The organism is Nitratireductor basaltis, assembly GCF_000733725.1.
Lineage (GTDB): Bacteria > Pseudomonadota > Alphaproteobacteria > Rhizobiales > Rhizobiaceae > Chelativorans > Chelativorans basaltis.
In genome coordinates, this window is record NZ_JMQM01000001.1 from 1,307,291 (window position 1) to 1,417,623 (window position 110,333).

The following is a 110,333-nucleotide window of genomic DNA, read 5'->3' on the forward strand; positions in this document are numbered from 1 at the left end:
CCACGACCATTCCGCGGCAATCGCCAAGGCACGCGAGGCCGGAGCAATCGTCATCTTCGTGGCCGATCCTCTGGGCCTTCTTTTGTCGAAGACACCGGCTGAACTGGGGGCCGATATTGCTGTCGGTTCCATGCAGCGCTTCGGCGTGCCGATGGGCTTCGGCGGGCCCCATGCCGCCTATTGCGCGGTTGCCGACAAGCTCACGCGCCTGATGCCTGGCCGCCTCGTCGGCCAGTCGAAGGATGCGCATGGCCGCCCGGGCTATCGCCTCGCCTTGCAAACACGCGAGCAGCATATCCGCCGCGACAAGGCCACCTCCAATATCTGCACCGCGCAGGCGCTGCTGGCAAACATGGCAGCCGCCTATGCTATCTGGCATGGCCCTGAAGGCCTTAAGTCCATCGCTGCGCGCGTCAACGCCTTCGCCTCGCGTCTTCTTGAAGGTGCGAAGCAGGCGGGCATCGAGATTGCCGGTGACGTGGTTTTCGACACGGTCACGCTGACCATCAAGGGCAAGGCGAAGGAGCTGGCGGAAAAGGCAGAGGCCGATGGCCGTCTCATCCGTGTGATCGACGCCGACCGCGTTGCGATCTGCTTCGACGAGGCTTCCACGGAAGAAGACCTCACCGCCCTCGCCTCGCTTCTTGGCGTCAAGGCACCTGCCGAGGCAAAAGCTGCAGCACCCGCCGCGCCGCGTGGCGACAGCTTCCTCACACAGCCAGACTTCCACGCGCACCGCTCCGAGACGGAGATGATGCGCTATCTGCGCAAGCTGGCGGACAAGGATCTGGCTCTCGACCGAGCCATGATCCCGCTCGGCTCCTGCACCATGAAGTTGAATGCTGCTGCCGAAATGGCGCCGGTGAGCTGGAACGAGGTGGCCAATCTCCACCCATTCGCGCCGGAGGCGCATACGCCGGGCTATCGTCGCATGATCGATGACCTCGACAAGTGGCTGTCGGAGATCACCGGATTCGACGCCTGCTCGCTCCAGCCCAATGCGGGCAGCCAGGGTGAATATGCCGGCCTTCTCGCAATCCGCCACTATCATCAGGCGCTGGGTCAGGGCGAGCGCGATGTCTGCCTGATCCCGACCTCCGCCCACGGCACCAATCCGGCTTCGGCCTCCATGGTTGGCATGCGGGTCGTTGCGGTGCGCTGCGACGATGACGGCAATATCGATTTCGACGACCTGAAGGCGAAGGCAGAGCAGCATGCCGAGCGTCTGGCAGCACTCATGATCACCTATCCTTCCACGCATGGCGTGTTCGAGGAAGGTGTCCGCGACATGTGCGCCGTGGTTCACGAGAATGGTGGCCAGGTCTATCTCGACGGCGCCAATCTCAATGCCATGGTTGGCCTCTCGCGCCCGGGCGATCTGGGTGCGGATGTCTGCCACATGAACCTGCACAAGACCTTCTGCATCCCACATGGCGGCGGTGGTCCGGGTGTGGGTCCGATCGGCGTGAAGGCGCATCTGAAGCCTTATGTGCCGGGTCATGTTGCGCTCGGCACGAGTGACGCGGTTTCGGCAGCGCCCTTCGGCAGCGCCTCGATCCTGCCCATCACCTGGATGTATATCCGCATGATGGGCGGCGACGGCCTGAAGCTTGCCACGGAGATGGCGATCCTCAACGCCAACTATATCGCACACCGCCTCAAGGAGCATTATCCGGTGCTCTACAAGGGCCGCAACGACCGCGTGGCGCATGAATGCATTCTCGACACGCGTGTCTGGAAGGATCGTGCAGGCGTGAGCGTGGAAGACATTGCCAAGCGTCTGATCGACTACGGTTTCCACGCGCCAACAATGTCCTGGCCCGTTGCCGGAACGCTGATGGTGGAGCCGACGGAGTCCGAGCCGAAGGCCGAGCTTGACCGCTTCTGTGACGCAATGATCTCCATCGCGAAAGAAGCCGCACGCATCGAAAGCGGTGACCTGCCGAAGGATGACAACCCGCTGGTCAATGCCCCACACTCTGCCGACATTCTGGTTGCCGACGAGTGGACGCATCCCTACAGCCGCAAGGAAGCCGCGTTCCCCAGCGGCTCCATGGAGGCTGCGTCCAAATATTGGCCGCCCGTCTCGCGCGTCGACAATGTCGCGGGCGACCGCAATCTCGTCTGCGCCTGCCCGCCCGTAGAGGCAATGGCCAGCTGACGCCACGTTTATCGGTGCCGCAGAACCACACTGCGGCACCGAAAGCCCTGTTTTCCACGGCTGCAGCAGCGCGCCGCATTGAATGGCGGGCTCTTATTCCCTATTCATCCGGGTCATGCTGCATAAGACGTTGTCTTGAAGAACCGCGCAAAAGCGGCTTGACGCCACTTATGCACAAGCACTGAACACAACCGGAACAGACTTCGCCTTGCCTTGGAAACCATGGCAAAGTGGGGAAGTGATTCGCGGGGATGAGAGCAGAATTAGCGCCATGGATGACAATAACGACCTGTTTGCCGGACTGAGCCAGACGACGCCCGAGCGCGTGCGCCAGCCCGAGCCTGCGCCTGCTTCCTCCGCTCCGGCACCAGCCGCGCCTTCGTCGCCAGCAAAAGCGAAGCCTGCACCGGCACAGCCGCGTGACGGTGGAGACTACAGCGCGGCCGATATCGAGGTTCTGGAAGGTCTCGAACCGGTTCGCCGCCGCCCGGGCATGTATATCGGCGGTACCGACGACAAGGCGCTGCACCACCTCTTTGCCGAAGTCATCGACAACTCGATGGACGAGGCCGTTGCCGGACATGCCACATTCATCGAGGTGGAACTGGGCGCTGACGGCTATCTCTCCGTCACCGATAATGGCCGCGGCATTCCCGTTGATCCGCATCCCAAATTCAAGGACAAGTCCGCGCTGGAAGTCATCATGACCACGCTGCATGCGGGCGGCAAGTTCGACTCCAAGGTCTATGAGACCTCCGGCGGCCTGCATGGTGTGGGTGTCTCCGTAGTCAACGCGCTGTCGGAACTTCTGGAAGTCGAGGTCGCGCGCAACCGCCAGCTTTTCCGCCAGACCTTCTCGCGGGGTCTGCCGCAGGGTGGGCTGGAGAAGCTTGGCGACGTTCACAACCGTCGCGGCACCAAAGTGCGCTTCAAGCCGGATGAGCAGATCTTCGGCAAGGGAGCGAAATTCGAACCTGCACGCCTCTACAAGATGGCGCGTTCGAAGGCCTATCTCTTCGGCGGTGTTGAAATTCGCTGGGTCTGCGATCCCGCACTTATCGGCGAGAAGGACGAGACGCCGGAAAAAGCCGTCTTCCACTTCCCCGGCGGGTTGAAGGACTTTCTGGAAGCTTCGGTGAAGGGCGAATATCAGGTCACCAAGGAGATCTTCGCCGGACGCAGCGAGAAGCGCGGCGGCCATGGTGCGGTTGAATGGGCCATCACCTGGTATGGCGGCGACGCCGCGCTCAATTCCTACTGTAACACCGTGCCGACACCGGAAGGCGGAACGCATGAAAGCGGCTTCCGCAACGCGCTTTTGCGCGGACTTCGTCAATATGCGGAACTGACCGGCAACAAGCGCGCCTCCATCATCACCTCAGACGACGTGATGATCTCGGCGGCCGGCATGCTTTCCGTTTTCGTGCGCGAGCCGGAATTTGTCGGCCAGACGAAGGACAAGCTCGCAACTGCGGCTGCCACGCGCATCGTCGAAAACGCGATCCGCGATCCTTTTGACCATTGGCTGGCAGAGAACCCGCAGGAAGCTTCAAAGCTTCTGGACTGGGTCATGGCCCGTGCCGACGAGCGTCTGAAGCGCCGTCAGGAGCGTGAGGTCAACCGCAAGACCGCCGTGCGCAAATTGCGCCTTCCCGGCAAACTTGCCGATTGTTCCTCCAACCAGGCGGCAGGCGCGGAGCTTTTCATCGTCGAGGGTGACTCGGCTGGCGGTTCTGCAAAACAGGCGCGCAACCGAAAAAATCAGGCCGTTCTGCCACTACGCGGCAAGATCCTCAATGTGGCAAGTGCCGCATCAGGCAAGCTTGCCGCCAACCAGCTGATCTCCGATCTCATCCAGGCGCTGGGCTGTGGTACGCGCAACAAGTATCGCGAAGACGACCTGCGCTACGAGCGCATCATCATCATGACCGATGCCGATGTCGACGGCGCTCACATTGCTTCACTGCTCATCACCTTCTTCTATCAGGAGATGCCGCAGCTCATAGAAGGCGGCCATCTCTATCTGGCCGTGCCTCCGCTCTATCGTATCAGCCAGGGCGGCAAGACCATGTATGCGCGCGACGACGCGCACAAGGAGGAGCTGCTGCGCACCGAATTCACCGGACGCGGCAAGATCGATATCGGCCGCTTCAAGGGTCTGGGTGAGATGCTGCCCAAGCAGCTGAAGGAAACCACCATGGACCCCGGGCTGCGCAATCTTCTGAAGGTTGAAGTTTCCGAGGGCCACGAAGCCACGCGCGAGGCGGTGGATTCACTCATGGGCACCAAGCCGGAAGCCCGTTTCCGCTTCATTCAGGAACGCGCGGAATTCGTTGAAGAGCTTGATATCTGAGGCTCAGTCAAATCGAGGGCGGCATTCCGCCCTCTCCTTCGATACTGCATCAAGCAGCGGCAAGTTCCAGCGCCTGCTGGCGTGCATTGCGGCGAAGCTGTTCCAGGTGGATCTGTCGCAAGAGGCGCGTCAGTTGCTCTGCTTCATCTGCCCCATGAGCGGCATCAACAGCCTGAAGCATTGACCACGATACTTCCTGCGGACCGGACATTCGGTTGCCACGCGCGACTTCTCGCCAGATATCCAATGCGGTGAGGATCGGCGCATGGGTGATCGTGCTGAGGCCGGCACGTTTAAATAGTGCGGCGAGTGCCGAGTGGCGACCACGCGCCAGCAGTGCTGTCACGCGTTCGATGTCCTGGCCTGTGATGGCCGCCAATGCGACGCGGAAGAAATCGATCTTTCCATGCGCCACGATGCGGACAAGGAAACCGCTTGTCACCTCGCCACGCAGCCGCAGATGTTCGACGAGAGCTTCATGTTCCTCGTCGGCAACGCTTTCGATCAGTGTCACCGAAGCGCGAGCACAGGCATCCTTGGCGATCAGTCCCGCACGCTCTTCTCCCATCAGGGCCTTTACAAGCGGCAGGGCGGATAGCGCCGTTCCGGTGGCCTGGACCAGAAGATGGCGGCAATCTGCAGGTAGATGAGCGTTGTGGGTAAGAGCCTCGCGCAGCGGCCCATTTGCGCCAAAGCGCTCTATCATTCGACGGAAGCTGAAAGGCGCGATTTCCGCACCTTCGTTGCGCGCCAGCACGGTACAGGCTTCAACCGACCCCACTTCCGCTATGGATGCGCTCAGCGAGCGGGAGACCCGGGGACGAGAGGCAATGAGCATCTGAACCTTGATGCAGCCCAGCGCCACGCGATCGATAAGTTCTGCATCGGACAGAAGAGGTGAACGCGCCAGCACGGGTGCTGCGACCTCAGCCTGATCGGCTGCGAGTGCCGCTATGATATGTGCAGGCGCACGTGCGCTCAGAGATAGCGTTTCCGACAGTGCAAGGCGCACTTTGGCGGAGCGGTCATCAAGCAGAAGTGTCAGCGCTGCTTCGGCAGCAAGACGGTCGTCGAAGCTCAGCTCACGCTGCACGAAGGCACGTGCGAGAGCTGCAGCGGCGTCTGCACGCTCCTGCATCTTCGCCGTATCGAGCCATTTAAGAAAGTGCTGGATAACTACCACGCGACATCAACTCCCGCCCATTGATATGCACGCTACCAGCCATTTCTATACGAATGGTTTACCATAAGAGCGTTGTTGCGCAGCAATCGGCAGATGCTTATCAATTGCCCATCTTGCGACTGGGAGGAGCGCGCAATGGCAGGTCTTTATCTCGACGAATTCAAACCGGGCATGGTGATCCGTCACACACTGCGCAAAAGCGTGACTGAGAGTGACAACATGTTGTTCTCAACCATGACGCTGAACCCGCAGCCGCTGCATATCGATTTCGATTTCGCCGAGAAGTCCGAGTGGGGAAAGCCGTTGGTCAACTCGCTTTTCACGCTCGGCCTCATGATCGGTATCTCCGTCCATGACACGACGCTTGGCACCACGATCGGCAATCTGGGCATGACCGAAACCGTTTTCCCGCACCCGGTCTTCCATGGCGATACGCTCCGGGTCGAGACCGAGATCAGAAGCGTGCGTGAATCGAAATCCAAACCGGACCGTGGCATCGTGGAGTTCGAGCATCGCGCCTATAATCAGGACAATGTCCTGGTTGCACGCTGTATACGACAGGCCATGATGCTGAAGAAGCCGGCCTGAACGGGAAAAAGACCATGCGTTCAATGCTCTTCGTTCCAGGTGATTCTGAGCGCAAGATGGAAAAGGCGCTCACCAGCGGGGCCGATGTTCTGATTCTGGACCTTGAGGATTCGGTTTCAGCGGCGAACAAGGAGCTTGCGCGCAAGATTACGAGCGGATTCCTGAGCGCCCATGAAGGGGGCGGAACCCCTGCCCTTCATGTTCGCGTCAATGCGCTCGATACAGGGCTCACACAAGGCGATCTCGATGCGGTGATGGGCGCGAAACCTGCGTGCATCATGCTTCCCAAGGCCGAAAGCGGTGAAGACGTCGCGCGGCTGGCCGCGATGTTGCGGGTGAGCGAGGCGAAAGCCGGCATCGAGGATGGCACCACGGCGATCCTGCCGATCATCACCGAGACGCCGCAGGCAGTTCTCAACGCCGCCACCTACCGCCATGCAAGCGACAGGCTCACCGGCCTCACCTGGGGCGCGGAGGACCTTTCAGCCGCCATTGGCGCGCGCGCGACACGTGACGCGCAAGGTCGATACACGCCGGTCTTCCAGCATGCCCGTACAGTGACGATTCTTGCCGCCAGCGCCGTAGGCGTGGCCGCAGTTGACACCGTCTATCCGAATTTCCGCGATGAAGAGGGTTTCCGCCGCGACTGTATCGAAAGCGAGCGGGACGGATTTACCGCGCGCATGGCGATCCATCCCGCACAGGTGCCTGTCATCAACGAGGTCTTCACCCCATCGGCAGATGCCATCGAAAAAGCGCAGCGCCTTCTCGATGCCGTGTCGCAACAGGGCGATGCGGGCGTCATAGCGCTTGATGGCGAGATGGTGGACCGGCCGCATATCCTGAGAGCCGAACGGGTTCTGGATCGCGCCAGGGCGGCTGGCGCGCTCTAGCTGCCTTCAGTCCTCCCTGCGCTCGCTCCAACGCGGACGCCGCATGGAGAAGGTTTCGGTCACGGCCGTGTAGTCCATATAGCCAAGGCGTGCGAGCGTCTGTGCCTTTGTGATGTCGAACAAGCCATCGACGATCATCACGTCGTCCATGTGAATGCCGACCACCTCGCCCATGACAACACTCACGCCGGCAGGTGCGCCATCCAGCCCTTTGGGCTGCAGCACATCCACCACCTTGCACTCCAGCGCGGCTGGAGCCTCGGCAACGCGCGGAGCAGAGATGTGACGGCATACGGCCTCTGTGAGCCCGGCCACCTCGAACTCGTTCACACCTTCGGGCGCATCTATGGCCGAGAGGTTCATCTGTTCGGCGAGCTTCCGGCTGACGATATTGACAACGAACTCCCCGGTTTCAGCAGCAATCGAACAGCTGTCTTTCACCCCTTCGGACGAGAAGAGAACCAGATGCGGGTTTGTCGAGATGGCATTGAAGAAGGAATAAGGCGCGAGATTGGCCGTACCATCCTTTCGCCGCGAGGAAATCCAGCCGATGGGCCGCGGCGCGACCAGCGCCTTGAAAGGGTCATGCGGCAGGCCATGGCCTACGTTTGGTTCGTAAAACATCAGGCTTCCACCCAGGGGCCGGAATATTCGCGCACCAGTTCATTGTGATCGGGACGCACACGGTCGGGCACATCGCCGTGGTGACGGCCAAGATGAATGAAGCCCACGACCTTTTCATGTGGCGCCACGCCCAGCAGTTCCTTGCCCTCTGGGATATCGGAGTACCAGTTGGTGATCATGTTGGTGCCGAAGCCAAGCGCATTGGCAGCAAGCATCAGATTGTAGGCAGCCATGCCCGCTGCAAGAAACTGCTCCCATTCGGGGATCTTCACGTGATCCTCGACGGCGCAAACAACACCGATGACGAGTGGTGCGCGCGAGAAGCGCGTCAGCTCCTGCTCGCGCCTTGCGGGCGACATTTCCCCTTCCCGCTCCTCGGCCAGGACCGCGAGCATTTCGCCCACCTTGTGGCGCATGTCGCTGCGGTAAAGGATGAAGCGCCACGGGTTGAGCTTGCCATGATCGGGCACACGGCTTGCAGCCTTCAACATGATGTCGAGTTCTTCCGGCGTCGGTTCAGGCCCGGTCAGCTCCGGAATGGGTGCAGAGCGACGGCTCATGAGAAAATCGAGAACAGCCTTGTTCAACGCTTGTACTCCAGTCATGTGATCAGTGGGAACGCCGTGGTTTAGCGGCAAAGAGAAGCCTTGAAAATGCCACCTGTTTACGCTTCAACGCAAGGCATGAGCTTCTTCCGCACTTGCCTACGCTTCATTTGCCTGATTGCTGCCCTTTCAGCAGGGATCGCTTCATCGAACGCTCAGGAATCGGAAACGCCAGAGCTTGATCTGGAAGTACCCGGCATCACCGAATTTGCAGCACCCGAGAATCCGGCCTCGCTCGCAATTGGTGCCAGCGGCTCGGTCATGCTCTCCGCACAACTTACAGAAGATGGCGAAGAAATTCCCAAAGGTCTTGTCTGGCGCGTCTTTTCACCCGTTCCCGGTCCGGATGGCACCCTGCCTCTGGTCGCGACGGCGGAAGGCGGCACGGAGATATTCGATCTGCCGCCTGGAAGCTATCTCGTGCACGCCGCCTATGGGCGGGCGGGCGCGACCAAGCGCATCACGGTTGGCTCCGAAGACAAGCGCGAGGTTTTCGTTCTGGATGCGGGCGGCTTGAAGCTTGATGCAATGCTGGCTGATGGCGGGCGAATTCCGGCCAATCGACTGCGTTTCTCGATCTATGAGAAGGATCCCGACGCCACCGGCGAACGCGCCCTGATTGTTCCCGACATCAAACCAGGCTCCGTTGTGCGCCTCAATGCCGGCACCTATCACGTCGAATCGACCTATGGTTCGGTCAATGCTGTGATCCGGTCGGATATCAGGGTTGGCGCGGGCGAATTGACGGAGGCGACGGTCGAACACCGTGCGGCTCAGCTCACGATGAAGCTCGTGCGTGAATCCGGTGGTGAGGCCATTGCCGACACGGCCTGGTCGATCCTTACCGAGTCTGGCGAGATTGTCCGGGAGATGGTCGGCGCCTATGCCAGCATGGTGCTTGCGGAAGGCGAATACACGGTCGTCGCCAAGAATCGTGATCGCATATACCAGAAGGACTTCACCGTCGTGCCGGGCCGCAACCGTGATGTGGAGCTTCTGCCTGAAAACCTGGCCGAGACGCCAGACGGCTTCATCGACTAGGTTCGCCACCCATCAAGAAAAAGGCCGGGGCGAGATGCACCGGCCTTCTTTCATTCAGGATGCCTTGCGACGAATGAGGTCGGGAGGCGTTGCCTCATCGCTCAGTTTCGCCAGTGCCTCATCCAGCGTCATCGAAGCCTGGTCACGTGAGCCAAGGCGGCGGATATTGACCGTGCCTTCCTCAGCCTCACGCTTGCCGCAGACCAGGATCACGGGGACCTTGGCCATGCTGTGCTCGCGGACCTTGTAATTGATCTTCTCGTTTCGAAGATCGGTCTCGGCCAGCAAACCTGCGCGCCTCAGCTTGTCGGCCACTTCAATGGCATAGTCGTCAGCCTCGGAGGTGATCGTCGCGACCACCACCTGCAATGGTGCAAACCAGAGCGGGAAATGGCCGGCATAATTCTCGATCAGAATACCGAGGAAGCGTTCCATGGATCCGCAGATGGCGCGGTGGACCATGACGGGCTGTTTCTTCTCCGAATCCCTGTCGATATAGAAGGCACCGAAGCGTTCGGGCAGATTGAAGTCGATCTGCGTCGTGCCGCACTGCCACTGGCGACCGATGGCATCTTTCAGCACGTAGTCGAACTTCGGACCGTAGAACGCGCCGTCGCCGGGATTGATCGCCGTCTTGATGCGACCGCCCGAACGTTCGGCAATCTGCTCCAGAACGCCTGCCATGATCTCTTCGGCATGATCCCACAGCGCATCATCGCCAACGCGCTTTTCGGGCCGCGTGGAGAAATAGACCGTGATCTCCTCGAAGCCGAAATCGGCATAGGTGGACAGGATCAGATCGTTGATCTTCAGGCATTCCTCGGCCAGCTGATCCTCGGTGCAGAAGATATGCGCGTCGTCCTGGGTGAAGCCGCGAACGCGCATCAGACCATGCAAAGCGCCGGAAGGCTCGTAGCGATGGACGGCACCAAATTCTGCAAAGCGGATAGGCAGATCGCGGTAGGACTTCAAGCCATGCTTGAAGATCTGCACGTGACCCGGGCAGTTCATCGGCTTCAGCGCGAAAGTACGCTTGTCCTCCGCCTCTTCATCGGCACAGGTGACCGCGAACATGTTCTCCTTGTACCAGCCCCAGTGACCGGAGGTCTGCCAGAGCGAGTTGTCGAGAACCTGCGGAGCGTTGACCTCCTCATACTCGCCTTCCAGCCTGCGGCGCATATAGCCGACAAGGTTCTGGAACATGCGCCAGCCCTTGGAGTGCCAGAAGACGACGCCGGGGCCTTCTTCCTGAAAATGGAACAGGTCCATTTCTCGGCCAAGGCGACGGTGATCGCGCTTCTCGGCCTCTTCCAGCATGTGCATATACTGGTCAAGCTGCTCCTGCGTCTGCCAGGCGGTGCCGTAGATGCGGGTCAGCATCGGATTGTTGGAATCACCGCGCCAATAGGCACCGGCGACCTTCATCAGCTTGAAAGCCTTGCCGATCTGCCCGGTGGAGACCATGTGCGGGCCGCGGCAGAGATCGAACCAATCGCCCTGCGCATAGATTTTCACATCCTGATCTTCGGGAATGGCATCGATGAGCTCGACCTTGTAGGCCTCGCCCTTCTCCTCAAAAACCTTCTTCGCCTTGTCGCGTGCCCAGACTTCCTTGGTGAAAGGCTTGTTGCGCGCGATGATCTCCGCCATCTTCTTTTCGATCTTCGGGAAATCGTCGGGCGTGAAGGGCTCTTCGCGGGCGAAATCGTAGTAGAAGCCGTTCTCTATGACGGGTCCAATGGTCACCTGCGTATCCGGCCAAAGTTCCTGTACGGCTTCGGCCAGCACATGCGCACAGTCATGGCGGATCAGTTCGAGCGCACGCGGATCTTCGCGGGTGATGATCTCGACAGCGCCAGCCCGACCGATCGGGTCCGCAAGGTCGCGCACATCCCCATCGAGCGCATAGGCAACAGCTTTCTTGGAGAGCGATTTCGAGATGGAAGCGGCAAGCTCGCCACCGGACATTCCCGCATCGACTTCGCGGCTCGAACCATCGGGGAAGGTAATGGAAATGGCATCAGCCATGGGGTTTCTCCTATCCAGTCCCGCCAACGAGCGCGGGTGGTGATGAAGTGTATGGTGCGGGAGGCGGTTTAGCGGGTGTGGTGCGAGGGGTAAAGGGGGGATGAAGTGGGTAGTAGTTAGTGGGTAGTGGGTGGATCCGAAAGGTGACGCCAAGGATTCACTACCTACTACCTACTACGCACCCTTCACTCCGGCACCCGATCTATTCCGCTCGTGCCACCCGGACCGCATCGCGCGACGCGGCGGAGCGAGAGCCAACCTCCCCGCAGCAGTCCGTGGCGGGCGATGGCCTCATAGGCGTATTCGGAACATGTCGGCAGATGGCGGCAGGTGTTTCCGATGAAGCCTGAAAGGGTCAACTGGTAAAGGCGCACGAAGCTGACGCCGAGTACCCGCCCCGGCGTCTTGCGCCAAGGCCTCTGCCAATTGCGGGAATAGCGTCTTGTCATGACAGTCAGGCCGCCTGCCCGGCCCTCGCCTTCTCGATCTGCTCGATGCAGTCCACAACCGCGTCGAAGGTCAGAAGCGTGGAGGCATGGCGCGCCTTGTAGGCACGCACCGGCTCCAGATATTTCAGATCCGCAAAACGCCCGTCAGGCGGCGGGCCATTTTCCTTCAGCATGCGCTCCATGGTCTGGCGGAGTTCTTTCAACTCAGCGGTTGATGCGCCCACCACATTTTCGGCCATGATGGACGAGGAAGCCTGTCCAAGAGCACAGGCCCGGACTTCATGGGCAAAATCCGTCACCACACCGTCCTCCATCGTCAGATCGACGAGCACCGTCGAGCCGCAGAGCTTGGAATGCGCTTTCGCAGTGGCATCGGGGTTTTCCAGACGCCCGATACGCCCGATATTGCCAGCAAAGGCCAGAATTTTCGCGTTGTAGACGTCGTCGATCATTATTTTCCGGTCCCGGGCCCTGCTGGGGCAAGACGCATCCGCCCCTGCACCTTTAACAAAAGCGCCTGAGCCGTTATATAAGTACGGCTACCGGTTGAGGGCAAGGAGGCGAAGGCCATGCTCCACCGGGCCGCATGCCGCTTTCGGGACTGACGTTAAAGAGTTCGTCCGCGCCCGTGAAAGGATGTGACCGTTCAACTCGTTCCGGCTCCGATCGGGACTACGGGAGACGCCTTTATGGACGCAATTCTCAAGAACCAGAAGCACGCCGACACTTCAGCCAAGGCCGCAGCGGATTCCGCTTCCACCTCTCATGCAGCACGTCCGGATCGTGCGGAAGTTGAAGAGGCCGTTTTGACCCTGTTGCGCTGGGTCGGCGAGGATCCGAAGCGTGAAGGTCTCATCGAGACCCCCGCGCGCGTGGCGAAAGCCTATGCGGAAATGTTCTCCGGTTACGAGCAGGACGCCGCGGAGGAGCTTGGCCGCACCTTCGAGGAAGTCGCAGGCTATGATGACATCGTTCTCATGCGCGACCTCTCGTTCCATTCCCATTGCGAGCACCACATGGTGCCAATTATCGGCAAGGCCCATGTCGCCTATCTGCCCGACGGCAAGGTGGTCGGTCTTTCTAAGATCGCCCGCGTGGTCGACATCTATGCACGCCGCCTGCAGACGCAGGAGGCCATGACGGCGCAGATCGCCGGCGTCATCCAGGATGTGCTGCAGCCACGCGGCGTGGCCGTGATGGTTGAGGCAGAGCATATGTGCATGGCAATGCGCGGCATCCGAAAGCAGGGATCGACGACGATCACGACGCGCTTTACCGGCGAGTTCAGAAACAACAACGAGGAACAGCAGCGTTTCCTCTCGCTCATCCGGGGCTGATTTCCCACATGAATGCCATGTCCTTCACGCCGCCCCCTGCGGACAAGAAACGTCTTGAGCAGGGTGCGGAGTTCACGCCGCGCTTTGACGAAAAAGGTCTCGTGACCACCGTTGTCACGGAAAGCGAAACGGGCCGCCTGCTGATGGTTGCCCACATGAATGCAGAAGCGCTCGCACTCACGCTTCAGACCGGCATTGCCCATTACTGGTCGCGTTCGCGCAAGAGCCTTTGGAAGAAGGGCGAGACCTCGGGCAACATGCAGCGGGTGCATGCCATTGAAACCGATTGCGACCAGGACGTGCTTCACCTGAAGGTTCATGTTGAAGGCGATGGCGTCTCCTGCCACACGGGCGCGCATTCGTGCTTCTACCGCCAGGTCGAGCTGGTGGACGGACAACCACGGCTCGTTGCGCATGAGCATCTGTCACAAAAGTGATATCGAATTGGGCGCAACCGCCGCAGCTTCATCGCGTTTATCCCTCATTCACCACCTTGCGCTATAATGCGCGAGGATGAGGAGTTTCCGATGCTCGACTGGGCCTCCATACGCACAAGACCGGTGGAACGTGAACCGGTTTCACCACCGCCGGATCTGGTAGAACCGGAGAAGCCTCCGCGTCATGGCATCGCGCTTGCGCTTGGCGGTGGCGCTGCTCGTGGCTGGGCCCATATCGGTGTCCTGCGTGCCCTAGATGAAGCGGGTGTGCGCATTGACATGATTGCCGGCACCTCCATCGGCGCTCTGGTTGGTGGCTGCTATCTGGCGGGCAAGCTGGACGAGCTGGAAGAATTCGCCCGCTCGCTCACCAAACGGCGGATCCTCGGTCTCCTGGACCTCAATTTCGGCGGCAGCGGTCTGTTTGGCGGGATGAAGCTGACCACCCGGATGCAGGAGCATCTGGAAGGCATCACATTCGACGATCTCTCCAAGCCATTTGTGTGCGTAGCCGCGGAGATCCGTACAGGACATGAAATCTGGCTTTCCTCCGGCTCGTTGATCACGGCCATGCGCGCCTCCTATGCGCTGCCTGGTGTGTTCGAACCGGTCGTCTGCAACAAGCGCGTGCTGATCGACGGCGCCCTGGTCAATCCGGTTCCGGTATCGGTTTGTCGCGCGCATGAGCAGCCGCTCGTGGTCGCAGTCAATCTGCATTATGATCTTTTCGGACGGGCTGCCGTCATCAAGCACTCTGCCGATCTGCCCGAGAAGGAAGGCAAGCCTGCCGATGGCACCAAGACGCCATTGGTCGTCGACCGCGGTCCGAGCCAACGCGATGCGCGGCTCGGTATCACCGGCGTGATGGTCGAGGCTTTCAACATCATCCAGGACCGCATTTCGCGTGCCCGCATGGCAGGTGACCCGCCTGACCTGTCGTTGCAGCCGAAGCTCGGGCATATCGGCCTGACCGAATTCTACCGCGCGGATGAGGCGATCCGCCTTGGATACCAGGCGACCAAGGCACAGCTTGAAGAGATGGATCGCCTTCTGACCGTTCTGGGCTAGCGCCCGTCCGCTTCCGCCGCATCCAACAAGCGAAGCTGAACGGAACGTGTGCAGTTCCAATGATTGAGCGAAAGCGTGCCTGCCGCGTGAATTGTCGCGCCCCTGCGCGGTAGCAGGAACTGGCCGAGATCGCTTTCGGCGGCACGGAAGGCGATGGCCGGAAGCCTCGCGCCTGATTGCGATTGAAGTTCCACCTTCACATGCCCGTTGCCGACAACGCGAACATCCGAAATCCGGTGGCGAGGCACCGCAATGATGGGCGCTGCGTGACCTGCACCGAATGGGCCGGCCGCTTCCAGCCGCTCATAGAGCTCGACCGTCGCGCCATTGGCGGCAAGCGCTGCATCGATCTTGAGGCATTCCGCGTCGCGCAGCTTCGAGACGGAGCCTTCAGCCTTCTCATGGAAGAAGGCACGCAGATCTCCCAGCTTATCCTTCTGGACGGTGATGCCTGCCGCCATGGCATGCCCCCCGCCCTTGACCAGAAGGCCCTCGTCAACTGCTTCGCGCACCAGCTTGCCCAGATCGAAACCGGAAATGGAGCGACCCGAACCGGTGCCCTTGCCGTTAACGTCGAAATGGATCGCGAATGACGGACGGCGGGCATGGTCCTTCAGCCGTGAGGCGATCAGGCCGACAATGCCGGGATGCCACTGGTCGCTGGCGGTAACCAGCACCGCCGGTCCATCACCATGAGCGAGTTCGGCATCGGCTTCTTCCTTCGCCTGCGCAAGCATCTGGGTTTCCATCGCCTGACGCTCCTGATTCAGCCGGTCGAGCGTCTGGGCAATCTCGCCGGCCTCACCTGCCTCGTCGCAGCAAAGCAGCGTGGAGCCAAGTGCAGCATTGCCGATGCGCCCGCCGGCATTGATGCGCGGACCCAGAAGGAAACCGAAGTGATAGGGGTTGAGTGGTTCACCGATGCGCGAGACCCGCGCGAGTGCGGCCATGCCGGGAGACTTCATCTGGCGGGCGGCCAGAAGTCCCTTCACCACGAAGGCCCGGTTTACGCCAATCAGCGGTACCACGTCACAGACCGTCGCCATCGCCACAAGGTCGAGCATGGACAGCATGTCATAGGGCGGTGCAGCACTTTGCCGCTCGCGCAGGACGCGCGTCGTGCGCACCAGTGTCAGGAAAACCACACCAGCCGCGCAGAGATGGCCCTGCCCCGAAAGATCGTCCTCACGGTTTGGATTAACCACCGGTACGCCATGGGGCAGTGCGCCGCCAACCTGGTGGTGGTCGAGCACGACCACATCCGCGCCCGCCTCACGTGCCGCCGCGATGGCTTCCGCGCTGTTTGTTCCGCAATCGACGGTCACGATCAGCGAAGCGCGGGAGGCAAGGTCGCGCATGGCATCCGGATTGGGTCCATAGCCCTCGAAGATGCGATCGGGGATATAGATTTCGCCGGACACGCCGTGATGCTTCAGAAACAGCTTCATCATTGCCGACGAAACCGCGCCATCCACGTCATAGTCCCCGAAAATAGCCACCTTCTCGCGTCGCAGGACGGCATCAGCGATCCGCGAAGCTGCCGCATCCATGTCGGTCAGTGAAGACGGGTCTGGCAGAAGATCACGGATGGAAGGCGCAAGAAAGGCTTGAGCATCATCCACACCGACACCGCGTCCGGCCAAGACACGCGCCACGATATCCGGCAGCCCGTGGCTCTGCGCCATGGCGAGTGCGGCATTTTCCGCCCGCGGGTCGAGCCGGTGAACCCAGCCCATGCCGCGCGCGGATTTTTTCACGTCGAGAAAGAAGCGCTTTTCGCCCGTCACTTCACCACCACCTTTTCCAGATGGTCATGTGAAAGCTGACGGGCGCAATTGCAAGTGCGGTTCTTGATCAGAACTTGTCGAGATCCTGGTGGCGCGCCTTGATCTCACGCACCGTGCCCGAAGACGAGCGCATCACGATCGTATGCGTCTGGATGGAATCGCGGCCAAATTTCACGCCAGCCAGCAAATTGCCGTCCGTCACGCCGGTCGCTGCGAAGAGCACGTCGCCAGAGGCCATTTCTTCCATGCGGTAGACCTTCGCCGGATCGGAAATGCCCATCTTGGCAGCGCGTGCCACCTTTTCCTCGGTGTTGAGTTGCAGGCGACCCTGCATCTGGCCGCCGATGCAGCGCAGGGCTGCTGCCGCGAGAACACCTTCCGGCGCGCCGCCGATGCCCATATAAATGTCGATGCCGGTCTCGTCCGGATCAGTGGTGTGGATCACACCCGCCACGTCACCATCGCCGATCAGGCGGATGGCAGCGCCGGTAGCGCGCACTTCCTCGATCAGTCTTGCATGACGTGGGCGGTCGAGAATGCAGGCGGTGATTTCGGACACCGGCACGCCCTTGGCCTTGGCCACTGACTCGATATTCTCTGCGGCAGGCGCGTCGAGATCAACGATGCCTTCGGGGTATCCCGGGCCGACCGCGATCTTTTCCATGTAGACATCCGGCGCGTAGAGCAGGCTTCCCCGCTCGGCAATCGCGATGACGGCCAGCGAGTTCGGCAGGTTCTTTGCGCAGATCGTGGTGCCCTCGAGCGGATCGAGCGCGATATCCACTTCCGGCCCTTCGCCCACGCCAACCTCTTCCCCGATATAAAGCATCGGCGCTTCGTCACGCTCGCCCTCACCGATCACGACCGTGCCCTGGATCGGCAGACGGTTCAGCTCCGAGCGCATGGCATCAACCGCCACCTGGTCGGCGGCCTTCTCATCCCCCCGTCCACGAAGCCGTGCAGCAGCAACAGCGGCACGCTCGGTCACGCGGACAAGCTCCAGGGTGAGAATCCGGTCAAGGCCGGCCTGAGGGGTCTTGGGCATATAGGTCATGTCCTTAATTCTCCAGATGGGCGTCCTGCTGTCCAAGCAGTTGCACGCATTCGGGCTTCCTTCTGACAAAGAGCAGGATGCACGGCAAGTGCCGGCGCCTGTTGGCAACAGTTATGAATCGATTAGATGCGGGTGGGAGGTGGGGAATGGTGAATGGTTGGTAGTTGGTAGTAAGTAGTGGGTAGTGGGCCGAGAGATATCCACTCTTCACGCTCCCCTCTGTCCTGCCGGACTGCGCTCCGCTTGCTCCGCGCGTTCGGGCGCTGACAAAGCCAAATCGTTGGCTTTGTCTTGACCTGCGGTCAACCGCTACTCACCCCCCACGGGTGGAGAGATTGGCTGGCATAGATGTCACGCTTATCCTTCCGGATGTGGCGCCGACATGGCCGCGAGAGATCTCCCCCCATGTGGGGGAGATGTCCGGCAGGACAGAGGGGGCGCGCAGGTGCGAGAACCTTCAATCCGATTGCCCACACCCCATCATGACCACGCCCGCGAAACCGCGTCTGGTTATTGTCAAAGAACCGGGAAGACGGGCGGCCACAGTGACGCCAGTCTGAGTATCGTAAATGCGACCCTGAGGCCGCCCGTCCGGCCGCTGTCCCACCGTCGGTCGGTCACTCCGGCACCGCCTGCTGATCCCGACTGCACCTTCTTCAGGTGGTCTTTGCCGGGCAGGCGTTGCCCTTGCGGGTTCTCCGCAGCTTTCGCATCGTCTGTCACCCGATGCTACCGGCCGCCGACCTGTCGCAGGCCCTCACATGCTTCGGGTACCGAACCCGAAGGGGAGGCTGCCGCCGCCCTCCCCGACAGCCCGGTGCGCATCCGGGTTCCCGTGAGGGCGATGGGAGGAAGTGTAGTGCGGGTTGGGATGGCGGGGATGAAGTGAGTGAATAGTGAGTAGTGAATAGCGAATAGGGAGGGCCTTCATCAGCGCCGTTATTTCATGGTTTGACCATGGGTTTCAGGGCTTTGCGGTGGATGGAGGGTGGTGGAGGCGGAGATGGAGTGCATGCTGAGGTGGTCGAGTTTTATCCTCGCCGTTCCGGCATGGGTCTATGGTTCGGGACCGAGGATGGCGAGGTGTGCGGTATGCGCGGGTGAGGATAGGTTTGCGCCCTTTCACGCCCCCCTCTGTCCTGCCGGACATCTCCCCCACGAGTGGGGAGATTGGCTGGCATAGATGTCTCGCTTATCCTTCCGGATGTGGCGCCGACATGGCCGCGAGTGATCTCCCCCCTTGTGGGGGAGATGCCTGGCAAGGCAGAGGGGGGTCTCTTGGGGTGGCCCCTCGAAGTTCGAGCCCTCCTCCGTCATTTTGGCCGAGTGGAGCGAAAACCGAGCCCTCGCTCCTCGTCGCTCTTCGAACATCCCGGATAGCCTTCGGCTTCCGGGATGTCCTGTTGGATCAGGCCGCGCGTTCGATGCGGATGACCTGGGCCTTGTCGACGAGGTGACCGTCCCTGGTGATGCCGTCGACGGCCTTGCGGACGGCGGCTTCCGTGGTTTCGTGCGTGACAAGGATGACGGTCTTGTGCTGGTCGGCGGTGGCATCACCGTGCTGGACGATGGATTCCAGCGAGATTTCGCTGTCGGCCATGCGCTTGGCGATTGCGGCGAAGACGCCGGTGCGGTCGTGGACCGTCAGGCGGATGAAATAGCCGCCGGCATGGGAGCGCATGCGGGCGCGTTTGTAAGGAGTGAGTTCCCTGGCGGGCCAGCCAAAGACGGGACCGTGCTGGAAACCCGGGCGGCTCTTGGCGATGTCGGCAATGTCGCCGGTAACCGCGGAGGCCGTGGCATCGCCACCCGCACCTGGGCCGGTCAGAAGGAGTTCGCCGAGATAATCGGTCTCGACCGCCACAGCATTTGTCACGCCGTGGACCTGCGCGATGACCGAGCTTGTGGGCACCATGGTCGGATGCACGCGCTGCTCGATGCCGCTGTCGGTCTTCACCGCAACGCCCAGAAGCTTGATGCGGAAACCGAGATCGGAAGCCGCGCGGATATCCGCCTGGGTGATGTTGGAAATGCCTTCCATATAGATGTCATCGGCGGAAATCCTGCAGCCGAAGGCAAGGCTGGTGAGGATCGACAGCTTGTGGGCCGTGTCGTGGCCTTCGATATCAAAGGTCGGATCGGCTTCGGCGTAACCGAGACGCTGCGCGTCCTTCAGGCAATCCTCGAAGGAAATACCCTCGGCTTCCATCCTCGTGAGGATGTAGTTGCAAGTGCCGTTCATGATGCCGAAGACGCGGCTGACCTGATTGCCGGCCAGCGCCTCGCGCATGGTCTTGATGATGGGAATGCCGCCAGCAACTGCGGCCTCGTAGTTCAGCAGAACGCCCTTCTTTTCCGCGGCTGCCGCCAGTGAGACGCCGTGGCGCGACAGAAGCGCCTTGTTGGCGGTGACGACATGCTTGCCCGCTTCGAGCGCGGCCTTGACCGACGCACGTGCCGGGCCATCCTCACCGCCGATCAGCTCGACAAAGACCTCTATGTCCTGTGAGCGCGCCAGCTCAACCGAATCATCGAACCAGCGGGCATTTGAAACATCCACGCCGCGGTCGCGATTGCGGTCGCGGGCGCTGACGCCGGTGACGACGATCTCGCGTCCACACTGGCGGGTCAGCTCCTGCGCCTTTGCGTCAAGCATTCGAATGACGCTGGCCCCTACGGTACCAAGGCCGGCGATTCCAATGCGCAAGGCGTCTGCCATGGGGGATGTCCCTCCGGTTCTTCAGTTCTATCGAATGATGGAGCTTGCCGGCGCCGCGTCTAGCGACGCGCGGCGAGCGAAACGACGTTGTCTGCGCTTTCGCCTGCGGATGCAAGGAAGCGCTTGATGGAGCGGGCTGCCTGGCGGATTCGATGCTCGTTTTCCACAAGGGCAATGCGCACATAGTCGTCGCCATGCTCGCCAAAGCCAACGCCCGGCGCGACCGCGACATCGGCCTTTTCAACGAGCAGCTTTGAAAACTCGAGCGAACCCATGGCGCGGAAGGGCTCGGGAATCGGTGCCCAGGCAAACATGGTGGCGGGCGGCGGCGGCACGTCCCAGCCGGCGCGCGCGAAGGAATCGACCAGCACATCGCGGCGGCGGTGATAGATCTGGCGAACCTCCTCGATCTCGGTGCCATCGGAGTTCAGCGCGGCGGCAGCGGCAACCTGGATGGGCGTGAAAGCACCGTAATCCAGATAGGATTTGACGCGCGACAATGCAGCGATCAGCCGCTCGTTGCCGACTGCAAAGCCCATGCGCCAACCGGGCATGGAGAAGGTCTTGGACATGGAGGTGAACTCCACCGCAACATCCATGGCGCCTGGCACCTGCAGCACCGAAGGCGGCGGGTTGCCGTCGAAATAGATCTCCGAATAGGCAAGGTCCGACAGGATGATGATGTCGTGCTTGCGCGCAAACGCCACCACGTCCTTGTAAAAGTCGAGATCGGCGGTGAAGGCCGTCGGATTGGCCGGATAGTTCAGGATCAGCGCGAGCGGCTTGGGGATCGAATGGCGCACGGCGCGCTCAAGCGCGGGAATGAAGCCGTCGTCGGGCTCGGCCTGCATGGAGCGGATGACACCGCCCGACATGATGAAGCCGAAAGCGTGGATCGGATATGTAGGGTTCGGACACAACACCACGTCGCCTGGCGCGGTGATGGCCTGCGCCATATTGGCGAAGCCTTCCTTGGAACCGAGAGTGGCGACAATCTGCGTTTCGGGATCAAGCTTCACGCCAAATCGACGCGCGTAATAGGCGGCCTGTGCTCGGCGCAGGCCCGGAATGCCCCGCGAGGAGGAATAGCGGTGGGTGCGCGGGTCCTTCACCACATCGCACAGCTTGTCCACGATGGACTGGGGCGTCGGCAGATCGGGATTGCCCATGCCAAGATCGATAATGTCTGCACCACGCGAACGCGCGCTCGCCTTCAGCCGGTTTACCTGCTCGAATACGTAAGGCGGGAGCCTGCGGACCTTGTGAAACTCTTCCATGATGGTCTTCCGTGGTGGTGTTGGCATGCTTCTTATACGCCTTCGGCGCGAAGCGAGATAGGGCGTTTGAAGGCGTGAGCGTTCGGCTGCAGGGTAAATTATTGCCCCTGGGTCGCCTCGATCTGGGTCAGCTTTGCGCCGGCATGGCTGCGCGCGAGGCGACGAAGGCGTGCCTGCTCCGCTCGGGCGGCTGCCGCCGACGGACCTTTCGCCTGCGCTCGTCGCGCCAGTTCGAGCTCTGCAGCCAATGCGGCCCGCTCGGCATCGTCGATCTGGCGTGTCGCGGCGACAGGTGCAACATTCAGATTGGGATAGCCGTCGGGCTGGGTTGCATAACCGGGCTGAAGGGCTGCTTCGGGCGCGGTATCAACCAGATTCGCGCCGCTGCATGCGCTGAGCGCCGGTAGCGCTGCCGCAATGGCGGCCAGAGCGGCAATTCGGTTTAAATTTGCGCGTCTTGCAGCGATTTTCATATTGTTTTCCCGATGCGCGCACTACTGTGCCTGACGAAGGAGAGACTCCTTTTGCTTCAATATGTCAACATGGCGACCGAACGAGGTCCAGCGCGAATATGAACGACGACAGCAGGAAAGCAGGTGGCGCGGACCAGGATCCGTTCTTCATGCGCGATCCCGAAAAGCTGGCCGCCAATCTCGCGCGTACCATCGAGGAAGCAGGCAAGGCTGCCGGTTTCTGGAGCCGCGCGCGTGAAAGCGGGATGGTCAGCGACTCCAGCTTCGATCCCTTCGCCGACATGCTCCGGGTCTTCAGCGCGCTTGGCCAATACTGGTTTTCCGAGCCATCGCGCAGCTTCGAGGCGCAGACGCGACTTTTCACAGCCTATATGGGCGTGTGGATGCGCTCCATGCAGGAGCTGACCGGCCAGGCCGAACCGGACAAGCCCGAGGCCAAACGACCCGACAAGCGCTTTCATGACCCCGAATGGGTGCAGAACCCCTTTTTCTCTTCCCTGCGCCAGATCTATGAGGTCACCGCACGATGGGCGGAGGAACTGGTCGAGCGGGCTGATACGCTTGACGATCTGACCCGGCTGAAGGCGCGCTTCTATGTGCGCCAGATCATTGATGCTATGGCCCCGACCAATTTCGTTGTCACCAATCCCGCCGTGCTGCGCGAAACACTCAAGAGCAATGGCGACAACCTTGTTCGCGGCATGCAGATGTTTGCCGAGGACTTGCGCGAAGGTGGCGGCATTCCCCGGCTGCGCCAGTCGGACCTGGGTGCGTTCGAGGTTGGAGAGAACCTGGCCACCACGCCCGGCAAGGTGGTTGCGCGCAACGATCTGGCGGAAATCATCCAATATGCGCCGTCGACCGGGAAGGTGTTGAAGCGCCCTCTCCTGATCGTGCCACCCTGGATCAACAAGTTCTACATTCTCGACCTCAACGAGAAGCGCTCCTTCATCCGCTGGGCTGTTTCACAGGGGCATACGGTCTTCGTGATCTCCTGGGCGAACCCGGATGAAAGGCACCGTGACAAGGATTGGGACGCCTATATCGGCGAAGGAATCGAGTTCGCGCTGGACACGATCAAGGCGCGCACCGGCGAAGACGAGGTCAATGCCATCGGCTATTGCGTGGGCGGCACCCTTCTTTCAGCGGCACTGGCGCTGATGGCCGAGACAGGCGACCAACGCATTGCGTCGGCCACGCTTCTCACCACGCAGGTCGATTTCGCCGATGCGGGCGACCTGAAGGTCTTCATCGACGAGGAGCAGCTTCAGGCGCTTGAAGAGGCGATGGAGCGCAAGGGTTATCTGGAGGGCGGGCGCATCGCCATGGCCTTCAACATGCTGCGCGCGCGCGATCTTATCTGGCCCTATGTGGTCAACAACTACATGCGGGGCGAGCCGCCGCTGCCCTTCGACATGCTTTACTGGAACTCCGATTCCACCAATCTGGCTGCGGCGAACCACTCCTATTATCTGCGCAACTGTTATCTGGAAAACAATCTGGCTCGCGGGCGGGCGGAGTTGCGGGGGCGGAAACTCAGGCTTTCCAGCGTGAAGATCCCGATCTTCAATCTGGCGACAGCCGATGACCACATCGCGCCGGCATTGTCCGTCTACAATGGCAGCCGGTTGTTCGGCGGGCCGGTGGAATTCGTGCTTTCCGGCTCCGGACACATCGCAGGCGTGGTCAATCCGCCGGCACAGCGCAAATATCGCTACTGGATTGGCGAGGTTCACGAAGAGGGGTTCGAGCGCTGGCTGGAAACGGCGGAAGAGACAGAAGGCTCGTGGTGGCCGCATTGGCAACAGTGGATCGAAGCCCAGGGCAACGAGACGGTGGCCGCACGGTCATTCGGACCGGACGAGGAAGCACTTGATGATGCGCCTGGAAAATATGTCCGCAAACGCGTCTGATTGCCACGAAGTCCAAGCTTGCGCGGGGCTTGCCTAAAACTTGCCGTTTTTTACCGGCGTGTTGCAGCAACCGGAGAGATTAGTTACCAGTTCGTAACCGTTCGGTGCGTAATGCACCGTCATGATGTCGCGGGGGGCAGATTTTCCCGCCAGATACACACTGAGAGGAGTGCCGTTTGGCTTTGCTGGATTCGCGTTTCAAAGCCGGAAAAGCGAATACGCGCCTGCTTGCAGGTGTGGCTCTGGCATCTGTCCTTCTCGCCTCCTGTTCTGCCGGAATCGATTCTCCCGCACAGCTTGGGCTTCTGCCCGAGAATGGTGGGATCAGCACATCGGGGGAGACGACATTGCTCTCCGGTGGTGCGGATCTGACGCCTACCGAAATGGTTGAGCAGGGTTTTGAAACCGCGGATGCGGTTCCATCCCCGCGCCCGCAGGAAGAGGTGGTGAGCGCTCCCACCGAAGAAGTCAGTGCGGAGACGGCCGAAGAGGCTGTGGCAACAGCTGCTGCGTCCTCCCAGCCGGAAGTCACGGAAGCTGCGGATAATGACCAGGCAGGCGAAAGTGATGCGGCGGCGGCGGTGGCAGAGCTTGCGGAAGGTAACAACGCTTCCGCAGATACATCGAATGCAACACTTGCAGCTGAAGTGAGCGAGCAAAAGAAGCGCGGTTTCCTTTCGTCGTTCTTTTCGTCCACGCCAGCCAATGCAAAAACAAATCCTGCACAGCCGCTTGTAGCGGCAGCCAAACCCGAAGCCGAGAAAGCGGAAGAACCCGCTAAGCCGCTGATATCGCTGTCTTATCAGAGCGGCGATGGCTCGGACGGAATCTTGCCGGGCGTACGTCAGGGCGGTCAGCTCTTCGAGATCAGCCGAAAGGCCAATGTCGATGATGACAGCGACCTTGATCTCTACGAATCGGAATCTCCGATACAGGTGGCATCGGCGGCCGGTCTTGCACGGCTTGCGCCCAACGGCCTTCTGAAGCAGCGCGAAAGCGTAGATGTATCCTGCCTGAAGCCGGCGCTTGTGAAGATGGTCCGCCAGATCGAGCGGCGCTTTGGCAACCGCGCCGTCGTCACGTCCGGTTATCGCAGCCCCAGCTACAACAAGCGAGTTCGCGGCGCGCGCAACTCGCTTCACATGTATTGCGCCGCCGTCGACATACAGATCGATGGCGTCAGCAAGTGGGATATTGCCAAATATGCCCGCTCCCTGCCCGGTCGCGGCGGTGTCGGCACCTATTGCCACACCAATTCGGTGCATGTGGATATCGGCCCCGAGCGCGACTGGAACTGGCGCTGCCGCCGCAAGCGCTGATTTTCGACATATGGCTGCAGTAATTGGCTGCGCAAACTGTGCGGCTAGTCCAACTCGTTCTTGCAGAGGATGTCATGCCAGCAGATTTCAGTGATCCTGATGTGGTCGAAAGCTATGCGAGTCGCGTGATGCGTCATGTTCCGGGGCTTAACGACCTGCATCGAATGGCTGGTATTCTGCTGGGAGAGAACCAGCGACACGATGCGGAAATCCTGGTGCTTGGTGCCGGTGGCGGGATGGAACTGAAGGCCTTCGCTGCGATGCATGGTGACTGGCGCTTTCACGGAGTCGACCCTTCGGCAGAGATGCTCGACCTTGCGCGTGCGACCATCGGACCGCGATACATGGAGCGCGTGGAACTGCTTGAGGGCTACATCGAAGATGCGCCGGATGGTCCTTTCGACGGTGCCGCCTGTCTGCTGACCCTGCATTTCCTCGAGCCCGCACTTCGTTTGGAAACGCTGAAGCGGATGCGCCAGCGCCTGAAGAATGGTGCCCCTATCGTTGTCGCCCATCACAGCTTTGAAAAGGAAGACGGCAAGCACGACCTATGGCTCAGGCGCAATGCGGATCTCCTGATCACCGGAGGACTCGACGCCGCAAAGGCAGGCCAGACCGTCGAGGCCATCAAGAATCAACTGCCTGCCCTTTCTCAGGGGGAGGATGAAGCGCTGCTCTCCGAAGCAGGATTCGCCGATATCGAGCTTTTCTATGCCGCTTTCACCTTCAAGGGCTGGGTCGCCAGGGCCGCATGAAGGGTGCAGACATCCCCGTCGTCCCCTTTCCACAGCCCACGCTCCCTCGGATTTCTCGGGCTTTCGGCATCAAATTCCGCCGACGCAAAAAAAATTTGTCACAGAGGCTTCAAACCGGGTTGCCCGTCAGAAAGAACCCAACTATAAGCCACCTCGTCTTGAGCGCGCCCATCGTCTAGCGGTCTAGGACGCCGCCCTTTCACGGCGGAAACACGGGTTCGAGTCCCGTTGGGCGTACCAAGATATCTTCCCAAGGTATTGTAAGAATGCGGTCAGGATGGCAGTTCGCTAGTTCCTGATTTTAGCGCGCCCCAAGCTGTTTCGCCTGATTTGCGTCAGCGTGCGTCTCACCGCTTCGGCGCGCTGCAAGGGAAGCCTGACCAGACGGTTGTTGTCGATCTGCGCGACCTCGCCCGTCCTGCTATCCACGACCGACCAGGAACCGCTTTCATCCTGCACGCAGACATATTCGCCTGCGGGATCATTCATGTCGTCAATGACCTGTCGTTGCAAAGCCATGAGCCACAACGCTAGGGAACCGCTTCCGGTTGCATTGCACCAGTATTGCGCCAGCCATGGTTAACGGGATCGGGCGTCTGCCGCGATCATTTCGGCGGCCTTTTCCGCTATCATCATGACGGGTGCGGCAGTGTTTCCAGACACGATCGTGGGCATTACGGAAGCATCCACCACACGCAGCCGCTCAAGCCCGTGGACACGAAGACGCTCATCGACAACAGCATCTTCACCCTGCCCCATCCGTGCGGTGCCCACCGGGTGGAAGATCGTCGTGGCAATATCTCCTATGCGCGCCAATAGCCTCTCATCGTCCTCGATTTCCGGACCAGGCAGAAGCTCCCGAGGCTCAAAGCGCTCAAGTGCTTTGGCCTTCATCAACCGCCGCGTCAGCCTGATGGCTTTCAACGCGGTATCGCGATCTGCGGGAGCGCTCAGGTAGTTCGGCCTGATTTCCGCGGGCGCTGCCGGATCCGATGAACGCGCATGCACGCTGCCGCGACTTTGCGGGCGCAGTTGGCATACGGAAGCCGTGACGGCGGGATACGGGTGCAATGGCTCGCCCAACCTGTCCGTGCTCAGCGGCTGGACGTGATACTCCAGATCAGGCGTCTCGATGCGCGGATCACTGCGGGTGAAGATGCCAAGCTGGCTGGGTGCCATGGAAAGAGGCCCCGAACGCTTCAACAGATATTCAAGCGCAAGACCGGCCTTGCCACGCAGGCTGCCTGCGCGCTGATTGAGGGTCAAGGCATTGGCGATACGGTAGACACTTCGGATCTGAAGGTGATCCTGCAGATTTTCGCCAACTCCGTGGAGGGCATGACGCAGACGAAGCCCGAGCCGCGCGAGGATGTCCGGTCGACCGATGCCGGAGAGTTCGAGAAGCTTCGGCGTGTTCACGGCTCCGGCAGACAGTATTACCTCGCCTTTGGCACGCGCCAGGCACAATTCGCCGCCTTGGCGATAGAGAACACCCGAGGCACGGCTGCCGTCCAGTACGACCTCGCGGGCTTCCGCATTCTTCACAACGCGCAGATTGTCCCGCTTCAGCGCAGGCGCAAGAAATGCCTTGGCTGCGTGCCAGCGCACGCCCCCACGCTGGTTGACCTCGAAATAGCCCGAACCTTCATTCGTACCGGTGTTGAAGTCGTCGCTGCGGGGTATCCCCAGTTCTTCGGCAGCATCACGGAACGCGTCGAGGATTGGCCAGGACAGCCGCTGGCGTTCGACGCGCCATTCGCCACCTGCCCCGTGATGCTGCGACTGTCCTCCATGAAAATCCTCGTGGCGCAGGAAATAGGGCAAGACATCATCCCACCCCCAACCCACATTCCCCTGCTGGCGCCAGCCGTCATAGTCGGCAGCCTGCCCGCGCATATAGATCATGCCGTTGATGGCAGAGCATCCGCCCAGCACCTTGCCGCGCGGATAGTTCAGGCTGCGCCCGTTAAGGCCGTTTTCGGCCTCTGTCTTCAGCATCCAGTCCGTACGCGGATTGCCCATGCAAAAGAGGTAGCCGATGGGAATGTCGATCCAGTGGTAACGGGCGGAGCCGCCCGCTTCGAGCAACAGCACGCGGTTGCGCGGATCGCGGGTCAGCCTGTTTGCCAGCACGCAACCCGCGGAACCCGCCCCCACGATGATGTAGTCGAACTCTCCCTCTTCGCGCATGAATGCCTTTCTCCCCCCGACATCTGCGTGTCAGGCACAGTAGCAGCTTAATTGCCGACGAAAAGACAAAGCCACTTGTGGTCCAGCCGCTGTGCACCTGATGGACAGAGGCGGCTTGAGGTTTGACGGCATCTGCTGCGTTCACGATAAAGGCAGCTGCATTTATCCACGGCAGCGACGAAGGCGGCACGAATGGCTCTGGCAGTTCTGGACCGAGCAGCGCGACACGCGCATTGGCTTCTCGTGGCCGGACTGCTCGTCGGCATTGCCTCTCCCACGCTTGCATTGATGTTGAAGCCATGGATTGCGGAGATGATCGCGGCCATGCTCTTCCTTGCAGCCTTGCGCGTGGGGCCGCGCAAGCTCATCGGTGCCGGTGCGGATTTTTCACGATCCCTTTGCGTGGCGCTCGTGCTGCAGCTGGCCCTGCCGGTCGGACTTTATTTCTCGCTCACGGCTCTTGGTGTCCAAGGCCCAATCCTTCTGGGTTTGATGCTGATGTCGGCGGCGGCTCCCATCTCGGGCAGTCCCAATCTCGCGATCATCATGGGCGGCGACCCGGCACCTTCGCTGAGGCTTCTTGCCGTTGCGACGGCGATCTTGCCACTGACTGCGATACCCGTCTTCTGGCTGAGCCCCGCGCTGGGAACGCCTGGCGAGATCTTTGCAGCCGCCGCACGTCTGCTTGCGGTCATCGCGATAGCGGTGGCAGCCGCCTTTCTGGTGCGCGCAAAGTTCCTGCCTGATCCCGACCTGAAACAAACGCGGATGATCGACGGGCTGTCCGCCATCCTCATGGCGGCGGTTGTCGTCGGGCTGATGTCAGCCGTTGGTGAAACGCTGTTGGAAAATCCGCGGCTGCTCGCATTCAATCTTGCCGTCGCGTTCGCTGCCAATCTTGTCCTTCAGATCGTGGCGCTTCTGGTTGCGCGCCGCTTTTTCAATGCCACGGATTCAGTTGCTTTTGCCATCGCGGCAGGCAACCGCAACATCGCGCTCTTCCTGACCGCACTGCCCGTAGCGGTTACGGATCCGCTGCTGCTTTTCATTGGCTGTTTTCAGATCCCGATGTATCTGACGCCCATGATGATGGGCAGAATCTATAGACGGGCGACATCGGGACAAGGTGCATGAAGTTCGATCCGCCGCTGATCACGGCGCGTCTTGTGCGCCGCTACAAGCGTTTTCTCGCCGATGTGATCCTCGAAGACGGTAGTGAAACCACCGTGGCCGTGCCCAACACCGGCTCCATGCTGGGGCTGACCACGCCCGGCTCGCGCGTGCTTCTATCCCGGTCAAACAACCCGAAGCGCAAATATCAGCACAGTCTGGAAGTGGTGGAGGCTGACGGGATCTGGGTCGGCATCAATACCGGTCTGCCGAACAGGCTCGCGCGCGAGGCAATCGAGGCAGGACTTGTCACTGATCTCGGTGAATATCCGGTGATCCGGCCGGAGCAGAAATATGGCGAGCGCTCACGCATCGACTTTCTGCTTGAGCATCCGGAGCGTCCGTCTGCCTATGTGGAGGTGAAGAATGTCCACTTCATGCGACAGGCGGGACTTGCAGAATTTCCCGATACGGTAACGGCACGCGGGGCCCGGCATCTGGATGAGCTGGCAGCAATGCGCGCGCAGGGATACCGCGCGGTGATGCTTTACGTCGTGCAGCGCGGCGACTGCCATCGCTTCAGGCTATGCGAGGATCTGGATCCTGCATATGCTGCCGCATTCGCCCAGGCGCGTGCTGCCGGGGTTGAAGCTTTTGCAATTGGGTGCCACATCAGTAGAGATGGGATAACACCCCACGGCCTGATCGAACTGGATATCTAAGCTACAATGGTCACCTATCTCGACGCCGAAACGGCACCCCTGCGCAATACGGGTCAAATCCGCCTCTATGGAGAGGAAGGGTTCGAAGGCATGCGCAAGGCCTGCCAGCTTACCGCGCGCTGTCTGGACGAACTGGTGGACATGGTGCAGCCCGGCGTCACCACGGAAGCCATCGACCGTTTCGTCTTCGAATTCGGTGCCGACCACGGCGCAGTGCCTGCCACTCTGAACTATCGCGGCTACAAGAAATCGAGCTGCACCTCGATCAACCACGTGGTCTGCCACGGCATTCCCGACACCAAGCCGCTGAAGGAAGGTGACATCGTCAATATCGACGTCACCTATATCCTCGACGGCTGGCATGGCGATTCAAGCCGCATGTATCCCGTGGGGCGCATCAAGCGCGCGGCAGAGCGGCTGCTGGAAGTCACCCATGAATGCCTCATGCGCGGTATAGAAGCCGTGAAGCCCGGTGCCCGCACCGGCGCAATCGGCCATGCCATCCAGTCCTACGCGGAAGCCGAGCGCTGCTCGGTGGTTCGCGATTTCTGCGGCCATGGTTTAGGTCAGCTTTTCCACGACGCGCCGAACATCTTGCATTATGGCAGCCCCAACGAGGGAGTCGAGATGCGGCCGGGCATGATCTTCACCATCGAGCCGATGATCAATCTGGGTCGCCCGCATGTGAAGGTTCTGTCGGACGGGTGGACTGCGGTCACACGCGACCGCTCCCTTTCGGCGCAGTATGAGCATTCCATTGGCGTCACGTCCGAGGGTTGTGAAATTTTCACGCTTTCACCTAAAGGACTCGACCGGCCCGGACTTCCTTCGTAACCTGTGCCCTCGTTCACACCGAGCGGGGGCGGTCTGATGGACAATGGCGACGAGCGGGATTTCTTTGCCGAGAGCCCTGCCCTTCTTGAAGGCAAGGCTTCAGGGCAACCGCGTGCTCGAGTTTCGAGCGCGAGCAAGGCAACAAAGCCGAAGAAGCACTATGAGGGTCACCGGGAACGGTTGAGAGAGCGTTTCAGCGAGTCCGGCCCCGATGCGCTTGCCGATTATGAGCTTCTGGAGATGTTTCTTTTCCGCTCGATACCGAGGGCGGACACCAAAGCGCCGGCCAAGGCCTTGCTTGAGCGTTTCGGCTCGATCGGTGAAGTCCTCGGAGCCTCGCCACAGCTTCTGACGGAAGTGTCCGGCATCGGCGATGCGGTTGCGCTTGATCTCAAACTTGCGGCGGCGATGACGCAGCGCATGTTGAAGGCGCAGGTTCGTGACCGTCAGGTTCTGTCCTCCTGGAGCCAGGTCATCGACTACTGTCACGCAACCATGGCCTATGAGACGGTCGAACAGTTCCGCATACTGTTCCTCGACCGCAAGAACGTACTCATACGTGACGAGCAGCAGCAGTCGGGAACGGTCGACCACACGCCGGTCTATCCGCGTGAGGTCGTGCGCCGGGCACTGGAACTTTCCGCCAGCGCCATCATCCTGGTGCACAATCACCCATCAGGCGATCCCACACCTTCGCGAGCCGATATCGAGATGACAAAGATGATCATCGAGACCGCCCGACCGCTGGGCGTCACGGTCCATGATCACATCATAATCGGGAAGAAAGGGCATGCGAGCTTGAAGGGCATGCAGCTGATATAGCATCTATTGCCAGCAGAGCCATACTGGCTACAGCGAGCGCTGGAAGGCGGGCTGGAGCTGATCTACTTTCAACAAGAGGCTGTGCGCGGCAATACCCCCGCCATTGTCTTCACTATCCCCGACGGTGGAATCGATGGCGTGGTCGCCTATCTCGCTTCCAATGGCGTGACCATTGTAACGCCAGTCAGCGAAGCACCCGGTGGATGGAGCGCGGATTTTCTCGACCCGGATGGTTTCGGTCTGGGCCTGTGGCAATCGCAGGAACTTCCACGGTCGCTAAAGTAACCTCACCAGGGGCGCGCATTCGAGCGATTTATCGCTTCATCGAGTGAGCGCCCCATGGTGCAACATACGCTCTTCAGCTTGCGTTCTGGTTCAGCCAGCGGAACCAGGCGGATTCATCACCGTGGAAGACGTTCAGATCGATCCGCCCCTCCACGCCGGAGCTCAGGCCAGAACCGGAATATTGCCAGAAGACCCATTTGCGGCCGGGATAGACCTGCGAGGGATGCTCGGCGACGGCTCGGAGCCAGAAGGGGTGGTTCGGGAACGCGCCCTTCAGGTTGTCCTCATAGAAATCGGGTGCGGTATAGATGATCGGGCGCTGGCCGTAGTGACGCTCCAGCCGGTCGAGAAATACCTGCATCTTCTCGATGATTTCCGCACGCGACGGCTTCCACTTGCAGCTTGACTGGTGGTTCCATTCGACATCGAGAACAGGGGGAAGAGCGCCTTTGACCTTGGGCACGTTGCGGATGAACCATTCTGCCTGATCCTTCGCCGTGCGGCACCAGAAGAAGAAGTGGTATGCGCCGCGCTTGATGCCCGCGCGATCTGCACCATCCCAGTTTTTCCTGAACATCGGGTCGATGTGATCGACACCGTCCGTTGCCTTGATGAAGGCGAAGTTTGCGCCATTCCTGCGCAGGGTGTTCCAGTCAATGTCGCCCTGCCAGCGCGAGACGTCCACTCCGTGCACGGCGTGGTGCTGCGGCTTGACCTTGCCGAAATTGATGGGATGCGCATCGCGGAACTTTTGCGAATAGACCTTGCCGCTCGTCGATTCTGGTCGGCGTTCGGGCTGGGGTGCTTTCAGCAGCGCGACCTGCTCGAGCGCCGGCGTGTGAAGTTTCTCAGGCTCTGCAATCGCAGTCATTCCCGCTTCGGAGACGTGCTGGATGGTCTCCTGCGCAACGGTGCCCACAGCCTCGGCCGGACGCGGGATCGAGCCCGTCACCTCGCTTGAGGTCGAGCCGACATCAAGTGCCGTGTCGATGTTCCCTGCTCCGCAAGCAGAAAGCAGAAGAGAAAGCAAAACAGGTTTAAGGACGGCACGAATACGCATGAACAACCTTCGGGAAAGAGATTTACCCGAGGCAGGATCTGATCCACCCCCAGATGAAGGGGAATGTTATGCGAGAGTCACAAATAAAGTTTGAATCAAGTTCTTAAGGATTGCGGCAGCGAGAAGGCATTTCCCGCTACCGCTTTCGCAGCTCCGGCGTCAGGCCTTCTCGTACCAGCCGCCCATCACTACCTTGGTGGAGGCATTGGAAGCGGCAACCTGCTCGGCAAAGGCTTCCACGTCGCTGTCGCGATAGTGGTATGGATAGACATGCTCGGGCTCGAACTCGGCCACGGCAGACGCCGCCTGATCCACGGTCATCGTATAGGGCAGGTTCATCGGCACGAAGGCGATGTAGATGTCTTCCAGCGCACGCATCTCGGGGATGTCTTCCGTATCACCGGCAATATAGATGCGCTTGCCACCGGTGGTCAGGACATAGCCGTTGTCCCGGCCTTGTGGATGGTATTGCAGCCGGTCTTCCGTGGTGTTGTAGGCCGGAATGGCCTCGATCTGTATTCCGTCCACGTCCTGGCTGTCGCCATTGGCCATGGAGCTTGCGCGCGACTTGAGGTCTTCGCCAAGCATCTCGAAAACCGCCGGGTTCGTGATGAGCTTCGTGTTCTCACCAACGATCGCGTTCAGTGTCTCGGCGTCGTAGTGATCGCCATGCTCGTGCGTTATCAGGATGAGATCGGCCTCTGGCATGCCTTCATAGCTTGCCGCACCGCCGACGGGGTCCACATAGATCACGCGATCGGGCAACTCCATGACGAACGAGGCGTGCGAAACCGGATGGATGATCACCTGCCCGGTTTCCAGAGCATAGGCATCGCCGCCATCGGTCTGTGCGGCGGCGATCGAAGGAAAACCAAGCTTGGCAGCGGCAAGTGCCGATACGCCAAGCGCGATTGTGTGTCTGCGATTGAGTTTCATGAAAGCCTCCTGGTGCATCCTGCAACTGAAGTAGGGCCTGCAGGACAATCTTCCAGAAGAGCACCGAAGATGTCATGACAATTTAAGGTGAATGGAGCGGCGCGTGTGACGCCGCCCCCAGATCGGCCGCTACGGGCAGGGATTGCCTACCTTCTGGTGGATCTCGTCTACCGCCTTCTGCATCTCCTCCGTCCATGTCACGTCGGCGGAATCGATGGCCTCCTTGAGCTGGTCCATCGTTGTGGCCCCGATGATGTTGGACGTGACGAAGGAACGCGAGGTGACAAAAGCGTTGGCGAAAAGTGCCGGCGCCATGCCGAAGGATCGTGCAAGATTGTTGTAGGCGAGGAATGCCTCCGCAGCTCCGGCGGTCTCGTAGCGCTGCAGCCGGTTGAACAACTGCTTGCGCGAGCCTTCCGGCAATGCGCCGCCATCATATTTGCCCGTCAGATAGCCCTGTGCGAGCGGAGAATAGGCGAGAAGCGAAACGTCTTCGCGGGTACAGGCTTCTGCCAGGTTCACCTCGAACAGACGATTGACCAGATTGTAGGCATTCTGGATCGACTGAACACGCGGACCGACGCCCTTGTCGGATTCGGCGAGATACCGCATCACTCCCCAGCTGCTCTCATTGGACAGGCCGAGATGGCGTATCTTCCCGGCCTTAACGAGTTCGTCGAAGACAGCCAGTGTTTCGGCGATGGGCGTCGCGTCTTCCAGAGGCGCGGGAACCTCGTTCAGGCGGTTGGGGTTGGCGCCGAACTTGATTTCCCGGTCGGGCCAATGGATCTGGTAGAGATCGATATAGTCGGTCTGCAAACGTTTCAGCGACTTGTCGATCGCATCCATGATGTCCGCGCGCACGAGCCTGGAGGGGCGGCCCCCACGGAACCACTCGTTCGCAGTACGACCGACGACCTTGGAGGCGAGCACCACATCCGAACGCTTGCCGGTCTTCTTGAACCAGCTGCCTATGATGCTCTCGGTGCTGCCCTGCGTCTCGGGCTTGGGCGGGATGGAGTAGAGCTCGGCGGTATCGAAGAAATTGATACCGCGCTCCAACGCATAATCCATCTGCTCGTGGCCTTCGGCCTCGGTGTTCTGTTCGCCCCAGGTCATGGTGCCGAGGCAGATTTTCGAGACGTGGAGGTCTGTGCGACCAAGCTGGCGCTTTTCCATCGGGCTTCTCCGGGATGAGGCGCGCGAAGGAGATGCGCGCAGGAATGACACGGCACCGATATAATGGCTGATGCGCAGAAGGCAAAGTCTGCAGCGCATAGAGCGGTACGCCCCTGCTGGCTCAAGCCATTTGTCTTGTTTCTGCCACAGCAATGACTACAACCATTCGCGGCAGCCTGGCGGCCCCTGCCCTTTTCCATCGGAATTTCATATTCCGGTCGCCTCAGAACATGAGAGTTTCAAATGACAGCGCTGGCAACGGGCGCGGGCGCGCCACCGGTCAATCCATGGATTCGCGAAGCACGGGCGATGCTTGTCCTCGCCTGGCCGATGGTGCTGACCAATCTTGCGCAAACGGCGATGACGGCGACCGATGTCATGATGATGGGCCGCCTCTCCCCCGACACGCTTGCCGCAGGCACGCTTGGCCACAATTTCTATTTCCTGCCGGTGATATTCGGCATCGGGCTGTTGACGGCAACATCGCCCATGATGGCAAGCGCGCTCGGTCGCAAGCAGCGCTCCTTGCGCGATGTCAGACGCACGGTGCGCCAGGGATTGTGGGCAGCCATCGCCCTCTCGATCCCGATCTGGTTTCTGCTCTGGCATACCGAGTCGGTAATGCTTGCCATGGGGCAGTCGGCGAAACTGTCGGCGCTCGCGGGTGATTATGTGCGGGCGCTGCAATGGGCCGTACTTCCCTTTTTCGGCTATATCGTGCTGCGTTCCTTCATCTCAGCTCTGGAACGACCGGGATGGGCTTTGGTCATTGCCTTCGCGACCGTCGCCTTCAACGTTCTGGCCAATTGGTGCCTGATGTTCGGCAACTGGGGCTTTCCCGCCCTTGGCATTGTCGGTTCCGGCCTTGCGACCACGCTCTCCAGCATCTTCCTGTTTCTGGGGTTGGTGATTGTGGTTGTCATTGACCGGAATTTTCGGCGCTACCAGCTTTTCGGCCGCTTCTGGAGACCGGACTGGCCGCGGTTCTTCGGCTTGATGAGGCTCGGCATGCCGGTGGCCGCGATCCTCACCTTCGAAGTGTCGATATTCAACGCCGCGGCCTTCCTGATGGGTCTGATCGATGCGGTGTCGCTGGCCGCTCATGCCATTGCCATACAAATTGCCTCGGTTTCCTTCATGATTCCGCTTGGGCTAAGCCAAGCGGTGACCGTGCGGGTGGGCCGTGCGTATGGTGCCCGCAATTCCGAGGGCATCACGCGGGCCGGCTGGACCGCATTCGCAATGGGCGTCGGCTTCATGAGCCTGATGGCGCTGCTGATGTATGGCGCACCACATCTGCTGATCGGCGCATTTCTCAACCTGAACGATCCGGAGAATGCAGTCGTGATCCAGGTCGCGGTGACCTTCCTTGCACTGGCCGCTCTCTTCCAGATCGTCGACGGCGCGCAGGCCGTGGGAGCAGGCATGCTGCGCGGACTGCATGACACGACCGTGCCGATGATCTATGCGGCAATCGGATATTGGGGCCTTGGCCTGCCACTCGGTGTCATCCTCGCCTTCCCGCTTGGATATGGTGGAGTGGGCATCTGGATCGGGTTGTTCACGGGTCTGGCGATCGTGGCGGTTCTGCTTATCAGCCGCTGGCTGAAGCGCGACGCACTCATACCTTTTGCGGCTTGACCCTGCGGTTCTTCGCCTCATCAATCAGCATGTTGGCGACCTGCATGCGAATGATTGCGCGTGCGCGCAGATGCTCGGGCACGCGGTCCGGGTGGTTGTGCTTGGCAAATTCTCGGCGCGCGCGGTCCAGTTCCTCGGCGCGCTGACGCTGCTTCAGGCCAAGTTCGCGCGCAATATCATCAGGCTCTATGGAAGGCATCGGCTCAGGTTCTGCCGCCTTCCTCTCTTCCAGGTATTCCCCGTAAGCAGAAGCTGCGCGCTTGGCGTCGATGGTGATGCGGCCGGAGTGCAATTCTTCTGCGACAGCCAGATAGTCGAGCGTCGGCTGAAGCGAAGCACCATCATGCTCACGACCGGCCTCAGCCATCATCTCATCGAGCAAATCCGCGAAATTCGGACTGCTGCTGGCCACCATTCTGCATGATCCTTTACTGAAATTCCCGAAGGAACCGATTCAACGGGCGAACCTAAGGTCCTGAAGTTTATGAATGTTGAACGGCGTTGGCCGCATTTGGATGCAATCATCGAAATGATTTTTCACAATCCTGCCAGTGGAAAGACATATTCGAACTGCTAGATTGCCGCAGCGCTTCACAATGCGAATCCGGGGGTCTCATGAAACGCCTATGCCTTTCGCTCGCCAGCCTTGCGGTCGTTTCCGTTGCTCATGCGCAGACCCCGCCGTTTCTAGACAATCGTTCCACACCGCAGACGCTGGTCGAATCGCTCTACAATGCGATCAACCGGCGGGAATATTCGCGCGCCTTCAGCTATTTCGAGACGCCGCCGGCAGCAGATTTCCAGACCTACGCTCAAGGTTTCGAGGGCACAGAGCGCGTTGACCTGCACACTGGCAAAGCGGTGATTGCCGAGAAAGACGGCACCCGCATATATCATCTGCCAGCCGCCATCGCCGCACATCAGGAAGACGGTTCGAGCCGCCTGTTTGCGGGGTGCTATGAGATTGCCGCTGCCAGTGAAGGCGAGAACTTCCAGCCTCTGCGGATCACCTCCACGCAGTTCACGACGAGTGACGCTGAGGTTCTGGAAGGCGCCGTTCCCGAAGATTGCGCTGTCGAAGGCGAAGTGGTCGAGACGGACAGTCTCGCGCAGTCGGCGCGCGACGTCTTCACCACGGTCTATGGCGAGGCGTGTCTGCGCGCCCGCGAAGAAGGCCTGGTCGAGCCCGATGAATATACGATCAGCTATATCCTGCCCTATGACTCGGCGGACCAGCCGAAGCGGGAGAAGCGCCTGTTCCGCTTCTTTTGCGACAGGGGCGCCTATAACGAGACCCATGTCTATCTCGCCGAAAGCGAACTGGGCGGGGTGGTTCCACTTCGCTTCGCGTCTCCGGATATCGTGGTGGACTACGAAAATGGCGATCCCGAAGGTGAAGTCGAGGAAATCCGCATCACCGGCTATGGCGCTCAGGACATGATGGTGAATTCCGAGTTCGATCCGCAGGAGCAGACGATCACCACATTTGCGAAATGGCGCGGCCTCGGTGACGCATCATCCAGCGGGATCTGGCTTTTCAGGGAGGGCGAATTCCACCTTGTGCAATATTCGGTCGATGCGTCCTATGACGGCGAGAGCAATCCGGAATTGTTGCTCGACTATTTCACCGGCCCCTGACTTCAGCCGCCGCCGAGCATCCAGTTGAGCGTGTCGCGCCAATCGATCATGCGGATGGGTGTGCCGTGGTTGCCGGTTTCGAACCGGACCATGCGAACGGGATGACGCCTGGCCTTCAGACGCGTGTAGAACTTCTCCACCTGCTGCACTGAAAAGACCGGATCACGGCTGCCATGCGCCAGCATGACCGGCACATTGGCCGTGAATGCGGGTGTGTTGTCGAAGCCGTCATCCCACATCGAGCCCAGCAGAACCAGGCCGCCTAGCCTGGTGACAAGCTCGGCTTTATGCGCCAGCCGCCAGCACAGCGCCCCACCCATGGAGCCACATGCAATGATGACGGGAGCGCGTGGAGAGCGGGTCGCATAATGGCTGACCAGTGCCGTGATCTCAGCCGCGCCACGATCACCGAAATCGGTGAAATCGGGGACGAGATACAATCCGCCATTGCGGGTCGCCAGGTTCTTCAGACGATTGAAGTTTCCGCCAAAGGTGAAGTCATCCGCACCCTGCTTGCGGCTGCCACCCTGCCCGTGCAGGTAAAGGACCATGAACCGTGCACCGGTTTCCTTGCCGATGACGAAGTGGCGGATCGTGCCAAGGCTTGTCCTGAGTGACAGATCGCGCTGCTGGCGACGCACGCCCGTGTCCAGATAGCGCCGCTCGGCGCGACGCTCCGGTATGGCGTCGCGACCATTGATGTCACGCATTTCGTTGTAGTCGACGACGCGATAGGCGCCACCATCGCGGCTCTCGATGATGCCGGGATAGGCGAAGAGCTGGTCCTTGTAGGGACGTATTTCGGCCGCCTCGGCACTGAAGGAGAACAGCAGGATACCGGCCAGCAGGCGAAAGATCATCCGAAAATCCCTATTCAAACGTTCCGCCTGCAGCTTTGAGCGCCTCTGGCGTGTCGAGGTCAAGATGGGCGGCGCTGCCAATCTCCACATCGATCACGGGAAGGGCTGCACTTTCGACGATATGCCGCGCACCGGTGTCTCCCTCCAGCTTCTCGATCTCGGGGAAAAGCGCACGTGGGAGAATAACGGGATTTCCGCGCTTGCCGGCATGGGTGGCGCGGATGATGGCGGTTCCCCCGGCATCGCGAAATGCGTCGATCATGCGATCCACATGCGTTGCAGCTATACGCGGCATGTCGGCCAGCATGACCAGCACTGCGTCCGTTCCCTCAGGCATGTAACGGAGGCCCGCTTTCAGGGACGAGGCTAGACCGGTGGCGTAGAGACGGTTTTCGCAGAAGTTTATCGGAAGATCGCCCAGTTCCTCGCGGATCATCGATGCTTCATGGCCCAGCACCACGCTCACGCCCGAAAGGGCGGCTTGTTGCAGCATTTCCGCACACCCGCGCACCAGGCTTTTGCCTTTCATTCGCGCCAACAGCTTGTTCGAGGGGCCCATGCGGCGCGATTGCCCCGCTGCAAGGAGCAGGCCGTGGACCTTGAGCGCCCTGCCCCTGCTGCTTGCCTTCTCGCGCGGATGGGGACGCGACGCGATTTCGCTCAACAATCCACCCACCCCCATGGCCGCAATGTCTGCTGCCTGCACAGGAATATCCGCGGTGATCCGGTCAAGGACCCAGTCAAAGCCATTGAGTTTCGGACTGCGGGCGCATCCCGGTGCACCAAGCACGACCTTGCCATCCAGCGAACCAAGCACAAGCAGATTGCCCGGATCGACCGGCATGCCAACACGCTCCACCGTTCCACCGGCCTGCCTTATGGCGGCGGGCAGAACATCGTTCTCGTCACATACTGCCGAGGCGCCAAAAATGATGATCAGATCGCTTGCACCTCTGATGCTGTCGATGGCCTCGGCCAGTGCCAGCTCATCATGAGCCGGTCGCAATTCGCGAATTATCCGGCTTTTCGAACGTGCAAGCCGCTCTGCCGTTACGGCGCTCGTCTTGTCCAGAACACTGCCTTTTGTCCCGGGCAAATCCGTCTGGATCAGTCCCACCTGCAAGGCGCGGAACGGGAAAAGCTGCAGGGCCGTGGTCTTGAGCGTCTCGAGAGCCGTCTCCAGCGCCCGTCTCGATGAAGCGAAGGGTATGATCTTCACCGTCGCCACCATCTGGCCGATCTGGACGTTCGAGTAATCCGGCAGTGTTGCGAGTGTCAGTGCCGGATCAACCGCATTCATCCGGTCGACGACAGTCCGCTCCACGCGCAGCACACCGGCCATGCTGGCGTGCAGGTTCACGCGTCCGGTGGAAGGAGCGCGGGCTTCGATGGCAGCCGAAACAAGCGGTTCGGCCAGCATGCGAGCCGCATCGTCTTCAGGAATGTCCGCCTCTTCCAGCAAGGCGGCGATGACCGTTTCCACGCCTGCGTCACGCAGACGGACAATATCGTCGGCATCGAGCCTATGCGCTTTCCTGAACCGGCGATCGCCCACGGTGAGCGTATGCGCGAGCACCGCACCTTCAGCTTCGTCCAGAGGAAGTGGACCGAACTTCACGCCGCGCGCGCTCCGGCAACTTGCAGTCCGCGCTTGCGCAATGCCTCGATGATCTGTGCGAGTGTCGCAACCGCAATCTCCGGCGGGTTCGCCGCTCCGATATCCAGACCGATGGGCGCGTGGATGCGGGCGATCTGCTTGTCGCTCAATCCCGCCTGCTTCAGGCGCTCAATGCGCGCTGCGTGCGTCTTTCGGCTCCCCAGCGCACCCACATAGAAGCAATCGGCCTTGAGGGCGGCTATGAGCGCATGGTCATCGATCTTGGGATCATGGGTCAGTGCTGCGACTGCCGTATAGGGATCAAGCGGTTCCTGCGCGAGTACCGTTTCCGGCCAGTCGGCGCTCAGTCTTGTATCAGGGAAACGCTCAGGCGTTGAAAAGGCCGTGCGCGGATCGACGATGTGGAGGTCGAAGCCGGAAAGCCGCGCCATGGGCGCCAGCGCCTGGCTGATATGAACCGCCCCGATAACCACCAGACGCGGTGGCGGCAAATGGGGATTGAGGAAGAAGGTTCGCCCGTCGACCTCCGCGGTAAATGCCTTGCCCTGGCGAAAGGCGCGCAGCACCGCCTTGCCCAGAAGACCAGCGACCACATCGCTTTCCTCAATCACGCGATCGCGTCCGTCACCCAGGTCGGTGACGTGAACCGCGGCTTGACGATTCATGCGCAAGGCATTGAGTTTCTTGAGGCTGTAGGGGTCCATCTAGCCCAGACGCTCCACGTATACACGGATGCGACCGCCGCAGGAGAGGCCGACGCGCCAGGCGGTCTCATCAGCCACGCCAAATTCAAGCATCCGCGGCTCGCCCGTTTCCAGCACCTCTGCAGCCTCGGCGATGACTGCGCCTTCCACGCAACCACCGGACACAGAGCCCTCGAAATTGCCGTCGGCGTCAATCACGAGATGGCTGCCGGTCGGGCGCGGTGCAGAGCCCCAGGTTTCAATGACTGTGGCGATGGCAACATCACGACCGGATGCCATCCAGGCTTCCGCCGTTGCCAGCGGGTCCTGCTTCTTCATCGGATTTTCAGGCTCTGCCATGGGCTCCTCCGGGACCTGCAGTATGGGCCGTGGCATGAGGTTTTGCCAAGGGTTTCCACGCTTTTCGATCGGCCCCTGAAAGCGCGTCGCAAAGATCGGAAATGGCTTCAAGCGAGTGGACGGGCCGTAACTCGTCAACATGAGGCAGCATTGCCCGCACCCCGCGTGCCTTCGGCTCGAAACCGTCGAAACGCAGGAGCGGGTTGACCCAGATCAACCGGCGGCATGACTTGGAGAGGCGTTCGGTCTCACGCTCAAGCAGATCAATACGATCCCGCTCCAGCCCGTCGGTCATAAGGATGACGGTCGCGCCCTGCCCCAGCACGCGACGCGACCAATCCATGTTGAAGACATGCAGTGCCTCTCCGATACGCGTACCGCCTGACCAGTCTTCCACCGCCTTCGTGCATTCGGCCAATGCCTCGTCAGGGTCCCGGTGGCGAAGCTGACGGGTGAGGTTCGTCAGGCGCGTGCCAAAGACGAAGCTGTGAACATGCCTGCGCCTTTCGCTCAACACATGCAGAAAATGCAGGAAGATACGCGAATACTGGCTCATGGACCCGGAGATATCGGCCAGCACGACCAGCGGCGGTTGCACTGAGCGCGGCGCGGTAAAGCGGGGCAGGATGAGATCGCCTCCCGTTCGAAGGCCGTGCCGCATCATCGCCCGCGGGTCCAAGCGCCGACCGCTTGCGACAGGCTGATGGCGGCGCGTCTTCACCCGGTCGTGGGGCATGATCATCTTGCGCATGGCACGGCGGGCAAGTTCTAGCTCCGCGGCGCTCATCTGCGCAAAGTCGCGGCTACGCAGTACCTCGCTGGCCGACAGGCTGAAGCGCGCGTCGATCTCGATCTCGGTATCCGGTTCCTGTTTGCGCTCACGTTCGGGTGGCTTTGCCAGCGCTTCGGAGGCGCGTTTCTCGCCGCTGCGCGGTTTTTCGCGCTGCGCACCTGCCGGTGCAACGGGTGAAAGCATCGCGAGCATTTTCTCGACCAGTTCGCGCGAGCGCCAGAACAGGCGGAATGCCTCGTCGAAGACCGCATGATCCTCATGCCGCTTCACGAGAACGGCATGAAGTGTCCAGTAGAAATCTTCCCGGCTGCCAATGCCAGCGGCCAAAACCGCATTAATCGCATCGGTGACGGAAGCCGGTCCGACATTGAGCCCCGCCTTGCGAAGGGAACGGGCAAAATGGACGATGTTCTCGCCAAGCCGACCTTCCGGCTCACGGGTATCAGCCATCTCTTCGGGACGGGCCATGCAAACCTCAATCCGCCGTGGCGAGTTCCGAGCGCACTTCCTCGAGAAGACGCGCGCTTTCCCCCTCGCCCAGACGCGCGATGTCATCCTGATATTTCAGGAGCACGCCCAGCGTGTCGGAAATGGTCTGCGGGTCGAGGGCGAGCCGATCAAGCTCGGTCAGAGCGGTCGCCCAATCGATCGATTCGGCCACACCGGGCACCTTGAACAGGTCCATCTGGCGCAGGCGCTGCACATAGGCCACGACTTCCCCCGAAAGCCGCGCGCTTGCATCCGGCACCTTGCGGCTGACGATTTCCAGCTCACGCGCGGCATCGGGATAATCCACCCAATGATAGAGGCAACGGCGCTTCAGCGCGTCATGGATCTCGCGGGTGCGGTTCGTTGTGATGATGACGATGGGCGGCTCTGCCGCCTTCACCGTTCCAAGCTCGGGGATGGTGACCTGATAGTCGGAGAGAACTTCCAAGAGGAAGGCTTCGAATGCCTCGTCGGTGCGGTCGAGCTCATCGATCAGGAAGACGGGCGCAGCCCCGGCCTCGCCGGAAATGGCTTCCAATACGGGCCTGCGGATAAGGTGGCGCTCGGAGAAGACGTTGCGTTCCATCGTCTTGCGGTCAGCGCTGCCTGCCGCTTCTTCCATGCGGATCTCGATCATCTGGGCGGCATAGTTCCACTCATAGACCGCCGACGAGACATCGAGCCCTTCGTAGCACTGCAGACGGATGAGACGGCGACCGAGCGCGGTGCTCAGCACCTTGGCGATCTCGGTCTTTCCGACACCGGCCTCGCCCTCGAGGAAGAGCGGACGCTGCATGGTGAGGCTCAGATACAAAACCGTGGCAAGCGCACGGTCAGCCACATAGTCACCTTCGGTCAGAAGGGTCAGCGTTTCATCGATGGAGCGAGGAAGCGGGCGTGGCGTCTGGTCAGGCATTGCTGCTCCGGCTCTGGCGGCCAGGCAGGAGCTTCAAAGCACCTTGTAGCCGCGATTGTGATAAAGAAGCGGCTTCACGTTATCGCCGATGCGCAGGCCTGTCACCTCACCGAAATAGATGCGGTGCGTGGCCATGTCCCTGGCTTCCACCAGGCGGCAGTCGAAGACAGCCAACGCGTTCTTCAAAGTGGGCGCACCGCTTGAAAGCACATCCCATTCCGCCTGGGCAAAGCGCTCGTCCTGCGACTTTCCGTCAAAGCCCGCAAAGGTATTGGAAAGCTGTTCGTGCTCCGCACCGAGCGTATTGAGCGCGAAGACACCATTGTCGCGGAACACGTCGTTCTGCGGATTTTCGCGATTGAGGCAGGCAAGGATGGTGGGCGGACTGTCAGAGACGGAGCAGGCTGCGATGATGGTCACGCCGCGTCGCCCAGCCTTGCCATCGGTGGTGATGACATGAACCGCGCCGGCGAACTGCGCCATGGCGTCACGGTAAAGCTGGGGTCCTACGTCGTTTGTTTTCAGCACTGCTCATCCTCGCAATTGCGATATAGGTCTGCGCGCCTGCGCTGCAAGGCAGGTATATGCGCGCAATAGCGTGTTGCACGCGGACGAGCCAGCCTTTACCACTGGCTGCGTTCAGATTTCACGCCCCTTTCAAGCCGGAGCATAGCCGACATATCATGCGCATTGCGGCACTTCTTGTCAGCCTTGTCGTCTTCTCCCTGCCTGTTTCTGCCCAGGATTTGAGGTTGGGCGTCGTGGCACCCACCAGCGGCAGTTTCGCACGGCTCGGGCAGCAATGGGTCGATGGTGCCTTGGCCGCCGCCAGGATGCATGAGGGCGTCGAGCTCGAGGTTTTCGATAGCGGCTGCGACGAGGAAGATGCGGTAGACCTTGGCCAGCGCATAGTGGAAAGCGGCGTCACCGCTGTCGCCGGATTTCTGTGCACGCCCGTTGCAACAGCCGCTTTGCCCGCGCTGACAGAGGCCGCAATACCTCTCGTCACCGCAATCCGCTCGACGGGCCTGACGGACCAGCGCAGTCAAACCGGCTGGCCCGTATTCCGCATCGGTCCACGGGCTGACGAAGAACGCGCGGCCCTCGCCGAAATTCTCACGGCGCGTTGGCGCGAGGATTTTTTTGCAATCGTGGATGACGGCACGATCTATGGCCGCGAACTGGCTGAAAGCTTCCGGGCAAGTGCGGAAGAGGCGGAACTCGAGCCGGTCTATGTCGATACCTATCGTCCGCAGCTCGACAACCAGATCGGACTGGTCGGACGCCTGCGCCGTGCAGGGGCAACCCATGTCATGGTTGGCGGAGACCGCTCCGATATCGCCATCATCGCCCGGGATGCTGCAGAACTTGGGATAACGCTGACGATAGCCGGGGGCGAGGCGTTGCGCGCGGAAAGCAGCGGCGTCCAGCTTCGCGAAGGCGTTCTGATGATTGCGCCGCCGCTTTGGGAAGAGACCGCAACACCTGAAGCTCTTGAGGCACTTGAAGCGCAGAAGATCGTACCGGATGGCTATGTTCTGCCGGGCTTCGCCTCGATCGAGGTATTATTGGCTGCGCATGAACAGATGCAGTCCGGGGAGAACAGCCTGATTGAAGCGCTGACGAAAGGCAGTTTCAGGACCGTGATCGGGACGGTTTCCTTCGATGACAAAGGGGATCGCGAGCAGCAGATCTATCGGCTTCACCGTTATGACGGACAAGCTTTCCAGGAGGTTGAATAGAGACGATGCGGGCGGGGCGGCGAAACAGCATTACCGATATTAAAGGTCTGACGGTCGGGAATGCGGCTGATGATGCGCTCAAATCCGGCGTCACCGCCCTGATCTGCGAAACACCCAGCGTCGCCGCCGTTCAGGTGCTCGGCGGAGCGCCGGGAACACGGGAAACGGATCTTCTTGAGCCACACAATCTGGTTGAAGCGGTGGACGGGCTTGTGCTTTCGGGCGGGTCGGCCTTCGGGCTGGATGCGGCCAGCGGCGTTCAGGCCTATCTGCGCGAACAGGGGCGCGGCTTCGAGGTCGCGGGCCAGCGTGTGCCAATCGTGCCGGGTGCAATCCTGTTCGACCTCGCCAATGGCGGCAACAAGGAGTGGGGACGTTACGCCCCCTACCGCGAACTCGGCTTCGAGGCAGCTGGCAGTGCCTCGGCTGAGTTCGCTATCGGAACGGCAGGCGCCGGAAAGGGCGCAACGACGGCAGGCCTCAAAGGGGGGCTTGGCACCGCATCGACCCGCCTTGAAAGCGGCTTCACGCTTGGTGCACTGGTCGCAGTCAATGCACTGGGCAGCGCCACGATCGGCTCATCTCGTCATTTCTGGGCAGCCCCGTTCGAGCTCAATGAGGAATTCGGCGGGTACGGCCAACCCTCCCCCTATCCCGAGGATGCCCAGCGTCCGCTGACGAAGTTCACCATGCAGGGAACCGCGCCGGAACCCGGGGCGAACACGACCATCGCGGTCATCGCCACAGATGCGGCCCTCACAAAGGCGGAGGCGAAGCGCCTGGCAATTGCCGCCCATGACGGTTTTGCGCGCGCCCTATGGCCTGCGCACACGCCACTTGATGGCGATCTTGTCTTTTCCTTGGCGACCGGCAGCGCAACGCAAAAGCCCGATCTCGCCGAAGTGATTGAACTCTACGCAGCCGCCGGTGCCACCATGACTCGCGCGATTGCACGGGGTGTTTTCGAGGCACAGCATGAAAAGGGTGATATCATGCCCAGCTGGCATCAAAGGCACGGCGCGTGATTGCAGAGTTCCGGCTCGTCTGCGACCATTTGGGCCAGGCACGTGGCGATGGGTAACACAATTTAACCATTGTTCACCTTATGAGAGCTGACGGTATCCTGTGGGGCGGGAAAAGGAACTGTTTCATGTTTTTCAACCGCATTTTGGCAGCTCTCGCGGCTGTATTGATTATTGCAACTTACTCCACCGGCGCTGCACGTGCCGGTGACACGGCCACGCTCGAAGTGCTGGGCTTCAGCCCGGACGGCAGGATTTTTGCCTTCGAGGAATATGGCATTCAGGACGGCTCGGGCTTTCCCTATGCCAACCGGTATTACATCGACACGCATTCCGACACCTATCTTCCGGAGACGCCCTTCCGCGCGCGACTTGAGGAAGATGGCGCATCTGTCGAGGATGTCCGGGGCAAGGTGAAGGCGCTTGGCGAAACCATCATTGAAGACACCGTCCTGGCCAGGAACACCGGCTTCCTGGCCGGCAGCAACATGGTGACCGAGCTTTCCGCCGACCCGCACCGCATGGTTGTTCTGCCCAATGCCTATGCGCTTTCGGGTGCCGAAGCCATGGAGTTCCGCGTGGAGGAACTGCCGATGGACAATGGCTCCTGCCACGGGATGGGCGAAGCGCAGGGCTTCCGCCTGTTGCAGGTCGCCCAAAAGCCCGGCGAGGAAACGCGGCTTGTTCATGAGGACAAATCCATTCCGACAAGCCGCGGCTGTGCGCTGGGCTATCGCCTGCACAGCGTGCACCTCTTCGATGGAGACGGAGCGAAGCCCGTTTTCGCTGTCATGCTTGCGGTGCGCAAGCTTGGTTTCGAAGGCCCGGACTACCGCTTCATGGCGGTAACGGCCACCTACTGAGCAATGTCGCGGCCAGCCATGCCCCACGCCCCACAGGCTGTGAAATTGGCAGGCCGTCCTCATCTCCCCATGGCCAGCATCATGATGGCCACCTTGTCATGGGCCGCGCTTTGCGGCTTGAGCGCCTGGACAAGTCTCAGCCATTGGCAGACCGAGGAATTGCGGCAGGTGGTTGTCGTGATTTTCTCCGCTGGTGGTCTCGTAGCACTCCCAGCAGCCTGTGCCGGTGCCTGGCTTGTTCTGCGCCGTGGGAGCAGCAAGTCGCAGCAATTTGCAGCCTTTTTCGTCTGTCTTACCGTCATGACCATCGGTACAACCAGCCTCATTTTCGCGCTTGTCTATCGCAGCTATTATGCGGCCTGGCATGCCGATACATTCAGCTATGTCTGGTTTCTGCAACTCATCTTCACGACGGCCAGCGCGCTCTACCAGTTCGCGACAACAGGCCTGCGATGCTATTTCCCCTGGGGTTTTGTCGGCCTGTTCGCCTTCAGCCTGTGGTTTGCGTGGTGCTTCACATTGAGCCTTCCTGCCTCCTCTGCTACGAGACAGCGCAACATTTCCCCTAAGGCAGGCTAAACGACATGATCCCTCGCTATTCGCGCCCCGAGATGGCGGCCATCTGGTCGCCGGAATCCAAGTTCCGCATCTGGTTCGAAATCGAGGCGCATGCGGCCGACGCCATGGCCGAGCTTGGCATCGTGCCCAAGGAAGCGGCCAGGACCATCTGGGACAAGGCCGGCAAAGCGGAGTTCGACATCGACCGCATCGACGAGATCGAGCGCGAGACGAAGCATGATGTCATCGCGTTCCTGACGCATCTTGCTGAAATCGTCGGCCCCGAAGCACGCTTCGTGCATCAGGGCATGACGTCTTCGGATGTGCTCGACACCTGCTTCAACGTGCAACTCGTCAAGGCGACCGACATTCTTCTGGCCGATCTCGACCGGCTGTTGGAAGCTTTGAAGAAGCGCGCCTATGAGCACAAGGATACGATCACCATTGGCCGCAGCCACGGCATCCATGCCGAGCCGACCACGTTCGGTGTGAAGCTGGCGCAGGCCTATGCGGAGTTCGAGCGCTGCCGCGAGCGTCTCGTCAATGCCCGCGAGGAAATTGCCACCTGCGCGATTTCCGGTGCTGTCGGCACCTTCGCCAATATCGACCCGAGCGTTGAGGCGCATGTGGCCGAAAAACTTGGCCTGAAGCCCGAGCCGGTTTCCACGCAGGTCATCCCGCGTGACCGCCATGCCATGTATTTTGCAACGCTTGGTGTCATCGCCTCCTCCATCGAGCGATTGGCAACGGAAGTGCGCCATCTGCAGCGCACGGAAGTTCTGGAAGCGGAGGAATATTTCTCCCCGGGCCAGAAAGGCTCGTCGGCCATGCCGCACAAGCGCAATCCGGTGCTGTCGGAAAACCTGACGGGTCTGGCGCGCATGGTGCGTGCTTACGTAACGCCCGCGCTAGAAAATGTGGCGCTGTGGCACGAACGCGATATCTCGCATTCATCCGTGGAACGCATGATCGGCCCCGACGCCACCGTCACGCTGGACTTTGCCTTGCAGCGCCTCACGGGCATGATGGAAAAGCTCGTGGTATATCCCGAGACCATGGAGAAGAATCTCAACAAGTTCCGCGGCCTCGTGCACTCCCAGCGCGTGCTACTGGCACTTACGCAGGCCGGTGTGAGCCGCGAGGATTCCTACAAGCTCGTCCAGCGCAATGCGATGAAGGTGTGGGAACAGGGTGCGGACTTCCTTGAGGAACTGCTCGGTGACAAGGATGTGCGTGCGGCACTTTCCGAGGAGCAGATCCGCGAGAAGTTCGACCTTGGCTACCACACCAAGCATGTGGACACGATCTTCAACCGGGTTTTCGGCTGAGACTGGATCGGGTGGAGGTCAGGCGAACCTGATCTCCGTGCCCCACGGATCATGAATGGAGCGGGCCTCACCGGCCCCCTCGCCCGTGAAAAGCACATAAGAGAGGCCGGCGCGCTTCCTGTCGCGCGGGCCAGCGCCAGCGCTTCGCCAATTGTTGACGCCGACATGATGGTGATAGCCTCCCGAGGCCAGAAATTCGGCCTGGCTGCCATAGCGCGCCATGGTTTCCAGCCCGACGACCTCGTTCCACCATTGTCCAGCCCGTGCCGGATCGCCGACGCGCAGATGGATATGGCCGATCACCGTGCCTTCGGGCGCCCCTGACCAGCCGGCATCGTCGGCTGACAATGTGGCCATGAGCGCATCCACGTCCAGCGGCAAGGTCTTCATGTCGATCTCCTGACCTTTCCGGGGCCAATCCTCGGCAGGACGGTCAACATAGATCTCGATGCCATTTCCTTCGGGATCTGACAGATAGACGGCCTCGCTGACCAGATGGTCCGACGCGCCTTCAAGGCGCAGCCCTTGCGACAAGGCGAATTGCAGCCATCGGGCGAGATCACGTCGCTCCGGTAGCAGGAAGGCGGTATGAAACAGGCCGGCCTCGCGTGCATCATCTCGCAACGCATCGGGCGTATCCCTGATGACGAGCAAGGTCGTTCCGGCCACACCGAGCCTAATTTCACCCGCCTGCGTTTCGGTTTCGGTGAGACCCAGGAGGTTCTTGTAGAAGTCGGCGAGCGCGTTCGCATCACGCGCATTCAAGCCCACTTCGCCGATATGCAGCGGGGTTGTTGCTGCGAAGGATTTACGAGTCATATCAATCTCCTGGACTGCAAAGCGAAGAAATCGATTCCGGTGCTTCGCGTCACGATTCAAGCCGTTGTTCAATTGAGAAGATGCGGCTTGAGCGCGTCGCGCACAATTGCCCAAACAGGAGACAGGCTGTTCACCATCCGCGGCACCACCGCTTTGCAAATGGGTTGCATGGGCGGTTTTCACTGGCTAAATGCGGCGCCATGAAAGCCAAGGACGCAGATATCCTCATCATTCCCGGTTACACCAATTCCGGGCCGGAGCACTGGCAGAGCCGGTGGGAGAAGCGCATCGAAACCGCGCGGCGCGTGGAGCAGGCCGAATGGTCGAAACCCGTGCGTGACGATTGGGTGACCAAGGTCGCCGAAGCAGTGAACGAGGCGGAGAAGCCGGTGGTGCTTGTGGCGCATTCGCTGGGTGTGGCCACGGCTGTTCAGGCGATCCCCCAGTTCAGGAAACCGGTTGCCGGGGCGTTTTTCGTGGCGCCGCCCGATGTTGCCAATCCCAGAATCCGTCCGAAGCATCTGATGACCTTCGGTCCCTATCCGCGCGAAAGGCTACCCTTCCCAACCATGGTCATTGCCAGCCGCAATGATCATTTCTCAAGCTATGAAGCGACGGAAGATATCGCGTCTGCCTGGGGCGCGCTGCTCATGGATGCGGGCGAAGCAGGCCATATCAATACTGAAGCGGGATTCGGACCCTGGCCGGAAGGCTCCATGACCTTCGCCAAGTTTCTGGCGCATCTCTAGGCACGCCTCCCCCGTTCGAATACGGGAGAGGCCGTGCAGCATCAGCGGATGCTGCCATGAGCGGTCGCGATGAAGCTTTCCGCACCCCTGGCCAGATAGCCGAAATCGCTGCCGAGCGCGAAGAAGCGATAGCCCATCCGGTGATACTTGCCCACTTCGCGCGGGTCAGGGCAATAAAGCGCTGCAAGTTTGCCCGCGTTGATTGCCTTGGTGGCGATCAGTTCGATTGCCTCCATCATGTCGTCCAGTGAAGGATCGAGCTTTCGTCCGGAGCTCCAGGCGATCGAGAAATCGGCAGGACCGACGAAAACACCATCGATGCCTTCAACCGCGAGAATTTCGTCGACCGCCTCATAGGCTTCACGTGTTTCGATCATCGCATACGAGATGGTCTCGTGGTTCTGTTGCTCAAGCCATTCCTGGCCGTCGCTTGCGTCCGCGCGGGGCATGGCGAAGACCGGCCCCCAGGAACGCTGACCGAGGGGGGGATATTTCGTCGCCCTGGCAAAAGCCCTGGCATCCTCGACATTGTTGATCATCGGCGCGATGACGGCCTCGGCACCGAAATCCAGTGCGCGGCTGGCCATGTCGAACCGCCCGACCGGAATACGAACAACCGGATGGCATATGCGACGGTTGACGGCGCCAAGGGAACGGATGACGCTGTCGTCGCTGTGGCCGCCATGCTGCATGTCCAGCGTGATGGCCTCGAAGCCAAGCCGAGAGATCGCCTCCACCGTCAAGGCTTCGGGAATGCAGGACCAGGACGACAGGACGGTATTGCCGGCACGAAGTCGCTGCGCAAGGGTAGGCAAAATCATGCGGTCAGCTCTTCACCTGATCGATTGCAACTTCGAGCAGACGCACCATTTCCGCGCGCAGATCCGCGTCCGAGATGCTTGCACCGGATGCGTCCAGGTCAGCCCGCACCTTGCGGAAAACATCCTCGTCGCCGGCTTCCTCGAAATCCGCCTTCACGACATCACGCGCATAGGCTTCCGCCTCTTCGTCCTTCTTGCCGATTTTCTCGGCGACCCAAAGCCCGAGGAGCTTGTTGCGCCGGGCCATGGCGCGGAACTTGGTCTCCTCGTCGCGGACAAATTTGTTTTCAAAAGCCCGTTCGCGTTCTTCCATGCTGCCCATAGCTCCTATCCTTCTTGTTGGTCTGCAGCTTCTTCAACGGCAGAATCCCACCACTAGTGGGATATTCGGCCTATCTGCGAGGCTGATCAAGGTCATTATGGCGCGGTTTCGTGACAGATCTCATTTCCGGTTGACTTCGGGAAATGGCGATTGAGAAAGAGCGCGAGTTGCGCTAGAGACCCCGTTAAAGCCACTGGGGCCTTTCTTTCAGCCGCGCCGGCATGTTCAGGATCGTGATCGAACCGGCGCCTTTTAGATCAGAGAAGCTCATGAACCGTCGCCGCCGCATCTATGAGGGCAAGGCCAAGATCCTTTATGAAGGGCCAGAACCCGGTACGCTAATCCAGTTCTTCAAGGACGATGCGACTGCATTCAACAAGAAGAAGCACGAAATCGTCGACGGCAAGGGCGTGCTCAACAACCGGATCTCGGAGTATATTTTCGAGCATCTGAACCGCATCGGCATTCCGACGCATTTCATTCGCCGCCTCAACATGCGCGAGCAGCTGATCAAGGAAGTGGAAATCATTCCGCTCGAGATCGTCGTGCGCAACGTGGCTGCAGGCTCGCTTGCGAAACGTCTTGGAATCGAGGAAGGCACCGTCCTCCCCCGCTCCATCATCGAATTCTACTACAAGGCCGATGCGCTGGACGACCCGATGGTTTCCGAAGAGCATATCACGGCCTTCGGCTGGGCAAGCCCGCAGGAGATCGACGACATGATGGCGCTTGCCATCCGCGTCAACGACTTCCTGTCCGGCCTTTTCCTCGGCGTCGGCATCCAGCTCGTCGACTTCAAGATCGAGTGTGGCCGCCTTTTCGAAGGCGACATGATGCGGATCGTCGTTGCCGACGAAATCTCGCCCGACTCCTGCCGCCTGTGGGATGTCGCTTCCAAGGACAAGCTCGACAAGGACGTCTTCCGCCGCGATCTCGGCGGTCTGGTCGAAGCCTATCAGGAAGTTGCCCGCCGCCTCGGCATCATGAACGAGAACGAGCCGGCCAAGCCATCCGGCCCCGTGCTCGTTTCCTCCAAGCCCGACGACGAAACCCGCCACTAATACGAAGAGAGCGCCGTTCAGATGAAAGCCCGCGTAACTGTCACCCTCAAGAACGGCGTGCTGGACCCGCAGGGGAAAGCCATCCAGTCAGCCCTTGGGGGGCTCGGCTTTGATGGCGTCGACAGCGTGCGCCAGGGCAAGGTTTTCGACGTCGAACTGACCACTTCTGACAAGGCTGCAGCCGAGAGCGAGCTGAAAGCCATGTGCGAGAAGCTTCTGGCGAATACGGTGATCGAAGACTATAGTATCGACATAACCTGAGGTTGTGGAAGGATGCTCAGATGGCGGATGTAAGCACCGAGCTTGTTTATGAAGTTCTGAAGCAGGTTCAGCAGGAAATCCGCAATCTGAGGGACGGGCAGAATGAGGTGAGACAGGAGCTGATCTCCATCCGCGGCCAGCTCATCTCCATCAACCAGGACACGTCGAACATATACGGAATGCTTTCGCGCCAGGATGGTCGGCTCGACAAGATCGAGCGTCGCCTCGAACTGTGAGAACTGGCAGAACGCCCTCAGGAGCCATACGAACCGTCGCCATGAAATCAGCCATCATTCAACTCCCCGGCCTTAACCGCGACCGCGACATGATCGCGGCGCTGACGAAGATTTCCGGCAAGGCGCCGACGGTTGTCTGGCAGACCGAGACGGAAATCCCCGATGTCGATCTGATTGCCATTCCCGGCGGCTTTTCCTATGGCGACTATCTGCGTTGCGGGGCGATTGCTGCTCGCATGCCGGTCATGCGCGCGGTTGCGGAAAAGGCAGCCAGGGGCGTGAAGGTGATCGGCGTCTGCAATGGCTTCCAGATCCTTCTTGAGGCGGGGCTTCTTCCGGGCGCACTGATGCGCAATGCATCGCTGAAATTCGTATGCCGCGAAGTGAAGCTTGAGGTAGCGAACGCCTCCACCGCCTTCACCTCCACTTATTCCCAGGGCCAGATCATTCGCTGCCCGGTTGCCCATCATGACGGCAATTTCCAAGCCGATAGCGAAACGCTGAAGCGCATCGAGGGCGAAGGTCAGGTGGTCTTCCGTTATGCCGAGGGCACAAATCCGAACGGCTCGATCAACGACATTGCGGGCATTATCAATGACGCAGGCAATGTGCTCGGTCTCATGCCGCATCCGGAGAACCTGATCGAAGCTGCCCATGGTGGTGATGACGGGCGAGGCATCTTTGCGGGCGTACTGGAGCGCGCGGCGTGAAGTCTGCCCGCCACCAGCCCTTGCTTACGGTGGCGCTTCTTGCGATCACCGCCCTTGCTCTGCCCGGCTGCAAGAGCGAACCTGTCGGCGGGCCGCTGGCGCTGACAGTGGAGGCCAATGACCCGGTAAAGGCGCTGCAGCATATCAATGAGAACGGCCAGCGTTGCTGGATCAAATCGGGCGGAAGAGACTTCTCGGAATTGCGGCTGATGCCGGAGCTCGATACGCGTGTGGGGCGCCCGCGTCTTCTCGTTCTGTCGAAAAAGAGCATGCAGGGCCTGCCCCAGCTCGTCATCGAAGCTGCTGGCAGTCCGGTGAAGATCGAGACCTATGGGCCCCTCGCCTCCACGGGTGCAGGCGCGCAGATCAATGCAGATATCATGCGTTGGTCAGCCGGCGCAAAAGACTGCAAGGCCTGAGGTGAACATGGTGCGGCTGGTGAATATTGCAGGGGCAGTGATCGGCATCGCTGCGCTGGTGCTGCAATTTTCGATCACCGTGCCAGCCTCCATGGAAGCCGGGCGCAGCCTGCCGGGCTCTGTCGTCTACTTCTTCTCCTTTTTCACCATCCTGACGAACATCCTCGCCGTTCTGGTTCACCTGAACGCACTGACGGGGCGACCGGAGGCGTTCGCTCGCTCCACATGGCGCGGCGGCATCGCTGTCGCCATTGCTGTTGTATTTCTCGTCTATCATATTCTGCTTGCTGATCTGTGGAAGCCCGAGGGCCTCTTCTATGTCTGCGACGTGGCGCTCCACTACGTGACGCCTGCACTCTTCGTGCTTTGGTGGATGATGACCGCCGATGGCAGCCTTGGCTGGCGGCATCTCTTCTGGTGGCTCGTCTGGCCGGTTGGCTATGCGGTTTACGCGCTCGCGCGCGCCCCCATAGCCGGAGAAGTGCCCTACCCGTTCCTTGATGCTGCCGTCATCGGCTTTCCGCGCGTGCTGCTCGCGATCGCAGCGATCGCCCTTCTCTTCATCGCGGTGGGAGTTGTCTTCCTCGCCTATGATTACCTTGTCGGACGGCGGCGAAGCCGTGCCGTCGTCAATGCCTGAAGCCGTAGAGTCCTGAGATCATGTCCATTCCCAACAGCATTCCGATCACCGAAGACCTGATTGCCGCGCACGGCCTGAAGCCTGACGAGTATCAGCGCATTCTGGACCTGATCGGGCGTGAACCGTCATTCACAGAGCTTGGCATCTTCTCGGCCATGTGGAACGAGCATTGCTCCTACAAGAGCTCGAAGAAGTGGCTGCGCACGCTGCCCACCGACGGCGAAAAGGTCATCCAGGGACCGGGTGAGAACGCCGGCATTGTGGATATCGGCGACGGTCAATGCGTGGTCTTCAAGATGGAGAGCCACAATCACCCTTCCTATATCGAACCTTACCAGGGTGCTGCGACTGGTGTCGGCGGCATTCTGCGTGACGTTTTCACCATGGGCGCACGTCCGATCGCGGCGATGAACGCGCTGCGCTTTGGCGAGCCGGACCACCCCAAGACGCGCCACATCGTTTCCGGCGTGGTCGCTGGCGTTGGCGGCTACGGCAATTCCTTCGGTGTGCCGACCGTTGGCGGCGAAGTGAATTTCGACAAGCGCTACAATGGCAACTGCCTCGTGAACGCTTTTGCGGCCGGTCTCGCGCGAACCGACGCTATCTTCTATTCCAAGGCCGAAGGTGTGGGCCTTCCGGTCGTCTATCTTGGCGCCAAGACGGGCCGTGACGGCGTGGGCGGTGCGACCATGGCTTCCGCCGAGTTCGATGCCGACATCGACGAAAAGCGCCCCACTGTTCAGGTGGGCGATCCATTCACCGAAAAGTGCCTGCTAGAAGCATGCCTTGAGCTGATGGAGACGGGCGCCGTCATCGCCATTCAGGACATGGGTGCAGCGGGCCTCACCTGCTCTGCAGTCGAGATGGGCGCCAAGGGCGATCTGGGCATCGAACTTGATCTCGATCAGGTGCCGGTGCGCGAGGAGCGCATGAGCGCCTATGAGATGATGCTGTCTGAAAGCCAGGAGCGCATGCTCATGGTTCTGCGGCCCGAAAAGCGTGATCAGGCCGAGGCGATCTTCCGCAAATGGGGGCTCGACTTCGCCGTAGTTGGCAAGACCACCGACGACCTGCGCTTCCGCGTGATGCATCAGGGTGAGGAAGTTGCCAATCTTCCGATCAAGGAATTGGGCGACGAGGCACCGGAGTATGACCGTCCGTGGGTCGTGCCCGCATCCCCTGCGCCGCTTGGCGAGGTTCCTGAAGCAGATGTCGCTGACGCGTTGATGAAGCTTGTCGCTTCGCCCGACCTTTCCTCCCGCCGCTGGGTCTGGGAGCAATATGACACGCTGATCCAGGGCAATTCGCTGCAGATCCCCGGTGGTGATGCAGGCGTAGTGCGCGTGGAAGGCCATGAGACCAAGGCGCTGGCCTTCTCCTCCGACGTGACGCCGCGCTATTGCGAAGCTGATCCCTTCGAGGGCGGCAAGCAGGCGGTGGCGGAGTGCTGGCGGAATATCTCGGCCACTGGCGCGGAGCCGCTGGCAGCGACCGACAATCTGAATTTCGGCAATCCGGAACGCCCTGAAATCATGGGGCAGCTCGTTCGTGCCATCCAAGGCGTTGGCGAAGCCTGCCGCACGCTTTCCTTCCCGATCGTGTCCGGCAATGTCTCGCTCTATAACGAGACGCTTGGTGAAGCCATTCTGCCGACCCCAACCATAGGCGGCGTAGGGCTTATCCCCGACTGGCAGCGCATGGGACGCATCGCGTTTGCAGGTGAAGGTGATGTCATCCTTCTCCTGGGCGCGCCGGAGAACTGGGGTTCGCATCTCGGCCAAAGCATATATCTACGCGACATTCTGGGTCGTGCGGAAGGCGCGCCACCTCCGGTCGACCTCGATGCTGAAAAGCGCAATGGCGACCTCGTGCGCGGCCTCATCCGCTCCGGTGATGTAACTGCTGTCCACGACTGCTCGGACGGCGGCCTGGCACTCGCACTGGCCGAAATGGCCATGGCTTCTGGTATTGGCGCAGAGATCGATGCACCGGCAGGAAGCTTAGTCGAAGCCTTCTATGGCGAGGATCAGGGCCGCTATGTCGTGACCGTGTCCGCAGACAAGGCCGAGACCATTCTCGAAACGGCGAAGGCTGCGGGCGTGTCGGCAGTTCGTATTGGCCGAACAGGCGGCGATGCACTGAAACTGGGAGCAACCGAGCCGGTGCAGGTGGGCGCGCTGAAAACCGCACATGAAAGCTGGTTCCCGGACTTCATGGGTGATGCCTGAAGCCAGACTTCACGCATGGTCATGCACAAGCCTGTGACGATGCGCGCCAAACCGGCGCTCTCGATTGACCTTGGCTTGCCGAGCCGCCATATCTGAGGAAGCAATTATTTCAGGAGTAGAGTCACCCATGGCAATGCAGGCTGCCGAAATCGAGCGTTTGATCAAGGAAGGCATTCCGGATGCGCAGGTGACAATACGCGATCTTGCCGGTGATGGTGACCATTATGCCGCCGAAGTCGTCTCCGAATCCTTCCGTGGCAAGTCACGCGTGCAGCAGCACCAGATGGTCTATGACGCGCTGAAGGGAAATATGGGTGGTGCGCTCCATGCGCTGGCGCTGCAGACGAGCGTTCCGTCCTGACAATCAAGGCGTTCCGGCCTCATGCATTGCACCTTGGCGCGCGCTACAATAGATAGGGTCTGAAAAATCAGACAATCCACTGCCGGGCCTTTAACCCGGACGAGAAAGGACAGAGGATGAGCGGTATCAGCGAATTCATCGCAAACGAGATCAAGTCGAACGATGTCGTGCTCTTCATGAAGGGTACGCCGGATTTTCCGCAATGCGGCTTCTCCGGGCAGGTCGTGCAGATCCTCGATTATCTCGGCGTCGACTATCACGGCGTGAATGTGCTGACGTCGGACGAACTGCGCCAGGGCATCAAGGAATTTTCGAACTGGCCGACCATTCCGCAGCTTTACGTGAAGGGTGAGTTTGTTGGCGGTTGCGATATCATCCGTGAGATGTTCCAGGCCAGCGAGTTGAAGGACTTTCTGGCCGAGAAGGGCATCAGCGTCCAGAACGCGGCCTGAGTTGGCGAACGGGCATCCACCACGCTCCATCGAACCGACACTTTAAATTTGGTTCGGAGTACTTATATATTCCTGCGGCGTGGCCCTATGGCCGCGCCGTTTTCGTCGGGATCATGAATTTTCCTCTCGGCGCATGCCTTTCAAGATTCGTCTAGTGCGCCTGCACGGCCTTCCCTCCCAGGGGCCTTGCGACGCTTCCAGGTCTTTGGAGCACAAATTTCATGGCACAGCCATCCATTCATCCTGATATGCAGGCGAAGATGCGTATCGGGCGCGCGGAATTCATCACGCTTGCAGCCGCCCTCATGGCGCTCAACGCGCTGGCGATCGACATCATGCTGCCAGCCCTGCAACAGATCGGTGCCGCACTCGATGTCGTTGCCGAAAATGACCGGCAGTTCGTCATTTCAGCCTACCTCATCGGATTTGGCGGCGGGCAATTGATCTATGGTCCCCTCACCGACCGGTTCGGTCGCCGCGGGCCGCTTCTGTTCGGGCTTGCTCTGTATATTCTTGCCGCCTCTGCTGCCATCTTCGCACCGAGTTTCGCCGTCCTTCTGGGGCTCAGAATGATCCAGGGCCTGGGTGCCGCGGCAACCCGCGTCATCGCCGTGTCCGCGATTCGCGACGTTTTCGGCGGACGCCAGATGGCTGAAGTGCTTTCCATGGTGATGATGGTCTTCATGGCCATACCCGTCATCGCTCCGAGCCTCGGCCAGCTCGTCATGATGTTCGGCGCCTGGCCTGAAATCTTCATGCTTATGGCCGGACTTGCCTTTGCCATAGCGGTGTGGGCCTATCTGCGCCTGCCGGAGACACTCGACGAGGCGGACCGGCGGCCGCTGGTCTTTTCGACTGTCCTGCAAGGCTTTCGCTATGTCGTCACCAGCCGTGTCGCGCTGTTCTACACGCTTGCCACGACTGCTATCTTCGGCGCGCTGTTCGGTTTCATCAATTCCGCGCAACAGATCTATGTCGACATCTACGGGATGGGTGACCTGTTTCCGATCCTGTTTGCGGTGGGTGCAGGCCTGATGGCGCTGTCATCCTTCACGAATTCTCGCTTCGTTGGACGCTTTGGCATGCGCCGCCTGTCGCATACAGCGCTCGTGACATTCATCGCGATCAATGCGCTCTGGTTCGTGATATCGCTGGCGGGACCGGTGCCCTTCCCGCTCTTCTTCCTGCTGTTCTCGGGCTCGATGTTCATGTTCGGCTGGATCGGCCCGAACTTCAATTCGATCGCCATGGAACCACTAGGGCATGTGGCGGGCACGGCGGCCGCGGTGCAGGGCTTTACCACCACCCTGGGCGGCGCGCTTCTCGGCGCGATGATCGGACAGGCCTTCGACGGAACGCTGACACCGCTTGCCGGCGGCTATTTCATCGTCTCGACCGTGGGTCTGATTTTCGTGCTGATTGCCGAGCGCGGAAAGCTCTTTCAGGTGGTCAATCCGGCTGTGTAGCCGGATTGCCAGCCGTTTCAGGCATCAGGCTTGCGAAGTCGAAAAGCTCGCGGTCCAGCAGATGGGATGGGCGGGCATTGGCAAGTGCCCGGATCATCGTGTCCTTGCGGCCTGGCATGCGTTTCTCGATGTCCGAGAGCATATCCTTCATCGCATTGCGCTGCAGCCCGTCCTGGCTGCCGCACAGGTCGCATGGGATGATGGGAAACTTCATGGCATCGGCAAAGCGCGCGAGATCGCTTTCCGCGCAGAAGCTCAAGGGGCGCAGCACGTTCACGTCACCCTCGTCATTGATGAGCTTCGGCGGCATGGCCGCAAGCCTTCCACCATGAAAGAGATTCATGAAGAAGGTTTCGAGAATGTCGTCGCGGTGATGGCCGAGCACAAGTGACGAACAGCCCTCCTCCCGCGCGATGCGGTAGAGATGACCGCGGCGCAGGCGAGAGCAGAGCGAGCAATAGGTGCGGTTTTCCGGGATCTTGTCGGTGACGATCGAGTAGGTGTCCTGATACTCGATACGGTGCGGCACGCCGAGCGACTGGAGATATTCGGGCAGGATGTGCTTGGGAAAGTTCGGTTGACCCTGATCGAGATTGCAGGCCAGAAGCTCCACCGGAAGAAGCCCGCGCCATTTCAGGTCGAGCAGAATGGTCAGAAGACCGTAGGAATCCTTGCCGCCCGAAAGCGCCACAAGCCAGCGGTCGCCGGGGCGCACCATTCCATAATCCTCAATCGCCTGTCGCGTCAGCCGCAGCAGCCGCTTGCGCAGCTTGTTGAACTCCACGCTCGAAGGCGCCTCGCGAAATAGCGGGTGAAGGCCGGCATCCCCGCCGTCCGTCTCGATCGTCTGGTGCATGGTCATCATGGCTTTCCCTTAATCCGTCCGCACCAAAAGAAAAAGGCCGCACAGGGCGGCCTTTTCCAGAAATCGTAAAATCGGACCCGATCAGCGCGAGTAGTACTCGATGACCAGGTTCGGTTCCATCTGGACTGCGAAGGGCACGTCGGCGAGAGCCGGGACGCGGACGAATTTCGCGGTCATCTTGTTGTGGTCGGCTTCGACATATTCGGGAACTTCGCGCTCAGCGAGCTGAACGGCTTCCAGAACCAGCGCCATCTGCTTGGACTTCTCGCGAACCTCGATCACATCGCCCGGACGGCAACGGAAGGACGGAATGTTCACGCGGCGACCATTGACCATGACATGGCCGTGGTTGACGAACTGGCGGGCGGCGAAGATCGTGGGAACGAACTTCGCGCGGTAGACGAGTGCGTCGAGGCGCGACTCCAGAAGACCGATCAGGTTCTCGGTCGTCTCGCCCTTGCGGCGGTCGGCTTCCTCGTAAATCTTGCGGAACTGCTTCTCGGAGATGTCACCGTAGTGACCCTTGAGCTTCTGCTTTGCGCGGAGCTGCTGACCGAAGTCGGAAAGCTTGCCCTTGCGGCGCTGGCCGTGCTGGCCGGGGCCGTATTCACGCTTGTTGACCGGGGACTTCGGACGGCCCCAGATATTTTCGCCAAGACGGCGGTCGAGCTTGTACTTGGCTGAATGGCGCTTGCTCATCGCATTCCCTTTCAAGTGTTTGCGCCCGGCACTTCAAGTACCGGGTGAAGGAAACGCGCCCTCCTCTGGCCCCCGTTTTGGAGAGCCTGACAGGGCATTGCCTAACGCTTCAGGCAATCCCCACGGGACACGTCAATAAACAACGCGACAACCGGTTGGCCATCGCGCTGGCGGGTGAATAGGCTGGAATCGCACTTGAGTCAACGCGCAAACGCCCGAAAACCAAGCTTTTCACGCCTGAAGCGCGAAGCCGAAACCTGTCATCAGGCGCGCCAGCGGCTTGGTGACATTGCCGGAGGTGACGATTGCCACATCACGACCCTGTGGCTGTGCGTCAGGCAGTGGCAATGCGGAGGCCAGCAGGAGGGCGCGGCGCGCGATGGCTTCGGACGTATCGATCCAGTCCACCGGCCATGGTGCCATCTTGCGCATTCGGTTGACCAGAAAGGGATAATGCGTGCAGGCCAGCACGACGATGTCCGTACGCCGCCCGTCCTGCTCCTGAAAACATGGGACAATTTCGCGCGCGACATCAGCCTCTTCGACATGGCCTTCGCGCATATATTGTTCCGCAAGGCGCGCCAGATGTTCACTACCGACCAGATTGACCTCGCAGCGCGAGGCATAGTCGCGGATGAGATCGAATGTGTATTGGCGCCGCACGGTGCCGGGTGTGGCCAGAACGGAGACTAGGCCGGAACGCGTGCGCTCGGCTGCAGGCTTGATGGCGGGAACCGTGCCGACAAATGTCTCTTCCGGATAGGCCTCGCGCAGATCGCTGATGACAAGCGTTGACGCCGTATTGCAGGGGATGACGATCATGGAGGGCGCAAAACGCTCGATCAGCTCGCCGAAAAGCGCGATCAGACGCGCCCGCAGCGCGTCTTCCTGCCAGTCGCCATAGGGAAAAGCGGCGTCATCGGCCACATAGACATATGCGCGATCCGGCATCAGGATGCGCGCTTCCTTGACCACCGAAAGCCCGCCCACGCCTGAATCAAAGAAGAGGATCGGGCCCTTGGGGTTCATCAGTCTTGCTCACCTGGTCTCGTGCGCTCTTCCGGCGCCCCTGCCCCGCGCGGGTTCTTCGGCGAGAAGCGTTCCAGGGAAGCCAGAACCCCGCGCAAAACACCCAGCTCTTCCACGGTAAAGCGCGGGCGGGTGAAGAGCGCGCGCAGATTTTCGAGCATTCTGGGCTTCTTGTCGGCTGGGCGGAAATAACCGCGCGCTTCCAGTACCTCGTCCAGATAGGAGATCAGACTTTCAAGATGCTGCTTGGTGGCTGGTGTCAGATCGTGTTCAGGCGGTTTGACGCCTGCCCCGGTCTGCTGCATCCATTCATAGGACATCAGGAGCACGGCCTGCGCGATGTTGAGAGAGGCAAAGGCCGGATTGACGGGGAAGGTCACGATCTCGTCTGCCAGCGCCACTTCCTCATTGGTCAGCCCCCAGCGCTCGCGGCCGAAGAGAATGCCGGTCTTCTCACCGCGCGCAAAACGACCGTGAAGCGCCTGCGCGGCTTCCGTCGGACCGCGCACGGGCTTGAAGTTATCGCGCGGGCGGGCGGTCGTCGCAAAGACGAAATTGAGGTCGGCAATGGCGTCGGCAAGGCTCGCGAAAACCGCCACACCGTCAATGATGTGGTCAGCTCGGCTTGCCGCCGCGCGTGCCTTTTCGTTCGGCCATCCGTCGCGCGGATTGACCAGACGCAATTCGCCCAGGCCGAAATTGGCCATGGCGCGTGCCACCATGCCGATATTTTCACCAAGCTGTGGCTCGACAAGGATGATTGTCGGGCCTTCGCAAAGCATTTCGCGTTGTTTGTCTGTACCTGCCATGGGGGCAAGCTGTTAGCGGCTTCTTCCGCTCACGACAAGCGGGAGCCTGCGGCTTTGCTGCTTCTTTTGATGTAGTAACCCGCTAACACCACCAGCCCCCTTCCCCGTGGAAGAATGCGAGCCTGTCGGAAACCAGGGAGGATGAGATGACGGGCAAGAAGATACTCATGATCTGCGGCGATTTTGTCGAGGATTACGAACTGATGGTGCCGTTTCAGGCGCTGCTTGCGGTCGGCCACAAGGTTGACGCGGTCTGTCCGGACAAGAAGTCCGGCGACCAGATCGCGACCTCGATCCACGATTTCGAGGGCGACCAGACCTATTCGGAAAAGCGCGTGCACAATTTCACGCTGAATGCGAGCTTTGAGGCCGTGAATGCCACCGATTACGACGCGCTGATAATTCCGGGGGGACGCGCGCCGGAATATCTGCGGCTCAATCCGGATGTCATCAAGGTCGTTCAACACTTCTTCGAAGCTGAAAAGCCTGTGGCCGCCATCTGCCACGGTGCGCAGCTTCTGGCAGCCGCACGGGTTCTGGAAGGGCGCAAATGCTCCGCCTACCCCGCATGCGCACCGGAAGTGGAACTGGCCGGTGGCGACTATCAGGATATTCTGGTTGATGGTGCCGTGACCGATGGTAACCTCGTCACAGCACCGGCCTGGCCTGCGCATCCCGCCTGGCTTGCGCAGTTCCTGGAGGTAATGGGCACGCGCATCAGCCATGGTGAGGAAAGCGGTGCACGGGCAGCGGCTGAATAGAGGCTGCTACAAATGACGGGCGTGGCCCTTCGCGCCCGTCCCTGGGAGGGAATGTCATGTGCCATCTGTTCGTGGGAGCCGATCCAACGCTCTGGGAGAACGAAACCCGATCGCTCAGGCTTTCCGGCATGGCGACCAGTGTTCGGCTGGAGCGCTTTTTCTGGACGGTGCTTCTGGATATTGCCGAGCGTGACCATCTGACAGTCAGCCAGCTTTTGCAGCGCCTTTATGCGGAATCGCTTGATGAAGGGCATGATCTGGATAATTTCGCCTCGTTTCTGCGCGTGTGCTGCGGGCGCTATCTGGCGCTGCAGATTGAGGGTGAAATTCCCGCCGACCGGAATGTCACCATCAAAAGCCTGGACGCAAAAAGCGTGCTTGCGCGGGAACAGGCAAAATCGGGTCTGAAAAACAACAGGACGAACTCCTCGCCTGCAGCTCTGGGGGCGTCAGCCTGATATTGAACCAGCAACAGCCCGTTTCCGTTGAGGACAAAGCCAGGGACCGACTATTGGCCTAGCGCTCGATGCTTTGCGCTTTAGCGGCAGAATGGTATAGGGGCGCCGATACCTACCCGGGGGGCACTTCGGGATTTCCTCAACATTTGCAAGCGTGGAGCTTTTTCATGGGCAAAATCAAGGTCGCGAACCCGGTCGTCGAACTCGACGGCGACGAGATGACCCGCATCATCTGGCAGTTCATCAAGGAAAAGCTGATCCACCCCTATCTGGATATCGACCTGAAATATTTTGACCTGGGGATCGAGTCGCGTGATGCCACCGACGACCAGATCACGATTGATGCAGCCAATGCCATCAAGGAACACGGTGTGGGCGTAAAGTGCGCCACCATCACACCGGATGAAGCGCGCGTCGAGGAATTCGGCCTGAAGAAGATGTATCGTTCGCCCAACGGCACGATCCGCAACATTCTGGGCGGCGTGATCTTCCGCGAACCGATCATCATGAAGAACGTGCCGCGCCTGGTTCCCGGCTGGACGCAGCCGATCATTGTTGGCCGCCACGCATTTGGCGACCAGTACCGTGCGACCGACTTCAAGTTCCCCGGCAAGGGCAAGCTTACGATCAAGTTCGTCGGTGAGGATGGCCAGGAGATCGAGCACGAAGTCTATGACGCACCGTCCGCGGGCGTTGCCATGGCCATGTACAATCTCGACGACTCCATCCGCGACTTCGCCCGCGCCTCGATGAATTACGCGCTGATGCGCAAGGTGCCGTGCTACCTGTCGACCAAGAACACCATCATGAAGGTCTATGATGGCCGCTTCAAGGACATCTTCCAGGAAGTCTACGAGACCGAATTCAAGGAAAAGTACGAGGAAGCCAAGATCTGGTACGAGCATCGCCTGATCGACGACATGGTCGCTTCCGCACTGAAGTGGTCCGGCGGCTATGTCTGGGCGTGCAAGAACTATGACGGTGACGTTCAGTCCGACACGGTTGCACAGGGCTTCGGTTCGCTCGGCCTCATGACCTCGGTCCTGATGACGCCGGATGGCAAGACGGTCGAGGCGGAAGCCGCACACGGCACCGTGACGCGCCACTATCGCCAGCACCAGAAGGGCGAAGAGACCTCCACCAACTCCATCGCCTCGATCTTCGCCTGGACGCGTGGCCTCGCCCACCGTGCGAAGCTCGACGACAATGCGGAACTGGCGAAATTCGCCAACACGCTGGAAAAGGTCTGCATCGACACGGTCGAATCCGGCTTCATGACCAAGGATCTGGCACTTCTCATCGGTCCGGATCAGCCATGGCTCTCCACGACCGGGTTCCTCGACAAGATCGACGAGAACCTGCAGAAGGCCATGGCATAAGCCTCAACCGGCTCACTCAAACAGAAAAGGCCGCGGAGCGATCCGCGGCCTTTTCTTTTCTTCGTCTAGAAAGGCGGGCGCCGATGCGGCGCCCTTGCCTGTTCAGCTGGCCAAGGCGGCCTTGACCGCGTCGATGGCGGCCTGAGCCTGGGAGCCATCGGGGCCGCCGGCCTGGGCCATGTCGGGACGGCCGCCGCCACCCTTGCCGCCAATGGCGGCCGAGGCTGCGCGCACGAGATCGACTGCGGAGAAACGGTCCGTCAGATCATCGGTCACGCCCACGACCACGCTTGCCTTGCCGTCTTCGGAGGTGCCGACGAATGTCACGACACCGGAGCCCAGCGACTGCTTGCCTTCATCGGCGAGCGGCTTGAGATCCTTTCCGGAAATGCCTTCCACAACGCGGCCAAGGAAGCCGACGCCGGCGACATCCTCCCGCTCGCTGCCTCCGGTCTGCGCGCCGCCACCGCCAAGGGCAAGCTTGCGCTTCGTTTCGTTCAGCTCACGCTCGAGCTTGCGGCGCTCTTCGACGAGAGACGAAACCCGGGCGGCCACATCGGCAGGAGAAACCTTCAAGAGGCTTGCTGCTTCCTTCAGCCGGCGCTCCTGCTCGTCGAGATGGGCGCGAGCGGCAGGACCGGTCAGCGCCTCGATGCGGCGTACGCCCGATGCGACAGCACCTTCCGAGACGATGCGAACAAGGCCGATATCGCCTGTGGCGCGCACATGGGTGCCGCCGCAAAGCTCGATGGACCAGCTCTTGCCGGCGCGCTCGCCACTGTCGCAGAGGCCCATGGAAACGACACGGACCTCGTCGCCATATTTTTCGCCGAACAGCGCGCGCGCGCCTTCGGCAATGGCGTCGTCGACTGCCATCAGGCGCGTAACCACCTTGTCGTTCTGCAAGACGATCTCGTTTGCGCGATCCTCGATGCGGGAAAGTTCCTCATCGGTGATCGGCTTGGGATGCGAGAAGTCGAAACGCAGGCGGTCGGGCGCGACGAGTGAGCCCTTCTGTGCCACGTGATCGCCCAGCACCTCGCGCAGCGCCTCATGCAGGAGGTGGGTAGCGGAGTGGTTGGCGCGAATGCGCTTGCGGCGCGCGGCATCGACCTTCAGTTCGACCTCGTCACCCACACTGACCTTGCCTTCGGCAATCTTGCCGAAATGCACGATCAGGCCGTCGCCCTTGCGCTGCGTATCGGTGATCTCAATGCGGAAACCTTCGCCAGAAACCACGCCCGTATCGCCGATCTGGCCACCGGATTCGGCGTAGAATGGCGTCTGATTGGTGACGAGCGCCACGTCCTGCCCGGCTTCGGCCTCGCGGGCCTGCGCGCCGTCCACGACGATTGCGGTGACCACGCCCTCTGCTTCCTCCGTCTCATAGCCCAGGAAGTCGCTGGCGCCTGCGTCGTCCTTCACGGCGAACCAGACAGCCTCGGTGGCCGCTTCGCCCGAACCCGCCCAATTGGCGCGCGCCTCGGCCTTCTGGCGCTCCATGGCAGCGTTGAAGCCTTCAAGATCGACCTTGATGTTGCGCTGGCGCAATGCATCCTGCGTCAGGTCGAGGGGAAAGCCGTAGGTGTCATACAGCTTGAAGGCAGTCTCGCCGTCGAGCTCGGCACCCTCGCTCATGTCATTCGTAGCATCGGAAAGAAGGTTGAGGCCGCGCGCGAGCGTCTTGCGGAAGCGGGTTTCCTCCAGCTTCAGCGTTTCCGTGATAAGCGCTTCACCGCGCACCAGTTCCGGATAGGCCTGACCCATTTCGCGCACGAGTGCGGGCACGAGCTTCCACATCAGCGGTTCGTCGGCACCCAGAAGCTGCGCGTGGCGCATGGCGCGGCGCATGATACGACGCAGAACATAGCCGCGACCTTCGTTGGAAGGCAGCACACCATCGGCAATGAGGAAGGATGATGCGCGCAGATGGTCGGCGATAACCTTGTGGCTGGCATGGCTCTTGCCGGCAGCCTCGACGCCCGTTGCCTCCACCGAGGCGCGGATCAGCGCCTTGAACAGGTCGATCTCGTAATTGTCATGAACCCCCTGAAGGACGGCGGCCACGCGCTCGATGCCCATGCCTGTATCGATGGACGGGCGCGGCAGGTTCACGCGCTCATCAGGCGAAAGCTGCTCGAACTGCATGAAAACGAGGTTCCAGATCTCGATGAATCGGTCGCCGTCTTCATCGGGGCTTCCGGGTGGACCGCCGGGAATGCCTTCGCCGTGATCGTAGAAAATTTCGGAACACGGGCCGCAGGGACCGGTGTCGCCCATGGCCCAGAAATTGTCATTGGTCGGAATGCGGATGATGCGGTCATCCGAGAGGCCCGCGATCTTTTTCCAGAACGAGGCTGCCTCGTCGTCGGTGTGATAGACGGTGACGAGCAGGCGCTTGGCATCCAGCCCGAACTCCTTCGTCACGAGGTTCCAGGCCAGCTCGATGGCGCGCTCCTTGAAGTAGTCGCCGAAGGAGAAATTGCCCATCATCTCGAAGAAGGTGTGATGGCGCGCAGTGTAGCCGACATTGTCGAGATCGTTGTGCTTGCCGCCGGCGCGAACGCATTTCTGCGCGGAAACAGCGGTCGAATAGGGACGCGTCTCCAGACCCGTGAACACGTTCTTGAAGGGCACCATTCCCGCATTGGTGAACATGAGGGTCGGATCATTGCGCGGAACGAGTGGACCGGAGGAAACGATCTCGTGTCCGTTCTTCGCGAAATAGTCTAGAAAAGTCGACCGGATGTCGTTGACGCCACTCATGAATTTGCCTTTGCGAGAGACCTTGCCGGAATACGGCAGAACTGGAAGCCGCCTTTTAGCGGCTGCGCATTCCACTGTCCAGAAATCCGCGGTGGAGACCACTGTTCCAGACAAAAGAAGGCACCGCTGGTGGTGCAGCGGTGCCTTCTTTCAAGAACCGGTTGATGGCGCGACCCGGATCAGCCCTCGGCTGCGTCGTCCAGACCTTCATCCTTGCGCGCATCATCGAGGAATTTCTCGGCAATCAGGCCCGCATTCTGGCGCAGCGCCAGTTCGACTTCCTCTGCGACCGCAGGGTTTTCCCGAAGGAAGTTCTTCGCATTCTCACGCCCCTGCCCCAGACGCTGGGAATTGTAGCTGAACCAGGCACCCGATTTCTCGACGATGCCAGCCTTCACGCCCAGATCGATCAGCTCGCCGAGCTTGGAAACGCCCTCGCCATACATGATGTCGAATTCGATCTGCTTGAAGGGTGGTGCCAGCTTGTTCTTGACAACCTTCACGCGGGTCTGGTTGCCCACGACCTCGTCACGATCCTTGACGGAGCCGATACGGCGGATGTCGAGACGCACCGAGGCATAGAATTTCAGCGCATTGCCGCCGGTGGTGGTTTCGGGAGAGCCGAACATGACGCCGATCTTCATGCGGATCTGGTTGATGAAGATCACCATGGTCTTCGAGCGCGAGATCGAAGCGGTGAGCTTGCGCAGCGCCTGGCTCATCAGGCGGGCCTGCATGCCCGGCAGCGAGTCACCCATCTCGCCCTCGATTTCCGCACGCGGCGTGAGTGCCGCAACGGAATCGACCACGATCACATCCAGCGCACCGGAACGCACAAGCGTGTCACAGATCTCAAGTGCCTGCTCGCCGGTGTCGGGCTGCGAAATCAGGAGATTTTCCAGGTCAACGCCCAGCTTGCGGGCATAGACCGGGTCCAGCGCATGCTCGGCATCAATGAAGCCGCAGATGCCGCCCTTTTTCTGGGCTTCAGCAACAGTGTGGAGAGCAAGCGTCGTCTTGCCCGAGCTTTCAGGCCCGTAAACCTCAATGATGCGGCCACGCGGCAAACCGCCGACGCCGAGCGCGATATCAAGGCCAAGAGAGCCGGTGGGAACCGTCTCGATCTCGACCACCTGGTCATTGCTCCCCAGACGCATGATGGAGCCCTTGCCGAAGGAGCGCTCGATCTGCGAGAGGGCAGCGTCCAATGCCTTGGATTTGTCCACCGAATTGTCCTCTACAAGCCGCAATGAATTCTGAGCCATGATACAACACCTCTTGCCCGTCAATGGAGGCCTTTGCGGCCGATCGGTTCAGTTGGTTATTCGTACCTCTTTTGTTCTCTTTTGGCAATAGCAGCCAAAACACTGATATTGCTCAATTTCTCACATTTGTTCTCTTCCTGTACCGCAATGATGCGGGCAGGTGCGGCAATGGAATCAATCGAACTTGTCCCCTATGGATTTGTCAGCCTCTTCATAGTAGGTCCACCAGCGACTTCGAATCGAGCCGGCCTGGAGGCCTGTGTTCCGTGCCATCCCCCATCATATTCGCCACCGGCGGCGCCCATATCGACCGGCGCGGGCGGGTCAGCGGCATTCACGTTCCCGAGGCCTCCAATCCGGGTGTGATGGAAGAAGAAGTCGGCGGCGGTGCATTCAACGCCAGTTGCGCAATTGCGCGGCGCGGATGTGAGGTGCGCTTCTTCTCCACGCGCGGTGGAGACAGCGGTGGCGAGGCCGTTGCGCGCGCGATCGAGGAAGCAGGCCTTGAAGATCTGTCGGCAACGCATCTCGACCGGCAGACAGCAAGCTATACCGCCATTCTCGACGAGAAGGGCGACCTCGTAACCGCACTTGCCGACATGGCGATCTATGAGAACTGCCTCCAGCGCAATCTGCGCAGGCGCAAATTGCGTGAAGCAATTGCAACCAGCGACGCCGTGCTGTGCGACGCCAATCTGCCTGAGGCGGCATTGGCAACACTTGCCGAACAAGTTGCGGACCAACCGCTCTTCGCCATCGCGATTTCTCCGGCGAAGGTGCTGCGCTTGAATGTCATTTCCCAGCACCTGTCGGTCCTGTTCATGAACCGACGTGAAGCCAAAGCACTTTTGGGCATGGCTCAGGACGAAAATCCGGATGGTGAAGTGCTTTGCCGAAAACTGGCCAAGGCGGGCCTTTACGGTGGCGTGATAAGCGATGGCGGTCGAGCGCTTTTCGGGTTTGAAAGCGACAGGCTGTTCAGCCTCGTCCCTCCACAGATCAGCCAGATTGCCGATGTCACGGGCGCAGGTGACGCCCTTGCAGGAGCCACGATAGCGGCTCGAATGCGCGGCCTGAACTTGGAGGACGCATTGCGCGAGGGGTTGGCTGCCTCCGCCCTTACGATACTGAGCAGCAAGGCCGTTGCCCGTTTCCGACCGGACGAGTTCGCGCAGATGGTGAGAGAGATCGGCCAAGCGCAATTCATTGCAGACATGAAGGAGCACTAGAATGGCGCAAGCCAAGGCATTGATGGATATTCACCCGGAAGTCGCAGAAGCCATCAAGGCCGGTCGCCCGGTCGTGGCGCTCGAAAGCACGATCATCACCCATGGCATGCCATGGCCGGAAAACGATGCCATGGCCGGAAAGGTCGAGGCGATCATTCGCGAGGAAGGTGCCGTGCCGGCCACAATCGCGGTCATCAAGGGGCGGCTGAAAATCGGTCTGTCCGAGCAAGAGCGCAAGGAACTTGCGCAGACGAAAGGCGCGATGAAGCTTTCGCGTGCCGATCTCGCCTTTGCATTGGCCGAGGGTCGCGATGGCGGCACGACCGTGGCAGCCACGATGATTGCGGCAGCCTGGGCCGGCATAAAGGTATTCGCTACCGGCGGCATCGGCGGCGTTCACAAGGGTGCCGAAACAAGCTTCGACATTTCAGCCGATCTTCCTGAACTGGCGCGCACGCCGGTCATCGTGGTCTCGGCAGGACCAAAGGCCATTCTCGATGGCGCCAAGACGCTCGAGGTTCTGGAAACCAATGGCGTGCCGGTGGTGTGCTATCAGAGCGATGTCGTTCCCGCCTTCTGGTCGCGCCAGTCTCCCCTGCCCGCGCCACTTCGCCTCGATGAGCCGCAAGCCATCGCGCGCTTCCATGCCATGCGTCAGGAACTGGAGCTTGGCGGTGGCATGCTGGTGGCCAATCCGGTGCCGGAGAAGGATGAAATCCCCGCAGACGAGATGGCAGGCTTCATCTCCCAGGCGCAGGATGATGCGGTACGTCTCAAGATTTCGGGCAAGGAGGTCACGCCTTACCTGCTCGGTCGACTTCTCGAAATCACCGGCGGCCGGAGCCTGGCGACGAATATCGCCCTGGTGGAAAACAATGCCCGCCTCGCAGCCAAGATCGCGGCGGGCTTCTGAAGCACGACCCGCTTGCTGCAAAAAGAAATGGCCCAGCATTGCCGGGCCATTGTCGTTTTTCGCTCGTTCGGCCCCTACTGGGTAACGGGAACCAGCTGGATTTCCACGCGGCGATTCTGCGCACGGCCTTCCGGCGTGGCGTTGGAGGCCACCGGCTGCGTTTCACCCATGCCGATCACCTCGAAGCGCTGCGAAGCTGCACCCTGTGCCATCAGATAGTTTGCAACCGAGGACGCGCGGCGGCGCGACAGATCCATGTTGTAGCCGTCATCACCGGTGGAATCGGTGTGGCCGATCACGTCAACAAGCGTCTGATTGTACTTCTTGAGGACCAGTGCGACCGAATTCAGCGTCGGATAGAAGGCCGGTTGAATGTCTGCCTGATCCGTATTGAAGGTGATGTTGGAAGGCATGTTCAGGATGATGTTGTTGCCCTGACGCGTAACGCTGACGCCGGTGCCCTGAAGCTGACCGCGAAGCTGCGCTTCCTGCTGATCCATATAGGCGCCGACGGAACCGCCTGCCAGTGCACCGATACCAGCACCGATCAGGGCGTTGCGGCGGTCATCGCCACCGGCCAGAAGGCCCACGCCCGCACCGGCCAGCGCGCCAAGGGCTGCGCCGCCTGCGGTGTTGGAGATCTTCTGCTGACCCGTATAGGGGTCTGTCGAGGTCACGCAGCCGGCAGAAAAACCTGCAATCAGAGCTACGGCAACGGCTTTCTTGAGCATATGGGGAATTCCTCTCCTGCGATTCGGGGCGACAAATTGCCCTCTCTCACGCGCCTTCTATCACAAATGGGGCAAAAAGCTGAACGGAGGGCCTCAATGAAGAAGAAGAGCGCTACTCACCCTTGTAGAGCAGCCAGTTCTTCGCAAATCCGCCCTTCGTGATCTTCGAGAACCGGCTCGTGCGGTTTCGCCCATCGCTCTTCGATGCATAAAGGGCGCGGTCGGCCTTGGCGTACAGATCTTCCGCATCACTTGCCTCTGATGCCATGCAGATGCCAAGCGATATGGAGAGCGGGCCGAATTGCTGGGCGGTCGGCCCGATCGAAAACTCGGCCTGCGCGATGGCGGTGCGGGCATGTTCTGCCAGTTCGTATACGCCGTCCTCGCTCTTCCCGTCGACGATGATTGCGAATTCTTCTCCACCTGTGCGCGCGACGAAGCCGCATTGGCCGGATTTCTGGGAGATCAGATGCGCTACCATCTGCAGAACCTTGTCACCGACAGGATGGCCATGACGGTCGTTGAATGCCTTGAAGCCGTCGATATCGGCCAGGATCAGGGCATTGAACATGACCTCGCGCCCGTCGTTGTAGATCTCGGCCATGCGGCGATCGAAGGCGCGACGGTTCCAGACACGCGTGAGGGGATCGGTTTCGGCCAGCCGCTTGTAGCGCGCCAGCTTCGTCTTCATCTCATCAAGCTCTGCAGTCTTTTCCTGCATCGCCCTGGAAATGGTACGCCCCTGCTCCAGAGTGGTATGCGTGGCTGCAGCCATGATGCCGACCACCTTCTGCAGCACATCCCTTGAAAGGGCATTTGGCCCCTCCAGGCCACCGGATGTCTTGTCGAGTATGGTGCAGAACTTCTCGATCGAATTCTGTTCGCGCTGCATCAGTGCCAGGATATCGGTCGTGCTCTCGGACACCTGCTCCTGCGCAGACTGCACTATCTGGTCTCGATTGTTGGAGGTGAAGTATTTGCGCGACAGCTCATCAAGAGCACGCTGGGACGGTCGGTCGCCCAACTGGCCGAATTCCCGGGAGAGCTCTTCGCTGGTACCGGTCTCAACCGCGTAAAAGATCTCATAGTTGCGCGGCAACCCCGTCACGCCCATCTGGCGCATGCGCGCCGCAATCATGGTCGCGATATCCGGTTTACCCTCACGTGCGCTTGCTGCTTGCAGCATATTCTGCACTACCCCCACGATGCGAACCGTGTCCCGACGGCTCGCAAAACCCGCGAATTAACGCAGCCGACAAAGTGGCCGCACCTCGCTTCCCTTAGGTAAACCTTAGTATAGACTGCCTAATGCCGGGTTAACCCCAGTTGTCGGCCCAGATCGGCTTATCCACTGCTACGTGCAGGATCCCTGAAGGTCAGGTTTTGACACCGAGCTCCGCCAGACGCTCGACGACCGCCTCTTCCGCCTGGTCCAGCTCCGAAAGCGTGTCCTCAAGGTCACGACGCTTCTGGCGAAGCGTCTCGCGCTTCTCCTCGATACGCCGGACCATAAGGTTCAGCTGCGCCACCTCTCCGGGAGGGCTCTTGTATACCTGTATGATCTCACGAATCTCGTTTATCGAGAATCCTATCCGGCGCCCCCGCAGTATTTGTCGCACCAGGTGACGGTCCGACGGACGATAAAGACGGGTGCGACCCCGGCGCACAGGGTGAATCAGACCCTCGTCTTCATAGAAGCGCAGTGTACGCGTCGAGATACCGAATTCGCGTGTCAGCTCGGTAATCGTGTAATATTCACGCATGCCCTGCCCTTTTTCCCTCTTGCAGGGACGACAGTGCCACCTGATTTACGTAAAAGTCAATTCAGACCCGTGTCGTGCAGTCGGTTCTGCACGAAAGTTGCAGCCTGGGCGCTCCACCTGGTGTCCGCAATCGTGTCGGGCACCACGATTTCATCGGATCCCACGCTCAGAGAAAGCCAAACCACCAGGTCGCCAGTCCCAGGAAGGCGAAGAAGCCCACGACATCGGTAACGGCCGTCACGAAAACAGACGACGCGACCGCAGGGTCGGCGCCGACCTTGTCGAGCAGAAGCGGGATGAGAATGCCGCCCAATGCCGCGACGAACATGTTTATGACCATCGCGGTTGCGATTATTCCGCCGATATCCGGATCACGAAACCAAAGTGCCGCCACAAGACCGATCAGCGTGGCGAATATCGCTCCGTTCAGGAGCCCCACTCCCATCTCACGCCGGATGATGCGCCCGGCATTGTAGATATCGAGGTCGCGTGTCGCCAGCGCGCGAACGGTGACGGTCATGGTCTGGGACCCGGCATTGCCGCCCATACCCGCGACGATCGGCATCAGGACTGCCAGCGCGACAATCTGCTGAATGGTAGCGTCGAAGAGGCCTATCACCGAGGCTGCAAGGAACGCGGTAATCAGATTGACAAGCAGCCAGGGCACGCGAGAGCGCGCGGCGGTCATCACGCTATCGGAAAGCTCCTCGTCGCCCACGCCGCCCATGCGCAAGAGATCCTCTTCCGCCTCCTGCTGGATGACATCCACCACGTCATCGATTGTCAGAACACCGACAAGGCGCTCGTTCTCGTCCACGACGGCCGCAGACAAGAGGTCGTATTGCTCAAAGATCTGGGCGGCTTCTTCCTGATCCATCGTGGCTGGAATGGCGTGGCGCGTTTCGCGCATCACATCTTCGATGCGCACATTGCGCTTCGAGCGAAGTATGCGATCGAGATCGACAGCACCAACCAGCCGGAAGCCGGGATCGATGACGAATACCTGGGAGAAGTTTTCCGGCAGGTTCTGGTCGTCGCGCATGTAGTCGATGGTCTGGCCGACCGTCCAGAAAGGCGGTACGGCGACAAACTCGGTCTGCATGCGTCGACCGGCCGTCTCTTCCGGATAGCCAAGCGAGCGCCGCAGACGGATGCGCTCGGTGAAGGGCAACTGCGCCAGGATCTCGTCCTGATCCTCAGTCTCGAGATCTTCGAGAATGTAAACCGCGTCATCGGAATCAAGCTGCTGGACTGCCTGAGCGATCTGCGCATTTGGCAGGCTCTCGACAATATCCAGGCGAATCGCCTCATCCACTTCCGTGAGCGCAGTGAAGTCGAAGTCATCGCCCATCAGTTCCACAAGGGCGCGCCGCTGCTCTGGAAGAAGCGCTTCGAGAAGATCGCCGATCTCGGACTGGTGGAGTGAACTTACATCCTGTTTGAGCGTCAGCGTTGCCCGGTCGGCGATGGCCGCACCGATATGGGCCAGAAAATCCGAAGAAATAACGCCGTCCGCATCATAGATGCCGGTTTCCTCAACCCCGGTGGCTTCTTCTGTTTCCGGCTGATTGTCGCTCAAGGGCATGCTCCACTGACGGCTGATTTGGCTGCGGCGGCAGCTTGTCACTCTACAAGCTTAGCGCCCTCTAGCCGATTAGAAAGCCCATCAGCAACAGGAATGCGTACTGAAGAAACGCATCCTGCACTTGTCGCACAAGTTATGGCTGTGCCCAACTTATCCGCGAGGAGTGGCACGAGCATGACCTGGTGGCGAGAGATACTGAGCGCAGTCGCGATGGTTCTGACCTTCGCTGCCTTTCTGCCCTATATCCGCTCGATCCATGCAGGGCGAACGCGACCTCATGTCTTCTCGTGGGCCTTGTGGGGCTCGACAACCTTTGTCGTGTTCCTCGCACAGGTGGTCGATGGCGGCGGCGCAGGCGCCTGGCCCATTGGACTGGCGGGCATCGTTACCCTTTACGTGGCTGTGCTTGCCTATACACGCCGGGGAAACATCTCGATCACGCGCACAGACTGGTTCTTTCTCCTGACAGGCCTCAGCGCCCTGCCCGCATGGGCGCTCACATCCGATCCGCTCTGGGCTGTCGTCATCCTGACGTCGATCGATCTGGTGGGCTTCCTGCCGACCCTGCGAAAGACGTTCCTGCAGCCATTCGACGAGGATCTGGGTTTCTATGCCTTCACCGTCGCGCGCAACATCATGGCGATGGCTGCACTCGAAAATTTCTCCGTCACCACTCTTCTGTTTCCTGCAGCAACCGGTTTTGCCTGCATATTGTTTATTGCAACGACGCTCGCCCAAAGACGCAGCCACAGGCGAAACGGTTTACTTCCCTAAGGTTATTTCCTTTTCGCGTATTCAGGTGCAAAATCTTCCCGGCATGAAATCCATAGGGGGAGCGAAAATGCCTGTACTTGCCAGCCGTTTCTTCAAGATCGCCATTGTATTCCTCATCCTGGGCATCGGGATGGGGCTGCAGATGGCAATGTCCGGTAATCACAATGTCATCGGACCGCACGCGCATACCAATCTGCTCGGTTGGGTGACGAGCGCCCTGTTCGGCACATATTACGCACTCAACCCGGCCAAAGCACAGACCCGCCTTGCCGGAGCGCATTTCTGGCTCTGGGTGGTCGGTCTGGTGCTCCTCACACCCGCACTCTATCTGCTTTATCTGGGATATGCGGCCATCGAACCGGTGACAGCCATAGCGTCGCTTACGCTTCTGGCGGCAGCGCTTGTCTTTGCAGCGGTTCTGTTCAGAAGCGAGAGCGCAAGCGTTCCGGCGGCAATGCGGCCGGCCGAGTAAGGCCTCGCGCAACCACAAGACCGCGCCAAGCGCTTCAAGTGCATATGATCTTGGAGAGTGTTGGTGCGGTCGAGAAGACTCGGAGAAACGCTGAAATCCGCAGAAATGCGAGCTTTAGGTGTCCCACGCGGTCATTCTTGTGGGCATTGCAGATCAATAGGTTACAGAATGGGTGTCCCACGCCCGTTCACGGAATATCCTCCACAGAAATCGACCCGTGTGGATAAGCCGATATGACCGCCCTCACCTATACCCTGATCACCTGCGCCTCACTGCTTGCGGTTGATGGTGATACCATCAAGTGCGATGGCCAGAACATGCGCCTGCTCGGACCAGGAGCGCCGAATGTCGAGGGGATAGACACGCCCGAGACACGCAACGCGAAATGCGCCAAGGAGAAGCTTCTGGGAGATCAGGCCACGCTTCGCCTGAAGGAACTGCTGAGGCAGGATGTCGAGATCGAAGACAGCGGCGTCAGAGATCGCTGGGGCAGACCATTGGTGAAGGTCAAGATGCCGAATGGCGAGACTGCCGGAGAGGTGTTGCTTCGCGATGGCTACGCGGTACGGTGGCGACCGGGATACAAGGCGAGGTGGTGTGAGGGATGAGCAATCGGCTTGGCGATGATGGAGCCCGATATATGGCGCTCGCGCTCTATCCTGGCAGGAAATGGAATGAGCTCACAGACGGGGAACGTGAAGAAGCTCGGAAGGCTGCTGAAGAACTCAGGCGCGTGATGGGCGATCACAGCGCCAAGAGCCCTACCGGCCTGCACTAGCTGAATACATCTGCGAAATGGTGATCGACCCGCCCTTGTGACCGCATCGATTGCACCGCAAGGCATTCCTCAGCCTGTCATCACCGATATAGCTGTAATCGGCTCCATACCGCTCGATGAGATTGTGGATGTCGAGACGCACGCTGTTCCCGCAGTTCGGTCGCGTGCAGTGCCCCCAGATGCCAACATCCAGATCAAGGCAGTCCTGCAGGGTTCTCACCGACATGCTCATAGCCTGGGCTGATATCGGATCGGAGCAGGCCCGTAAACGCAGAAAAGCCGCCCCACCAGCCGATGAAGGCCAGCGGGGCGGATCGATCATCAATGGATCTGATGTGTCATGGCGGGCGCTTTGTCAGCGTCTGCACCAGCTTATCAAGCGTCTCCTGCAATTCGTTCTGCTTCCGGTCGGCAAGTATGCTCATGGAGGCGTTGATGCCCTCGGCTGCCTCGACCAGTCGGCGGGCTATGTCCTTCTCGATGAAGCCGAAAGAGGCAGCGGTGACATAGGCGTCATCGCGCGGTGGTGGCTGCTTCCTCTGGCTCACATATCGCCCTGCAGCGGCGAATACCACAATGAGCCCCCAGACCGCGACCACCCAGATATCAGTGTCTATTCCCAACACGCGCCCGCTCCTGATGACGTTGATCGCTTGCGGCGGCATCGGTGACAGCGCGCATTACATTGTAGCTGTCGAGCAGGAGCAGGACCGGATAGACCGCAAGGCCAGTGCTCCATGTGCCGGCCTGCGCGAAGCCCACCGTGATCTGAAACCAGAACAGGCAGGCAATGAAAGCCCCCAGCGCCCTCAGATGCGGGGATCGCCGCCACGCCCCGTTGATGGCAAGAAAGATCAGACGCCCTGCCCCGGCCACCAGACAAAGCAGCGCCCAGGTATCCTGCTTCATCAGAGCAGCAAGAGGCCGATAGCTGGCACCGTCTGAAAAAAGATCGGGATTGAGGACAAGGATCAGCGACCAGTTCAGGAGCATCAGGGCAAGCGCCCATTCCGATGCCCGGACTGGAAAGGTCTCTCGAAGAGACTGCTTGATGTGCGCGAGGATCATGGGCGGCACCCATATTTCTGATACCGGCCACGATGCTGAGCAATGGCCACGGCTGCCGGTCGATCGTTCTGCACCAGATAGGCATTGGTTGACGGCTGGGGATTGATCGGCACGAGAACGTCACATGGCTCAGCGAGGCTCGTGCTCTGGCAGGCAGCCGCCGAGCATCCGGCAAAGATCAAGGTCATCAGCCTCAAGCACTTCATGGTCTATCTCCTTTCCATCTTTCAGGATGGTGATGCGGTCGGATTGAAGGCGCTGCAGAACCGCCGTGCGGCCACGCTGGTAAGCGTTCCAGTGGGTGAAGGTCAGAAGCCCCACCACAGCCAGAACAGCACCAGCGCGGAGCCATGCGCCAATGGATAGGCTAGGCATCAGGTGCCCTCCACCGCATCACGGATTTCGCGCACCGCGGCGATGATCTGCTTGCGCATCAGGACGCCACCGGCAAGGACAGCAAGCCCGACGCCGCCGATGGCCAGCACTGTGGACCAGTCGGCATCAAAGACGCGGGAAATGCCCGCGCCTGCTCCCGTGGCAAGGCCCGTCAACCAGCCCCAGCGCCCGGTCTTCTTCTTGACTTCATCCTCGACCTGAGGCGGCACGGTCGGCTTCTCGATCTTCGCGATCTCGTCGGCTGAGAGGGTCGGTTGTTCTGGCTTCGCATAGGGCTGCGGAACCTGATCCAGTTCCGGCCGATCCATCTTCTCGAATGCCAAGCGGATCTCTTCGCGCACACTGGTCTTCCGTCCGCTGGACCAGTCAATGCTCAGGTTCGGACGCACGCGGGTAAACTCCAGCATCGTGCCATCATTTGACCAGATGCCATCAAAAAGTAGCCTCGCCTCTTTCTCACGCCGTTCGATGATCGCCGCCGGGATGCGCCACTGCAGGAACGCTTCGCGTGCCCTTTTCATGTCACCCGCTTTGAAGTGCGTCACCCATGTCGCGCTACGGATAGCGCCGGTATTCCAATGAAAGGATACCGCCGCGGCAAACTGTGCCTGGGTCAGCGGATGATCCTTGAAGACCTCTTTCACCTGCTCTGCATAGTTGGTCAGAGCCCAGACATAGACGTTCATGCAGTGCTGGAGAGTGGCGCGCTTGCCGATGTACCGCTCTACGCGATGGCCGGTGGCATTGGTCATGCCAACACACCAAGTCAGAACGCCCTTCACGTCCTTGTACGCTTGACGCACAAGCGCCTCGTGCGCGGCCACTTCCATGGCCACGTTGAAATCAACGCGCATTGGATTTCTCCGTTTCAGATGTGGGTTAGAGCGTCAGCGGGTCAGAGCCGGGAGAGATGGCCGAGAGTGCGTTTCATTCCATCTTCCACTATAAGGCGAAGCTGTTATAACTCGTCGCAACGAATGGGAGGCGGTCGGTGAACTTTCGCGAGGAAGCAACAACGGTTTTCAAGCAGATACACGATTCATCTGCATGGCAAAGTTCTTCTAAATCAGGGCCAGGAAGTACATTGTCGGCCACAGCTAGGTTGCGAGCCGAGTTGCCGAACTTGTTCTATACGCTAGGGATACGCACCTTAGTCGATGTGCCATGTGGCACAGCCGAATGGATTACAACGATTACAAATGATCTCGACTGGTATCATGGTTCCGACATTGTACCTGACCTGGTGGAAGCGGCTAAAGCTCGGGTCAAGCGCAACAACCACACCTTCTCGGTTCTTGATATAGTCTCTGATGTCCCACCCCAAGCGGATGCCATCTTCTGTCGTGATTGCCTTGTGCATCTGCCGTTCGAGGCGGGACTAAAAGCAATTGAAAATTTCAAGGCCAGCGGTTCGACCTATTTGCTTACAACCACTTTTACTCATCTGGAGGAAAACAAGGACACCACAATCGGCCCGTGGCGACCTCTAAATCTACAGATCAAACCGTTCGATTTCCCGCCACCCGAAAGAATTGTCTTTGATCGACCTACGACACCTAACGACCCCTACGCAGACAAAGCGATAGGCGTATGGAGATTAGCGGACCTATGATCGAAACAACTTTCTTTGCGGCTGCTGATCGCAAATACGAAGATTTTGTTATCCCCTACGCCGCCTCTGCACTTCGGTTTAACAAAGAGGCTAGGGTCGAAATCTGTATTGAAGACCCCCGGCGTTTCTACTTACAAAATCAACAACCACTAGAAATACTTGAAGAGTATTTTCCGGGCCGTCTTCTACTGAGGTCGGGCTTGTTTGACAATGTCGTCGCAAATAGCGTCCGTTTCTTGGAAAGACCGCAAGTCCCGACAGAATACGTTTATTTCGGTGACATTGACATACTTGTGCTTGAGCGGATAACACCCATGCACCTCAAACATATGGAGAAGACGGGGCTTCCTTACAGCAATGTGCTGCGTTCAGAGGGTGGGAAACTCTCAGGACTGCACTTCACGCGATCAGAGGCATTTTATCCAATCAGCCCGCCCGATAACTTTGACCTTTCGCGTGGGAATGACGAACACCTTCTGTTTGAGATTGTTTCCAAGCGATCTGCCCTACCAGAGATTTCGGATAAATTCCGCCCTCTTCATGGCATCCACCTCAGCCCGAACAGAAGACCAAGAGGGAAAGTAGGTGAGCCTGATTGGTCGATTGCGCCATACCACGCCAGTGCATTTCGGTTCCTGATCGATCAGCCATTCTTCAAAAGCCTTTGCCCGCTATTCAGCAAGCGTGTGAAGGTTTTTCTCATGCTCGCCCATGCAATTATCGACGCGGAGTATGCAGGAGAGCTTGGCGACGAAGGGCGCAAAGTTGCGGCGCAGTGGCGCGATCAATTGATAGCCGCGCTCTAGGCTACGATACCACCGCAAGTTTGCGGTCATTCCCGCTTGCGTCCTTGATGGTGATGTATCCGGTCACCGTCTCGCCGCTAAGCGCGGCATGTGATCCGAACCGCACCCTGCCGCTCCCCTTCGGATTCAGCTGCAAGTCGATGTTGCTATCAGCGCCTGACGCCTGGATAATCAGCGGGTTTCCTGTTACGGATGCGATAAAGTCAGGGTAATTCACAATTCCGCTGCCCTGCTCGCGAAACGAAAACAGTTGCCGCGTTCCGCCCCCAGCGTAACCATCGATGTTACCATTGCCTTTGGCAGTGAGACGCAAGTCGACGGTGGCGGCATCTCCCACCGACATGACATTAGAATAGGTGCCGCCTGAATCGGTCTGCAATTCCAAGCCGGAAGCAATGCCAGGAAACACGCGCAAGGAGTGCTTTGTCCGTACGGACATGAAACCGTCCGAAGTCTCTGCGCCCACGCGGGTGCCGATATCGATCCCGTTGCCGTCGATCACGCAATTGGGCATAAGGTAGTTGTTTGCAGCACCTGCCTGCTCGCGATATCCGGTTCCGCCGTTCCCAGTCATCGTCATGGCGTTGAACACGGCATTCTTGCCCGCAGTGTCAACGCCATCACCGCCGTTGTCGGTGCACCGACCGGCGCTGAAGATAAACTGTTCAATGTAGTCGCCGGTGATTTTAAGCCCGTCCTGTGTATTCCCGAAGGAGGAAAATCCGGTCATCGACCCCGCGATCTTTCCAGACCCGGAGAATTCGACACCGTTCAACGCATTTCCCTCCGCCTGAAAGCCAGTCACCTCGATATAGGTGGGATTGTTCGTATTTGCCTGAACGCGAAGTCCGTTACCCGCCGTGGAGCCGCGTGCAGAACAACCCGCCACCACGAAATAGGAAGGATGAGTGTTCGGAGCGGTCGGGTTCTCAGCCGCCTGAAGAAGGATGCCATCAGTTGCATCCCCCAGAGAATGACAGCCGATAAGTTCACATTCACCTCGAACGTTAATGCCAGCATCAGTGTTGCCGCTCGACCAGCAGCCGATAAGCTTGGTATTGGTGCAATACTTGATATCGAGGCCATCCCAATTAGACGCCACTCCATTATCAACAAAGCCGCAACGGGTTAGAATGATGTCATCTTGTGGCAGGTCAATCACGTACTCGGGACGGGCTTGGAACCCCATGCCGTAGGTCTGCGCACCGGTGAATAGGCAGTCAGTTGCGCGGATGTTATTACATCCGTAGACAACCCACGCCGACTCCTTCCCGCCCCCATCAAAGATGATGCCAGAAGCACTCCAGTTCTGAAGTGCGCCCTCCGTACCATCTTGATTCCGCTCAAACAAATCAGTGGGGTCAGGAGCGCCGGCTAGCACCTTCAGCCTTGAAACTCCTTTGAACCCAACCCATTCCTGATTATCAACGGGCTTGAGCGTAGATAGTACGCCGTAGGTCTTGGGGCCAAAGAAAATGCGCTTTGCGCCGCTGTCGATTGCCGCTTGAAGCGCCGCATAGTCATCAGTGATGCCATCCCCGGCGGCACCAAAATCCTCAACGGTTACGAACTCCTCAATCTTCGACCGCAATGTTCGTGGTGCCGCGCCCGGGTAAGATGGCGTGAATTCGCCCAGCGCTTCTAGCGCTTCGTCACCGCCTACCACTTCGTAGGCAGTATTGGTGGCGTTGCGACGGATCATCTTGAGAGCCACTGAGGGAAGTGGCTCTCCAACCCCGCTGTCCCCCTTCTGTGCGAGCGTATCCCAGACTGTCTGCCAGTTCGCGCCGACGCCCGGCTCTGTGGCGCTGGAAGCGACATGCCCAGCCGTCGCGATATATGATGTGCCACCACGCTTCACCGCATCCTTGCGGGAGTATGTGGTGCCATCAGCCCAAGCGCCGCGCCATGTAATCTCCACCGCAGCATCACTTGCGAGGCGGAAGACAGTGCCGCTGTTCTCCACTATGCCGAGAACAGCCGTGCCCGCCTTCAGACCCCCGACGACAGGTTTTTCATCAGATACGGTTTTCACCGTGAGAGATGCACCACCATCGAACGAAACCGTTACATCTTCAGACGTATTCGCTTCGACGATGTTCAGCCGAACCAGCGCCACTCCATCACCAACTGGCAGACGCGGCGAAGTCGAAGCCGTAATCGCGTTCGGATCACCGCTGTCGGTGTTGCTCGCTTTGACGAACTGATAACCCGGCAGGAACGTGGTGATCTGCGTCCAGGAGCCGGAGCCAGAACCGCCGTTCTTCTTGTAGAGGCCATTGTTCGCAGACGTGCTGTCGGCATAGACTACGCCAAGGGTATCTGCGGCATGAGCGAGATCGGCCGTCAGGTTCGCCTTGGTGGCCTTCCAGACCGCATCGGATAGCAGCCCGGCCTGAATGATGCTTTCAAGGACCGTGCCCCATTCACGGATGTCGGGCTTGCGGGGCTCATGCGCTCCAGAGGCAGGGACACCATCGGTCACGAAGTCGCGCCAGATCTGATTGGCGGTGGTACTAAGCGCCATGCTCAATGCTCCATGCAAAAAGCCCCGCCGGATGGCAGGGCTGTGATCGTTTCAGATTGTTCGGATGGTCAGGCTGAGGGTTCGGTGGCTATGCCCGTGGTGCTGGTGCTCCAGTCACCCAAGCGGCCTTTCTCAGTCTGATAAGCAGTTTGGAACTCGTATTCCTCGCCCTCTGCGAGAGCGCCGGTGGTGTAACTCGTCGCATCATTGGCAAGCGGTCCTGCCTCGGTCCAATCGCTGTCGGCGGTCTTCTTGAAGCGCACCATGTAGAACAGCAGAACGGAGGGCGATGGCGAGAAGGTCAGTTCTGCGACCGGTCCCGTCGCCCAATTCAGTGTCGGTGCAGCGGGCGTCGGAATGCCGTCCTGATCGCTCACGTCCTCGGAAACAGGTGCGTCGCCCTCTTCCTGTGCCGCATCCCACTGATAGGCAGCTTGCGGCATAGACTGGACCTGCAGCGTCACACCCTGCAGTATGCCGCCCTGCCCGATGATGAACTTGAAATCCTGCACCTCGAAGACCGAGTTGATGCCAAAAGGCGGATAGGAGATGCGGATGAACCGTTTCCCGAATGCAGCCAGGGCGCGCAGATTGCACTGGAATGTCCCCACCCAATTCGGATTGGCCCGATAGGCCGCAAGCTTCATCAGGCGTCGGCACTGGCTGTGTGATGGCGCCATGTTGAACTGCAGGTCTTGCCCGATCTCGCCACGCTCGGAAACATCGTCAGCATCAACCCATGGATCTGCATCGGCTGCCTGATAGTCCTGATCGGGATCGAGGAAGGTGGCACGAATGGTATTGGCGGTGGACATGATGTCCCTGCCCTTGCCGACCTCGGAGAAGCCCGTGATGGCATCCTCATTGATCGTGACGGTGGGGTTCTCCCATTCGCCGATATCAAGCGTGAGGCCACCATCTGGCGTCGGTACGAGCCGACCGTCACAGCATTGAAGCATTCGCCCCACAACGTCTGCTGGACGCTCATCGAGGCGATAGGAGCCCCAGAGACGATAACGAGGCTCTGTGCCGCCGCCCTTCAAGCCAATGGCCTCTGCAGCGCGATTATAAGCTTCCACCCAGCCGGCCTGTGCCTGCAGTGTCGACACCATGCTCTCAGGAAAGCGCATTCCGTCTGCATGAGTGACATAATCGCGGATCACGGCAGCAGCATTGTCGTTCCATGCCACTGTGCCGGTCAGCGGGTTCTTGACCTTGGCAGCCCTGATCACCAGTCGGTAATTGGTGTTGATGCCGTTGGGGAAGCGCTCAAGATACCAGTCCTGCGCCGAGGCGAACTGTGTTGCGTACAGGCTCGCGACACCATCCCCGCGATGCGCTGAAGTCCATTCCGGGAACTCTGCAGCCAGATCGGAATAGGCCGTCTCGGTCGAGAGCCCCAGACGGTAGTGGATTCGCAGGAGCGAGTCGTGACCGCTCCCCGTCCAGGGGCTCGTCTGGATACGCCCGTTCGCATCGCGATAGGCGGTGACGTTGGTGTCATCGATCCAGAACTCTTCGACCGCATCAATCGGCCCTTGGCCCAAGGCGAGTACCTTGTGAAAATTGCCTGCCTTCGCGTTTGCATAGACCCACGCACCCGACACCTTCACGCGCCCATAATGCCGCACGCGCGGTGCTGTGGATTGGCGATAGGACTGCTGCACGTCTTCAGGTTTCGGCTGCGGTGGCCGGAACAAGATCGAGCTCAGATATGAGGCACCGATCGATAGAGCCAGATAGCCAAGTGCGCTGCCGAGGAAGGTGGTGCTGGCCAGACCCGCAAGAGCAACTGCGCCCTGGAGCGCAACACCAATGGCCGAGGTGCCAAGGGTGGCCGCGATGAGCCCGGAGAGCGCTACAGGCATTCGATCCTCCAAGCTTTCCAGACAGAATTGAGAGGTGCGCCGATCAGGCCGTTCTCGTCACGCGAGAACCAGATCGAGCCGGTATGGATGGCCATGCAGAGCTTGCCGTCATGGATGATCAGGCCGACATCGCCGGATGCCGGTTCTTTCGTCTTCCTGAAGCCGCTGGCACGCATGACGCGGTTGACGGCCACCGCAATGCTCCCGGGCTCTCGAAGCCACTGACGGGCTTCCTCTTCCGTTTGGTGCTGTCGACCGAATACGGACATCGGTGAGAAGCCGGTGACTATCCGCACCCACCTGTCAGCGGTTGACGCGCAATCGGTCTTACCCCACCGGAAAGGCTTGGCAGCCTCGGCGGTCATAAACTCTTCGATTGTCATGGTCAGTAGTCCGGGTAGGTGAATACCGCGTGCAGGAGCTTCGCCATGTACTGGAAGAACTTGTCTCCCGGATATCTCTTCTGCTGATCTCGGTCCGTGTATCGGCCATAGGGCGGACGGGAACGATTGAAGAAGGCGTTCTCAGCGGTCATGGAGACAGTCTGAACTGCACCTTCCACACCCTGCATCTCGGTTCTCGAAACTCGTGGCGGCTGCATGAAGCCCCACCACAGAGGCGCGGGCGATCCCACCGGCTGCCATTCCGCATCAAAGAGCTGGAGCGATACGATAACGAGCCGCTGATCAACCTCGTCTGTCTCACCCAGCACTTTGCTCAGGAAGTCCGGCACCTGATCGGGAATGCCATTGAGCGCGAAGTTGACGGTTTCCGATGCCTGATTTGATGATGCTCCGAGCCCATCAATGGAGCCATAGCCGTACATCGGCAGATAGGTCTTGCCGCCGGTCTCAAGCTCCGTGTTGCCGTTCCACATGTAGAAGGTTTCAGATTTGAAGCGCATCTCGACAAGGAGATCGCAGCGCACCGTTGTTGCCGACAGCGCCTCAATCTGGTCCGGCGTGAAGAAGTCCATCAGACATCCTCGATGAATGAGACGGTGGGGAAGCTCCAGCGGCCATAGTCGAGGCCCATGTCCATCGAACTGTCGCTGACAAGGCGCATCTTACAGACTGGAAAATCGAAGTTCAGTCGATCTCCAATGCTTGCTGCCTCGCGTGCGGGTGGCCTGAAGGTGATGGTGGCCTGTTCATCGGACGAGTAAGAGATCGTCTTGACCTGATAGAGCCGTTCACCAATCGAGAACCGCTGCCCTGGCTGGATCAAACCTGCATTGTTGATGTCGATGGTTGCCGTGGTGCCCCGGACCGGAACATTGCTGGCGAGCGTGACGTCGATCACCTGCCCCTGATACTTGGAGCCGTCGCTGAATGGGCTGCTGTCGCTGTGCGGCACCGGTCCATACAGATGATCCTGACCATCAGGCACAGGCTGATACCATCGCGAGAGCGGCACGATGACAGGCGTCATGCGCCCTTCGAGGATGCTGTTGATCCCGCGCCATGCCAGCACCTTCTGCTGATCGACAACGGGCACACCGACAAAGCTGACTTTCCAGATCCCCGCATCCGTCGCCACCACCTGAGTGACGCCAGAAATGCTTGAGGGACCGGCAAGAGACCGAGGTGCGATCTCTGCCATGATCTCGCGCGGCGGCAGAACCTCAAGAGGCCAGACAATGGTTGAAGCCATTACATCTTCCTCGATTGCGCATCCGCGATCATTGAGGGCAGCCCTTGCTGGACCTGTCGGACGCCAAGCGCCGCGCCTGCCTGTGCGGCCTGCTGCCCCATCTGAGTGACTTCAGCCTTGATGACCCCGTTGTCATCGACAAAGACACCCCTGACCGTGACCTCAGTTGCCCCGCCGCCGAAATCCTGCCCCGGCTTGGTAACGGTGACGGTTTCATTCGGAGAAGCCCTGAAGGCGACCACCTGGCTATCGATGCCACCGGCACCGCCAACCTGAAACTGGCCACCATTGGCGAATCCGAAAAGCTTCCCGATGCCTCCAAAGAGGCCACCAAAGAAGCCGCCGCCTCCACCAGCCCCGCCAGAGAACAGCATCTGGAACGCGCGATCCGCGAAGACAGAGGCGAGCTGAGACAGAAGCCCCTTGAGCGCATCCTTCACGTCCTGAGTGCCGGTGATGACGCCCTTGAAGGCATTCGTCATTGCCGAGGTGATGTCGCCTGCCAGCCCCTCGACATTGCCCCTCATGCTCTGCATGCCTTGCTCAAGGCCCTGCATGGCATAGGTGCCGATTTCAGCCATCACGCGGGATGGTGAGTGGATGCCAAGCGCTGAGCGGAACCTCTCGGCAACATCGGACGCAATGCCGGTGATGCTCGACTTCACGCCTTCCCACTTGGATTTGATGCCGTTCCAGAGGCCAGACATGATGTCAGCGCCGATCTGGTACATCTGGCCTGGGATAGCCTTGAAGGCTTCGAGCAGTTCCAGCGCGGCAGCATCGAACCGACGCGCCCAATCCATCACCGCGCGGTCAAGCTCGACAATCCGATTGATCACGCCATTGACGGCTGCACCGACTTCCTGCCCCCATTGAATGAAGGCAGCGCCCATCTCCACCATCCTGACCACGAAGTCAGCGATAGCCGGCGCATTCTCGACCAGCCAATGTGAGAACTGCTCAAGATACGGGAGAACGCGCTGGGTGATCTCGGCAGCGATAGAACCGAACGATCCCTTGAGGCGCGCCATATTATCGTTGAACGCCTCGGCACTGGCACCCATTTCCTCGGTGAAGACCTGGGAGAACTGACTGGCCTCAGACGTGAGCTTGTTGATCCCCTCGGAACCGCCTGCAAGCAGTGAGGCAAGCTGTGGCCCGTACCGCTCACCGAATATCTTGCCGGAAATGGCAGCCTTGCGGGTCTCGTCATCGATCCCCTGCAGCGCGTCCGCGACCTCACCCATGATCTGGGTGGAGCCCTTAAGACTGCCGTCTGCATTCTGGACCGAGATGCCGAGCTCCGCAAAAGCATCCTTGGCCGCGCCCGTACCCTTCGAGGTGTCATAGACGTTCTTGTTCAGCGTGCGCAGCGCATTGCCGAGCGATCCGAACGAGACGCCAGACAGATCGGCCGCATATTTCAGCCTCGACAGTTCCTCAATCGGAACACCGAAACTCCGGCTGGCCTTGGCCATGTCATCGGCTGCATTGATCGTGCCCTTGACCGCGACGGCCATTGCCCCAGCCGCCGCGGTTGCCGCTGCACCAGCAGCCAGCAGACCAGTCTTCGCGAACTTCCCGAACTTCTTCAGACCGGATTGAGCGTTCTTCAGCCCGTTTGAGAAAGCGGCAGTGTCGATGCCGAGGTTGACGCGCAGAGCGCCAATCACGCTATTCGCCATGACCTACCCCTTCTGCTTTCGTGAGGCGAAGATGCCGCGCATGACCTCTTGGATCTGCTCAGGCGTCATCTGCCGACCGGACGGCTTGCCCGCTTCGCTCATCATGTCTTTGAGTTTCGGGAACTTCTTTGGTGTGATCCGCGAGAGCGCCGCTGTGTGCCAGGCAAGCCACGCATTGGCATTCTGCTCTCGCTTCAGGCGATTGCTTGCGCCTTCGAGGATGACGCTTATTTCGCGCAACGTGAGCCGCCAAAACAGGGACGGCTCCTGCCCTGCTTCTACCCATGATCTAAGCAGCGAAAGCCAGTCTACCCGGCTTTCGCCTTGGGAGGGTTTGCCTTGCCTTCTGCCTCCGGGAAGAAGCGCTGCAGAGCGAGCCCGATCTTCTCCGTCATGACCGGCACGCCCACCTCGTCAAGCAGATAGCCTGCCTGAGAGGGCTGTATTGCGGGATGCTCTTCGAGAAGTGCACCCCAGACCAGCGCCCGCACCATCTTCATGCTGACGTTGGTCTCGTCCTGAAGATCTTCCACGATCTTCATGATCGGCTTGCCGAAATGATCTTCGACCTCGCAGATCGCGTTGGTTGAGAAGCGCAGCGAGTAGACCTTGCCGCCTGCTTCCAGCGCTACCGCGCCACGTTCTGCATTCGCCATTAGCTGCTCGCCTGCGTCCAGGTTTCAGCACCGGAGACGGCAACGGTCACGGTTGCGGTCATGCGGTCATCGATCGGTACAGCCTTGGAGTAGCCAATGATGCTGGCCTCGAAGGTGACGATGGCGCCATTCGGGAACTCGACCTGATGATCGCGGGTCTCGCCGCTCTCGAAGAGTTCGCGAAGGAAGACATCGGTGTCATTGCCGGGAACCCAATTGATCTCGAAGCTGGCTTCGCCATTGTCGATCAGACCGGCGATGTACTCGCGACGGCGGTTCGGGCTCAGCATGTGGGTGGCGTCGATCCGGTCAGCCGTTGCTTCACCGGGAGTGACGTTGATCACCTCACCGATCTGGAAATAATCGGCGGGAGACGTGCCCGTGTCCCAGATACGGTACTTTGTGCCGTACCCGATGCTTGCATCAGTCATCGTTCTGCTCCTGTCAGGATGATGTGTGGTGAATGATCAGATCGACCGAGACGGCAAAGACCCGCTCGGAAGTGGAAGGATTGGTGTCGGTGAGGTCGCGCCCTTCACTGTCGACGGTGATCAACTGGATCGATCCGCCCCGGTAGGTGTCGAGCGCAGCGATCAAATCGTTCGCGGTTGCCTTTGCCGCTGAATAGGTCGCGCCGTAGCAGTTCGCCTGCACACGGGATGTCACGAGACCATCGCGGCCCTGATAGGTGTAGCCAGGCACGCCATCGACGCGGTACAGCACGATGTAAGGACCGGGACCGCCGTAGTTATCAGAGGTGGTGCCGCTGACCTTGATGCCCTGCGGTGCCATGTTCCAATAGCGCCGCCCCCCGGCAACGGATGCCAGGAGCTGAGTGATCAACGCTTCCATGATGGTCAGCCTTTCGCGGCCTTTGCCTGCTTCCGTGCCAGACGTTCAGCCGCCTTGGTGATCTCGGTGCCGAGTTCCTTGGCCACGATGTTCAGAGCGTGATTCTTGTTCGCGTCCCATGCGGGTCTCGCGAAGGGCTGAGGCCCGTGGATCGTGCTCCCGAACTCCTGCAAGTGACTGTGCGGGATCACACCGGCACCGACGAACATCTCAACGGCAGCCTTGTCGTTCTTGAACATCTTCCGATGAAGCTTGCCCTGACGCTTGCCGAGTTTCGTGCCGATCCCGATCGATGAGCGCAGATCGTTGCCCTGCGTCACCGGATCGTCTGGAGCCTTGGCCCGCATATCGTCTGCAATTGGCTCTGCAGCCTTCCTCAGCACGCGCCGGAGGACGTTCTTGCCTGTGGCCTTGGGAAGTTCCTCGAGCGCCTTCTCAAGCTCTCTGAGGCCATCCACCGAAACGCGGGTGGCCATCAGTCCATATCCCGTTGCGCCGTGATCTCGATAAACCGGCGCCGCCCTTCGCCCGCTTCCTTCAGCCCAATGATCTGCCAGATCGCGCCCTCATGGCTGATCCGGTCAGTCGGCTTGATCGTACGGCTCTGCTCTGAAGAGCGGGTCGTGAATCGCGCCATCAGCGTCGATCCCACCTGACCGGCTGCGAACTTCTCACCGTCCGAGACATCCTTGCGCTGAGCACGGACCGAGATGAAATCCGCCCAAGTCTGGATCGGCTCGTTGTATTCGTTGGTGGTCTCGGTGAACCGCTGGATCGTGATCTTGCGGTCAAGCTTTCCGGCGCTGATGCTCATTGCCAGTGCTCCTTGATCCACTCAACGTGCTGCAGTTCATGTGGCTTCTTCAGACCGTGGAAATAGACGATGCGGGTATCACCCAACCCGTGCTTCTCGACATGGCCCTTGTATGACCGGACGTAGCCAGGCAGTTCATCATCAATGAACCGGTGTCGGTACTTTCTGACGTGAACCATGTCGTTCTCGCCACGATGCTCCCGCGCCACCCGCTGATAACCTTCAGGGATCAGGCAGACGCCATTGATCGCCTGATGCGGATTGTATGGATCGCGCGGCAGGCACATCACTTTCTTTTCGAGACACCACTTGCCGAGCTTGTCGATGTTGCCGGTGATGATGGTATCCAGCCCCACAAAGATCATCGGGCAGCCCATCTCGAAAGGACGGATGCATTCGGCATATCCGCGCCGGCCAAGCCCCGGCACCACCACTTGCTCAATCGTATCGGGCAGATCGCGCTTGCGGTCGGTGTAGAGAACATTCCGATGCTCAAGCGTGAGGTGGCGATCAAAGCCGTTGAACAGCTTCACCACCCAACTCTCGTCATACATCTTCGAGAAGTTGCGTGACTTCCCGTTCGCGTCCCAGATGATCGAGCAGGCGGTCAGCACTTCGCGAACCTCATGCGCTTCTCATGCCGATCCGCTGGCACGAATGATTGATAACCGTTCCGGCGATAGACACACCCAGGCGTCACATCGCGCTCGACCACGGCACCGGCAGCCACAACCGCGCCTGCCCCGATCCTGATGCCGGGAAGGATGATCGCCCCTGCCCCGATGCTTGCCCCATCCTCGATGATGACCGTCTTCCGCTCACCTTCGAGCAGCGCTTCCATGTCGAAGCCGTCACGGCTCACGGCGGGCCATTGGTCATTGCAGACGATGGCACCGGGGCCGATGAAGCAGGCTTCCCCGATTGATGTGCCGGGATGCAGCGAGGCGTTGTGACCGATCCGGCAGTTCCGGCCAATCCTGACGCCATCGACCATCGCACCAGCACCTATGACCGTCTCACGCTCCACCATTGCCCCGCGGATCACCGAGGCGAACTGCCAGACCGTCGCGAACTCGGACACTGCCGAGCCTTCGACATGCGCGAGAGGATGGATCATGCCGCCAGCGCCTCATGCAGTTTCATCTTGGGATAATTCCGCAAGGAGCTGACAGGGCTGCAATTGATCACCTGAATGCCAAGCGGCTCGATCACCTTCCATGCGTTATCGACCGCACGGCGCCAGCGCTCCACATTGCCAGCCTTTGGATTGTTCAAACCTTCAGGGTGCGCGCCATGCCAGTGCAGGCCACCCAGAAGGTTCATGTCGTATCCAACCAGGATGATCTTCCGGCAGCCGAACTGCACCGCCAAATTCAGCGCGTGGAATCCTGAGTTGCCACCCCATCCGACTGTGTTGATCGGCTCCAAGACAAGGCGATCATCCGGCTTGCGGCAATCGACAAGGTTCACATCTTCGAACCGCTTGGCTGCGTTTTGATCAACCGTCAGCTTCAGCCCGGCAAAGCCATCAAGTTCATGATGATGCTTTCTCCACCATGCATCATCACATGCAAAGAGAATGTCTGCATCCGGGCAAAGCTTCCAGCTCGTGTTGATTGCGATGAACCGTGCCTTGCCCCGCGCCTTGTCCAGCGGAACATCCTTTGCACTTGGCCCGGAGGCAATGATCACCACAGTGTCGCCTTCCCACGAAGGCCACCAGTCTGGCTTGGTCATTTCAACGCAGGATCGCGCAGCGGATACAGGAGCGAGATGACAGGCTTTGGAAGATACCCATGCTCAAATGCGTCTTCCGCGTCACCGTCCGGCTCGCGATAGAAGTGCCCGACAAGAAGGATACAAGCCATCTGCACTTCTGAAGGCACCTCGGCACCGGATGGCAACTCACCGCTGCTGTCGAGGTTCAGGACGGCCTCGGCCTGTCCCTTCAGATAGTTGATGACGGCGGCAGACGCCGCGGCGATGTAGGTCTCAAGCAGAACGTCATCTTCGCTCGGCAAAGGATCTCCGTTTTCATCGAGATCACCGATGCGCAGTGCGCGCTTCACCATATCCAGAGAGACAAGCGCGACCATTACTTGAACCTCACCGGATCGGATTGCTTCTCAGCCTTCGCGCTGCCGTCTCTGCCATCACGGCCTTTCTTGACCGCAAGCCGCCAGCCGTCCCCCTCGCCGGGCTTGTCGGCTGTGTCCTTCTGAGCGATCCAGAACGAGCCACCCCAGGTAACACCGTCGCCAGCGGAATAAGCATCACCTGACTTGTAGACGCCGCGATCCAGAACCACCGGCAGCGTGAACGGGAACTCTTTCACCCTATCGCCTTTGGCAAAGCGGAAGGTGATTGTGCGCAGCCCATCATGCTCCACTTCAAGATCATCGAAGCCAAGGCCATCGGCCCCGTCGCGTCCATCCTTGCCGGGATCGCCCTTTTCTCCATCGCGCCCGACCACAAGGCCAAGCTCGCGCGTTGTGCCATCAGTAAGTGTCAGAACAAGGTTGCCACCCCGATCGATAACGGCACCGGCGACACCGACGCCATCAGCCCCATCCTTGCCGTCCGCACCGTCTTTGCCCGGTTCGCCGGCTGGCCCGCGTTCGCCCGGATCACCCTTTTCGCCTTTCTCGCCGGGAGCGCCGGGTGCACCATCGGCACCGGAGGGACCACGTTCGCCAGGATCGCCCTTCTCACCGCGATCACCTTTCTCCGGGTGCCGCTTTTCGATTGCCTCAAGGCGAGCTATGACAGGAGCAAGCGCATCGCTCACATATTCCTTGACCACGCCGACAACTTCACGGCCAAAAGATTTTCCATCGAAAGCCATCAGCGAAGTCCTTTGTACAGTTCCACGAGCGCGGCGCGAGCCTCGGATTCCATCACCTCGCTATCATCTTCTGGCGCAGGGATAGCTTCTGGCTGGGGCGCGGGCATCTGCCCGAATGGATCGGCCTGCGCGTCCCGCTTGGCCAGCGCTTCGAGAGAATAATTCTGCTGCTGGAGATAAGGCGTGTCGCCGCCTGTTACCTTCTTCAGGTCGATGCGGCGCCGGGCCTCGTTAGGAGACAGCACCCCGGCACTGATGCCTTCCTTGAGCATCTGCATCAGCGTGACGCTGTCCATGCGAAGGAGGCCATCAAGATCGAACTCGGTGCCGATCTTCTCGCTCGACAGACCAAGCCCTTCATCAAGGCACAGTTCGATGTCTTCGATCAGCTTCTGAAGGCACTGCGAGTAATATTCCGTGTTCAGAGCTTGAACATTATTGTAACTCGGCATCGCACCGACACCGACCTTGTAGGGCGGGACGTGATAGGTGGAGCAGACCACCTCAGCCGACCACTTCAACTGCTCGATCAGCTGAGCGTCAGAAGCGTTTTCACGCATTGCCTCATACTTCAGGCCATCACCGAGAACGGCAACCTTGCCAGCGTTCGCGCCGGTGAAGTTGTTGTCCCAATATTCCTTCAGGCGCGCCGCGGTATCGTCTGAGATTGCGGCAGGCGCGGTGAGCACGCCACCAGGGCGCGCGCCATTCTGGAAGAACTTGGTGCTGTCGTTCTGGATCGAAAGACCCTGCATGGCAGCCAATCCGCTCGCATAGATCGGGGACATGCCGACCAGCGGATGGAACATGCAGTTGAACCGATCGTGGATGATCTCGCGGGCCGGGACGATCAGAGGCCCCGTGAGGCCAGAGAGATTGTCCGCCTGCAGCTCATAGAAGATCGACCCATCGTCAGCCACGAGCGGGCGCACGCGGCTTGGATCGAGAACGTAGAGCTTCGCGACCACGCCAGCATTGTTGCGCTGCTTCAGAACGTAGGTGTTGCCGCGCTGAAGCTTTGACAGCACCCAACTCTCGAAGAACTGAATCCGGTTCTGAAAGTCGTTCGGCTTGCGCAGGACAGGCGAATAGGCAGGGCTGTTCACTTCTTCCCAAATGCCGTCCTTGTCCTTCTTCACGAGCTTCACGCGAAGCTTTGAGATGTCGGACGCGATCAGCGTGCGGCAGGCAAAGTCGGCATGGAAGGAGAGGACCGAATTGAAATCGACCTCAACATTCTGCTGCCATGCACCGGCAAAGCTTTCCAGCACGCGAAACCAGCCGCCCCGGTTCTGGTTGACCGGCGACAGGTCTTTCTTCCGCTCGCCAGTGAACGGGATCGGCAGGCCTAGAACGCGCATTTATTCGCCCTTTGCTTCTGCGATCTTCGCGCGCAGCGTCTCGACATCCCAACCGTGGTAGGGGCGTTTGCCGATCACGGCCTGATATTCTTCACGCGCTTCCGAAAGTGGATCTGATTTCTGCGCAGGTGTTTCAGCCTGCATGTCGCGGCGGCCATATCCAAGCCTCTCAGCGATCTTGCGACAACGCGGATCGCGAGCCTTCATGGCGCGGTCGAGATAATTGGATTTCATGGATATTCTCCAGATGGAGGAATGCCGGCCGCAGTTGCCCGCGACCGGCGATGTCATCGAAAGGGGTTAGGCAGAAGCTGCCGGGAGACCCCAATTGACTTCATCCAGAAGGGCCACCGCCGATGCACGGCGCTTGGACCAGTTCAGGATGCGTTCGGCACGGAATGCCACGCTGTTGGTCTGCCACATGGAGACCATGGAGGTGGCAGTCGGCGTAACCGTGTCGTTGGTCGGGTTGTCCAGCATCTGCAGCGAGGCTTCGCGGGAAACGTCGATCATGACGCCGCCCTCGTCAGCGAAGTAGATGTCGGAAGCATTGACCAGAGCGACGTAGCCACCTGCCGAGACCGGTGCGAAGTATTCCGAGACAATGACCGGCAGGCCCATGAAGGTGCCGCCGTTCATGCTGATGCCTGGGAATTCCGACTGACCGAGCGGGTTGACCATGAGCGACAAGGCGAGTGCCGTTGCCGAAGACATGATCCACACACCGGCGGTCGGCGGGTTCTTCGCTGCCACGAACGTTGCCATCAGGGCACGAACGTCTTCACGGATCGCATCGGCGTCGTTGCCGCTCGACGTGATTGCAGTGACGCCGTTGGTGATGGATGCAGGGGAGACGCCCGCAGAAGCCGACTTCGATGGATCGATGAAATCGGTATCCACACGCTCTGCAACCGCACCGGCAAGGGCATCGCGCAGCAGCTGGTCAGCGGCAGGGCTCGACTTGCGCAGCAGTTCCTCGGTGACAACGCTGATGGTGGCGACCTTCAGTTCATCGAGGGTGTTGCGGTTGAAGTCAAATGCCGTGAGCGGCTTGGGCTTGCCCTCGCCCACCCAATAGGCCTGACCACCACCGGTCTGACCGATCAGGGGCGTGCGGAACGGCACCGTGCGCAGCGACGGGATGCCGCCCTGGCCGAACTTGCCGACGATGGTCATCGGGCGAAGGAACTCAACGAAATCGGCATAGACCGAGGTTTCGTCACCAACGAGTTCCGATGCCCAATTGCCATCGACGCTTGAACCAGCAACGACACTTGCTTTGGACACAATGCCGTAAACAGCTGAGTTCTCACCATAGAGCTGCTTGGCGATCTCGGTCTGACGGCGCTCGCCCTGGCTCAGGAACGCCAGTGCTTTGACCTTTGCGAGACGAGCGAACTCGATGCCCGGCGCCGCCTTGGGCCCCTTCACCGTAACAGCCGCACGAGATGCACCGGTATCAACTGGTGCGGACTTCTCCGCGCGGTTTACTGGCTTGGCTTCGATAGCCTTCGCACGCTCCATGCGGCGCAAGTCCTTCAGTTCCTCGTCAATGGTGTCATTCTCATCAGCGAGGGTGCCGAACTCTTCCTTCTCGGCCTCGTCCTTGGTGCGGCCTTCATCGGCAGCCTTGGACTGGATTTCCTCCATGCGGGCGAAGTTCGCCGCACGCTTGGCTTCAAGAGCCGTGATCTGCTCAGCGAGCGTCTTCATGTCATTGCCCTCCTTTGGGCGCAAATTGACGGGTTTCTTGGTTTTTCCCGAAGCGCCGGGAGATGCATCGCCATCGGCAGACTTGGTGCCAGACGCGGCAGGCGCGCCGATGTCGAATTTCTTGATGGAGGTGATCGAAGCCTCGGCCTGTGCCGGGATGGTCACGGCTGAGAGCTCCAGCCATTCCCACGCCTCATAGATCACGCCCCAGGAGTTGGGGATCTGTTCAGTCTTGAGCCCGCGGAAGCCAATCGACAGACCGCGCACGAGACCGGCCTTGATCAGCTTCCAAGCACGATCGATCTCGTCGCTCACGCCTTTGGCGATCTCAGCAACGATCTCGATGCCGTTCTTGGTCACGGTGGCTTCAGTGACATGACCAATCGGCTGGTCATGGTTGTGCTGCCAGAGAAGCGGGATCGGCAGCTTGAAGGATGCGCCTTCCGGCAAAACCACATCGTCCATGCGATCTGGCGAAGGTGTGGATGCGATGCCGCGGATAACGCGCGCGTCATCATCCATCTCCTTGACCTCAAGGAGACTGTAGGCCCTGTTCATGATGTTCTCCTGTGATCAGCCGAAGACGAGCATTTGATACTTCGGTTGAGCTTTGGGTTCCGGATTGCGGCTCATCACCGTGACCGCATCGAACAGCGCCATCACGGGGTCGATCTTCGCATCACCAGCATTCTGCTTGGTCGCGCGGATCGCGGTTGCCGTTGGTTCGATCTTCAGGTTCGAGACGCACCACGCCATCAGCTTTGACTGGCAGTGCCTCAACGTCCCATTGGACAACTTGCGCTCTGCGGTCTTGATCGCGTTCATCATCGCGTAGCCTTGAGGCGCGCCAATCAGTTCATTGTTTTCGGGCGTCACATCGATCTCAGCCAGCGCATCGATCATTTCACCAAGTCCGGCCGGATCGGCCGCGACCGCCGCAAGGAGACCTGCTTCCTTGATCGTGCGGATCAGATCGACCATCTGGGAGATGTCATCGAGTTCATCATCCACGATGACCAGCTCGCCATCGGCAGCAGCTTTCTCGAGGATTGGAGCGATCTTCTTGCGCCGCCTCAGCACGCTGCGGTGACACCATGACCGTGACCACGACAGCCAGTCCTTGGTTTCGCGGTGACGGCCCAGCGCGCTGAAGCCATAGAGGTCATCGAGACCGCCGCCGTCGAGGCCAACCACAATCACCTCGCATTCATCGAGAAGGCGCTGCAGGGTGATGTCTTCCTCACGCGCGGCCCAGAACTCTGCCCCAGGCCAGCGATTGGCCCGCAGGTTCATTCCGATCTCGACGTTGAGATGCTTGGCAAGGAAGGTCTGGATCGTGTCGCCTTCCTCATCATCACCGGTCTTGACCTTGGCCATCTTCCGCTCAAGCCAGTTCTGGCGAACGGATCGGCCCATATTCGGGTTGGTGATGTAGAAGTTCTCAGGCTCCAGATAAGCCTTGCTCTTGATCATCTCATCCGGGAACTCATAGAGCACCGGCAGGCTTTGCGGATCGTCAATCTTGCCGTCCCGCACGTCCCTGAAATAGTCCAGCTTCTCCTTGAAGACGCCAGCCGGCGGTTCATCGGATTGCGTGGAGATGTAGATCACGAAGCCTTCAGGCCGCGAGATCAGACCACCTGTCGCCTCCTGCAGCATGGCGCTGGCACCTGACTTTTTGCCGAACAGCCAAAGCTCTTCGATGAGAACGAATGCCGCCTTCTTGCCTGCCGCCGTGCTGGAGTCAGCAGAGACCACCTTCAGGACCGCGCGCGTGACGCGGTGGGTGATCTCCTTGGTGTTGTCCTGCACATGCAGAAGATCCGACAACTCAGGATCAGCCCGCACCATGTCGGCAGCAGGCTTGAACGAATTGTCCGCCACCTCTCGCGTCGGTGCCAGGATCAGAAGCTCTTGCGAATGCCTCCAGTTCCGAATGAGCGCGGTGAGCATGATCCCCGCGGCCATCGTGCTCTTGATGTTCTTCTTCGAGATCAGAAGGAAGAACTCTTCGATCAGCCGACGCGCGTTCTCATGGTCATAGGCACCAAAAATCGCCCGCACGAAATCGAAGACATATTCCTCGCAAGCCTCTCCGAATGTGGGCTGGCCAGCGACATCAACGATCTTCAGCGACTTAAAGACCGATAGCGCAGCCTCAGCTTCATCAGGAAACAGCGGGTCGAACGGTATCAGCGACCGCCGTTCAACAATCCGCTGCTCCCAATCGAGGCAAGCGGTCGACCATTTCGGCATCACCGGTTATCGACCACCAGTTTCGGCGGTGTCGGTGGAGCGAACTTGCCACCCACATTCTGCGCCGCGATCTGCTGCTCTTCCTTCTTGCCGAGCTTTGGTGCCTTGGTCTCCCGCTGCTTGACCTTCTGCTCTGCTGTGGCCGCGCCAAGCTGCTCCAGCATCTTGTTCTGTGCCGAGACATTCCCGCCCATTGCCGAACGGTAGCGCGCCATCAGAACATCAGCCGTGACCTTGGCAGAGCCGATCTTCAGCTCGAAAGAAAAGTGCTTGCGCAATGTCGGCACTGAGATGTCGAGCGCTTCTGCAATCTCTTCTTGCGACATGCCGGAAGCCCTGAGAACGCGCACCTTTTCGCGCTGCTCATCAGAGGGCTCGAACTCTGGCCGGCCCCTTCCTGTTCTTTTCGACATGTGTCTGATTTCCGCCTCAGCAAAAAAATATTTGAATGCGGGGGGCGCGGGTCCGCTCGGGGCAAGGATTTTTGACTTTTGATGTACCCCCCCATGGGGATGCCATCACAGTCGCTCATGCTTGCTCGCAGAAAGGCATCAAGCCAATTCTGCTACCGCAACCCCGTCCGCTTCTCTTCGCTCTGTATGAGACTGTCATGCACTCGCTTGGTCACGGTCTCGATGTTGCTCTCATCCCAGAACAGGACCGGATCACCATTGTGCGGTATCTTGTGGTTGGCGACTGGAGCGTTGGGCTGGTTGCCTCTGCCTGCGCATATCTCGCCACTACGTTGGCAGGTGTAGAGATCGCGGGTGAAGACCTTCTCGCGAAGGCGCTGCCATCTGGCTGTTTTGTACCAGGAGCGCCATGGTTGGGTGTCTCGCCTCTGCTTGTCTCTGGCCTTTTCATCTCCTGATGCGTAGCCGAGACGTGGTGCCATCTTCTTGATCGGTGAGGCGATGGTCTTCAGTCTTCCCATCACTCACCCACTCGCTTCATCCGGTAGTTCCGGCAATACGCAATACCAGTCCCACATGCCGTCATGCTTAAGTGCATCAGCAACGAAGCCATCGGTGATCATGTCCACCAAATGCGGGCCGTTGCAGGAGTTGGCGACCACGAGACGGCTGTCTCTGACCGCGATCTCGAACTCGTCATCAGTCAGATCGCTGATCGGTCGCCAGTGCATCAGATCCACCCAATGATCCACAGGCAGACAAGGCCAATGCCCCAGAAGGGCGCGGTGATGATCAACCCAAAGAGCAACACATAGACCAGCGAAATCAGTGAGATAACCAAATCGATCGGGCTTTGCATCACTCTCTCCTGAAAATGGAAAGCCCCAGCGCATGGCCGGGGCGATGAAGGTCAGGACGGGCGGCGCGGATCGTGACGGGGACGGAACCTTTACCGCCTTGTATCCCGCAGCCTGAAGGCTCGCATTAACCCGCCGTCCTGATCTGGTGAGACACCGGGATAACGCTTACCGCATGAGCCGGAGCTGCACGCGGGCCGGTGCCTAATACCGCTGGTTCCATAGCGCGACGGCTTCTGCCGGGTGGCGCGCCCCATTTGGGCCTTCTGCCTCACACTGATCATTGTCGCACACGACCTGGAACGTGCTGTCCGCCTCGCTGTCAGTTTCGACATGCAGATCAGCTCCGCCGCAGAAAGGGCATGGCTTTGCGCCATCGGCTGGAAGTGTGCGTGATACCATTGATCGGACCTTGTTCGGTGGGCCGGTGGCTGATTTGATTGGTGAGGAATGTCCCCGCCCGATCCTACATAATCTCTCACGTGACACGTAAGGCTTCAGAAGGGGCAGGGACCGACCTCAATCTACTTGCTTTCGCCAGATGTCTCAACACCTGAATGCGAATGAGGCCAGCCATCTATACCCTGATGACTGGCCTCTGGCGCAACCCGCAAGCGGGATAGCTATGCCGCCTCCTGCTTCCGCTTCATCGCCTCCCGCTTCCTTCGCATGTAGTTGCGAAGCTCGGTGGCTGTGGCGCCGGTGGGAGCGGCTTTGATCCGACCGTCTGCCTTTTGGTCATAGACCGATATGAAGGATTTGAATGCTGCGTCTGGAGCCCAGAAATTCGGGTCTTTTCGTTCGCCCGCATCACTGTCCAGCGTAGAGGAAACATGCCCGAAATCACGGGTTTCACGCAACACCCCATAACCGCCCGTTCCGTTATGCGCTGCACCGTCTCTGGCCAATCTTGCCGAAATAGCAGCCAAAGCGCGATTTTTCCGCCTGCTGCCAGTCTCTGGGTGGATGCGCTCGACCTTGAAACACCACTTCTTGAACGGTCTTCCACCGGCCTTCGCATGAGCCCAATTCCACAATGCCCTACGCTGTCCCTCGTTGTCGAGAAGGTCCATCGTCCAGCGGATGCATTTTTCCCAGTTCTCGATGTCTGCGCGCGTCGGCAGTTCGGAAAGCTTGTCGAACCAGCCCCAGCGCCATTCCTTGTGCAGAGGATCGTCGCCAGGCTCAAGATGATCGCCGTGCTGCTTCCCCCATCCTTGGATGTCTGCACTTGTGTGGATGTATGAGATCACGCAGCCGCTGAAGCCTTTCGGCTTGGTGCCGGTGCGGGGCATCTTCCGTTCCGTCTCGGCTGCCCGGATGAACAGCTCTGCAATTTCGCCATCTGTCATCCCGTTTCCCTCATGTCATCGAACAGATCAGGTTCAAGCGCCTTCTCTCCCAACTTGCGATATATACGCTCATTCACCATGCCAGCCAAAGAGTGTGGCAGCTTGACATGGCCGCGCAGGGATCGGGCATTGTGGAAGGCCATTTCGCCAAGTGGCATTTCATCGAAGACCGCAAGCCAGTCGCTCATCTGGTTCTCGATCAGGTTCGGATAGGCGCGGATCAGGTGAGAGACGCACCAGAGCGTGTCGCGATCGATGAAGGCATGATTGTTTGATGTTTCCGCCAAGGTGGTGAGCACGAGGCGCAAATGCCCTTCCCCATGTCGCGCTGCGATCTTAGTCATGGCACCAACGGCCCGCGTCTCACCGACGCCCGGATAACGATTGGCCGGGATGATCGAAACACCGTATTCGTCGCAAATCTTCGCGATATGAGGTGGGGCGATGGTCATGCGCGCTTCCTCACTGTCTCGACCCTCGTCAACCGGCTCGATCCCTTCTGTCTGACCAGTGTCGGCTTGGTGAGGCCCGGGAACAGTGCTTCTGCAGCCGAGAGACGCGCGTTGATGGTTTCGCCGTCCCTGCGCAGATCGCCGTTGAAGTAGGCCAGCAGGTGTTTGGTGCAGGCCTTCTGTGCCTCAAGCTCGGTCGAATAGATCACCGGCTTCTCGCCTTTGCCCATGATCGGCTTAGGGCGTGCATCCCGTGCCAGCCGTATCATGGCCCAGAAGCCGCCACCAGGCAGAGGGCAGGGATAGGCTGCGAAGCAGTTCATTCAACTGGCCTCCAGCAAATGGTTTCCACACATTCATTGGCTGACCACATGAACCCGCCGATGCAGACAAGGAACATGGCCGCAATCATCGCCAGCGGTATGATGTTTTCCATCCGCCAACCGGTGAGGTCCGCATCATTGATGGCGCGATCAAGAGAAAGCAGAAGAAAGAGCGCACATCCTCCTGTCATTGCAGCTATCCAGAGCATCACTTTTCTCCTTTCCTGATCGCATGCAGCACTGTGGTGTGATCGCGGTTGAACGCCCTGCCGATCTGCACATATGAGAGATCGGGCCGCGTCTGATGAACCTCGCGTATAGCCTTCTGCCTCACCGCAACGAGCTTCCTGCACCGTGACCGGCCTACCAGATCGCCGATGCAAAGCCCGTGCTCTTCTGCCACGCGCTGAATGATGTTCTTTACCGGCTCAAACATGTTGCCCTCGGCAAGCTCGCGCCTGATGAATGCACGCCGCGAACGGATCTGGTTCTTTGAGAGGTCTTTGAGCGAACCGCCCTCTTCCTCCACGCGGGCTTTGAGGATGCGCGATATCTGGGCTGCCTCTTCCGCCACTCTGCGCTCCATCTCGAACTTGCGAGCGGTTTCAGCCAGTTTCCGGCGCTCAGCCAATGCACGTTCCTGCTCCAAGCGCTTGCGGTTCTCTTCCGCCTCACGCTTCCGCCAGACCTTGCGCACATATGAGGGATTGTACATCTGAAGGCTCAAAGCATGCTCTCCATGGCTGGCTGTTGTTCTTCGTTCTCGCTGCGGTATCGGGTGAAGCGCGCCTCGAAGATCAGGTTCTCCTTGATGCCGGGATTGCCGAACCGGACCTTGATGGCGCCGATCTGAGCGATGTCCTGCTCGCCGTCTATGACCGCCTGCGGAAAGACCTTGCGGATGCGCTTCCAGTCGCTATCCGAGGCAGCCACGGCCTTTCGTTCCTCGAAGAACTTCATATAGCGATAGACATAGAAGATCGCGTCATAGGCCTGCTTGGCTGGATCGCCACCGAACAGATCGGCTGAGATCGGGCGGGGATTGTCGCGCTTCATGCCGTAGCTGTTGCGCTGGTTCAGGATCAGCCAGGCCGCGCCGGTCTGCTCTGCACCGGCTTTGAATATCTTGTTGATGTCCTTGGCCTTGGTGCCTTCATCCGCCCTGCGGTCTTCCGGCTTCACCGATCCGATGTGATCGACCACCACCAGAGGCACCTTGCCGTTGCCGTGGCGCTTCAGGAAGGAGCGGGCGAAGGAGACAAGCTGCCCAGCGCTATGATCGACGCATTTGACCACCTCGAAAGGCTGCTCATCGATCCACTGAGCGAAGCGGGTGAGTTTATCCATCTCCTGTTCGCTCAGATCGCCTGCACGCTGCCGTCTGGCCTCAATGGAGTGCTCCTGTGCGGCCATCTGCCGGATGCACTGTTCCGCCGTCTGGTCATAGCTGAGGAAGATCACTGGATGCCCCTTTCTCAGCGCATGGGTGATCATCTGGAGCATCAGGCTGGTCTTGCCCTCACCGGAGCTGGAAAGCAGGCCATAGAGGTTCCCTGCCTCAAGACATGGCTCGGAGATCACCTTCTCGATCTCCGGCAGGCAGAGCGGCACGCCATTGACTTTCCGGTTCTGCATGGCTTGCGTGATGGCGTCGATATACTGCCGGCCATGGGCTGCCTTGCCCGATGCGCCGACACGTTCCGCCCTCAGCTTTGCAAGCCTGTCTTCGAGAAGCGCCGCCTCTGCCAGAGGGTCGGTATCCGGCCCGCGCTCGAAGAGTGCATCGACAAGATCGGTGCATGTGCTGATCACCTCCCGGGACAGCCAAGCCTCATAGATGCCGATGGCGTAATCGCGGGCCAAAACTGGCGAAACCGCCTCTGTGGCGAGGCGGATGATGTATTCCTTGACCTTCAGGTCTGTCGTGACCTCGGCCTCGACATTGAGGAAGTCCTTCAGCGTGATCGGATTGGCTGCCCTGCCCAGCGAGATCAGCTTTCCGCAGGCGGTGAAGATTTCCCGATGCAGAGGCTCAAAGAAGTGCTCGGCACTGACGATCCTGCCCACCAGATCGAAACACTGGTTGTTGACGAGGATCGCGCCCAGAAGCGCCTGCTCGGCTTCCTGATTGTTCGGCAGTTCGCGGATCGGTGTTTGCGCGTTCATGCCGCCTGCCTCTGCATTTGGAGCATCTTGAACTCTTGGCTCGATGCACCTGCGAACGCGATCCAGCAGGCCTCTGCCATGTCATCGTTGGTGACTGTGATGCGGACCTGCCCACACTTCTGACGGGCGTGCTTCTTCCACTCAGCGCGGCCCCAGCCTTTGTTTCGGCCAAAACCGTAGGAAAGCTTGCGCCATGTTTCGTCTGTCATGGTGATGAACGGCACCTTGTAAGCCCCAAGGACCGCAGCGCATGTGGCTGCCATCTGATTGGTCGAGAGGGTCGCCTGAAGGCCTCCCATGGCCGCACCAGCCGCTTCGCTCTCCTGCTCGACACCCATGCCAGCCAGAAGCCCCTCCGGCCCCCTGTTCTTGCCTGCGCTGAATGGACGCCGCGGTGCCTGCTCGATTACCGCGAAATCGGGTTTCCCCTGCGCCTTGATCAGTTCCACAAGCTTGGGTGCCAGTTGGCCCGCATTGAGCTCGAACTTGCCTCTGACGCCCTTCACCTTCAGAACGCCGCACAGCATGGCTGAGATGGGCAGTTGATCGTCGTATATCGCCCAACCGCAACTCTGCGACGGGTCGAGGCCCATGATCTTCATCAGGCTGCCTCCCCGAATTTTCCGGCCTCATCGCCCCAGACTTCCCAGCCAGCGCGATCTGTGCGGCTGAAGAGTTCAAGACGGCGGGCATTGGGAATCAGCTTCTCAGCGGCGGCATAAGCCTCTTCAGGCTTGCGGGAATGCTCCCTCACCTGCCCCATGATCAGCGAGCGGACGGACTTGGTGGTTCTCGGCTCGCCTCTGGTGCCGATGAGAATCGGCTCATGTGCGCTGCGGAAGATGTATCCAGTGCCGAATGCCAGTTTGCCGTTGACGGTGGTCTTGCCCCAGGCACCAGCGGTCTTGAAGGTGAATCCCCATGCGGCCATGACCTCGAAGGCCTGCGGAAGCATCGGGTTAGTTGCCCAAAGCCACAGAAGGCAGTCAGGAGCAGCAAGATCGAGAACCGGCAGCGCCTTGATCTCGTCAAGCGTCTGGCACTTGTAGTGCGACTGTGCGGATTTGCCTTCGCCCTTGTCGGAGCGCAGCTCAAAGGCCCATGGCGGGTCTGCCATGATCAGGTCGAATGAGTGCGGGTTCAGATCCCCGAATGGCCAATCGAAGAGATGCATCACGCGCCTCCCTACCAAGCCCAGGCCATGAGGCCGATGCCGATAAGAGCCATGAACCAGATCACAGCCATGAAGCGTTGGTTCTCGCTCACTCCGCAGCCTCCAGAAAATCACTGGAAAGGGTCGCAGCTTGGCGAGGCGCAGCATCGGCCATGATAGCGCCTACGCAGGCCTTCATCTTGGCGACGGAGACTGCATTGCCGATCTGCTTGATCTTCTCGGTTTTGGTGCCGGCGAACTCATACTGCTGGTCCGCGGTATTGAACCCCATCGCTGACGCCAGCTCGTGCGGCTCCAGCATCCGGAAGAGGATGTCGTACCCATCGAATGCCTCAGCTAGTGCAAATTCGCCCCCTTTGGCTGTCGTGATGGTGGGGATCGGCTCATCGACGGAACGGCTTCCATTCCCGCTTTGGCTATGCGTGACCGGAACGACGACACCGAACCGATCTTTGGTCGTGACTGTTGGGAGCGGTTCATCCTCACTGGTGCAGCTGGAGTTAGCACCGTAGTAGGCTGAGATCAGCGCATGTGCCCCGCCAGCGCCGCCAGTTGTGGATGTGGGGAGAGGTTTAGAAACCGCTCGCGGCGAACCGCCAGATGCTTGCGACAACACGAACGGCTCAACGACTGCATATGAGCTGCCATCACCATGCACGGTGCCCAACGGGTCTTCGATGTCGTGTGCGCGTCGAGTGTATGGATCTTTGTCGCGGGCATCCGTTCCATGCGCGACTGTGACCAGCATTGGTCTTGCGCAGCCAGGACGGGATTCGGTACCGGCACCACCGGTGGTGATGGTTGGCAAAGGATCGCTTGCCGAGCGCGCGGCTCCGCTGTTGTGTTGTGAAAGAACCATGGGCTCCGCCAGCCAAACACCGCCCTTGGTATCGAGTGTCGGGACAGGCTCGGTCGAGACAGCCTTCGCCTGATTTCCCTTTCGCCCATTCATGATTACGGGCTCCGCAAGCGCGATATGTTGGCCGTTGGCCGCAATCGTAGGCAGTGGAGCATCAATCCCCTGCGCGGCCATATGATTGCGAAGCACAACGATGAATGGCTCAGGCCACTTGTGCTTCACCGCCCCTGCATGGATGCGCATGAGCGTCTTGGGAGCGAGAGCTTTCTTTCTGTTGAAAATCGACTTGCCCTTGATCGACCAGTCAATGATTTCTCGAGCTGGGCGCCATGGCTTTGCGTCAGAAAACAGCTCGCCTTTCACCTCAGAACGCTTGCGATGCGTCGGCATCGGCCAATGGACCTTTCGTCCGTCCGAGCGCGCCATCAGGATGAAACGCTGGCGAGTAGTGGCATCACCATAGTCAGCGGCGTTCAGCTTTCGCCATTCCGGATCGAAGCCAAGTCGCTTCAGCGTCTCAATCCACGCATGGAAATATTCGCCCTTGCGGCTCTTGATCGGCCTGCCTGTGCGGCGATCCACCGGCCCCCAGCTTGTGAACTCCCAGACATTTTCAATAATGATCCGCTTCACGCGGAGCTCGGTGAGCCAGGTAATGATGTGCCAAGGATCGGAACGCTGCTGGTCGCTGGTCGGCTTACCCCCGCGTGCAACACTGTGATGCGTGCAAGTGGGTGATGCCATCAGCAGATCGAGATACCCTTCCGGCACTAAAAGGTGTGGGCGGACGGTCGCAATATCCTGCACATAATGGCGTGCTTCTGGATGATTGCGTTGATGCGTGTCGATTGCTGTCGGCCAATGATTGACGCAGACCAGTTCCATATCGAGGCCGATTTCGTCTAGAGCGCGTGCGGCTCCGGTTGATGAGCCACCGGCACCACAAAGCAGGTCGGCAACGAGCATCTTTTTCGGTTTTCTGATTATCTGCATCCCATCCTCGAATTAAGGGGATGCGCCGATAGCCCCGGCGCAAGGCACGCGCGGGTTACTCGGCTGCTTCTGCTGTCTCGTCAGGAAACGGTTCATCCTGCTCCAGCGCGCTCGACAGATCGGCATTGGCGAAGGCGTTGCCCTCTGCCTCGCCTTTCAGCCATGCCTGCCCTGCTGCGCTTGTGGCGTCATAGGGATTGGCACCCTGCCCCTTGCGAAGCTTTCCGGCCGCAAGACCTTCCTCATAGGCGCGCTCTTCGAGAGGCGTCCGGTCTTCCTCGAACATGTCGAACTGGCGAGCGAGCCCGTGACCGAACATCTTTGCGATGCGGATGCGGCGCTGCATCGTGGCGATCACGTCGCCTGCATCCTTCTCTTCCAGCTCCATCGCGAACTTGATGTCAGCCTTGGTGAAGCCGTGGACCTTCAGGCGCTTGTAGGCCTCGTTGATCTCACCCATTTCCTCACCGATGGCGGACTTGCGCTCCTTGATCTCTCGGAACACGCTCAGGAAGGTCTGCTCTGCCAGCGCTTCCTTGTCGCTGTTGTGGCCGATGGCGGTCATGCTCGCTCCTTTCGGGATTTCTCAACTCGATAGATCAGCGTTGCGCCCCAGGCCTGAAACCGGCCCCCGCAGGCAATCAATCTCCGACCGGTAGCGATCTGGATCGACTGCGCGCAGCTTCGCAGCCAGCACCGCGTTGCGCTGTTGCGCCATGAAGAGTTCGTGTTTCGCACGTTGAAGACTTCCTTCGTTGTGGCTCTCGACGGCCTCGCGAACCGTGTCCGCAATATCAGCCGGTATCCGCTTGATCTTCTTCCACCGCAGACGCTCGATGACCGTCTGCGACAGGCCAGTGAGGCGGGAAGCCCGCCAGTTCTGCTCTTTGGCCGTTCCGTTCCCGCCAAGCAGGCGGACGGCTGAGGCCATTTCCTCGGCAATCAACTCAGCACGCATGATTTCCGTCTCGCGCCGTGGAATTTCTCGGTCGCGCCTCTGGTTTTCTCTCATCGGGAATTCCCCCTTCGCTACGTTCAGAAGCGTTGGAGACGGGGATTTCCTTGCTCCACGAGGTCGCCCAGCCGGGCGGCGTGAAG

At 59.9% G+C, this 110,333-nt stretch carries 123 protein-coding genes and 1 tRNA gene (1 of these 124 cut by a window edge); 45 read left to right on the forward strand and 79 right to left on the reverse strand.

Features of this window, described 5'->3' with window-relative positions; genetic code table 11:
* Positions 1-2,161 carry the 3' portion of an aminomethyl-transferring glycine dehydrogenase gene (gene gcvP / locus EL18_RS06220; protein ID WP_036480882.1) on the forward strand. Its footprint begins 632 nt before the window's first position, so 2,161 of the gene's 2,793 nt are visible here — the last part of the coding sequence; its start codon lies off the left edge, out of view; the stop codon is at positions 2,159-2,161.
* 271 nt (positions 2,162-2,432) lie between these two features.
* A complete protein-coding gene (gene parE, locus EL18_RS06225) occupies positions 2,433-4,514 on the forward strand; it encodes a DNA topoisomerase IV subunit B (RefSeq protein WP_036480884.1) in 2,082 nt (693 codons plus the stop codon).
* A gap of 49 nt (positions 4,515-4,563) precedes the next feature.
* Here the strand turns inward: parE and EL18_RS06230 are convergent, their stop codons facing one another.
* On the reverse strand, positions 4,564-5,697 hold the full coding sequence (locus EL18_RS06230) for a DUF2336 domain-containing protein (RefSeq protein ID WP_036480886.1): 1,134 nt from the start codon (positions 5,695-5,697) through the stop codon (positions 4,564-4,566).
* A 135-nt stretch (positions 5,698-5,832) separates the two neighbouring features.
* Between EL18_RS06230 and EL18_RS06235 the strand changes: the two genes are divergently transcribed.
* Together EL18_RS06235 and EL18_RS06240 are read left to right on the forward strand one after the other, a co-directional pair.
* The gene (locus tag EL18_RS06235; protein ID WP_036480888.1) at positions 5,833-6,285 is read left to right on the forward strand and encodes a MaoC family dehydratase; all 453 of its coding nucleotides are present in this window, start codon (positions 5,833-5,835) and stop codon (positions 6,283-6,285) included.
* A gap of 14 nt (positions 6,286-6,299) precedes the next feature.
* Positions 6,300-7,178 (forward strand): HpcH/HpaI aldolase/citrate lyase family protein, encoded by an 879-nt coding sequence (locus EL18_RS06240; protein ID WP_036480890.1) that lies wholly within the window; start codon positions 6,300-6,302, stop codon positions 7,176-7,178.
* A 6-nt stretch (positions 7,179-7,184) separates the two neighbouring features.
* Here EL18_RS06240 and EL18_RS06245 read toward each other — a convergent pair whose 3' ends face one another.
* Together EL18_RS06245 and EL18_RS06250 are read right to left on the reverse strand one after the other, a co-directional pair.
* On the reverse strand, positions 7,185-7,802 hold the full coding sequence (locus EL18_RS06245; RefSeq protein WP_036480892.1) for a flavin reductase family protein: 618 nt from the start codon (positions 7,800-7,802) through the stop codon (positions 7,185-7,187).
* Complete coding sequence (locus EL18_RS06250; protein WP_036480893.1) at positions 7,802-8,407, reverse strand: nitroreductase family protein; 606 nt, start codon at positions 8,405-8,407, stop codon at positions 7,802-7,804. Before EL18_RS06250 ends, EL18_RS06245 begins: the two co-directional genes overlap by 1 nt.
* 48 nt (positions 8,408-8,455) lie before the next feature.
* On the opposite strand from EL18_RS06250, the gene EL18_RS06255 reads away from it, so the two are divergent.
* Positions 8,456-9,448, forward strand: coding sequence for a collagen binding domain-containing protein (locus EL18_RS06255; RefSeq protein ID WP_244444525.1), 993 nt, complete (start codon positions 8,456-8,458; stop codon positions 9,446-9,448).
* A gap of 54 nt (positions 9,449-9,502) precedes the next feature.
* Here the strand turns inward: EL18_RS06255 and thrS are convergent, their stop codons facing one another.
* The 3 genes from thrS to EL18_RS06265 form a co-directional block, all read right to left on the reverse strand.
* Positions 9,503-11,476 carry a threonine--tRNA ligase gene (gene thrS / locus EL18_RS06260; RefSeq protein WP_036480895.1) on the reverse strand — a complete coding sequence of 658 codons (1,974 nt, stop codon included), beginning with the start codon at positions 11,474-11,476 and terminating at the stop codon, positions 9,503-9,505.
* A gap of 185 nt (positions 11,477-11,661) precedes the next feature.
* Positions 11,662-11,925: a membrane protein insertion efficiency factor YidD gene (gene yidD, locus EL18_RS17490; RefSeq protein ID WP_081871104.1), complete on the reverse strand. Its 264-nt coding sequence runs from the start codon at positions 11,923-11,925 to the stop codon at positions 11,662-11,664.
* A 5-nt stretch (positions 11,926-11,930) separates the two neighbouring features.
* On the reverse strand, positions 11,931-12,377 hold the full coding sequence (locus tag EL18_RS06265; protein WP_036480896.1) for an iron-sulfur cluster assembly scaffold protein: 447 nt from the start codon (positions 12,375-12,377) through the stop codon (positions 11,931-11,933).
* A 237-nt stretch (positions 12,378-12,614) separates the two neighbouring features.
* On the opposite strand from EL18_RS06265, the gene folE reads away from it, so the two are divergent.
* From folE to EL18_RS06280, 3 genes are all read left to right on the forward strand, one after another.
* Complete coding sequence (gene folE, locus EL18_RS06270) at positions 12,615-13,262, forward strand: GTP cyclohydrolase I FolE (RefSeq protein ID WP_036480897.1); 648 nt, start codon at positions 12,615-12,617, stop codon at positions 13,260-13,262.
* An 8-nt stretch (positions 13,263-13,270) separates the two neighbouring features.
* Positions 13,271-13,699, forward strand: a complete 429-nt coding sequence (hisI, locus tag EL18_RS06275; RefSeq protein WP_036480898.1) for a phosphoribosyl-AMP cyclohydrolase — start codon at positions 13,271-13,273, stop codon at positions 13,697-13,699.
* A 90-nt stretch (positions 13,700-13,789) separates the two neighbouring features.
* Positions 13,790-14,767 carry a patatin family protein gene (locus tag EL18_RS06280; protein WP_036480899.1) on the forward strand — a complete coding sequence of 326 codons (978 nt, stop codon included), beginning with the start codon at positions 13,790-13,792 and terminating at the stop codon, positions 14,765-14,767.
* On the opposite strand, the gene recJ is transcribed toward EL18_RS06280, so the two are convergent.
* The 5 genes from recJ to EL18_RS06310 form a co-directional block, all read right to left on the reverse strand.
* Positions 14,764-16,554: a single-stranded-DNA-specific exonuclease RecJ gene (gene recJ / locus EL18_RS06285; protein WP_036480900.1), complete on the reverse strand. Its 1,791-nt coding sequence runs from the start codon at positions 16,552-16,554 to the stop codon at positions 14,764-14,766. The genes EL18_RS06280 and recJ overlap by 4 nt on opposite strands.
* Before the next feature lie 67 nt (positions 16,555-16,621).
* A complete protein-coding gene (glpX, locus tag EL18_RS06290; RefSeq protein WP_036484137.1) occupies positions 16,622-17,599 on the reverse strand; it encodes a class II fructose-bisphosphatase in 978 nt (325 codons plus the stop codon).
* 1,417 nt (positions 17,600-19,016) lie between these two features.
* Entirely contained in the window at positions 19,017-20,327 is a 1,311-nt protein-coding gene (locus EL18_RS06300) for a homoserine dehydrogenase (protein WP_036480902.1), read from the reverse strand.
* A 59-nt stretch (positions 20,328-20,386) separates the two neighbouring features.
* Positions 20,387-21,604, reverse strand: coding sequence for an LL-diaminopimelate aminotransferase (locus EL18_RS06305; protein WP_036480903.1), 1,218 nt, complete (start codon positions 21,602-21,604; stop codon positions 20,387-20,389).
* Between the two features lie 98 nt (positions 21,605-21,702).
* Positions 21,703-22,077, reverse strand: coding sequence for a hypothetical protein (locus EL18_RS06310; RefSeq protein WP_036480904.1), 375 nt, complete (start codon positions 22,075-22,077; stop codon positions 21,703-21,705).
* A gap of 98 nt (positions 22,078-22,175) precedes the next feature.
* On the opposite strand from EL18_RS06310, the gene EL18_RS06315 reads away from it, so the two are divergent.
* The 4 genes from EL18_RS06315 (at position 22,176) to EL18_RS06330 (ending at position 26,304) form a co-directional block, all read left to right on the forward strand.
* Positions 22,176-23,990, forward strand: a complete 1,815-nt coding sequence (locus tag EL18_RS06315) for a PHA/PHB synthase family protein (protein ID WP_036480905.1) — start codon at positions 22,176-22,178, stop codon at positions 23,988-23,990.
* Between the two features lie 176 nt (positions 23,991-24,166).
* On the forward strand, positions 24,167-25,309 hold the full coding sequence (locus EL18_RS06320) for a YcbK family protein (protein ID WP_051913826.1): 1,143 nt from the start codon (positions 24,167-24,169) through the stop codon (positions 25,307-25,309).
* A 74-nt stretch (positions 25,310-25,383) separates the two neighbouring features.
* Positions 25,384-26,064: a class I SAM-dependent methyltransferase gene (locus EL18_RS06325; protein WP_036480906.1), complete on the forward strand. Its 681-nt coding sequence runs from the start codon at positions 25,384-25,386 to the stop codon at positions 26,062-26,064.
* A 164-nt stretch (positions 26,065-26,228) separates the two neighbouring features.
* Positions 26,229-26,304: transfer RNA gene (locus EL18_RS06330), tRNA-Glu, on the forward strand.
* 48 nt (positions 26,305-26,352) lie between these two features.
* Here the strand turns inward: EL18_RS06330 and EL18_RS06335 are convergent.
* Positions 26,353-26,583, reverse strand: coding sequence for a hypothetical protein (locus EL18_RS06335; protein ID WP_036480907.1), 231 nt, complete (start codon positions 26,581-26,583; stop codon positions 26,353-26,355).
* Between the two features lie 60 nt (positions 26,584-26,643).
* Positions 26,644-28,254: a GMC family oxidoreductase gene (locus EL18_RS06340; protein ID WP_036480908.1), complete on the reverse strand. Its 1,611-nt coding sequence runs from the start codon at positions 28,252-28,254 to the stop codon at positions 26,644-26,646.
* 192 nt (positions 28,255-28,446) lie between these two features.
* Here EL18_RS06340 and EL18_RS06345 point away from each other — a divergent pair, with 192 nt between their 5' ends.
* The 5 genes from EL18_RS06345 (at position 28,447) to EL18_RS06365 (ending at position 32,027) form a co-directional block, all read left to right on the forward strand.
* The gene (locus EL18_RS06345; RefSeq protein WP_036480909.1) at positions 28,447-29,388 is read left to right on the forward strand and encodes a hypothetical protein; all 942 of its coding nucleotides are present in this window, start codon (positions 28,447-28,449) and stop codon (positions 29,386-29,388) included.
* Entirely contained in the window at positions 29,385-30,086 is a 702-nt protein-coding gene (sfsA, locus tag EL18_RS06350) for a DNA/RNA nuclease SfsA (RefSeq protein ID WP_036480910.1), read from the forward strand. Before EL18_RS06345 ends, sfsA begins: the two co-directional genes overlap by 4 nt.
* 6 nt (positions 30,087-30,092) lie before the next feature.
* Positions 30,093-30,920 (forward strand): type I methionyl aminopeptidase, encoded by an 828-nt coding sequence (map, locus tag EL18_RS06355; protein ID WP_036480911.1) that lies wholly within the window; start codon positions 30,093-30,095, stop codon positions 30,918-30,920.
* Between the two features lie 36 nt (positions 30,921-30,956).
* A complete protein-coding gene (radC, locus tag EL18_RS06360) occupies positions 30,957-31,742 on the forward strand; it encodes a RadC family protein (RefSeq protein WP_036480912.1) in 786 nt (261 codons plus the stop codon).
* A gap of 81 nt (positions 31,743-31,823) precedes the next feature.
* Positions 31,824-32,027 (forward strand): VOC family protein, encoded by a 204-nt coding sequence (locus EL18_RS06365; RefSeq protein WP_200875501.1) that lies wholly within the window; start codon positions 31,824-31,826, stop codon positions 32,025-32,027.
* A gap of 73 nt (positions 32,028-32,100) precedes the next feature.
* On the opposite strand, the gene EL18_RS06370 is transcribed toward EL18_RS06365, so the two are convergent.
* The 3 genes from EL18_RS06370 to EL18_RS06380 form a co-directional block, all read right to left on the reverse strand.
* Complete coding sequence (locus EL18_RS06370; protein ID WP_036480913.1) at positions 32,101-33,087, reverse strand: glycoside hydrolase family 25 protein; 987 nt, start codon at positions 33,085-33,087, stop codon at positions 32,101-32,103.
* Between the two features lie 159 nt (positions 33,088-33,246).
* Positions 33,247-34,023 carry an MBL fold metallo-hydrolase gene (locus EL18_RS06375; protein WP_036484144.1) on the reverse strand — a complete coding sequence of 259 codons (777 nt, stop codon included), beginning with the start codon at positions 34,021-34,023 and terminating at the stop codon, positions 33,247-33,249.
* Positions 34,024-34,152: 129 nt separating this feature from the next.
* A complete protein-coding gene (locus EL18_RS06380; RefSeq protein WP_036480916.1) occupies positions 34,153-35,202 on the reverse strand; it encodes an aldo/keto reductase in 1,050 nt (349 codons plus the stop codon).
* 243 nt (positions 35,203-35,445) lie between these two features.
* Between EL18_RS06380 and EL18_RS06385 the strand changes: the two genes are divergently transcribed.
* On the forward strand, positions 35,446-36,843 hold the full coding sequence (locus tag EL18_RS06385) for an MATE family efflux transporter (protein ID WP_036480918.1): 1,398 nt from the start codon (positions 35,446-35,448) through the stop codon (positions 36,841-36,843).
* Here the strand turns inward: EL18_RS06385 and EL18_RS06390 are convergent.
* On the reverse strand, positions 36,824-37,258 hold the full coding sequence (locus EL18_RS06390) for a hypothetical protein (RefSeq protein ID WP_036480920.1): 435 nt from the start codon (positions 37,256-37,258) through the stop codon (positions 36,824-36,826). The two genes, EL18_RS06385 and EL18_RS06390, sit on opposite strands and share 20 nt — an antisense overlap.
* 200 nt (positions 37,259-37,458) lie before the next feature.
* On the opposite strand from EL18_RS06390, the gene EL18_RS06395 reads away from it, so the two are divergent.
* Entirely contained in the window at positions 37,459-38,481 is a 1,023-nt protein-coding gene (locus tag EL18_RS06395) for a DUF1176 domain-containing protein (RefSeq protein ID WP_036480922.1), read from the forward strand.
* Positions 38,482-38,483: 2 nt separating this feature from the next.
* Here EL18_RS06395 and EL18_RS06400 read toward each other — a convergent pair whose 3' ends face one another.
* From EL18_RS06400 to EL18_RS06430, 7 genes are read right to left on the reverse strand one after another with little or no spacing between them, the layout of a single operon-like run.
* Positions 38,484-39,341, reverse strand: a complete 858-nt coding sequence (locus tag EL18_RS06400) for an alpha/beta fold hydrolase (RefSeq protein ID WP_036480925.1) — start codon at positions 39,339-39,341, stop codon at positions 38,484-38,486.
* Positions 39,342-39,351: 10 nt separating this feature from the next.
* Positions 39,352-40,959, reverse strand: a complete 1,608-nt coding sequence (locus tag EL18_RS06405) for an NTP transferase domain-containing protein (protein ID WP_036480927.1) — start codon at positions 40,957-40,959, stop codon at positions 39,352-39,354.
* The gene (locus EL18_RS06410) at positions 40,956-41,663 is read right to left on the reverse strand and encodes an XdhC family protein (protein WP_036480929.1); all 708 of its coding nucleotides are present in this window, start codon (positions 41,661-41,663) and stop codon (positions 40,956-40,958) included. The genes EL18_RS06405 and EL18_RS06410 overlap by 4 nt, the downstream gene beginning before the upstream one ends.
* Positions 41,664-42,002 (reverse strand): XdhC family protein, encoded by a 339-nt coding sequence (locus tag EL18_RS06415; protein ID WP_036480931.1) that lies wholly within the window; start codon positions 42,000-42,002, stop codon positions 41,664-41,666.
* Positions 41,989-43,263 (reverse strand): vWA domain-containing protein, encoded by a 1,275-nt coding sequence (locus EL18_RS06420; RefSeq protein ID WP_081871105.1) that lies wholly within the window; start codon positions 43,261-43,263, stop codon positions 41,989-41,991. Before EL18_RS06420 ends, EL18_RS06415 begins: the two co-directional genes overlap by 14 nt.
* Before the next feature lie 7 nt (positions 43,264-43,270).
* Positions 43,271-44,200: an AAA family ATPase gene (locus EL18_RS06425; RefSeq protein ID WP_036480933.1), complete on the reverse strand. Its 930-nt coding sequence runs from the start codon at positions 44,198-44,200 to the stop codon at positions 43,271-43,273.
* 33 nt (positions 44,201-44,233) lie between these two features.
* Positions 44,234-44,728, reverse strand: a complete 495-nt coding sequence (locus EL18_RS06430) for a flavin reductase (protein WP_036480934.1) — start codon at positions 44,726-44,728, stop codon at positions 44,234-44,236.
* Positions 44,729-44,883: 155 nt separating this feature from the next.
* Between EL18_RS06430 and EL18_RS06435 the strand changes: the two genes are divergently transcribed.
* The 5 genes from EL18_RS06435 (at position 44,884) to purB (ending at position 49,713) form a co-directional block, all read left to right on the forward strand.
* Entirely contained in the window at positions 44,884-45,942 is a 1,059-nt protein-coding gene (locus EL18_RS06435; RefSeq protein ID WP_036480935.1) for a branched-chain amino acid ABC transporter substrate-binding protein, read from the forward strand.
* Between the two features lie 5 nt (positions 45,943-45,947).
* Entirely contained in the window at positions 45,948-46,967 is a 1,020-nt protein-coding gene (locus tag EL18_RS06440) for a P1 family peptidase (RefSeq protein WP_036480936.1), read from the forward strand.
* Positions 46,968-47,092: 125 nt separating this feature from the next.
* The gene (locus tag EL18_RS06445) at positions 47,093-47,827 is read left to right on the forward strand and encodes a DUF2259 domain-containing protein (RefSeq protein WP_036480938.1); all 735 of its coding nucleotides are present in this window, start codon (positions 47,093-47,095) and stop codon (positions 47,825-47,827) included.
* Between the two features lie 81 nt (positions 47,828-47,908).
* Positions 47,909-48,406, forward strand: a complete 498-nt coding sequence (locus tag EL18_RS06450) for a hypothetical protein (RefSeq protein ID WP_200875502.1) — start codon at positions 47,909-47,911, stop codon at positions 48,404-48,406.
* Positions 48,407-48,411: 5 nt separating this feature from the next.
* Positions 48,412-49,713 (forward strand): adenylosuccinate lyase, encoded by a 1,302-nt coding sequence (purB, locus tag EL18_RS06455; RefSeq protein ID WP_036480940.1) that lies wholly within the window; start codon positions 48,412-48,414, stop codon positions 49,711-49,713.
* 18 nt (positions 49,714-49,731) lie between these two features.
* Here the strand turns inward: purB and EL18_RS06460 are convergent, their stop codons facing one another.
* Complete coding sequence (locus tag EL18_RS06460) at positions 49,732-50,532, reverse strand: VOC family protein (protein ID WP_036484151.1); 801 nt, start codon at positions 50,530-50,532, stop codon at positions 49,732-49,734.
* 200 nt (positions 50,533-50,732) lie between these two features.
* On the opposite strand from EL18_RS06460, the gene EL18_RS06465 reads away from it, so the two are divergent.
* Complete coding sequence (locus EL18_RS06465) at positions 50,733-51,281, forward strand: RBBP9/YdeN family alpha/beta hydrolase (protein WP_036480942.1); 549 nt, start codon at positions 50,733-50,735, stop codon at positions 51,279-51,281.
* A gap of 41 nt (positions 51,282-51,322) precedes the next feature.
* Here EL18_RS06465 and EL18_RS06470 read toward each other — a convergent pair whose 3' ends face one another.
* Positions 51,323-52,099 (reverse strand): HpcH/HpaI aldolase family protein, encoded by a 777-nt coding sequence (locus tag EL18_RS06470; protein WP_152553034.1) that lies wholly within the window; start codon positions 52,097-52,099, stop codon positions 51,323-51,325.
* A 7-nt stretch (positions 52,100-52,106) separates the two neighbouring features.
* Positions 52,107-52,424, reverse strand: a complete 318-nt coding sequence (locus EL18_RS06475) for a DUF1476 domain-containing protein (protein ID WP_036480946.1) — start codon at positions 52,422-52,424, stop codon at positions 52,107-52,109.
* Between the two features lie 269 nt (positions 52,425-52,693).
* Between EL18_RS06475 and purC the strand changes: the two genes are divergently transcribed.
* The 10 genes from purC (at position 52,694) to EL18_RS06525 (ending at position 60,258) form a co-directional block, all read left to right on the forward strand.
* On the forward strand, positions 52,694-53,485 hold the full coding sequence (gene purC, locus EL18_RS06480) for a phosphoribosylaminoimidazolesuccinocarboxamide synthase (RefSeq protein WP_036484154.1): 792 nt from the start codon (positions 52,694-52,696) through the stop codon (positions 53,483-53,485).
* A 21-nt stretch (positions 53,486-53,506) separates the two neighbouring features.
* Positions 53,507-53,746 (forward strand): phosphoribosylformylglycinamidine synthase subunit PurS, encoded by a 240-nt coding sequence (gene purS / locus EL18_RS06485; protein ID WP_036480948.1) that lies wholly within the window; start codon positions 53,507-53,509, stop codon positions 53,744-53,746.
* A gap of 20 nt (positions 53,747-53,766) precedes the next feature.
* Positions 53,767-53,982 carry a hypothetical protein gene (locus EL18_RS06490; protein WP_036480950.1) on the forward strand — a complete coding sequence of 72 codons (216 nt, stop codon included), beginning with the start codon at positions 53,767-53,769 and terminating at the stop codon, positions 53,980-53,982.
* Positions 53,983-54,023: 41 nt separating this feature from the next.
* On the forward strand, positions 54,024-54,692 hold the full coding sequence (gene purQ, locus EL18_RS06495; protein WP_036480952.1) for a phosphoribosylformylglycinamidine synthase subunit PurQ: 669 nt from the start codon (positions 54,024-54,026) through the stop codon (positions 54,690-54,692).
* On the forward strand, positions 54,689-55,111 hold the full coding sequence (locus tag EL18_RS06500; RefSeq protein ID WP_036480955.1) for a hypothetical protein: 423 nt from the start codon (positions 54,689-54,691) through the stop codon (positions 55,109-55,111). The genes purQ and EL18_RS06500 overlap by 4 nt, the downstream gene beginning before the upstream one ends.
* Positions 55,112-55,118: 7 nt before the next feature.
* On the forward strand, positions 55,119-55,751 hold the full coding sequence (locus EL18_RS06505) for a Pr6Pr family membrane protein (protein ID WP_036484157.1): 633 nt from the start codon (positions 55,119-55,121) through the stop codon (positions 55,749-55,751).
* A gap of 20 nt (positions 55,752-55,771) precedes the next feature.
* On the forward strand, positions 55,772-57,979 hold the full coding sequence (purL, locus tag EL18_RS06510) for a phosphoribosylformylglycinamidine synthase subunit PurL (protein ID WP_036480957.1): 2,208 nt from the start codon (positions 55,772-55,774) through the stop codon (positions 57,977-57,979).
* Positions 57,980-58,106: 127 nt separating this feature from the next.
* The gene (locus tag EL18_RS06515; RefSeq protein ID WP_036480959.1) at positions 58,107-58,340 is read left to right on the forward strand and encodes a BolA family protein; all 234 of its coding nucleotides are present in this window, start codon (positions 58,107-58,109) and stop codon (positions 58,338-58,340) included.
* Between the two features lie 116 nt (positions 58,341-58,456).
* A complete protein-coding gene (gene grxD, locus EL18_RS06520; RefSeq protein ID WP_036480961.1) occupies positions 58,457-58,792 on the forward strand; it encodes a Grx4 family monothiol glutaredoxin in 336 nt (111 codons plus the stop codon).
* A 221-nt stretch (positions 58,793-59,013) separates the two neighbouring features.
* A complete protein-coding gene (locus EL18_RS06525) occupies positions 59,014-60,258 on the forward strand; it encodes a multidrug effflux MFS transporter (RefSeq protein WP_081871106.1) in 1,245 nt (414 codons plus the stop codon).
* Here EL18_RS06525 and ttcA read toward each other — a convergent pair.
* The 4 genes from ttcA to EL18_RS06545 form a co-directional block, all read right to left on the reverse strand.
* A complete protein-coding gene (gene ttcA / locus EL18_RS06530) occupies positions 60,242-61,120 on the reverse strand; it encodes a tRNA 2-thiocytidine(32) synthetase TtcA (protein WP_081871107.1) in 879 nt (292 codons plus the stop codon). The two genes, EL18_RS06525 and ttcA, sit on opposite strands and share 17 nt — an antisense overlap.
* An 84-nt stretch (positions 61,121-61,204) precedes the next feature.
* Positions 61,205-61,822: a 30S ribosomal protein S4 gene (rpsD, locus tag EL18_RS06535; protein WP_036480963.1), complete on the reverse strand. Its 618-nt coding sequence runs from the start codon at positions 61,820-61,822 to the stop codon at positions 61,205-61,207.
* Positions 61,823-62,053: 231 nt separating this feature from the next.
* Positions 62,054-62,851, reverse strand: coding sequence for a glutamate racemase (murI, locus tag EL18_RS06540; RefSeq protein WP_036480965.1), 798 nt, complete (start codon positions 62,849-62,851; stop codon positions 62,054-62,056).
* Positions 62,851-63,660, reverse strand: coding sequence for an RNA methyltransferase (locus EL18_RS06545; protein WP_036480967.1), 810 nt, complete (start codon positions 63,658-63,660; stop codon positions 62,851-62,853). Before EL18_RS06545 ends, murI begins: the two co-directional genes overlap by 1 nt.
* A 146-nt stretch (positions 63,661-63,806) precedes the next feature.
* On the opposite strand from EL18_RS06545, the gene EL18_RS06550 reads away from it, so the two are divergent.
* From EL18_RS06550 to EL18_RS06560, 3 genes are all read left to right on the forward strand, one after another.
* Complete coding sequence (locus EL18_RS06550) at positions 63,807-64,421, forward strand: DJ-1/PfpI family protein (RefSeq protein ID WP_036480969.1); 615 nt, start codon at positions 63,807-63,809, stop codon at positions 64,419-64,421.
* Positions 64,422-64,477: 56 nt separating this feature from the next.
* The gene (locus tag EL18_RS06555; RefSeq protein WP_036480971.1) at positions 64,478-64,879 is read left to right on the forward strand and encodes a ribbon-helix-helix domain-containing protein; all 402 of its coding nucleotides are present in this window, start codon (positions 64,478-64,480) and stop codon (positions 64,877-64,879) included.
* Positions 64,880-65,046: 167 nt separating this feature from the next.
* Complete coding sequence (locus tag EL18_RS06560; RefSeq protein WP_036480973.1) at positions 65,047-66,258, forward strand: NADP-dependent isocitrate dehydrogenase; 1,212 nt, start codon at positions 65,047-65,049, stop codon at positions 66,256-66,258.
* Positions 66,259-66,360: 102 nt separating this feature from the next.
* On the opposite strand, the gene alaS is transcribed toward EL18_RS06560, so the two are convergent.
* Entirely contained in the window at positions 66,361-69,024 is a 2,664-nt protein-coding gene (alaS, locus tag EL18_RS06565; RefSeq protein ID WP_036480975.1) for an alanine--tRNA ligase, read from the reverse strand.
* A gap of 179 nt (positions 69,025-69,203) precedes the next feature.
* Positions 69,204-70,289, reverse strand: a complete 1,086-nt coding sequence (gene recA / locus EL18_RS06570; RefSeq protein ID WP_036480977.1) for a recombinase RecA — start codon at positions 70,287-70,289, stop codon at positions 69,204-69,206.
* A gap of 266 nt (positions 70,290-70,555) precedes the next feature.
* On the opposite strand from recA, the gene EL18_RS06575 reads away from it, so the two are divergent.
* Complete coding sequence (locus tag EL18_RS06575) at positions 70,556-71,518, forward strand: carbohydrate kinase family protein (RefSeq protein WP_036480979.1); 963 nt, start codon at positions 70,556-70,558, stop codon at positions 71,516-71,518.
* Between the two features lies 1 nt (position 71,519).
* Positions 71,520-72,431 carry a pseudouridine-5'-phosphate glycosidase gene (locus EL18_RS06580; protein ID WP_036480981.1) on the forward strand — a complete coding sequence of 304 codons (912 nt, stop codon included), beginning with the start codon at positions 71,520-71,522 and terminating at the stop codon, positions 72,429-72,431.
* A gap of 74 nt (positions 72,432-72,505) precedes the next feature.
* Here EL18_RS06580 and EL18_RS06585 read toward each other — a convergent pair whose 3' ends face one another.
* From EL18_RS06585 to mgtE, 4 genes are all read right to left on the reverse strand, one after another.
* On the reverse strand, positions 72,506-73,162 hold the full coding sequence (locus tag EL18_RS06585; RefSeq protein WP_036480983.1) for a YiaD family glycine zipper/OmpA-like lipoprotein: 657 nt from the start codon (positions 73,160-73,162) through the stop codon (positions 72,506-72,508).
* Positions 73,163-73,274: 112 nt separating this feature from the next.
* The gene (locus tag EL18_RS06590; RefSeq protein WP_036480985.1) at positions 73,275-74,348 is read right to left on the reverse strand and encodes a GGDEF domain-containing protein; all 1,074 of its coding nucleotides are present in this window, start codon (positions 74,346-74,348) and stop codon (positions 73,275-73,277) included.
* A gap of 190 nt (positions 74,349-74,538) precedes the next feature.
* Positions 74,539-74,925 (reverse strand): MerR family transcriptional regulator, encoded by a 387-nt coding sequence (locus tag EL18_RS06595; protein WP_036480987.1) that lies wholly within the window; start codon positions 74,923-74,925, stop codon positions 74,539-74,541.
* 166 nt (positions 74,926-75,091) lie between these two features.
* A complete protein-coding gene (mgtE, locus tag EL18_RS06600) occupies positions 75,092-76,504 on the reverse strand; it encodes a magnesium transporter (protein ID WP_244444526.1) in 1,413 nt (470 codons plus the stop codon).
* A gap of 180 nt (positions 76,505-76,684) precedes the next feature.
* Between mgtE and EL18_RS06605 the strand changes: the two genes are divergently transcribed.
* The 3 genes from EL18_RS06605 (at position 76,685) to EL18_RS06615 (ending at position 78,364) form a co-directional block, all read left to right on the forward strand.
* Positions 76,685-77,284 carry a hypothetical protein gene (locus EL18_RS06605; RefSeq protein ID WP_036480991.1) on the forward strand — a complete coding sequence of 200 codons (600 nt, stop codon included), beginning with the start codon at positions 76,685-76,687 and terminating at the stop codon, positions 77,282-77,284.
* 67 nt (positions 77,285-77,351) lie between these two features.
* Positions 77,352-77,756, forward strand: coding sequence for a hypothetical protein (locus tag EL18_RS06610; protein WP_036480992.1), 405 nt, complete (start codon positions 77,352-77,354; stop codon positions 77,754-77,756).
* 233 nt (positions 77,757-77,989) lie between these two features.
* Positions 77,990-78,364: a thermonuclease family protein gene (locus EL18_RS06615; protein ID WP_036480994.1), complete on the forward strand. Its 375-nt coding sequence runs from the start codon at positions 77,990-77,992 to the stop codon at positions 78,362-78,364.
* A 153-nt stretch (positions 78,365-78,517) separates the two neighbouring features.
* Here EL18_RS06615 and EL18_RS17745 read toward each other — a convergent pair whose 3' ends face one another.
* The 5 genes from EL18_RS17745 to EL18_RS17250 form a co-directional block, all read right to left on the reverse strand.
* Positions 78,518-78,760, reverse strand: a complete 243-nt coding sequence (locus EL18_RS17745; RefSeq protein ID WP_152552959.1) for a hypothetical protein — start codon at positions 78,758-78,760, stop codon at positions 78,518-78,520.
* 112 nt (positions 78,761-78,872) lie between these two features.
* Entirely contained in the window at positions 78,873-79,160 is a 288-nt protein-coding gene (locus tag EL18_RS06620) for a hypothetical protein (RefSeq protein WP_152552960.1), read from the reverse strand.
* On the reverse strand, positions 79,141-79,602 hold the full coding sequence (locus tag EL18_RS17245; protein ID WP_051913832.1) for a hypothetical protein: 462 nt from the start codon (positions 79,600-79,602) through the stop codon (positions 79,141-79,143). The genes EL18_RS06620 and EL18_RS17245 overlap by 20 nt, the downstream gene beginning before the upstream one ends.
* Before the next feature lie 129 nt (positions 79,603-79,731).
* Positions 79,732-79,977: a hypothetical protein gene (locus EL18_RS17750; protein WP_152552961.1), complete on the reverse strand. Its 246-nt coding sequence runs from the start codon at positions 79,975-79,977 to the stop codon at positions 79,732-79,734.
* A complete protein-coding gene (locus EL18_RS17250; RefSeq protein ID WP_051913834.1) occupies positions 79,977-80,852 on the reverse strand; it encodes a lysozyme in 876 nt (291 codons plus the stop codon). The genes EL18_RS17750 and EL18_RS17250 overlap by 1 nt, the downstream gene beginning before the upstream one ends.
* Positions 80,853-80,989: 137 nt before the next feature.
* Between EL18_RS17250 and EL18_RS17755 the strand changes: the two genes are divergently transcribed.
* Both EL18_RS17755 and EL18_RS06645 read left to right on the forward strand, forming a co-directional pair.
* Entirely contained in the window at positions 80,990-81,610 is a 621-nt protein-coding gene (locus EL18_RS17755) for a class I SAM-dependent methyltransferase (RefSeq protein ID WP_152552962.1), read from the forward strand.
* Complete coding sequence (locus EL18_RS06645; RefSeq protein ID WP_152552963.1) at positions 81,607-82,416, forward strand: hypothetical protein; 810 nt, start codon at positions 81,607-81,609, stop codon at positions 82,414-82,416. Before EL18_RS17755 ends, EL18_RS06645 begins: the two co-directional genes overlap by 4 nt.
* Before the next feature lies 1 nt (position 82,417).
* Here the strand turns inward: EL18_RS06645 and EL18_RS06650 are convergent, their stop codons facing one another.
* The 37 genes from EL18_RS06650 to EL18_RS06820 all read right to left on the reverse strand — a co-directional run bounded on the left by EL18_RS06650 (position 82,418) and on the right by EL18_RS06820 (position 110,247).
* Positions 82,418-84,943: a right-handed parallel beta-helix repeat-containing protein gene (locus EL18_RS06650; protein ID WP_036481006.1), complete on the reverse strand. Its 2,526-nt coding sequence runs from the start codon at positions 84,941-84,943 to the stop codon at positions 82,418-82,420.
* 68 nt (positions 84,944-85,011) lie between these two features.
* A complete protein-coding gene (locus EL18_RS06655) occupies positions 85,012-86,811 on the reverse strand; it encodes a fibronectin type III domain-containing protein (protein WP_036481008.1) in 1,800 nt (599 codons plus the stop codon).
* Positions 86,802-87,194, reverse strand: coding sequence for a DUF6950 family protein (locus EL18_RS18360; protein ID WP_036481012.1), 393 nt, complete (start codon positions 87,192-87,194; stop codon positions 86,802-86,804). Before EL18_RS18360 ends, EL18_RS06655 begins: the two co-directional genes overlap by 10 nt.
* A gap of 2 nt (positions 87,195-87,196) precedes the next feature.
* Entirely contained in the window at positions 87,197-87,787 is a 591-nt protein-coding gene (locus EL18_RS06665) for a hypothetical protein (RefSeq protein ID WP_036481014.1), read from the reverse strand.
* Complete coding sequence (locus EL18_RS06670) at positions 87,787-88,464, reverse strand: hypothetical protein (protein ID WP_036481016.1); 678 nt, start codon at positions 88,462-88,464, stop codon at positions 87,787-87,789. The genes EL18_RS06665 and EL18_RS06670 overlap by 1 nt, the downstream gene beginning before the upstream one ends.
* Positions 88,464-90,149 carry a phage tail tape measure protein gene (locus EL18_RS06675; protein WP_036481018.1) on the reverse strand — a complete coding sequence of 562 codons (1,686 nt, stop codon included), beginning with the start codon at positions 90,147-90,149 and terminating at the stop codon, positions 88,464-88,466. Before EL18_RS06675 ends, EL18_RS06670 begins: the two co-directional genes overlap by 1 nt.
* Positions 90,150-90,152: 3 nt before the next feature.
* Positions 90,153-90,389, reverse strand: a complete 237-nt coding sequence (locus EL18_RS06680) for a hypothetical protein (protein ID WP_244444528.1) — start codon at positions 90,387-90,389, stop codon at positions 90,153-90,155.
* Positions 90,390-90,457: 68 nt separating this feature from the next.
* Positions 90,458-90,805 (reverse strand): hypothetical protein, encoded by a 348-nt coding sequence (locus tag EL18_RS06685; RefSeq protein WP_036481021.1) that lies wholly within the window; start codon positions 90,803-90,805, stop codon positions 90,458-90,460.
* Positions 90,805-91,236, reverse strand: a complete 432-nt coding sequence (locus tag EL18_RS06690; protein ID WP_036481023.1) for a phage tail tube protein — start codon at positions 91,234-91,236, stop codon at positions 90,805-90,807. The genes EL18_RS06685 and EL18_RS06690 overlap by 1 nt, the downstream gene beginning before the upstream one ends.
* Before the next feature lie 13 nt (positions 91,237-91,249).
* Complete coding sequence (locus EL18_RS06695; protein ID WP_036481026.1) at positions 91,250-91,657, reverse strand: hypothetical protein; 408 nt, start codon at positions 91,655-91,657, stop codon at positions 91,250-91,252.
* A gap of 5 nt (positions 91,658-91,662) precedes the next feature.
* A complete protein-coding gene (locus EL18_RS06700; protein ID WP_036481028.1) occupies positions 91,663-92,133 on the reverse strand; it encodes an HK97-gp10 family putative phage morphogenesis protein in 471 nt (156 codons plus the stop codon).
* On the reverse strand, positions 92,133-92,471 hold the full coding sequence (locus tag EL18_RS06705; protein ID WP_036481031.1) for a phage head closure protein: 339 nt from the start codon (positions 92,469-92,471) through the stop codon (positions 92,133-92,135). Before EL18_RS06705 ends, EL18_RS06700 begins: the two co-directional genes overlap by 1 nt.
* Positions 92,468-93,085, reverse strand: a complete 618-nt coding sequence (locus EL18_RS06710; protein ID WP_036481034.1) for a hypothetical protein — start codon at positions 93,083-93,085, stop codon at positions 92,468-92,470. Before EL18_RS06710 ends, EL18_RS06705 begins: the two co-directional genes overlap by 4 nt.
* Positions 93,079-93,588 (reverse strand): DapH/DapD/GlmU-related protein, encoded by a 510-nt coding sequence (locus tag EL18_RS18275; RefSeq protein ID WP_036481037.1) that lies wholly within the window; start codon positions 93,586-93,588, stop codon positions 93,079-93,081. The genes EL18_RS06710 and EL18_RS18275 overlap by 7 nt, the downstream gene beginning before the upstream one ends.
* Complete coding sequence (locus EL18_RS06720) at positions 93,585-94,208, reverse strand: hypothetical protein (protein WP_244444529.1); 624 nt, start codon at positions 94,206-94,208, stop codon at positions 93,585-93,587. The genes EL18_RS18275 and EL18_RS06720 overlap by 4 nt, the downstream gene beginning before the upstream one ends.
* The gene (locus EL18_RS06725; protein WP_036481040.1) at positions 94,205-94,567 is read right to left on the reverse strand and encodes a head-tail connector protein; all 363 of its coding nucleotides are present in this window, start codon (positions 94,565-94,567) and stop codon (positions 94,205-94,207) included. The genes EL18_RS06720 and EL18_RS06725 overlap by 4 nt, the downstream gene beginning before the upstream one ends.
* Positions 94,567-95,316 carry a collagen-like domain-containing protein gene (locus tag EL18_RS18280; RefSeq protein ID WP_051913836.1) on the reverse strand — a complete coding sequence of 250 codons (750 nt, stop codon included), beginning with the start codon at positions 95,314-95,316 and terminating at the stop codon, positions 94,567-94,569. The genes EL18_RS06725 and EL18_RS18280 overlap by 1 nt, the downstream gene beginning before the upstream one ends.
* Positions 95,316-96,677 carry a phage portal protein gene (locus EL18_RS06735; protein ID WP_036481042.1) on the reverse strand — a complete coding sequence of 454 codons (1,362 nt, stop codon included), beginning with the start codon at positions 96,675-96,677 and terminating at the stop codon, positions 95,316-95,318. The genes EL18_RS18280 and EL18_RS06735 overlap by 1 nt, the downstream gene beginning before the upstream one ends.
* Positions 96,678-96,911: a hypothetical protein gene (locus tag EL18_RS06740; protein WP_036481045.1), complete on the reverse strand. Its 234-nt coding sequence runs from the start codon at positions 96,909-96,911 to the stop codon at positions 96,678-96,680.
* 66 nt (positions 96,912-96,977) lie between these two features.
* Complete coding sequence (locus EL18_RS06745) at positions 96,978-98,948, reverse strand: phage major capsid protein (protein WP_036481049.1); 1,971 nt, start codon at positions 98,946-98,948, stop codon at positions 96,978-96,980.
* A gap of 15 nt (positions 98,949-98,963) precedes the next feature.
* Positions 98,964-100,646 (reverse strand): terminase large subunit, encoded by a 1,683-nt coding sequence (locus EL18_RS06750; RefSeq protein WP_036481052.1) that lies wholly within the window; start codon positions 100,644-100,646, stop codon positions 98,964-98,966.
* Entirely contained in the window at positions 100,646-101,059 is a 414-nt protein-coding gene (locus EL18_RS06755) for a helix-turn-helix domain-containing protein (RefSeq protein WP_051913838.1), read from the reverse strand. The genes EL18_RS06750 and EL18_RS06755 overlap by 1 nt, the downstream gene beginning before the upstream one ends.
* Before the next feature lie 152 nt (positions 101,060-101,211).
* Positions 101,212-101,580, reverse strand: coding sequence for an HNH endonuclease (locus EL18_RS06760; protein ID WP_036481057.1), 369 nt, complete (start codon positions 101,578-101,580; stop codon positions 101,212-101,214).
* Positions 101,581-101,583: 3 nt separating this feature from the next.
* Positions 101,584-101,790: a hypothetical protein gene (locus tag EL18_RS06765; protein ID WP_036481059.1), complete on the reverse strand. Its 207-nt coding sequence runs from the start codon at positions 101,788-101,790 to the stop codon at positions 101,584-101,586.
* Positions 101,790-101,918 (reverse strand): hypothetical protein, encoded by a 129-nt coding sequence (locus EL18_RS18285; RefSeq protein ID WP_280113657.1) that lies wholly within the window; start codon positions 101,916-101,918, stop codon positions 101,790-101,792. The genes EL18_RS06765 and EL18_RS18285 overlap by 1 nt, the downstream gene beginning before the upstream one ends.
* A gap of 202 nt (positions 101,919-102,120) precedes the next feature.
* Complete coding sequence (locus tag EL18_RS18365) at positions 102,121-102,318, reverse strand: Lar family restriction alleviation protein (RefSeq protein ID WP_081871109.1); 198 nt, start codon at positions 102,316-102,318, stop codon at positions 102,121-102,123.
* Positions 102,319-102,539: 221 nt separating this feature from the next.
* Entirely contained in the window at positions 102,540-103,268 is a 729-nt protein-coding gene (locus tag EL18_RS06770; protein ID WP_036481061.1) for a hypothetical protein, read from the reverse strand.
* On the reverse strand, positions 103,265-103,720 hold the full coding sequence (locus tag EL18_RS06775; RefSeq protein ID WP_036481064.1) for a hypothetical protein: 456 nt from the start codon (positions 103,718-103,720) through the stop codon (positions 103,265-103,267). Before EL18_RS06775 ends, EL18_RS06770 begins: the two co-directional genes overlap by 4 nt.
* Entirely contained in the window at positions 103,717-104,043 is a 327-nt protein-coding gene (locus tag EL18_RS06780) for a hypothetical protein (protein WP_036481066.1), read from the reverse strand. The genes EL18_RS06775 and EL18_RS06780 overlap by 4 nt, the downstream gene beginning before the upstream one ends.
* Positions 104,040-104,252, reverse strand: coding sequence for a hypothetical protein (locus EL18_RS06785; RefSeq protein ID WP_036481068.1), 213 nt, complete (start codon positions 104,250-104,252; stop codon positions 104,040-104,042). The genes EL18_RS06780 and EL18_RS06785 overlap by 4 nt, the downstream gene beginning before the upstream one ends.
* Entirely contained in the window at positions 104,252-104,770 is a 519-nt protein-coding gene (locus EL18_RS06790; protein ID WP_152552966.1) for a helix-turn-helix domain-containing protein, read from the reverse strand. The genes EL18_RS06785 and EL18_RS06790 overlap by 1 nt, the downstream gene beginning before the upstream one ends.
* Positions 104,767-106,209, reverse strand: coding sequence for a replicative DNA helicase (locus tag EL18_RS06795; protein ID WP_036481072.1), 1,443 nt, complete (start codon positions 106,207-106,209; stop codon positions 104,767-104,769). Before EL18_RS06795 ends, EL18_RS06790 begins: the two co-directional genes overlap by 4 nt.
* Positions 106,206-106,811, reverse strand: a complete 606-nt coding sequence (locus EL18_RS06800) for a RuvC family protein (protein WP_036481075.1) — start codon at positions 106,809-106,811, stop codon at positions 106,206-106,208. The genes EL18_RS06795 and EL18_RS06800 overlap by 4 nt, the downstream gene beginning before the upstream one ends.
* On the reverse strand, positions 106,811-107,383 hold the full coding sequence (locus EL18_RS06805) for an MT-A70 family methyltransferase (RefSeq protein ID WP_036481077.1): 573 nt from the start codon (positions 107,381-107,383) through the stop codon (positions 106,811-106,813). The genes EL18_RS06800 and EL18_RS06805 overlap by 1 nt, the downstream gene beginning before the upstream one ends.
* 88 nt (positions 107,384-107,471) lie before the next feature.
* A complete protein-coding gene (locus EL18_RS06810; RefSeq protein ID WP_244444530.1) occupies positions 107,472-109,235 on the reverse strand; it encodes a DNA cytosine methyltransferase in 1,764 nt (587 codons plus the stop codon).
* 55 nt (positions 109,236-109,290) lie between these two features.
* Positions 109,291-109,800: a ribosome modulation factor gene (locus EL18_RS06815; protein ID WP_036481080.1), complete on the reverse strand. Its 510-nt coding sequence runs from the start codon at positions 109,798-109,800 to the stop codon at positions 109,291-109,293.
* A gap of 21 nt (positions 109,801-109,821) precedes the next feature.
* Positions 109,822-110,247 (reverse strand): hypothetical protein, encoded by a 426-nt coding sequence (locus tag EL18_RS06820; RefSeq protein ID WP_036481081.1) that lies wholly within the window; start codon positions 110,245-110,247, stop codon positions 109,822-109,824.
* Positions 110,248-110,333: the final 86 nt, after the last annotated feature.

Excerpts from the sequence above, each read along its gene's own strand:
- EL18_RS06580 (WP_036480981.1), top strand. The coding sequence starts at position 71,520 with ATGGCGCAAGCCAAGGCATTGATGGATATTCACCCGGAAGTCGCAGAA.
- EL18_RS06810 (WP_244444530.1), bottom strand. The coding sequence starts at position 109,235 with ATGCAGATAATCAGAAAACCGAAAAAGATGCTCGTTGCCGACCTGCTT.
- purS (WP_036480948.1), top strand. The coding sequence starts at position 53,507 with ATGAAAGCCCGCGTAACTGTCACCCTCAAGAACGGCGTGCTGGACCCG.
- EL18_RS06775 (WP_036481064.1), bottom strand. The coding sequence starts at position 103,720 with ATGACCATCGCCCCACCTCATATCGCGAAGATTTGCGACGAATACGGT.
- EL18_RS18360 (WP_036481012.1), bottom strand. The coding sequence starts at position 87,194 with ATGACAATCGAAGAGTTTATGACCGCCGAGGCTGCCAAGCCTTTCCGG.
- thrS (WP_036480895.1), bottom strand. The coding sequence starts at position 11,476 with ATGGCTGATGCCATTTCCATTACCTTCCCCGATGGTTCGAGCCGCGAA.
- EL18_RS06750 (WP_036481052.1), bottom strand. The coding sequence starts at position 100,646 with ATGCCGAAATGGTCGACCGCTTGCCTCGATTGGGAGCAGCGGATTGTT.
- EL18_RS06445 (WP_036480938.1), top strand. The coding sequence starts at position 47,093 with ATGTTTTTCAACCGCATTTTGGCAGCTCTCGCGGCTGTATTGATTATT.
- EL18_RS06395 (WP_036480922.1), top strand. The coding sequence starts at position 37,459 with ATGAAACGCCTATGCCTTTCGCTCGCCAGCCTTGCGGTCGTTTCCGTT.
- EL18_RS06255 (WP_244444525.1), top strand. The coding sequence starts at position 8,456 with ATGCCACCTGTTTACGCTTCAACGCAAGGCATGAGCTTCTTCCGCACT.
- EL18_RS06410 (WP_036480929.1), bottom strand. The coding sequence starts at position 41,663 with ATGGACCCCTACAGCCTCAAGAAACTCAATGCCTTGCGCATGAATCGT.
- EL18_RS06335 (WP_036480907.1), bottom strand. The coding sequence starts at position 26,583 with ATGGCTTTGCAACGACAGGTCATTGACGACATGAATGATCCCGCAGGC.
- purL (WP_036480957.1), top strand. The coding sequence starts at position 55,772 with ATGTCCATTCCCAACAGCATTCCGATCACCGAAGACCTGATTGCCGCG.
- EL18_RS06505 (WP_036484157.1), top strand. The coding sequence starts at position 55,119 with ATGGTGCGGCTGGTGAATATTGCAGGGGCAGTGATCGGCATCGCTGCG.
- EL18_RS18280 (WP_051913836.1), bottom strand. The coding sequence starts at position 95,316 with ATGGCTTTCGATGGAAAATCTTTTGGCCGTGAAGTTGTCGGCGTGGTC.
- EL18_RS06685 (WP_036481021.1), bottom strand. The coding sequence starts at position 90,805 with ATGGCGAATGCAGAACGTGGCGCGGTAGCGCTGGAAGCAGGCGGCAAG.
- EL18_RS06675 (WP_036481018.1), bottom strand. The coding sequence starts at position 90,149 with ATGGCGAATAGCGTGATTGGCGCTCTGCGCGTCAACCTCGGCATCGAC.
- EL18_RS06740 (WP_036481045.1), bottom strand. The coding sequence starts at position 96,911 with ATGAAATCCAATTATCTCGACCGCGCCATGAAGGCTCGCGATCCGCGT.
- rpsD (WP_036480963.1), bottom strand. The coding sequence starts at position 61,822 with ATGAGCAAGCGCCATTCAGCCAAGTACAAGCTCGACCGCCGTCTTGGC.
- map (WP_036480911.1), top strand. The coding sequence starts at position 30,093 with ATGGTCACCTATCTCGACGCCGAAACGGCACCCCTGCGCAATACGGGT.
- EL18_RS06280 (WP_036480899.1), top strand. The coding sequence starts at position 13,790 with ATGCTCGACTGGGCCTCCATACGCACAAGACCGGTGGAACGTGAACCG.
- EL18_RS17245 (WP_051913832.1), bottom strand. The coding sequence starts at position 79,602 with ATGATCCTCGCGCACATCAAGCAGTCTCTTCGAGAGACCTTTCCAGTC.
- EL18_RS06380 (WP_036480916.1), bottom strand. The coding sequence starts at position 35,202 with ATGGAAAAGCGCCAGCTTGGTCGCACAGACCTCCACGTCTCGAAAATC.
- EL18_RS06755 (WP_051913838.1), bottom strand. The coding sequence starts at position 101,059 with ATGTCGAAAAGAACAGGAAGGGGCCGGCCAGAGTTCGAGCCCTCTGAT.
- EL18_RS06400 (WP_036480925.1), bottom strand. The coding sequence starts at position 39,341 with ATGATCTTTCGCCTGCTGGCCGGTATCCTGCTGTTCTCCTTCAGTGCC.
- EL18_RS06515 (WP_036480959.1), top strand. The coding sequence starts at position 58,107 with ATGGCAATGCAGGCTGCCGAAATCGAGCGTTTGATCAAGGAAGGCATT.
- EL18_RS06670 (WP_036481016.1), bottom strand. The coding sequence starts at position 88,464 with ATGGCTTCAACCATTGTCTGGCCTCTTGAGGTTCTGCCGCCGCGCGAG.
- EL18_RS06665 (WP_036481014.1), bottom strand. The coding sequence starts at position 87,787 with ATGGACTTCTTCACGCCGGACCAGATTGAGGCGCTGTCGGCAACAACG.
- radC (WP_036480912.1), top strand. The coding sequence starts at position 30,957 with ATGGACAATGGCGACGAGCGGGATTTCTTTGCCGAGAGCCCTGCCCTT.
- EL18_RS06690 (WP_036481023.1), bottom strand. The coding sequence starts at position 91,236 with ATGACTGATGCAAGCATCGGGTACGGCACAAAGTACCGTATCTGGGAC.
- EL18_RS06435 (WP_036480935.1), top strand. The coding sequence starts at position 44,884 with ATGCGCATTGCGGCACTTCTTGTCAGCCTTGTCGTCTTCTCCCTGCCT.
- EL18_RS06345 (WP_036480909.1), top strand. The coding sequence starts at position 28,447 with ATGGCTCTGGCAGTTCTGGACCGAGCAGCGCGACACGCGCATTGGCTT.
- EL18_RS06465 (WP_036480942.1), top strand. The coding sequence starts at position 50,733 with ATGAAAGCCAAGGACGCAGATATCCTCATCATTCCCGGTTACACCAAT.
- EL18_RS06770 (WP_036481061.1), bottom strand. The coding sequence starts at position 103,268 with ATGACAGATGGCGAAATTGCAGAGCTGTTCATCCGGGCAGCCGAGACG.
- EL18_RS06555 (WP_036480971.1), top strand. The coding sequence starts at position 64,478 with ATGTGCCATCTGTTCGTGGGAGCCGATCCAACGCTCTGGGAGAACGAA.
- EL18_RS06615 (WP_036480994.1), top strand. The coding sequence starts at position 77,990 with ATGACCGCCCTCACCTATACCCTGATCACCTGCGCCTCACTGCTTGCG.
- EL18_RS06235 (WP_036480888.1), top strand. The coding sequence starts at position 5,833 with ATGGCAGGTCTTTATCTCGACGAATTCAAACCGGGCATGGTGATCCGT.
- EL18_RS06765 (WP_036481059.1), bottom strand. The coding sequence starts at position 101,790 with ATGCACTGGCGACCGATCAGCGATCTGACTGATGACGAGTTCGAGATC.
- EL18_RS18275 (WP_036481037.1), bottom strand. The coding sequence starts at position 93,588 with ATGATCCATCCTCTCGCGCATGTCGAAGGCTCGGCAGTGTCCGAGTTC.
- EL18_RS06605 (WP_036480991.1), top strand. The coding sequence starts at position 76,685 with ATGACCTGGTGGCGAGAGATACTGAGCGCAGTCGCGATGGTTCTGACC.
- EL18_RS06375 (WP_036484144.1), bottom strand. The coding sequence starts at position 34,023 with ATGAAACTCAATCGCAGACACACAATCGCGCTTGGCGTATCGGCACTT.
- EL18_RS06525 (WP_081871106.1), top strand. The coding sequence starts at position 59,014 with ATGGCACAGCCATCCATTCATCCTGATATGCAGGCGAAGATGCGTATC.
- EL18_RS06805 (WP_036481077.1), bottom strand. The coding sequence starts at position 107,383 with ATGCATCTCTTCGATTGGCCATTCGGGGATCTGAACCCGCACTCATTC.
- glpX (WP_036484137.1), bottom strand. The coding sequence starts at position 17,599 with ATGCCCAAGACCCCTCAGGCCGGCCTTGACCGGATTCTCACCCTGGAG.
- ttcA (WP_081871107.1), bottom strand. The coding sequence starts at position 61,120 with ATGACCATGCACCAGACGATCGAGACGGACGGCGGGGATGCCGGCCTT.
- EL18_RS06695 (WP_036481026.1), bottom strand. The coding sequence starts at position 91,657 with ATGGAAGCGTTGATCACTCAGCTCCTGGCATCCGTTGCCGGGGGGCGG.
- EL18_RS06820 (WP_036481081.1), bottom strand. The coding sequence starts at position 110,247 with ATGAGAGAAAACCAGAGGCGCGACCGAGAAATTCCACGGCGCGAGACG.
- EL18_RS06590 (WP_036480985.1), bottom strand. The coding sequence starts at position 74,348 with ATGCTGCAAGCAGCAAGCGCACGTGAGGGTAAACCGGATATCGCGACC.
- hisI (WP_036480898.1), top strand. The coding sequence starts at position 13,271 with ATGAATGCCATGTCCTTCACGCCGCCCCCTGCGGACAAGAAACGTCTT.
- folE (WP_036480897.1), top strand. The coding sequence starts at position 12,615 with ATGGACGCAATTCTCAAGAACCAGAAGCACGCCGACACTTCAGCCAAG.
- EL18_RS06325 (WP_036480906.1), top strand. The coding sequence starts at position 25,384 with ATGCCAGCAGATTTCAGTGATCCTGATGTGGTCGAAAGCTATGCGAGT.
- alaS (WP_036480975.1), bottom strand. The coding sequence starts at position 69,024 with ATGAGTGGCGTCAACGACATCCGGTCGACTTTTCTAGACTATTTCGCG.
- EL18_RS17750 (WP_152552961.1), bottom strand. The coding sequence starts at position 79,977 with ATGCCTAGCCTATCCATTGGCGCATGGCTCCGCGCTGGTGCTGTTCTG.
- EL18_RS06265 (WP_036480896.1), bottom strand. The coding sequence starts at position 12,377 with ATGATCGACGACGTCTACAACGCGAAAATTCTGGCCTTTGCTGGCAAT.
- EL18_RS06655 (WP_036481008.1), bottom strand. The coding sequence starts at position 86,811 with ATGCCTGTAGCGCTCTCCGGGCTCATCGCGGCCACCCTTGGCACCTCG.
- purB (WP_036480940.1), top strand. The coding sequence starts at position 48,412 with ATGATCCCTCGCTATTCGCGCCCCGAGATGGCGGCCATCTGGTCGCCG.
- EL18_RS06460 (WP_036484151.1), bottom strand. The coding sequence starts at position 50,532 with ATGACTCGTAAATCCTTCGCAGCAACAACCCCGCTGCATATCGGCGAA.
- EL18_RS06315 (WP_036480905.1), top strand. The coding sequence starts at position 22,176 with ATGAACGACGACAGCAGGAAAGCAGGTGGCGCGGACCAGGATCCGTTC.
- EL18_RS06385 (WP_036480918.1), top strand. The coding sequence starts at position 35,446 with ATGACAGCGCTGGCAACGGGCGCGGGCGCGCCACCGGTCAATCCATGG.
- EL18_RS06490 (WP_036480950.1), top strand. The coding sequence starts at position 53,767 with ATGGCGGATGTAAGCACCGAGCTTGTTTATGAAGTTCTGAAGCAGGTT.
- EL18_RS06370 (WP_036480913.1), bottom strand. The coding sequence starts at position 33,087 with ATGCGTATTCGTGCCGTCCTTAAACCTGTTTTGCTTTCTCTTCTGCTT.
- EL18_RS06340 (WP_036480908.1), bottom strand. The coding sequence starts at position 28,254 with ATGCGCGAAGAGGGAGAGTTCGACTACATCATCGTGGGGGCGGGTTCC.
- EL18_RS06595 (WP_036480987.1), bottom strand. The coding sequence starts at position 74,925 with ATGCGTGAATATTACACGATTACCGAGCTGACACGCGAATTCGGTATC.
- EL18_RS06560 (WP_036480973.1), top strand. The coding sequence starts at position 65,047 with ATGGGCAAAATCAAGGTCGCGAACCCGGTCGTCGAACTCGACGGCGAC.
- EL18_RS06780 (WP_036481066.1), bottom strand. The coding sequence starts at position 104,043 with ATGAACTGCTTCGCAGCCTATCCCTGCCCTCTGCCTGGTGGCGGCTTC.
- EL18_RS06300 (WP_036480902.1), bottom strand. The coding sequence starts at position 20,327 with ATGGCAGACGCCTTGCGCATTGGAATCGCCGGCCTTGGTACCGTAGGG.
- sfsA (WP_036480910.1), top strand. The coding sequence starts at position 29,385 with ATGAAGTTCGATCCGCCGCTGATCACGGCGCGTCTTGTGCGCCGCTAC.
- EL18_RS06390 (WP_036480920.1), bottom strand. The coding sequence starts at position 37,258 with ATGGTGGCCAGCAGCAGTCCGAATTTCGCGGATTTGCTCGATGAGATG.
- EL18_RS17250 (WP_051913834.1), bottom strand. The coding sequence starts at position 80,852 with ATGCGCGTTGATTTCAACGTGGCCATGGAAGTGGCCGCGCACGAGGCG.
- EL18_RS17745 (WP_152552959.1), bottom strand. The coding sequence starts at position 78,760 with ATGTCGGTGAGAACCCTGCAGGACTGCCTTGATCTGGATGTTGGCATC.
- purC (WP_036484154.1), top strand. The coding sequence starts at position 52,694 with ATGAACCGTCGCCGCCGCATCTATGAGGGCAAGGCCAAGATCCTTTAT.
- EL18_RS06645 (WP_152552963.1), top strand. The coding sequence starts at position 81,607 with ATGATCGAAACAACTTTCTTTGCGGCTGCTGATCGCAAATACGAAGAT.
- EL18_RS06700 (WP_036481028.1), bottom strand. The coding sequence starts at position 92,133 with ATGGCCACCCGCGTTTCGGTGGATGGCCTCAGAGAGCTTGAGAAGGCG.
- EL18_RS06240 (WP_036480890.1), top strand. The coding sequence starts at position 6,300 with ATGCGTTCAATGCTCTTCGTTCCAGGTGATTCTGAGCGCAAGATGGAA.
- EL18_RS06800 (WP_036481075.1), bottom strand. The coding sequence starts at position 106,811 with ATGAAGATCATGGGCCTCGACCCGTCGCAGAGTTGCGGTTGGGCGATA.
- EL18_RS06440 (WP_036480936.1), top strand. The coding sequence starts at position 45,948 with ATGCGGGCGGGGCGGCGAAACAGCATTACCGATATTAAAGGTCTGACG.
- EL18_RS06250 (WP_036480893.1), bottom strand. The coding sequence starts at position 8,407 with ATGACTGGAGTACAAGCGTTGAACAAGGCTGTTCTCGATTTTCTCATG.
- EL18_RS06425 (WP_036480933.1), bottom strand. The coding sequence starts at position 44,200 with ATGCCTGACCAGACGCCACGCCCGCTTCCTCGCTCCATCGATGAAACG.
- purQ (WP_036480952.1), top strand. The coding sequence starts at position 54,024 with ATGAAATCAGCCATCATTCAACTCCCCGGCCTTAACCGCGACCGCGAC.
- EL18_RS06550 (WP_036480969.1), top strand. The coding sequence starts at position 63,807 with ATGACGGGCAAGAAGATACTCATGATCTGCGGCGATTTTGTCGAGGAT.
- EL18_RS06245 (WP_036480892.1), bottom strand. The coding sequence starts at position 7,802 with ATGTTTTACGAACCAAACGTAGGCCATGGCCTGCCGCATGACCCTTTC.
- EL18_RS06705 (WP_036481031.1), bottom strand. The coding sequence starts at position 92,471 with ATGAGCATCAGCGCCGGAAAGCTTGACCGCAAGATCACGATCCAGCGG.
- EL18_RS06720 (WP_244444529.1), bottom strand. The coding sequence starts at position 94,208 with ATGACCAAGCCAGACTGGTGGCCTTCGTGGGAAGGCGACACTGTGGTG.
- EL18_RS06420 (WP_081871105.1), bottom strand. The coding sequence starts at position 43,263 with ATGGCCCGTCCCGAAGAGATGGCTGATACCCGTGAGCCGGAAGGTCGG.
- EL18_RS06725 (WP_036481040.1), bottom strand. The coding sequence starts at position 94,567 with ATGGTCGCGCTTGTCTCTCTGGATATGGTGAAGCGCGCACTGCGCATC.
- EL18_RS06415 (WP_036480931.1), bottom strand. The coding sequence starts at position 42,002 with ATGGCAGAGCCTGAAAATCCGATGAAGAAGCAGGACCCGCTGGCAACG.
- EL18_RS18285 (WP_280113657.1), bottom strand. The coding sequence starts at position 101,918 with ATGCAAAGCCCGATCGATTTGGTTATCTCACTGATTTCGCTGGTCTAT.
- EL18_RS06815 (WP_036481080.1), bottom strand. The coding sequence starts at position 109,800 with ATGACCGCCATCGGCCACAACAGCGACAAGGAAGCGCTGGCAGAGCAG.
- EL18_RS18365 (WP_081871109.1), bottom strand. The coding sequence starts at position 102,318 with ATGGTATCACGCACACTTCCAGCCGATGGCGCAAAGCCATGCCCTTTC.
- EL18_RS06785 (WP_036481068.1), bottom strand. The coding sequence starts at position 104,252 with ATGCTCTGGATAGCTGCAATGACAGGAGGATGTGCGCTCTTTCTTCTG.
- EL18_RS06585 (WP_036480983.1), bottom strand. The coding sequence starts at position 73,162 with ATGCTCAAGAAAGCCGTTGCCGTAGCTCTGATTGCAGGTTTTTCTGCC.
- EL18_RS06450 (WP_200875502.1), top strand. The coding sequence starts at position 47,909 with ATGATGGCCACCTTGTCATGGGCCGCGCTTTGCGGCTTGAGCGCCTGG.
- EL18_RS06545 (WP_036480967.1), bottom strand. The coding sequence starts at position 63,660 with ATGGCAGGTACAGACAAACAACGCGAAATGCTTTGCGAAGGCCCGACA.
- EL18_RS06610 (WP_036480992.1), top strand. The coding sequence starts at position 77,352 with ATGCCTGTACTTGCCAGCCGTTTCTTCAAGATCGCCATTGTATTCCTC.
- EL18_RS06735 (WP_036481042.1), bottom strand. The coding sequence starts at position 96,677 with ATGCGCGTTCTAGGCCTGCCGATCCCGTTCACTGGCGAGCGGAAGAAA.
- EL18_RS06745 (WP_036481049.1), bottom strand. The coding sequence starts at position 98,948 with ATGAACAGGGCCTACAGTCTCCTTGAGGTCAAGGAGATGGATGATGAC.
- murI (WP_036480965.1), bottom strand. The coding sequence starts at position 62,851 with ATGAACCCCAAGGGCCCGATCCTCTTCTTTGATTCAGGCGTGGGCGGG.
- grxD (WP_036480961.1), top strand. The coding sequence starts at position 58,457 with ATGAGCGGTATCAGCGAATTCATCGCAAACGAGATCAAGTCGAACGAT.
- recA (WP_036480977.1), bottom strand. The coding sequence starts at position 70,289 with ATGGCTCAGAATTCATTGCGGCTTGTAGAGGACAATTCGGTGGACAAA.
- EL18_RS06795 (WP_036481072.1), bottom strand. The coding sequence starts at position 106,209 with ATGAACGCGCAAACACCGATCCGCGAACTGCCGAACAATCAGGAAGCC.
- EL18_RS06475 (WP_036480946.1), bottom strand. The coding sequence starts at position 52,424 with ATGGGCAGCATGGAAGAACGCGAACGGGCTTTTGAAAACAAATTTGTC.
- EL18_RS06760 (WP_036481057.1), bottom strand. The coding sequence starts at position 101,580 with ATGGGAAGACTGAAGACCATCGCCTCACCGATCAAGAAGATGGCACCA.
- yidD (WP_081871104.1), bottom strand. The coding sequence starts at position 11,925 with ATGACAAGACGCTATTCCCGCAATTGGCAGAGGCCTTGGCGCAAGACG.
- parE (WP_036480884.1), top strand. The coding sequence starts at position 2,433 with ATGGATGACAATAACGACCTGTTTGCCGGACTGAGCCAGACGACGCCC.
- EL18_RS06310 (WP_036480904.1), bottom strand. The coding sequence starts at position 22,077 with ATGAAAATCGCTGCAAGACGCGCAAATTTAAACCGAATTGCCGCTCTG.
- EL18_RS06305 (WP_036480903.1), bottom strand. The coding sequence starts at position 21,604 with ATGGAAGAGTTTCACAAGGTCCGCAGGCTCCCGCCTTACGTATTCGAG.
- EL18_RS06650 (WP_036481006.1), bottom strand. The coding sequence starts at position 84,943 with ATGGCGCTTAGTACCACCGCCAATCAGATCTGGCGCGACTTCGTGACC.